This window comes from Polyangium mundeleinium (assembly GCF_028369105.1).
Classification (GTDB): Bacteria; Myxococcota_A; Polyangia; order Polyangiales; family Polyangiaceae; genus Polyangium; species Polyangium mundeleinium.
Genome location: NZ_JAQNDO010000001.1, coordinates 8,710,657 through 8,825,999, shown reverse-complemented (window position 1 = coordinate 8,825,999; position 115,343 = coordinate 8,710,657). Strand labels below are relative to the sequence as shown.

Here is a 115,343-nt window from a genome sequence, read left to right as displayed (position 1 = left end):
CCAGAACGACGGCGACGGCCTCAATCAGCATGGGTTCCCTCCAGGTATGCGGCCAGGGACATGGTGCCCAGAAAGCCCAAAAGGAGCACCACGAGCGCCGCGTCGAGGAAGACATCGGTGTCGAACAGGCTCGAGAGGAGCAACAGCGCGCCCACGACGTTGAGCCCGAGGCAATCAAAGGCGAGCACACGGTCGAACGGCGAGGGCCCGCGGAGGATGCGCGCGAAGCAAAACGCGACGCCCACGCCGAGGACCGCGAGCGCCGGGAGCAGAACGGCGATCTTGAAAACGTCGGGGCTCATGCCGCGTCCCGGGGCGGCATGGGGCGCCCGCCGGCGCGGCGGATCATCCCTGCGAGCTGGCCGATACGCCGGCGGACGCCTTCTGGGTCGCCTCCATACAGGGCATGAACATAGATAGCGCTGCCGTCGTCCTCCGCATCGACGGTGAGCGTCCCAGGCGTCAGCGAGACGAGGTTCGCGAGCAGCGCCGTCTCGACGGGCGACAGGTTCGCGACCTCGAAACGAACGAGCGCCGGCACGAAAGCGGGTACGGGGCGGAGGATGTCGCGGGCGAGCGTGAGGTTGCTCCGCACGAGATCCGCGAGGAAAAACGCGAACAAACGCACGATGGAGGCGGCCGTCCGCGTATACGCGTGGCTCCCGCGGAGGCGCTGCACGAATGCGATCGCGACGAAGCCCATCCCGAACCCGACGATCAAGCTGCGCAGGGAGAAGGTCGCCTGGATGAACATCCAGACCACGGCGAGCAGCAGGTTCAACGCGAGCGCGCTCATGGGGCCACCGCATGGACTTCACGACGCTCGGCTGCGCGCACGGCGGCGACGTAGGGCGTGACGTCGAGGAGCTGCGTCGCCACGCGCTCGAGGTGCGAGAAGATCGGCGCGGCGAGGAGTCCCGTCAAAAGGGTCATCGCCGCGAGCGAAAGCGTCGCCCCGAGCATGCCGCGATGCTGGCCGCGCCCCGGGTATCGCTGGCCCTCCGGTTCGCCCCAGAAGACGGCATTCCAGATCTTCAACATGGATGCGAGCGTGAACAGGCCCACGAGCAACGAGATCCCCGTCGCGACGGGCGCGCCGGCCGCGAGGCCGCCCGCGACCAGGAACCATTTCCCCCAGAAACCGCTCAAAGGGGGCATCCCCGCGAGCGACATCGCGGCGACGAAGAATCCCGCCGCGAGCCATGGCTCCGTTCGCGCGAGCCCCCGCATGGCGTAGAGTTTTCCTGATCCGCCAATGCGCTCCGCGACTCCGCCGGCAAAGACGAGGGCCGTCTTCGCGACCATGTTGTGGAGCGTGTGGAACAGCCCCGCGGCCAGCGCGAGCGGCGTGAACAGGGCGAGCCCGAAGATCATGTAGCCGACCTGGCTCACGATGTGGAACGAGAGGACGCCACGGATCGTGCTCCGGCCGAGCGCGCCGAGGACCCCGACGAGCATGGTCGTGGCCGCGATGGCGACGAGCGCTGGCTGCCATCCGCCGGGCGCCGCCCCCCCGAGGAGCGGGATGGTGCGGAAGAGCGTGTACACACCCACCTTCGTGAGCAGCCCGGCGAAGAGGGCATTCACGGTGACGGGCGCCTCCGGATAGGAATCAGGCAGCCATGCGAAGACGGGAAAGAGAGCGGTCTTCACCATGAAGACGACGAGCACGAGCGCCGTCGCGCCCCAGAAGACCCCCGGCAGGCCGCCGCCTCCGGCGCGCAGGGAGAGCTCCGCCATGTTGACGGTGCCGGCCGCGCCGTACATCGCGCCCACGGCGGCGAGAAACAGCGCGCTCCCGACAAGGTTGACGATCACGTAGGGCACGCCCATTCGAACCTGCCGAGCGCGGCCTCCCAGTGCGATCAGAGCAAAGGACGCGAGCAGCATGACCTCGAAGAAGACGAACAGATTGAAGAGGTCGCCCGTCAGGATCGACCCTCCCACGCCGACCAGCAGGAACTGGTGCAGCGGATAGAAGTACCGGCGCTCGCGCTCCCCACGCAGCGAGCCCCCCGCGTAGAGCAGCGTCGTATACGAGACGATCGCCACGAAAAGGAGCATCACGGCGGCCAGCGCGTCCGCCACCCACACGATCCCGACGCGTGGGCTCCAGCCGCCGAGAGGCAGGACCAGGATCGCGCCGCGCGCCGTGCGCGCGCAGAGCAACATCGCGCTCGCGAGCAGAACGCCCCCGCTCACGAGCGCGGCCGCTTGCTGGAGCCGCGCTCGGCCCGTTAGCGGGAGCAGGAGCGCCGCCGTGATCAGCGGCAATACGACCGGGATCAAGACGAGGAGCGAATCCATCATGTCTCGCCGTCCCCCTCGACGTCATCGCGCCCCGAGGCGTCGTGGTGCCGCGTCGAAAGGGCCAAAAGGAACGCGGCCATCCCGAGGCCGATCACGATGGCCGTGAGGATGAAGGCCTGCGCCAGGGGATCGGCGAACGGGCCCCGGCTCGCCCCCTCGCCCTCGCCGAGGAGCGGCGGCGCCGCGCGCGCGGGCAGCCCCGCGGACGTGAGGACGAACAGATTGATGCCGTTCGATAGGAGCAAGAAGCCGATCGCCATGCGCTGCAGATTGCGGGAGAGGAGCAGGTAGAGCCCGCACGCGAAGAGGACGCCGGAAAGGACCGCGGCGAGGCCGATCATCGCGGGTTTTCCCCTCCGGCGAACGCGGCGAGCGTCGTGATCGTCGAGCCGACCACCACCAGAAACACGCCGACGTCGAAGAGGAGCGTCGTGGACAGGTGGATCGCAGCCGGGCGGGATCCGACGACGAAATGGGAATGCGTGAGGAACGGGTCGCCGGCGGCGACGGCGACGAGACCGGTCCCCGCGGCGACGAGGAGCCCGAGCCAGGCGGAACTGAGGACGCTCGGCCTCCACGCCCGCTCGGACAGGGCCACGTTCGCGAGCGCATGGAGGACCACGGCGGCCGAGATGACGAGCCCCGCGACGAAACCACCGCCGGGCGCATCGTGGCCGCGGAGGAGCAAGTAGACGGCGAAGAGGACGGCCACCGGGAGCACACCCCTCGCGACCTGGCGCAGGAGAAACGAATTCATGCCCCCTCCTTTCGGGTGCGTCCCACACGGAGGGCCACGACCCCGATCGCAGCAATGGCGAGCACGGTGATCTCCCCGAGCGTATCGGCGCCTCGGAAATCGACCAGAATGACATTCACCACGTTGCGCCCCTTCGCCTCGGGCAACGAAAGCGCGAGTTGCTCCGCGCCTGCTGGACGAGCGGCCGGATGGATGCCCGAAGCCCAGGCGAGGATCGCTATTCCGAGCCCGAGCGCAGCCGCGAAGAGCCCGTGCACGGCTCGCTGCCCGCGCGATCGCTCGTCGGCGCCCAGGCGCGGGAGCCGCTGAAAGACGAGCAGGAGGAGCAGCAGCGAGATCGTCTCGACCAGGATCTGCGTGAGCACGAGGTCCGGCGCCCGGAAGAGGACGTAAAAGACCGCCAACCCATATCCAGCCGCGGCCATCAGGACGACCTTGGAGACGCGGTCCTGCATGAGCACCGCGAGGACGGCGCCCGCGGCGACGATCGCGGCGGGCAGCGACGCGGCGGCGAGGTCGGCGGACCAGGCCTCTGAGCCGGGGAGCGGCGGGGGCGAGCCTCCGCGCATGGCGGCCGCCGCGGCCGCGGCGGCGAACACGAGCATGACGACCAGATACCGCGGATGCCCGCCCGCCTGCGCCGCGCGACTGAACCAGCTCGATGCGCCCAGAACGGTGAAGGCGATGCGATCGAAGGCGATTTGCGTCTCCGGTTGGGACGGCACTTCCGCATATCGTCTCCACAAGAGATACCCCCCGACTCCGAGCGCGAGGGTAGAGACGCTGAGCAGGAAGATGCGATCGATGTGGTGCCACACGGCGATCCACGCGGGCCAATGGGTCCCCGGCTCGAGCACGGAGCCGATGAACCACCCCGGGGCGATGCCCCCAATCACATGGGGCAAGAGGAAAACCGCTGGCACGACGAGCAGCCATCGTGAGAGCGCTGCCCTCGGATAGCCGCGCGAATCGGGCGGCAGCTTCGGCCCCCAGAACGTGCTCACGCAGAGCTTGAGCGCATAGACGACCGCCATCGCGCCCCCCACGACGGCCGCAGCGACAGCGGCGACGACGCCAGGGAATCGGGCGTGGAGGAGCGCTTCGAGGAACACCTCCTTGCTCATGAAGCCGAGCAGAAACGGGAAGCCCCCCATCGTGATGGCGCCGATCCCGATGAGCACACCGGCGACCGGCTCGCGCTGAAACCAGCGCTCCTCTTTCAGGATCGAGAGATCACGCGTCCCCGAGACCTTCTCCATCCACCCGACGAGGAGGAACAGCGCCGATTTGTAAAGCGCGTGGTTCGTGACGGAGAGCAACTCCCCGCGCACGATCGCTCCGTGGATCTCGGCGGGAGGGTATACGCCATAAAACGCCGTGAGGACGCCCAGGTTCGCGACGGTGCTGTGGGCGAGGAGCTTCTTCAGATCCCACGCGCGCACGGCGTCCCATCCGCCGACGAGAAACGTCGTGAGCCCCACGGTGAGCAGGAGGGGCTGGAACGCGGGCGACGCGCCGAAGATCGGCGATAGCCGGCCGATCAAGAAGATGCCCGCCTTCACCATGGTAGCGGAGTGGAGATAGGCGCTCACCGGCGCGGGCGCGGCCATCGCGCCCGGGAGCCAGAAATGGAACGGGACCTGAGCCGATTTGGCGAAGGCGCCGCCGAGCATGAGCAAGAGGGCGACATCCCGCTTGGGGCTCGCCAGGATACGCTCTGCGCGCGCGGGCATGCTGGAGAGGTCGTAGGTCCCGGCGATCTGCCCGAGCATGAGCGTACCTGCGAGCAGGGAGAGCCCCCCTGCGCCCGTCACCATGAACGCGCGAATGGCCCCCGCTCTCGCCTCCGGGAGCTGGCCGTCCATTCCGATGAGGAGGAAGGATGCGAGGGTGGTGAGTTCCCAGAACACGAAGAGCAAGAGCAGCGAATCCGAAAGGACGAGCCCGAGCATGGCGCCCGTGAATGCGAGCAACGCGGCCCAGAACCGCGGCGTGGCCTTTTTCCCGAGATAGGCGCGGCTATACTGGACGATGCCGAGGCCCACGCCCGCGATGAGCAGGACGAAAAACGCGCCGAGGTGATCCAGGCGGAGATTCGCCGTCATTCCCGCGGATGGGAACCAGGGGATCGTGACGATGTTCGTCTCCCCTGTAGCGGCCGCCGGCCAGCGCGGAATGGAGAGCGCGAGCACGAGCGCCGGGGGAAAAAGGGCGATCCGTCCCGCCCAGCGGGGCGAGAGGAAGAGTGTGGCCATAGCGCCCACGAAGGGAGTGGCGATGATGGCGATGAGTATCGTCTGCACACTGCGCTCCCCCGTCGCCGCGAAGGCGCCACGTTCGCGAACCCCGGGTTCGCGAAGAGACCGGTCCGAAGTTCGCGGGCGAACGGCCCGTTAGGAAGAAACGTGCCGTCAACCCGGCGGAGGATGGCGGACGAGGTTGCTCAGCAGCCCTGCCCGTCGTACGCACGCGGCTGCGTAATCGGGCGGCACGCAGACGACGCCGGGCACAGCGGCTCGAAACAGGCTGTGCCACAGCCACCTCGGCCACAAGTGGCCTCGCGGCAGGTCCCGGGGGACCACGACGAGATCGATGGCCTCTCGCTGCGCGAGGTCTTCGAGCACGCTCGCGTCCTGAACGCTGGTCTTTGTGACGCTTACCCCCAGCCGGCGGAGTTCGTCCCGGAAAGTCTCGACCTCATCGAGGGGAGGCTCGCAGCGGGACGGAGGCAGGCCACGATAAGGGTGCGCCGGTGTCTCCGCGCTGGCGTCCGAAACGCCTCCCAGACGCGAGACATACGCCAACCATGCTTCGCAGGGGCCGCCGGATCGGAGTTCGGCGATCCAACGCAGGGCGGCCAGCGAGCCCGGGCAGCACCCCAGCGCGATGAGGACGCGCAGCGGGGAATGTTCTCGGGCCCAGCGGAGCAGTCCATCCGCACGGTGGACGAGCATGACCGGAATGGGCGCGGCGCGGGCGATCCTCACGGCGGCCCAGGGGGAAGGGCGCTTGCGTACGACCCCCGGATGGGGCGAAAGCACGATCAAGCGCGCGCGATGATGCATGGCAATCCTGGGCAGCTCCGCATGCCATGCCCCCGCGGCGAGCTCGGGCTCGATCTGGATGCCGAGCTGCCGCAGGTCATCCGCCTCGCCGCGCAGATGCCTGCCGGCCGGCTCGTAGAGGGAGTCGTATTCTTCGGCGAGGGCGAGCTCGGCGCCGAGCTCATCGACGACGTGGACGAGGTGCAACTGGTCGCCGAGCAACAACGCGAGTGCTGCGGCAGCCTGGTTTGCCTGATCATTCTCGGGCGCCAGCGTGGTACCGCAAATGATTGACACGGCACCGTGTGTTGCAATCGTCGTGCCCCGAGGACGGGCGCGACGTAGCTTGACGCGACGATCAGCCGCTCTACGTCGTGAGCCCGCCCCTGTGCTGGTGGCTCACGAGATCGAGGGGCGATCGATGCTGGAGATTGCCCGAGCGCTCGGCATCCGCCTGAAAACCGCCTACGCCCGCCTGCAACTGGCCCGCAACCGCCTCGCGCTCTGCGCCCTCTTCTGACGCTCCCGCTGCCGAGCCCGCCGCCAAACCGGAACGTCCTTCATCGACGGATGTCCTCCCGATCCGCAAAACCTGACCGACCGACACCGATGACGCGCCCGCCGGCGCAAACCTTCACCGTCGGTCGTCGCCCCGGGTTTCCTCCGACCGAAAATGACCTCGTCGGCGCCCGACGCCGGGGTGACGGAGCTGCAAAACGGGGATGTTGGCGGCCCACGCAGGCGCCCCCGGACTGCAAAACGGGTGCGTCGGCCGAACACGAACCGCCTCTCCGCCTCGAACGGGAGGCCGCTTCCGCGCCACGCCTTCGTTTCCGCGCGAGGGCCGAGGCCGCGGCGAGCGCCGAGGACACCCGCCCGGCGCGGAACGCCCACGTCGGCGGCTCCCTCCGATCGTCTGCCTCGCTCCGTCCTACAGGCGAGGGAGGTATCGTCTTGTCTTGATCCCGTCGGAGAAACCGCGCATCGCGCGGCTCCTCCGCCCTCGGTCCAGGCCGTGCCTGGCCCGGGGTGAAGGGGGCGGGGAGCCCCCTTCTCGGGTGCGGGGCGACGCCCCGCGAACCCGGTTCAGACCTTCTTGACCTGCACGCCGAGCTCGTCGAGCTGCTCGGGCGCGACGCCGGTCGGCGCGTCCGTCATCAGGTCCGTTCCCTTTTGCGTCTTCGGGAAGGCGATGACGTCGCGCAGGCTGCCTGCATTGCAGAGCAGCATCGTCAGGCGATCGAGGCCGAAGGCGATGCCGCCGTGCGGGGGCGGGCCGTACTTGAATGCGTCGAGGAGGAAGCCGAACTTCGCGCGGAAATCGTCCTCGGAGAGGCCGAGCGCGGCGAAGACCTTGGCTTGCACCTCGCGCTGGTGGATACGGATCGAGCCGCCCGCGATTTCGTTGCCGTTGAGGACGAGGTCGTAGGCGCGCGCCTCCACCCGGCCGTTGTCCGTGCCGAGGTATTGCACGTGCTCCGGCTTCGGCGACGTGAACGGGTGATGCGCGGCGACCCATTGCCCGCTCTCGGCTTGCTCGAACATCGGAAAATCGGTGACCCAGAGGAAATGCCATTGCCCCTCGGGGACGAGCCCGAGCTTGTGGCCGAGGTGCAGGCGCAGGCCGCCGAGCACTGCGTTCACCAGCTTGAACGAGCCGAACTGGAAGAACAGGAGGTCTCCGGTCCCGGCGCCGAGCGCTGCGTTCACCGCGGCCCGCGCTTCGGGCGTCACCGTCTTGCTGAGCGGCGACTGCGTCCACTCGCCGCCCTCGCCGACGCGGGCGCGCGCGAGGCCCCGCGCGCCGAATCCCTTCACGAACTCCTCCAGCTTGTCGGCCTCCGTGCGCGAAAGCGACGCGGCCTCCTTCGCGGGGATCCGCAGCGCCTTGATGATTCCCTTCTGCTCGAGCGCGGTCTTGAAGAGCGGCACGCCGCCGCCTTCGAGCGGGCCGAGGATCTCCGTCAGATCGGCGAGCTCGAGCCCGAAGCGCAGGTCGGGCTTGTCGGAGCCGTATTTGAGCATCGCCTCGCGGTAGCTCATCCGCCGGAACGGGCGCGGGAGGTCCACGTCGAGCACGTCCTTCCAGGCGCGCGCGATGAGGCCCTCCATCGTCGTGTAAATGTCCTCCTCCGTGATGAAGGACATCTCCACGTCGACCTGCGTGAACTCGGGCTGACGATCGAGCCGGAGGTCCTCGTCGCGGAAGCAACGCACGATCTGGAAATACCGCTCGAAGCCCGCGACCATGAAGAGCTGCTTGAAGATCTGCGGCGACTCGGCGAGCGCATAGAAGTTGCCCGGATTCAGGCGCGAGGGGACGAGGAAGTTCCGCGCGCCGCCGGGGGTGTACTTCACCATGAAAGGCGTCTCGAGCTCGGTGAAGCCCTCGCCGTGGAAGTAATCACGCGCGGCGCGGTAGAGCTTCGAGCGCACCAGGAAGTTTCGCTGCAGCGCGGGCCTGCGCAGATCCAGGTAGCGGTGCTTCAGCCGGATTTCTTCGCGCGTGTCGATGTCGTCTTCGATCAGGAAGGGCGGCGTCTCCGAGCGCGAGAAGATGTGGAGCTTCTCGGCATTCACCTCGACCTCGCCGGTCGGGAGCTTCGGATTGGGCTGCCCACCCGACGAGACGCGCGTCACTACCTTGCCCGCGATGCCGATGCAGTACTCCGAGCGCAGCTCGCTCGCGAGCTCGTGCGCTTCCTTCCCGATCTCCGGGCCGAAGACCACCTGCGTCAGGCCCTCGCGATCCCGCAGATCGATGAACACCCGGCCGCCGTGGTCCCGGCGATGCGCCACCCAGCCCATCAGCACAACGTCCTTGCCGACGTCGCTCGTGCGCAGCGCGTTGCACGAGTGCGTGCGCTTCTTGTCCACCAAAAATTCCGACATGGCGGCGCAGCATAGTCGCTCACGCCGCCACATCAACGGGCCAGGCAGCTCGCATGGTCACTTTTTCGTGACCTCCCCAACGCAGCCCCGGAACGCTCGCGGGGGCAAAGCGGACGCCGTCGCGCCGTAAGGCTTCGCTCTGCAAGGGCGGCTTTGGTAACATGGCCGCTCGTCCAGAGTGTAGCTTTTTCCCTTCACGAGACGGAGCGAAGAATGTTGGCAGCGAAGCGATGGTGGTTTGCTCTTCCGGTCTCGCTCGCGGCAGCGTGCGGGGCGGACGACAGGGGTCCGCAATCGGGGGATGCTTCCCTTTCGGTGCAGGCGAAGACGCCCCCGGCAGGGGACGTGGTGGATCACGCGGGGCTGCGCGCAGCCTACGTGGCGGCGGTGCAAAAGGACGCCTCCCCCGCGTATCGCCTGGAGCGCGGCGCGAAAGGCACGATTTCCGCCCGAAATCCGGCGCAGGGCCTCTCCGCGGAGCTCTCCGCGGCGGGCGTGCGGGTCGCTGCCGACGCGCGCGCGGATCGCCCGTTCGACCTTTCCCTCGACGCCGTGGGCTGCGAGGGGGATCTCACGCCGGCCGCCGAGGCCTCGCCCGAGGCGAACGGCAATCGCGCCGAATATCGCCGCGGTGATGTCGTGGAGTGGTATTTGAATGGCCCGCTCGGCCTGGAGCAGGGCTTCGATCTCGCGAAGAGGCCCGCGTGCCGCGAGGACGGCGGCGGGACCGTGACGCTCCAGATGCGCGCCGAGGGGCTCCTGCCCGAGCTCACGGCCGAGGCGGACGCGGCGCTCCTGCGCGACGAGGCCGGCGAGGTCATCCTCCGCTACACCGATCTTCACGTCACGGACGCGAAGGGCCGCGTGCTCCCGTCGTTCCTCTCGGCCGAGGAGGGGCGGCTCTCCATTCACGTAGACGACACGGGCGCGATCTATCCGATCGTGGTCGACCCCATCGTATGGTCCGAGGCGCAAAAGCTCCTGGCGAGCGACGGGGCCGCGGACGACGCGTTCGGGTATGCGGTGGCCATCGACGGGGATACGGCCGTCATCGGCGCGCCGGACGACGACGACGCCGCCAAGGGCGTCGACGCGGGCTCGGCGTACGTGTTCGTCCGGAACGCCGGGAACAATACGTGGACGCAGACGCAGCGGCTCCTCGCGGGCGACGCCACGCTCACGGCCGGCGACCGGTTCGGCCGCGCGGTGACCATCTCGGGCAACATCATCGCGGTCGGCGCCCCGCTCGACAACGCCAGCCGCGGCGCGGTCTTCGTCTTCCAGCGCACGGCGTTCGGCTCGAATTTCACGCAGCTCCAGAAGATCATCGCGGCCGACGTGGCGTCGGGCGACAGGTTCGGCTCGTCGGTCGCGCTCTCGGGCACGACGCTCGTGGTCGGCTCGCCGTTCGACGACACCGCCCCCAATACCGATTCCGGTTCGGCCTACGTCTACCTGAAGGGCGCGACCACGTTCGCACAACAAGGCGGAAAGCTCACGGCGGGCGCGGCGTCCGCGAGCCAGGACGAGTTCGGCACGTCCGTCGCGATCTCGGCCGATACCATCGTCGTCGGCGCGTACGGCGACGACGACAATGGCTCGGTATCGGGCTCCGCGTTCGTGTTTTTCCGGACCGGCAGCACCTGGGCCCAGCAAGCGAAGCTCGCCCCGCCCGACGGCAAGCAAAACGATTGGTTCGGCTACTCGGTCGCGATCGCGGGCGAGACCGCCCTCATCGCAGCTCCGCTCGCGCTCGCCTCCCAAGGCAAGGTGTACGCGTACACGCGCTCGATGGGCGTATGGGCGCAGCAGGCGCAGATCCTCGCGGCGGATGGCGACGGCGGGGATCAGTTCGGGCAATCCGTGTCGATCGTCGGGGACACGGCGGTCATCGGCGCGCGGTACGACGAGCCGCAGTCGACCGGCTCGGCGTACGTGTTCCTGCGGAACGCGGGCGTGTGGGCCCAGGAGAAGAAGATCACGGGCGCGGACGCCGGGATCGGGGCCCAATTCGGCCACTCCGTCGGCGTGAGCGGCTCCTGGGCGCTCGTCGGCGCCGAGGCGCACAGCGGCGCGGCCGCGAACAGCGGCGCCGCATACCTGTTCACGCCGCAGAACAAGCTCGACAATGGGCAGGCCTGCCAGACCGGCAAGGACTGCGCGAGCGGCTTCTGCGCCGACGGCGTCTGCTGCAACACGGCATGCGGCGGCGGCGCGGCGAGCGATTGCCAGGCCTGCAACCTCGCGGGCGCGGTGGGCACCTGCACGCCTTCCGCGGCCGGCACCGAGTGCCGCACGGCGGGCGGCGCCTGCGACGTGGCCGAGGCGTGCGACGGGACGAGCACGGCCTGCCCCGCCGATACGAAGGTCGCGGCGGGCACCGAATGCCGCGCCTCGCTCGGCGGCTGCGATCCGGCGGAGACGTGCGACGGCACGAGCAACACTTGCCCGGCGGACGCGTACGCCGCGGGCAACACCGTCTGCCGCGCGGCCGTGGGCGCGTGCGATATCGACGAGATCTGCGACGGGTTCACGCCGCTCTGCCCCGGCGACAACCTCGTCCCGGTGGGCACCACGTGCCGCCCGGCGGCGGGCGGCTGCGACGCGGCCGAGAGCTGCGACGGCGTGAACGGCGCTTGCCCGACGGACGCGAAGGTCGCGGCGGGGACCGAGTGCCGCGGCATGGCGGGCGCTTGTGACGCGGCGGAGACGTGCGACGGCGCGTCGAACGATTGCCCCGCGGATGTGCTTTCGAGCGCCGGCACCGTGTGCCGCGCGGCGATCGGCCTTTGCGACGTGGCGGAGAGCTGCGACGGCGCGACCGTGGATTGCCCGGCCGACGCGCTCGCCGCGGCAGGCGCGGCATGCCGGCCGGCGGCGGGTGAATGCGACGTGGCCGAGCTCTGCGACGGCGCGACGAGCGATTGCCCGGCGGATGGCGCGATGGCCGACGGCACGGTTTGCACCGACGGCAGGTGCGAGGCGGGCGTCTGCGAGACGGGCGAGGGCGGCGCCGGTGGTGATGGCGGCGCGGGTGGCGGCGGTGGCGCGGGTGGCGGCGGCGGCGCGGGCACGGGTGGCTCGGCCGGCGCGGGCGGCAGCCTTCCCGTGGACGACGGCGGCTGCGATTGCCGTGCCGCGGGCACCACGCGCGGCAACGCGGGTTCCGCGGGCGCCCTCGGCCTCGCGCTTGGCCTCGCGGCTTTCGCGCGGCGCCTGCGCTCGCGGCGCGCTGGGTTCTAGTCGGAAAAACTCATCTCACCTCTCTCCCGCGAGGGAGAGGGGTGGGCTGAGGGAATCGTCCGGCGTGTGAGAGAATCGTCCGGCGTGTGAGAGAATCGTCCGGCGGGGAAAACCAATCGTCGAAAAACAGCCGGGCGATTCAGCCCATCGCCGGCGTCGGCCGCCGCGACGTCCTTCGCTGGGCGAGACCGGCGACACGCCCGGCGAGCTCTGCGTCCGTCAAGCCCTTCGACGCGTACCCGTGGGCTCCTACGCTCACCGCGAGATCGGCGAGCTCCGGGTCCGACCTGTCGCCGACCAGCATGATCCGGGTTTGTCCGAGCCCGAACGCGTCCCGGATCATCTTCACGAGCAGACCGCCGTCGAGGCGCGGCATGTCCACGTCGACGAGCACGATCTCGCAGCCCGTCTCGCGGACCGCGTGCAGGCTGCCGAAGGGACCTTCGTGGAAACGCGCCCGCATGCCGGCCTTTTCCAGGCAACGCACGGCACGCTGGCCGAAGGTCGGGTCGTCGTCGATGATCAAAACGCGGGCCATGGAAAGCCCTTTTGCAAGGAGCGGTCCATGGTCGGGAATCGCTGGAAATGCCTGAAAAGAAAGGGCTTCTCGGCCCCCTTTGTCCAGGACGTCTTGCAGGGCTAAACGGCGGGTGCGCGCCGGCTTTGCACTTCTGCGATCTCGGCGCACCCGCGCCGCTCAGAACGTCCCGCGCACGCCGGCGGTGCCGAGCCCGAGGACGGGCGTCCACGTGATCTCGGCCTTTTTCTCGGCCTTTTTGGGGTCCTGCGTCGGGCCCGCGAGGAGCAGCGGCACGCCCACGCCGAGACCTACCACGCCGACCACGAGGCCCGCCGTCGTCGCGTAGCGGAGCGCATCGAAGAAGTCCGCGTCGGCGTGGAACTGCGGCTGACACGTCCGATTCGGGCACTTCGATTCGAGCTCCTGCTCCTTCGAAAGCGCGAGCCCGCCCGTCACCCCGAACGCCACCATGCCGCCCGCGCCGACGCCGATCCCCACCCAGGCGATCGTCCTCCAGAACGGATCCGGCTCCGGTGGCTTCGGCTTCGGCAGCGGCGGGAGCACGAGCACGACCTTCTCCGTCTGCTTCACGACGAGGTCGACCTTCTTCTTCACCTTCGTCTCGCCGCGACGAACCTCGACCTCGTGCGGCCCGGGATCGATCGGGCGCTTCTGCCCGAGCAACGCGAGCGGGATCTGCGTGCCGTCGACGAGCAGCGTGATGCCGTCGCCCAAAGGCCCCGTGACCTCGATCGTCAGGCTCGGGAGGAGCGGCAAGAGCTCCTCGCGCTCCTTGAGCGCGTCGGCCTGCGCCTTGCGGAACGCCGGCGTGACCTGCGTGCGCGACAGATCCATGCGCGTCACCGCGAGGTAACGCTCCGTGGCCTCGACGAGGCGGCCGAGCTTCACGAGGCTCCGCGCCGCGCGCAGGCCGAGCGTCGGCGCGGGGACGAGCTGATCGGCGAGGTTGAACTTCTCGAGCGCCTCGGCGTACTGGCCCTTGTCGAAGAGCGCGATGCCCTCCTCGCCGAGCTTGCGCGCGGCGCTGCGGGTCGCGAAGTCCTGCCCCGAGCTCACGGCCGGCGCGAGCCACGTGAGCGCGGCGAAGGCGAGCGGCAGGCACGTCCGGAAGGGCGCTCGCGTGGGCTTCGAGGGAGGGCGGTTCATCGGTTCGTCGGGCTCGTGGTCGTCTAGAAGCCGAGGACGTCTTCCTTCGTGTTCGTCTTGTTTCCGGTGCGGATCTTCGGGCCTGCGCCCGCGTCGGGCGCGCTCGGCGCGGGCGGCGCGCCTGCGTCGTTCGTCGCGGCGGTCGCCGGGATGGGCACATTCGGCGTGGGGCTCGTCACGGCGCTCGGCGGGCTCGCAGGAGGCGATACGCTCGCGGCGGGGCGGAGCGCGGAGGGCGTCGGGGCCGGCGGGTCTGGGTCACGGCCCTTCACGATCCACACCGCGCCGACCACGCCGATGAGCAGCACCGGCAGCACCGCGAGCGCGATCGTGAGCGCGCGCCGCGAGCTCGGGTTCGCGGCTCCGCTCGACCAGGCCGTGTTTCGCCCCGTGGGTTCCGGCCGGCCCGATTGCACCATCGAGCCGAGCGGCACGGTGGCTGCGCCTCCGCCCTGGCTGCGCAAGAGCACGAGCGAGAGCCCCTCGGCGAGCTCGCGCGCGGACTGGAACCGGTCCTTCGGCTCGCGTTGCGCGGCGCGCGCGAACCACGCGTCGAAGCCGAGCGGCACGTTCCGCGCGACCTGGGACGGCACGGGCAAGGGCGCCGAGCAGATCCGCATGAAGAGCTCGCCGAGCGTGCTGCCCGAGAACGCCCGCACGCCCGTCACGCACTCGAACGCTATCATCGCGAGCTGCCAGAGATCCGAGCGGGAATCGATGTCCTTGCCGAGCACCTGCTCCGGGCTCATGTACGCGGGCGTCCCGAGCACCGTGCCCGCGTGTGTCTTCAGGTGCGGATCGTGGCCGCCGTCGGCCGTCTTCGCGATGCCGAAGTCGAGGATCTTCACGACCTCGCGGCCCTCCTCGACGGAGAGGAAGACGTTCTCCGGCTTGAGATCGCGATGCACGATGCCCTGCTTGTGCGCCTTCTCCAGGCCGCGCGCGATCTCGCGAAAGAGCCGCACCGCGTCCGACGCGGGCAGGACGTGCGTGCGCGCGAGCCGCTTCGCCAGGCTCTCGCCTTCGAGCAGCTCCATCACGATGTACGCGACGTGCCCCTGCGCGCCGTGATCCATCGTCTGGACCACGTTCTCGTTCTTGAGCCTCGCCGCCGCGCGCGCCTCGTGGAGGAACCGCGCCATCGTCTCCTGCGGGTTCTGCGCCGACGCGAGATCGACGAGCTTCACCGCCACGGTCGTGCCGAGCGACGTGTGCTCGGCGCGCCAGACTTGCCCCATGCCGCCGGCCCCGATGGGCGTGGTGAGGCGATACTTGCCCCCGATGATCGAGCCCGGCGCCCAGGGGCTCGGCCTCACGCTCTGCAGCTCGGGTTCAGCGGGTCTCACGGCGGAGACCAAAGTCTAAACCACGACACGTGGATTCGGGAAACACCCCGTGCGTGGTTCCGACCGATCTAACGTGGCCCGCGGCTCATCCGCATCGGCACCTGGGCCGCCGGACCCTGCGGCGGCAGCGCCCTCCGCACCTCGATCGAGCGCGTCTCGTCGTACTCCGGCTCGCCATCGACGGAGAGCGAGGGCCAATCGGGAAAATAGGTCCCCGGCGGGATCACCACGGCATACGTGGGCGGCTCGGGCACGAGCGGCGCCTCGGCCGCGCGTCGCACGGCGCCGCGCCCGCAGCCCACGGCCGACACGGCGAGGCCCCACGCGAGCGCGAGCAGGGAGAACCGAGAGCAGGCCGAAGATCCCATGCCCACGCACCACGCAAGGCGCGGGCCGGGGCGGTGTGCAGGACGTGCGCGACTGAATCCCGGCCAGTCGGGACGGACGTATCGATCAGGACCCGTTGGGCTTCACGGGGCCCGTGCTCGCCGTGAGGAGCGGGGGCAGCCCGTGCGCCGGGGTCGGGGTCGCGACGGACGCCAGAGGCGGCGCGGTTGCGGCGCGCTCGCCGCGGAACCGCTTGATGCAGCCGGCGAGGATCTCGCCGATGAGCGTCCGGAAGTCCATGCTCGCGACCTTCCCGATGACGCAGAGATCGCTGAAATCCGGGGTGAGCCCGGGCAGCGGGTTGCACTCGATCACGTACACCGTGCCGTCCTTCGCCATGCGCAGGTCGATCCGCGCGACGTCGCGGCAGTGCAGCGCGAGGAACGTGTCGCGCGTGATCTTCTCGATTCGTTTGAGCTCCGCCGAGCTGAGGTTCGCCGGGCACTCGAAGCGCACGCGCGTCGTGCCCATCTGCTTCTCCTCGAAGCCGTAGACCGGGTGCTCGGGCGGATCGACGAAGACCACCTCCATCGGCGGCAAGACCCGCGGGCGGCGATCGCCGAGCAGGCCCACCGTGAACTCGCGGCCGTCGATGTACTCCTCGACGAGCGCCGGCTGCCCGTACCGCTCGACCATGAGCTTCGCCGCCGCGCGCGCGCTCGCCTCGTCCGGCACCACGGACGCGCCGGTGATCCCCTTCGACGTGCCCTCCGCGTTCGGCTTGACGATCACCGGGTAGCGGAAGGGCTTGAGCTTCTCGCGGCCCGTCGTGAGCACCTGCCACTCGGGCGTTTCGATTCGCGAGGCGCGCAGGATCTGCTTCGTCAGGCCCTTGTCGAGGCAGAGCGAGAGCGTCGTCGGATCACTGCCGCTGTAGGGGATGCCGAGCAGCTCCAGCATCGCGGGCACCTGCGCCTCGCGGCCGCGGCCGCGCACGCCCTCGGCGATGTTGAAGACCACGTCGGGCTGCGCGGCGAGCAGCCGGTGCGGCAGATCCGGCTTCGCTTCGAGCGGGATCACCGTGTGGCCGAAGCTCTCGATTGCGTTCGAGATCGCCTCGATCGTCTGCGGCGAGTCGAACTCCGCCTCCGCGTCGCCGCCGTCGCGCTTCATGTTGAACGTGAAGCCCACGCGCAGCGTGGTCTTTTTCGCGCGGCGATGCGGCGCGCCGTCGACGAACTGCGACATCCCCCGGCGTTTGCACGAGCTGCGCACGATCGACCGGATCACGCCGTCGAAGTCGAAGCCGCCCTTCTTCGCCGCGACGAACATCGCCGCGTTCGGATCGAGCGAGGGCAGCGCGTCGACCTCGAGGAAGTGGATGTCGTAGCCCGTCTGCGGCGACCCCGGGGCCACGCGGAACTCGCAGCGGCCGAGGTCCTTGAGATCGAGCGCCCGCACGATCCTGCGCGTCAGCGTCTGGAGACGATCGAGCACCGCCACCGGCAGCTCCGCCACGCGCGACGTCACGTGCTCGGGCCGCACGTTCTTCAGGTGGAAATCGTAGACGTTGTAAAGGTTGGAGTACCGAGGATCGATCACGTACTCGACCGGATCGAGGACCCCGTCGACGCCGAGGCCCTCGACGAACGCGCACGACACGTCCACGCCGCGCAGGAAGCGCTCGACGAGCAGGCCTGCGGGGTACCGCGCGAGCTGTCGATCGACGACCTCGGCGAGCTCGTGCCCGTCCTCGCAGACGCTGAAATCGCCTGAGATGCCCTTCGAGGAGCCCTCGAAGTTCGGCTTCACGATCACCGGGAACGTGACGTCGTCGAGCGCGCCGCTCTCGATCGCCACGCGCGTCACGAGCCGCGCGCGCGGCGTCGGCACGCCGAAGCCCGCGAGCGTGCGCTTCGTGAGCGCCTTGTCGAGCGTGAGGCAGAGCGTGTACGCGTCCGAGCCCGTGTACGGAAAGCCGAGCTCGTCGAAGAGCGCGGGGTAAAACGCCTCGCGCGTCTTGCCCTTGTGCCCCTCGGCCATGTTGAACACGAGATCCGGGGAGATCGATTCGAGCCGCGCGATGACACGCGAGGCGGGGCCGGAGACTTCGACGCGCTCGACCTCGTGGCCTGCGCGCACGAGAGCCCCTTCGATCGCGTCGATGGTTGCTGGGCTGTCGAACTCCGCCTCCTCGGGGGAGCCCGTGATTTTGAGATTGTAGGTGAGCGCGATGCGCATCGGTTTGGAAAGGAGGGTGCCGAAGGAGAGGGAGGATGTCGCGCGTTTTTCGCGCGAAAATGCAGCTAGGCGAGCGTCTCATGCGGGCGGACGGACGCTGCGTCAAGCTTCGAGAGCGCCGAACGGGTTCGGCGCTCTGCGAGATCGCGAAGTGAGCTCGCCTCGGGGGGTGAATCGTCCGGGCTTTGCCCGGACGGGAGGGGGACGCGAGGCGTCCCCCTCGGGACGAAGAGCCTCCCATCGCGAGGGGGCACGTGCTACGGCCCCCTCCGTGACGGATCTGGTGGCCTTTCCTCCGCCGGCTTTCCCCGAACCGGCGGACGAGCTCAACGAGCCCCAGGCGCGGGCCGTGGCCCACGCCGAGGGCCCGCTCGTCGTGTTTGCGGGCGCGGGCAGCGGCAAGACGCGCGTCATCACGTACCGCATTGCGAACCTGCTCGCCGGGCACCGCGTGCCCCCCTACCGCGTGCTCGCCGTGACGTTCACGAACAAGGCGGCCGGCGAGATGCGCCGCCGCATCGCGAGCCTCGCGGGCGACGAAATCGCCAAAGAGCTCTGGATCGGCACCTTCCACGCGACGTGCGCGCGCCTGCTTCGCCGCTTCCACGACGCGGCCGGCCTCGAGCGCAACTTTGTCATCTACGACGACTCCGACCAGCGCGCGGTCGTCGCGCGGGTCTTGAAGGAGCTCTCGCTCGACGACAAGCGTTACCCGCCGCGGCAGGTCCTCTCGCGCATCCACAAGGAGAAGCAGGAGGGCCGCGGCCCCGACGCCTTCGAGCCGCAGGGCTTCTTCGACGACGCGATCCTCAAGGTCTACGAGGGCTACGAGCGGTACCTCCGCAAGGCGAACGCCGTCGACTTCGACGACCTCATCCTCTCGGTCCTCCGCATCGCCGAGGATCCGAAGAGCCTCGCCGGCGACGATCTCCGCGCGCGTTTCCGCCACGTCCTCGTCGACGAGTTCCAGGACGTGAACCAGGTCCAGTACCGCCTCGTGCGCGCGCTCGCCGCGAGCCGCAACCTCTGCGTCGTCGGCGACGACGATCAGAGCATCTATCGCTGGCGTGGCGCCGACGTCCGCATCGTCCGGAACTTCCGGCGCGACTTCCCCGACGCCGCCATCGTCAAGCTGGAGCAGAACTACAGGTCCACGGGCAACGTCGTCCGGGCCGCGCTCGGCGTGATCAAGCCGGCCAAGGATCGCGAGCCGAAGGAGCTCTGGACCGCGCGCGACCCCGGCGAGCCCGTCGTCGTCGTGGCCGCGCAGAACGAGCACGACGAGGCCGCCTGGGTGGCCGAGCGTGTCCGCGAGGCCCAGGCGCGTGGCGTCCCGCTCGGCGAGGTCGCGATCTTCTACCGCGTGCACGCCCAGTCGCGCGTGCTCGAAGAGGTCCTCCGCGCCGAGCGCATTCCCTACCAGATCGTCGGCGGCATGCGCTTCTTCGAGCGCGCCGAGGTGAAGGACCTGCTCTCGTACCTGCGTATCCTCGACAACCCGAAGAGCGACGTCGACCTCGAGCGCATCATCAACGTCCCCGCGCGCAAGATCGGCGGCGCCACGCTCGACAGGCTCACGCAGGTCGCGAACGCGCTCGACGTGCCGCTCTACGAGGCGATCCTTCCCCTCACGGATCGCGGCGGCCTCGGCACGGCCGCGAAGAAGAGCTTGCTCGCGTTCCGTGATCTCATCGAAAGCCTGCGTGAAAAGGCCGCCTCCGCGCCGCCGAGCGACCTCGCGCGCGAGGTCCTCGAACGCACGGGCTACGCGCGCATGCTCGACGAGGACGACAGCGCCGAGAGCGACGCGCGCAAGCAGAACCTCCAGGAGCTCGTGGGCTCCATCCTCGATTACGAGGCCGAGGCCGCGGCGGCGGGGCAGGTCGGCGCGCTCTCCGGCTACCTCGAGCGTGTCACGCTTTCGAGCGACATCGACGCGCTCGAAGACGCGCCGCGTGTCTCCATGATGACCGTGCACGCGGCCAAGGGCCTCGAGTTCGACACGGTCTTCATCACGGGCATGGAGGACGAGATCTTCCCCTTCAAGGGCCCGGATCCCAAGCGCAACGAGGACATCGAAGAGGAGCGCCGCCTCGCGTACGTCGCCGTCACGCGCGCCCGCGAGCGGCTCTTCGTCACGCACACGGCGCGTCGCATGATCTTCGGCAACACCCGCTTCGGCGTGCCGAGCCGCTTCATTGCCGACTTCCCGACGTCGTCCGTGAAAGGCCTCATGACGGCCGCGGCGTCGAGCGAGCGCTCCTTTCGCGACGGCTACCGCGACGGGCACCGCGACGAACCCGCGCGCCCGCGCGGGCCGTGGTCGCATCCCATGGAGCGCGGCGGCGACGCGCCCGCGCGCTCGTTCTCCTCGCGCTCCACGTCCACACCCACGCCCGCGCGCGCCCCTGGGGAGCGGTACATCGAGCGCGAGCCGGCCGAGGCCTCCGGCGAGGGCGGCCTCGCGCGCGGAGCGCGTGTCATGCACGAGAAGTTCGGCGTCGGCGCCATCATCGACGTCGACCCCGGCGACGACCCGATTGCCACCGTCAAGTTCTCCGGCTGGGGCGTGAAGCGAATCAAAGCACGATTCCTCCGCACCGAGTGACCTCCGTCACGGTCAACGCAGGGCCCTGACGCGTTACCTTTCGTAACGCATTGCAATGCTCCGTCCCTATCCTTGCTTGCGCTCGCGAGAAGGCGACGACGTGGTGTACGGTGGAACCGTCGCGCCACTGTTTTCCAGCGAGGGAGGCAACGATGAGCACCGAGATCAGCCTGCTCCAAGAGCTCGTCGACGGAATGCCGGATCCGATGTTTTTCAAGGACCGGCAGCACCGGTGGATTGCATTCAATCGTGCATTTTGCGAGCTCCTCGGCCGGCCTCCGGAGGAAATCCGCGGCCGGAGCGATCCGGATTTTTTCCCGCCCGATCAGGTCGACGTGTTCTGGAAGCACGACGACATGGTCTTCGAGACGGGCAGGCCTGATCTCAACGAGGAGAAGATCTCGCTCGGCGATGGCCAGCTCAAGATCCTCTGGACACGCAAGGTGCCGATTCGCGACGCGTCGCAGGCCGTGGTGGGGCTTTATGGGCTCATCATGGATATCACCGACCAGATGGAGCACGCCCGCCAGACCGATCTCTTCGAAGCCGAGGCGACGCGGCAACAGGCGATCATCGAGGCGCAGGAGCGCGTCATCGATGGCCTCGTCGTGCCGGTGCTCGAAATATGGGAGGGCATTTTGCTATTGCCGCTCGTCGGCGCGCTCTCGCAGGGGCGAGCGGGGCACGCCATCGAGAGCGTCCTCGCCTCCGTCAGCCAGCGCGGCACGGAGACGGTGCTCATCGACATCACGGGCGCGGGTTTGCCCGACGCGGCCGGGGCCGAGCTGCTCGTCCGCGCGGTGCGCGCCCTCGCCTTGCTCGGCTGCCGCACGATCCTCGTCGGCATCAGCGCGGAATCGGCCCGCACGTTCGTCGAGGGAGGTCTGGATCTCGGCGCAATGACGACCTGCGCCACCCTGAAACAAGGATTGTCCCGGGCGCTCGCATTGCGACGGGGATCGCCGCGGCGTTGAGAGCGGTTTATTGCGCTTTGATCTGATTCGCGACGGCCTGGGCCTTCGCCTTCGCCGCCTCCTCGTCGCCGAGGTATCGGCGCGAGATCGGCTTCAGATCCTTGTCGAGCTCATACAGCAGCGGCACCCCCGTCGGGATGTTGAGCTCGACGATCTCCGAATCCGAGATCCCGTCGAGGTGCTTCACCAGCGCGCGCAAGCTGTTCCCGTGCGCCGCGATGATCACGCGTTTGCCGCTCCGGATCGCCGGCGCGATATCGGACTCCCAGAACGGCAGGAACCGCGCCACCGTATCCTTGAGCGATTCGCTCGCCGGGATCTCCTCCTTGCGGAGCAAGGCATATCGCGGATCCTTCCCGGGCCAGCGCGGGTCGTCCTCGCTCATCGCCGGCGGCGGCGTGTCGTAGCTCCGGCGCCAGACCTTCACCTGCGCCTCGCCGTGTTTGGCCACCGTCTCGGCCTTGTCGAGCCCTTGCAGCGCCCCGTACATCCGCTCGTTCACCCGCCAGCTCTCGGTGACGGGGATCCACATCCGATCAAGCTCCTCCAGCACGATCCACAGCGTCTTGATGGCGCGCTTGAGCACCGACGAGTACGCCACGTCGAACGTGAGCCCCTCGGCCGCGATCATCTGCGCGGCGCCGCGCGCCTCCTCGACGCCCTTTTCGCTGAGCGGCACGTCGACCCAACCAGTGAAGCGGTTTTCCTTGTTCCACTGGCTCTCGCCATGGCGGAGGAGGACGAGCTTGTGCATCGCGTTCTTCCCTTTCAGAGAGCTGCATCCGGCCCCACAACGAGGCCGCTCGGGGGCATGGCGCGCCCTCCGTCCGGCGTCAAGCATCTCGTCCCGAGGCGAACGCCGCGCCGCGTCGATCCCGCTCGCCTTCGGGCCATCGTTCGACTATCGGAGGCGACCCGATGAGCTCCACCGTCCACGCCACGTTCCTCGTCGCCGCGCCCGATCAGCCCGGCCTCGTCGCGCGCCTCGCCGGCTTCTTCTACACCGCTGGCCTCAACATCATCGACGCCGGCAACCACACCGACGTCCACGTCGAGGGCGGCCCGCGGTTCTTCATGCGGATGGTCGTCGACGTCTCGGGCCTCTCCGCCCCCGCCGCAAGCGCAGCCCTCGGCGGCTCCTCGACCCGCGCCGCCCTCGAGCGAGCCTTCGGCGACCTCGCCCAAACCCTCTCAGCCACCTGGTCCGTCCGCTACGGTGACCAGATCCAGCGCGTCGCCATTCTGGTCACGAAGGACCCCGCCTGTCTCTACGACCTCGTCCTCCGGCAGCGCTCCGGCGAATTGCCGTGCGAGATCCCGCTGGTCCTTTCGAACCACCCGACCCTCGAGCCCGTCGCCGAGAGTTTCCGCATTCCGTTCTTTTGCCTGCCCGTGACGGCCGACACGAAACGCGAGCAAGAAAAGCGAATCCTGGAGCTCTGCCGGCGTCACCACGTGGATCTCGTCGTGCTCGCCCGCTACATGCAGGTGCTGACCGAGGACTTCCTGAACGACGCGCCGCCCGTCATCAACATCCACCACGGCTTCCTGCCCGCATTCCAGGGCGCCAAGCCCTACCATCAGGCCCACGCGCGCGGCGTGAAGATGATCGGAGCCACCGCCCATTACGCGACGAAGGACCTCGATCAAGGCCCGATCATCGAGCAAGACGTCGCACGCGTGACGCACGCCATGGGCCCCGACGAAATGGCCCGCACCGGCCGCGACGTCGAGCGCGTCGTACTCTCCCGCGCCGTCCGCGCGCACCTCGAACGAAGGGTCATCGTCGAGGGACGGCGGACGATCGTGCTCTGACGGCGTAGCCGCCGGGGTTTCACCCCGGGCCCGACCAGGGGTTGTCCACCCCTGGACCCGGACCAGCGCAAGCGCTGGACTCGGGGTCGATGAACTGCGCGATGCGCAGTTCATCGAACAGCCGCTGGCAAGACCGGCGACGATCCTGCCAACCAAGGCCGCAGCGCTGCGGGTTCAACTGGCAACGCACACGTCGCCGGCTTGAGAGCCACCTCCATGGTCTTGCCACCGGCCCGTGGGAAGAACTGCGCACCGCGCAGTTCTTCCATTTCGGTCCAGGCCGTGCCTGGTTCGGGTCGAGGGGCGAACAGCCCCCGCGGGGTCCGGGGCAGCGCCCCGGCGCAGCGAGGGGGAAGGGGAGGTGAGGCTCAAGGCGTGCCGATCGCGAGCACCTTCAGCTCCGAGATGTTCACCTTGTTGAAGCGCCCGCTCTGGCCGCCCATGCCGTTGTACGAGGCGAAATGGGCGAACTCGCTCATGTTGCCTGACCCGGCGTCCTCCCGGATCACGATCGAATAGGTCTTTCCAGTCACGAGGTCGACTGGCACGAAGTTCGAATCGCGCCAGTCGTCCCATGTCGCGAGGTGCGGCATCGTGAGCTGCCCGCTGCCCACGAGTGTCGCGCCGTCCCACACCTCGATCGCCTTCACCCCGCAGGTGATCCCCGTCGTGTAATCGCCGGCCCCGTTGCCCGCCGTCACCTGGAGCAGATGCCGCCCTGACTGCTTCGCGGTCACGTTCGCCACCGTGATTGTATGCCCGGGATCGCCCCAGTTCTCGTAATGCCAGCGGCCGTGGTTGAAGACGAGCGTGCCGCCCGTCGCTGAAAAGCTCTGCTGCGCGCCGAACGACTGGATCCGCGCATTGCTCGGCCCCCAGTAACACCAGGGCCGCGCGCGCTGCGATGCGTTGCCCGACGTCTTGAAGACCGCCTCCACCGTGTAGCAATACGTCTTCGTCGCGTGCTCCGTGCTCCCCGGATCCACGTACGACGCCGTGCCTCCGGGCAGATCCTGCGCGATCCGTGTCCCATCACGATAGACGTTGAGCGTCACGTCGTTCGCGTTCTCCGCCACGGAGAAATTGAGCTGCACCCGATCGTTCGTGAGCCCGACGCTCGTGATCGACGGCGTGTGCGGGCCGAACACGTTCTTGTAATCGGCGATCTCCGCGTCCCCGAGCGCGGTGATCCCCTTCGTCGACGCCGCGCCTGCGCCGAGCTCGATCTCGAACACGCTGTCCTGCCCGAGCGTTGCCGCGTCGACGAAGCCTGTCCCCACGTCCTGCCCGTCGAGCCGCGCTGCCGTCACGTCGAGCACGCCATTGTCGCCCGACGCCGCCGGGAGTTTTACCTTCACCGAGATCCGCTTCCCCTTGTACCGAATGCCCGACAGCGTGATTTCATCCATGCCGGACAGCAGCGTATTCCGCAGCCCTCGCGTGATCTTCGGCGCGAACCGGAGCCCCGTCTGCGTCGCTTCGAGCCCGAAGATCACGTCGTGCACGACCCCGACGAACCCGGCCACGCTCCAGAGCTGCCTTTGCGAATTGACCACCGGCCCGCTCGTCGGCCCTTCTTCCTTCCAGTTCGCCCCGGTCACGGCCTCGAAGTTCTCCATGTTGGAGAGGTTCAGCGCCGCGCCGCGCATGAGCGAGCGCACTGCGTTGTCGATTGCGTCCGCATTGCCCGCCTTGGCGGCGGCCTTCGCCCAGAATGCCGTCACGAACGGCCAGATCGCGCGGTTGTGATAGATCCGCGTCCCCTGCTGCTGCGGCCAGATCACGGGCGGGCCCTTCGGCAGGTGCGGATACCGCGCCACGATCTCCTCTGCCTCGGCCTTCGTCGCCACGTCGAACAGCACCGCGAACGCCGAGCCCAGGAGATCGTATTGCAGCGTCGGCGCCGGATCGAGATACGTCGTGACGAACGTCGAATACATCTGCCGCTCCGGCAAGAACAGCCGCGCCCGGATCGCGTCCCGCAGCGCCGTCGCCCATCCCGCGTATTTCTGGCTCGCCCCTGCGTCCCCCTTCTCCTCCGCGAGCTTCGCGGCCACGTCGAGCATCACGAGGTGCCCGATGTTCGTCCCGAGCGCCTTGCTCATCCCGATCTGCGCCGTATCCGTCGCGACCCACCCGGGATAGGTCTGCTCGCGCCAGTCGAGGAACGATTGCTCGCCGCGATAGAGCCCGTCCGCCTTGTCCCACACCACGAGCCGATCCCGCTCGGCCGTATTCGTGATCGCCTCGTACGCGAGGTCCCGGAATGCCGTCCGCTCCGCCCCGCCGAGGTGCTTCAGGAGCTCGAATGCGCCCATCGCCCACACCACGCGATCCGAGGAGATCGGATAACTCCCGCCCGTCCCCGTATCCTGCACGATCTCGCGCTTCGTCCCGTCGCGCCGCTGGCTCGTCTTGAACTCCATCGAGTTTCGCGCCCGCGTCGGATCGAGCAGCGAGAGCCCGAGCGCCACCGAATACGACGTATCCCGCGTCCAGACGTATTTCCAGAGCCTCCCCGTCTCGAAGCATCCGCCTTGCGGGCAGGGGAGGGGATTGCCGCCGTTGAACGCATAATCGCTGATCGCCGAGACCGAGCACTCGCGCGCCTCCTCGACGGCCAGCGCATACAGCGCGTCGAGCATGTCGTGCCCCGTCCGCAGCACGGGTTGTCCGGGCGCCTCCGTGATCGTCCGCGGATTCGCCGGGTTGTTGTCGCGCAGCGGCCCCGTGGTCGAGAGCACGTACGTCCGCGCGCAGCTCGCCGCGTTCTGCACGACGACCGTCGCCTGGTTCGGCGCGTCGTACCACGTGCCCGTCCCCGACGCCGGCGTCCCCGTGGGCGGCAAGCATTCGGCGCTGCCGCCGCCGCTGCCCCCGCTCCCGCCCGCGCCCCCGCCGCCGCTCCCGCTCGTGCTGCCGCCGCCGCTGCCGCCGCCGCTCCCGCCGATGCCGCCGCTCCCGCTCACGCTGCTGCTCGCGCTGCCGCCGCCGGATCCGGGCCCTGCGCCTGCCCCGAGGCTCGTGCCCGAGGGAGTACCGCCCAATTCATCCCCTCCGCATCCGAGGGCCGCGAGCGCGGCGAAGGAGACGAAGCACGAGCCCAGGGTGTTGCGAAGCACGTTCATGATGAGAAAACACGTCGCGTTTTCGCCCCGCTTGTCAAGCCCGAAGCGATTTGCGGTATCGTCCCCAACCCATGACCGCCCTTGCCGCCGTCCCCCGGGCCAGGCTCTCGTTTTGGAACAAGCTCGTCTACGTCGCGGGGAACGCGGGGAACGTGATCGGCTACCAGCTCGTCACGACCTACGTCCTCCGGCTCTACGCGCCGCCCGACGACAAAGGCACGGCGCTGATCCCCGCGTTCCTCGCCGGCGCGATCCCGACCTACCTCCTGCTCAACCTCATCGCGCGGGGCTTCGATACCTTCTGGGACCCGATCGTCGCGAACTGGTCCGATCGCAGCAAGCACCGCCTCGGCCGCCGCCGCGCCTTCATGATCGCGGGCGTCTTTCCCCTCGCGCTCACGGCGGGCCTCATCTTTTTCCCGCCCACGGCGGCCGCGTCGCTCCTCAACGTCGTCTGGCTCGGCGCCATGCTCACGGCCTATTACGCGATGTTCTCGGTCTACGTCGCGCCGTACCTCGCGCTCCTGCCCGAGATCGCGCCTGACAAGCAGGAAAACACCTCGCTCTCGACCCTGCTCGCGGCCGCGGCCCTCCTCGGCGCGCTCGGCGTCATGGTCGTCGCCCCGGCCCTTTTCCTCGGCAAAGGTGGCAATGACCGCGTCGAGCTCCAGACCATGGCCGGAGCCCTCGCCCTGCTCTCGTTCGTCCTGATGCTCCTGCCCGTCGTGTTCCTCGACGAACGGCGCCTCGCGATCCGCGCGGAGGTGTCCAGCGCCGAGGCGAGCCACCTCGGCCTCCTGGATTCGCTGCGCGCCACCTTCGCGGACCACGCCTTTTTGACCTATGTCCTCGGGTACACGCTGTATTTCTTTGCGTTCAACATGATCTCGACGGGCGTGCCCTTTTACGTCGAGGTGCTCATGGGCCGCCCGCTCGCGGAGGTGGGCAAGCTCCTCGGCCCCATGTTCGGCGTCGCCGCCCTCGCGTTTCCTTTGCTCGGCGGCCTGACGCGGCGTTTCTCCAAAAAAGGCACGATGATCGCCTCGGCGCTCGTTTTCGGCGGATTGATGACCCTCCTTCCGTGGGTCCACGACGTCCGGATCGGGATGGTCATCTTCGGGCTCGCCGGTGTCCCGGTCGCGATCTTCATGGCCATCCCGAATGCCATTCTCGCGGACGTGTGCGAGGCGTCCACGCGGCGCACGGGCCAGCGCCGCGAGGCCATGTTCTTCGGGGCGCAGGGATTTTTGCAGAAGATCTCGCTCGGCGTCTCGACGGGCGTCTTTCAGTGGGTGAAAGACGCCCTCGGCAGCTCCGCGGAAAAGCCCCTCGGCGTGCAGGTCACAGGCCCGCTCGCGACAGCGCTTCTCGTCCTCGCGGCCCTCGCCTTCGCGCGATATCCGGAGGCGAGGGTCACGAAGGAGATGGAAGGCGCGGGATGAGCGAAGATGTCCCGCGTGACGGGAGGAAATGTGCGTCCGTGGCGCAATCCCGAAATGTGTAAGAAACAGATTCTCTGTTCGCGGTCATCTCGGCAGGATCTCGCCGACGACCTCGATGTGTACGGGGACGCCCTCGACCTCGCCTGGCAAAGCCGTGGAGACCTCCTCTGTCAGCGCTGCGACGTTCACGCGCAGGCAATGATCATCACCTTGCACGCCGATCCCCACCCCACGAAGCCATTCGGGACGTCCGAGCTGTGCTCGGAGCGCGGCCTTGGCCTTGGCTGCTTGCTCCAGAGAGATCATTCCGCACCTTAGCACGTTTGCGCGCTCAAACGATGAGCTGGGCACTGAAACGCCGGAGAACCTGACCGAGCTGGTTCGCATAGGTGAACCCATGACCGGAGGCTCCGCCCGTATCCGAACCGGCAAAAAGAAGTCCAACGCCCGCGCCTGACGCGTTGAAGATCAAAGAACCCGAGTCCCCGCCCCTGCTGAACGGGCCACCGTCACCTTCGATCTCGATCTGATCGTCGAAAAAAATGACACGGTTGCCATACCGCACGCGCACATCGTCGACCGCGATTGCCCGAACGCTGCCCTTGGTGAAACCGGTCGTCCGCCCGATCTTGAAGACTTCCATGTTCGGGGAGGCTGGCCCGACGCCCGTCAGCGTGCGATTGCCGTACCGGCACTCGAATTTGACATTCGGCAAGAGGGGCGCGAGGGCCGCGTCGATATTGCTGCCCTGAAGGGGGATGAACTCCTGCAAGCGTGCCACGGCGTGGGGCGGATGCGTTCCATCGTCGGCCGGACCCGGCTGAAGGATCAAGTCCCCCACGCTTCCCGCGTCCGAGTTCGCGAGGACATGGTTATTCGAAAGCATTCGCTGCGAACCATCGGGGAGCTCGACGAACCCTCCAATCGTACCTGCGGTGACATCCACGTGCGCGACCGAGCAGCCAGGCACGAGAGGGCGTTGCAGGCTTCTCCATGGCGTCGTGGCCGTGGAAGGCAGGGGTCGGTCTGCCTGAATCTCGCCGACGACCTGAACATCGATTTCACCGCTCGCCTGGAGCGACAGCGTATCGACGTAGCTCCTCGTCGGGGCGTCGTAGCGGGTCAGGCGAACGGCGAGACGGTAGTCGTCGGGGCCCTTCCCCAGCGCAATCCCGAGACTGACGCCGAGCTGTCGTGTCGGCGGCGCGTGGGAGGTGGGAGCCGTGAGGCCAGGCGTAAAATAGGCCACGGCATGCTTGTCGGAGGACAGACCGCCTACATCCGTGTTGACCGAACTGCGAAGAGAACGTTTGAGGGATTCAACGGAGTCGAGTCGCATGGTTCGTGAGTGTACACAGGGTGCTTGGTTGGTGTCTACCGGTGCTTTGGGTGGTCACGCGAAGCTGATGAAGGCGTCGTGCCCTTGGCCCCTTGGCCACGGCCCGGAGCCAGGCAGGTCCCTCCTGGGCATGAAGAAGGGGGTGCGGACGCTTCGTCGTGCTTGCTCGCGAGGTCCGCCGAGACTTGGCGTCGAAGGTCGTTGCGAGGACCATCCGAGGCCGCGGCGGAGGCGCCCTCGAGGCCCGCTTCTACGGGGGCGGGGGCGTGTCGGCGTTGGCCCTCAGGGCCGGGGCACCACCGCGAATTGCGGCTCCGTGCTGTAGTCCGGCTTCACGCTCCTTGCCATGAACTGGTCCCACGCCTCCTTGGCACCCGGGATCTTCGATTCCACCGCCGCCGCGAGCGCCGGCTGGAGATTCGACGGATACCCTTCCGTGCTGGGCGAGTAGCCGACCATCTCGTTTTCCTGGAGCATGAGCGCGGCCGCCATCTCCGGACCGCCGCAGGACGCCGACTCCAGGGCCGAATGCCCCTCCAGCGCCAGCGTCGCCTTGTAGCCCTCGGCGAACGTCGTGTAGAACTTGCCTTGGGCCGTGTCCCTCACGCTCATGTGGTAGACGCTCGCGAAGATCCAGCAGAAATCGGGACCGGTCATGCGCCCGACCGGGAACTTCGCCTTGTAATCGAGCAGCGGCCGCGCGTCCTCGAAGCCGAGCGAAACCAGGTGGCCGATGCTCCACGTGAAGAAGTCATCCATCCACGGCGCCACCGTGCCGTCGTCGTAGACCGAATATCCATTCGTGATGATGCCGAGCACGTTCGCATCCGGATTGTCGAGGTAGGTGGTTTTGTACCAGTCGAGGTTATAGCCGACCCGGTCGGTGAAATACTTCTTCATCGGATCGGCGTCCGGCGTGATGTACGCCGCCTGCCCCAGCGTCCGCAGCGACCAGGCCTGGCCGCGCGTTTGATCGAATTGCACGAGCCCCTTCTCCTGGCCACGGAAGCCCGGGTTCGACTGGAGCATGTTGAAGTTCGCCCAGAACTGGAGCTCCTCCAGGTAGTAGCGATCCCCGGTGAGCAGATAAGGCAAGTAGGCAAATGAAGGCTGGTGCGCCGAATCGGGCTCGAAGGGGCTCGTGCAGTCGCCTCCGCAGGCGGGGAACGCGTCGGAGACGCCGGTCTCGGGATTGACGGCGTCCCCGGGGTTGCCGAGCAAGGTCATGTACGCGTGATCTTCGAGCGACACGGGACGATCGGTCTCCTTGTCGCGGTAATGGATGGGCCAGCTCCCCGCGCCGTCCGCGGTGCCGAGCGTGGCCCGCTTCGCGCGTTCGTCCATGGACAGGAGCCACATGGCGCTCCAGCCCGGCATCGGTCCGATATCGGGCCGTCCCCCGGTGGAGGGCATGTAGGGGTTTGCCAGGCCGATCCCCATGGGCTCGTACACCTTTTCGCTGTACTGCGTATCGAGATTCGCGAGCGCCGCTTCGGCCGGCACCAGCGTGGGATCGAAGTGCGGGACGGAGCCGGTGGAGAGCAGGTAAGGAATGTCGTGCTGCACCTCGACCTGCGGATCCTCTCCCCACCAGAACGCCTTGCGCCAGCGCGCCTTTCGCAGATGAACGAGCCCGCTCTTCGTGTAGACGGACTCCTTGTCGGTGTCGATCGCGAGATCGTAGGTGAAGTTCTGCGGATTCGGCTCGTACGCCCAATCGTTCTCGACGGTCACGCTCACGAGCGCGCTGGGCTTGCCGGCATACGCGCGCACATCGAACCGCGCCGTGAGGTGCGGGTGTGCGCCGTCGGGGCCTGCCACCGGCGCCACCACGGACCACTCGGAGACCAAGGGGCCATCGAGCCAGGCAGGTCCCTCCTTGGCTTCGAGAAGAGAGCGCGCGGACGCCTCGTAATGCGCGCCCGCGAGGTCCACCGAAACTTTGGCGTCAAACGTCGTCGCGAGGAGGTCCGACGCCGAGACGGAGGTATCCTCTTCACCGGCTTCCGCGGGATACAGCTCGAGCGTCGTGCTCCCGTTGCCGGGCAACGTGGGAATGCGCCCCGTCAGCACGGCGTGGCGGAGCGAGCCATCGGCGTGCGTCGCTTTGGCGTCGACCTGGAGGGGAACATCCACGCCCTCGATGCGCGCCGCCACGGTGGCGCCGGAGGGCACATCGCCGACCGCGAAGGGCTGCGCGAACGTGACCCGCACGTCCTGCCGATCAGACGCGGCGCCGCTTCGATCGACGACGACGACCCTGGTGAACGTTTCACCCAGCGGAGAATGACCGCCGGTGCCGCCGGTGCCGCCGGTACCGCCCGTGCCGGCAGGATCCGTGCCGCCGCAGGCCGCCAGGAAGGCGAGCGTGGCAAAAGTCGTGGTCAGCGAAAAAGCAAGGTTCCTCATCAGCAATCTCCGGGCACATCGGCCTTGGGCCGAAGCCTGCCGTGTGCTTGCAAAAGGAGGCGTTGTCGTCCGGACCGTCGACAGCACAACCACGTTCGATTGCGAAATGCAATGGATTCGATCGTCTGGGTTCGTGGCTTCGTGTGGCACCACATTCTTCGAGTATGAATGTGGTTCACGAAAGCGTCACACGTCGAGACGCGGCTTCGCTTCCCTGAGATGGATTCGTCGTGCTAGCGTCCGGCCATGAAGTGACATCGCCGATATCGAGAGAGGTATCGGCGCAGCATCCCGACGATAGGTCATTGCCGTCGGGAGAAAGAGTTCCGAATATGCTGAAATCAAGCTTGCTTTCCCCGCGGCTTTGGCTCCCGCTCGTCGGGCTCTCGGTGTTGTTTGCGGCTTGCGGCGATTCGTCCAGCTCGCCGAACGAGCCGACCAACGCGTCCTCCTCCTCCTCTGGAACGGGTGGATCGGGCGGCAGCGGGGGCAGCGGGGGTGCCGGCGGCGAGGGGGCCGGGGTGACGTTGCCGGGCCCCGACGCGGATTGGGGGACAGGGAGCGACGTCGGCTCTCTCGAAGGCAACGTGTGGACCCCGGGCCGCGACGAGAACGGCCTCGTCAATGCCGACTCGTGGGCGCTCGTGCCCGGCGGACAATGGATCGAGGTGAACGGTACGAGGCTCGATGCCCTCGACGCCGAGGTAAAGGAAAAGGTCCCGGGCTGGAATGATTATGGCTCGGGGGACTGGGGCGCCGTCACGACCGCGTGGAACTCCCCCGCGTTCGACCCGGAGGGCAGCCGCGCGTGGTGGGTCTCCTCCGGCGGGCACGCCGATTCGAGCAACAATGGCATCTACCGCTTCGACGCGTTCCGGATGGCCTATGCCATCGAGCACCTGCCCTCGGACACCACGAAGTGGAGCGAAGCCTACAAGTCGGCGAGCACATACACGAGCTGCCCGGAGTCGTCCGCGGAGTTCGACGCCGCCCTCGCCGCGGGCACCTTGAAGGAGGAGAACGACTGGTTCTACGACGAGCTCTTCTGGGATCGGCAGCCGACGGCGCGCCACACGTACTCGGGCGTGGTGTACGCGCCGAAGACCAACGAGCTCGTGATGGCCGTGCGGCGCCTCTGGCGTTACTCGCGCGACGAGGGCAAGTGGATCTACAAGCGGCTGCCCGCCATGGATTGGCAGTACAAGCTGGGTGAGGAGAACCTCGCCATCTACGACGAGTACAAGGACCAGGTCCTCGTCGCGTCGTGCGGCTCCAACGGGCCGTGGAGCAACACCTTCGACATGAACGCGTCGAACTGGACCGGCGAGGGCACCTCCTGGAATGGCTGGGACTGGAACGGCGCCGCGGATGCGCGCTTTGGCGATCTCGTCGGTATCATCAAGGTGCCGGAAGATCCCGCGACCGGCCAGTATGCGGCCAAGGGCCTGTACCAGCTCTTCAACGTGAAGGAACGCAAGGTCGTGACCAGCGGCACCGTGCAATACGCGGACGGCCTCTCGGCGGTCGACTTCCCGGTGGGCGACGGTGGCGCCGGCATGGTGTACATCCCGCCGCTCGACCGCTACTGGGTGGCGGCGAGGACCAAGGAAGGCAAGCTCGGCTGGTTCGAGCTCAATCCCACGACGGAACCGTGGACGCTCGGCCGGCTGGTGCAGGACGGCCCGACCCCCTCGCTCACGGAGGGCAACACCCTCGTGCGCCGCCGCATGCTCTGGATGCCGAAGCTCCACGCGCTCGTCTTCCTCGGGGTCGCGGAGAAGAACATCTTGGTCTATCGATTCTGAGAGGGGATCGCGCGGAGGCACGGCACCCGCGAACCGGGTGCCGTGCGCCGACGCGGGGCTCGATCAGAGCGCGACCAGAACGGAGAAGCCGCCCCAGAACATGCGCTTGCCGTCGAAGGGCGTGTCCTCCGGCTTGTGGTTCGCGACGCGCGGGTCCTTCATGACCTGCTCGTTGACGCGATCGCGGTGCTCGCGCGACTCGTAGACGATGTAGGAGAAGACGACCGTCTCGTCCTCCTTTAGCTGGACGGCCTGCGGGAACGACGTGACCTTGCCGGGCTGGACGTCGTCGGCCAAGCACTCGATGTACTCGAGCGCGCCGTACTCCCGCCATACCTTGCCCATCTCCTCCGCCAGCTTGCGATAAGCCTCCACGTTGGCCTTGGGGACGGGCACCACGAAACCATCGACATACTTCGCCATGACAACCTCCTCGGTTTGTCTTAGCACGGCCTTGCGACCGTCGAGGGGTTCCATGGGACCCGGCCAGGCAGGGCCGTGGGTCGGACGGGTTCGTCCAGATGAAATCACGACAGGCTCACGCTCCTGCGCCCGGTCCCCAGCCCCCGCGGGCACAGGCTTTGCGTGTGGGCCCGGCCGGGGTAGAGTGCCCTCCGTGTATACCCTCTACATCGCGAACAAGAACTACTCCTCCTGGTCGCTTCGGCCGTGGATCCTCATGCAGGAGGCCGGCATTCCCTTCGAGGAGCGGATGCTCCCGTTCGGCGACGAGGCCGCCTGGGCGCCCTTCCGCGCGCTCACGCCCGCCGGAAAAGTGCCGACGCTCGTCGACGAGGGGCGCGTGGTATGGGATTCCCTCGCCATCGTCGAATACCTGGCCGAGCGGCACCCCGGCGTCTGGCCGCGGGAGGCGGACGCCCGCGCCTTTGCGCGCTGCGCGGCCGCCGAGATGCATGCGGGGTTCACCGTGCTGCGCTCGCTTTGCAGCATGAACATCGGCATTCGGGTGCGTTTGCGCGAGACGCCGCCCGCGCTCCTGCGCGACGTGGGGCGGATCTCGGCCTTGTGGACCGAGGGGCTCACGCGGTTCGGCGGCCCCTATCTCGCAGGGGACACGTTTACAGCGGTGGACGCCTTTTTCGCGCCGGTCGTCTTCCGCGTGCAGACGTACGGGCTTGCCCTCGGGGAGGCCGCCGCGGCCTACACGACGCGGATGCTCGACCGCCCGTCGATGCGGCTTTGGTACACGCAAGGGCTCGCCGAGACGTTTCGCGACGAATCCCACGACGCCGAATGCCGCACCGTCGGGGAATGGACGGCGGATTTCCGGGCAGCGTGAATCCGCCTCAGCGGATCAGGTATCCGCCGTCGATGGCGAGCGAGGTCCCCGTCACGTACGACGACCAATCCGAGAGCAGGAACACCACGGGCCGCGCGATCTCTTCCGATTTCGCGTAACGGTTCATCGGCACGCCCGACGTGAAGGCCGCGAAGACCGCGTCGCCCTGGTTCACGTGGCTCCAGATCTCCGTCTCCACCGGCCCGGGCAGCACCGCGTTCACGCGGATCCCCTCGGCGGCGTAATCGACCGCCGCGGCTTTGGTCAACCCGACGAGCGCGTGTTTCGCCGTTGAATACGCGCCGAAGGTCTGCGCTCCGACCATGCCCAGGATGGAGGCGCAGTTGACGATGGCCCCGCCGCCGGTCTTGCGCATGGCCCGGATCTGGTGCTGGATGCACAGGAGCACGGAATCCAGGTTGATGGTCATCAGCTTGCGGTATTCGTCCACCGGCAGGTCCGCGAGCGACCCGAGCGGCCCGGGGATCCCCGCGTTGTTGAACGCGCCGTCCAGACGCTCGAAGGCCTGAAGCGTGCGCGCCACGAGCGCCTCGATGTCCGCGGGCACGGAGACGTCCGTGCGCACGAACAGCGCCTTCCCGCCCTCGCCGCGGATGCGCTCCGCGAGCGCCTCGCCCTTTTCCTCACGGCGGCCCGCGAGCACCACCTTCGCGCCCTGGCGCGAGGCCTCCAGCGCCGTCGCTTCGCCGATGCCCGACGTCGCGCCGGTGACAATGATCACTTTATCTCTGAGAAGCATGCTCGTTCCACCTTTTCCACTCCCCCGTGGCGCCGCATACTCCGCAGGGGTGTCCAGGTCAACGCAATTCCGCCCGGCCTGTGCGTGGAATGCCTGCTCTCGTCAGCGCTTGCTGAAGCTGGAAGCGGTATCGACGAAGATACATAGAATGGGAAGACGACCCCATCGTGATCTCGTACCTGTCGAAGTGGCGGGCCAGGGTCGCGCCGAAATCAGACGAGCCAGCTCGTAGACACCACCGTCCCTGGCCACCAGGGGAAGACCCTGCCGGGAGGTGGGGGAGCAGGGGGGCGACTCCTTCGCAGGACCGTTCGCCGGGTGGGGTGAGACCGTCTCCGGGAGGGGTGAGACCGTCTCCAGAGACAGATGCGAGTGTCGTCCGGGAGGGTGAGACCCTCCTGCAAGAGGGTTGGGAGCGTCCACGAGGGGGAGGAGACCCCCCTCCGGAAGGGGCGCGAAGGTCTCGGGGAGGAAGGAGAGTACCTCCAGGGAAGGACGATACCCTCCTGCAAGAGGGTCGAGCGTGTCCTCGCGGTGAAGAAGAACCCTGTCCCGGAAGGGACGAGGGGTCTCCGACGGGGGTCGGGAGGGTCTCGGAGAGGGGAGATGGCATTCGAGGGGAGGGACGAGAGCGTCCTTCGGGAAGGGCGAGAGCCTCTCGAAGAGGGATGACGCTGTTCTCGATAAGGGACGAGAGCGTTTTTTGGGGGGATGGGACTGTCGTGGGGGAGGGTCGAGGGGGCCCTCGAAGAGGATTGAGATTCCCTCGGAGGATACGCTGCTGGCCTCGGGGGCTCGCCCGGGAGCGGGAGGGGTGCGGAGGCGGCAAGCAAAATCTGATTATGTACCGCTTTTAAGGAAGGGGGCAGGACAGGACGTGCGCGCCAGCCTCGTGAGCCTTGCCAGGTGTGGAAGCCGCCGTGGCAGCGGGGGCCCATGCAGGGCTCTCGGCGCGTGGACCGCCGATGCGTAAGCGTGTGCCCTTTAGGAGATGGTTCGTCCCTCTATGCGCTTCGTTATCGCCGTATCGTCGGGCAGCTCAACGTCACGGCTCTCGTCACGGCCCATTCACCTCTATGAGGATCGGAAGGCTGTTCTGCCCGTATGGCGCCAAATCCAACAACTCTCGTACATTGTCGAAATGCTCCCACAGACGACTGATGTTCGAGGGCGGTTTTCGGAGAGTGCCCTTGATCGTCACGGGATCTTCGAAGAGAGGATCCTTCCGTTCCGTCGGCAGGGAGAGCGAGTCGAGCGACTTCGCTTCGATCCAGCCGTTGTCGACGATGATTGCATCGAGCGCGTACCACGAAGGCCATCCGAGTGATGGGTTGCGCTCGCGAACGAATCGGAACGGCCGTAGGACCCGATATCCAGCGACCCCCGCCTGTGTCTCAGGGACGAGCACAGCACCGATGCCCCAGTAGCCGCGCACGGTGGAGCAGCGGTCGATCTGCCAAGCGGGTGCGATGCGAGGCTTAGCCTTCGATATGTCGAAGCAAGCGCCTTTCGCAGGAGGCGGCCCGTGAGGTCGAGCTTGTGTCTCCGAGAGCCGCACATCCTCGGCGATGATCCATACCTTCGTTTGGCGCTCCGGGTGGGCGGCGTCCAACGCCGAGACCGACGGGGCCGGCACGGGTGACGCGACGGACGCCACAGCCGTTGGAGCTGCAGCTTCGTGAGGCGGCCCTACGGGCTGGACGCGTGCACCCGCGTCTTTCGAGCCGACGTTGATACCTTCGGCATTGGTGCCGCACGCGGCGAGAAGGATAAGCGTGGCGAGCCACCTGAGCTGCGCGCACATGACGGCCCGACGTCCTCGTACCGATCTAGAAGACACGACTCCAACCCATCGGTGGCATGAGATGTAAGTATAGCACGCCCGGCATCCGCGTGTGATCTTCAACTGTGGTCAGGCGCGCGATCCATGGTGCTCCCGATCCGTGTCGCTTGCCGGTTTACTTGGCCGGACTGTGTGACCTGATCGGGTGTTCGATACGCCCGTGGAAGGGCTCCTATTCCCGCATTTCAATGAACGCAGGCTTCGACCTCTCGGCGATCTGCGCCCCGGCGCCCGCGTTCTGGGAGTGGAAGAGCTCGAGGGGTCGAGGTCGAGGCGGGCGATCCCGCCGAGGTCGAGGGCGACGGGGACGCCGGGGCCGCGTCGAGGGCATCGAGCTCGGCGCGCGCAAGGGGTCGAGGGCCCCTCGGCGGGCCGGCCGGCCCTCGACGAAAATCTTCCCCGAGGTCGAGGCGCCCTGACCGCGCTCGACATTTTATTTTTTGCTTTCTCGGATCCCCGGACGGAGCGAGGCTTCGCCAAGGAGGCAGCTTCTAGCGTTTCTCGTGAGCGGCGACCTCGATCCGAGGCTGCGCGCGACTCTCGGCCCGCAGCCCTGTGTCGTCGCCGATGGGGTCGCGAAGGGGCCGATGATGGGCGAGCTCCTGGAGTTCGCGCATCGACAGGCCGGGGTGCGCGAGGTCTCGCGCGTGGCGTTGAGCGGCTACTCGGCCGGGTGCCAACGCGTCCGGGCGCTCTATCTGTCCGGCGTCCGCGCGAGCGCATACCTATTCGCGGACGGGACACATGCGTCCTGGCCGCCCGAGGAGTGGCAGATCGGCTGGCTTCGCGACATCGAGTCGTCACGACGGAGGGGGCTCTCTACGTGTACTCGTACGCGAGCGCGGACATCGACGCGCCGGCCCACGCGGTGCAGTTCGCGCGCGTCGTGCCCGAGCTCGCCGCGCGCCATCTCGGCCCGTGGCTCGGGAAGCACGAGCATCCCAAGCAAACTCGCTCCCTGCTTCCCCTGGCGCTCCTCGGGGCCTTCGCGGTGGCGTTGCTCGCCCCGCGACGGCCAATTTGACTGTGTAAGTTAAAAACCCAGCCGGGTCCAAGGTCGCGACGGCGGAGCCCTCGCCCGAGCTCCTCGGCGTCGTCGCAGGGCAATTCCTTACCTCACCGCCCAGGCCATAAGGAAGAAAGCTGCACATCATCTCCAGGTACTGCAACTGTCCGAGATGGGCGAGTCAGGCGCAGGAACTTCAACACCGTCGACGAGCGGAACCTCCTCGCCGCCATGATGAAGAAGTAGCAGCGTTCCCGAGCCCCCGGAGCGAACGCCGCCACCAGGGGCCTTTTGCCCGCGCGGCGGCGAAGGATCCGGCGAATCGCGGGCGTGCTGAAATACGCGATATCGCGAACAGCTATTACCCCGTCTATGCCAAGCATTCGCCGGGGAAACTGCTCCATTATCGTAACCTCGTCCGCGCGATCGACCGACGGGATGGCGCGCGTCGACTGGGGGCGCGGGCGACAGCGGCAACAAGCGCACGATCGGCGCGAGCGAAGGCCCGGCGATCCGCGACTGGCTGTTCGTGCGGCCGGGCGTCGCGGGCCTCGCGGCGAAGGGCGTGTGAAAGCGCAGCGGGCATCGCGAGATCGTTTCGGCACCGGTGGCGGAGACGCCGGAGGATTGATAGGCTGCGCGCTCGCGAAGGAGAGCGCAATGGACCGTCGGCAACTGATCTTGGGAATGGGCGGCGTGGTGGCGCTCGGCGCGTGCCGGGCGGCGGACGGCAAGCCGCGGCAATCGGCGGCGCGCGCCGATCTCTACCGGTGCGAGGGCTGCGAGGGCGTGTTCGAGCGGCAGCCGACCGCTTCGAGCGCGCGGATCGCGCCGCCGGGCGAGCCGGGCGAACCGCTGGTGCTGGCGGGAACGGTGATCGCGCTCGACGGCAGGCTTGCGGACGGCGTGACGATCTACGCGTATCACACCAATTCGGCGGGCTTTTATGCCAACGGCACGCCCGAGACCGAGTGGAGCCGCCGCCACGGCCGGCTGCGCGGCTGGGCGAAGACCGGAGCCGACGGGCGCTACCGCTTCGAGACGATCAAGCCCGCGCCCTATCCCGACCGAAGCCTGCCCGCGCATGTCCATCTGACCGTGCTCGAGCCCGGGCGGCGGCCCTACTGGATCGACGACATCGTTTTCGACGACGATGCGCTGGTCGATGCTGCCTATCGCCGGCGGATGGAGAATCGCGGGGGCGACGGGATTGTCCGGCTGGACCGCGAGGCCGACGGGCGGCTGCTGGCGGTGCGCGACATCCTGCTTGAGCGGCACCCAGCCTAGCGGCGGCGGAGCAGCGCGTCCTCGATGCTGACGAAGCAGACGCCGGCGGGAGCGGCCTGCCCAGGGCCCGCTCGCAGACGACGGATCGCGGTGGCGTTGCTCGCCCCGCGACGGCCAACTTGACGGGTCGAACGCTGATACGTTTGTACGGTAAAACGCCAGCCGGGTTTGCGTCGACGGGCCGCGTCGATTTTCTGTTACCTCTCGCTTCCCCGCGCATTGTTTGTAGGCATGGGATCGTCCAAACCCGATTTACGTCGCCGACGCGCCGAGCTCCTCGGCTTGCGGCTCGATGTCCGGCGCATCGTCCGGAGCGACAAGGCGCGCACGCGCGACGCCGCGGACGACAAGGAACAGCAGGTGATCGCCAACGCGCTCGGCGACCTCCCCAACTACGCCCCGCACCCTGACGGCATGAAGCCGTGGGTCGTGGCGATCACGCGGAGCGTGATGGGGACAGCGCGCCGGATCACTCGCCGGCACCAGCAGGTGTTCGAATCCGACGCTGGGCGCGTGGCCAAGTTCGCGACGTCGGATCCCTCGCCCGAGCGCGCGGCGCAGTTGAAGCAGGCCCTTCGCAAGGTGATGGATGCTCTCGGAGACCTGCCCCCCTCCCAAGCCGCGGTCTTGTGGATGGTGTGCGTGGAGGGTCGATCGCACGAGGAGGCCGGGGCGAAGGTCGGGATCTCCGAGGACGCGGCGAAGATGGCGCTCTCTCGCGCGCGGGAGACCTTGCGGGAGCGTCTCGGCAAGGATCTGTTCTCCGTCCCGCCTCCCCTGCTCGTGCTGCTCTTCGACTGGTTTCAGCGACTCGGCCACCTGTGGGCGATGCTCATGGCCATGGTGTTCGCGTCGCTCGCGCTCGCGCCGCGCGAGCCTGACGGCGAGCTTCACGCCGTGGCCACGGGTGCGGCTCACGTCGTGGCAGCGTCCGCCGCGGACGTCGCGCACGCGGCGGCGGAAGCTGCGGAGCCGGCGCCGTCGTTCGAGCACGCGGATTCACCGGTGCCCGTCGTGGAGCTGCCCACGCCGACGAAGCAGACGCACGCGCCACGACGTCCCCTGGTCGACAGCGACAAGCAAGGCTGTTCGAAGGCAGGTTTGTCCAAGGGCGGTTGGGGTTCGTCCGGGGACACGTCCTTCTAGCTTTCGCGGCTGCATGTATGCTATGGATCCAGAACCATGCGCTCCGTGATCGTGGTCTCGACGCTGCTTCTCGTGTCGCCCTCAGCATGGGCGCAGCGTCTTCCGAGCCCTGACGTCGAGGAGGATCGCGAGGCCGAGGTCGAACTCCGGTTCAAGGCGTTGGCGCAGCTCGGCGATCACGAGCGCGCCGCGGGGCGGTTACGTGAAGCCGCGAGGGCCTACCGACAGGCGCTGAACGTTCGGCACGATTCCCTTGTCGCAGGGCGTCTAGGGATGGTGCTGGTCGAGGGCGGTAGACCCGAGGACGCGCCGGAGCTCCTGCTCGACGCGATTCATCGGGCCCCTGCCGCCACGCCCGCGGAGCGGGCAGAGCGCAAGCGCTTCTTCGAGGCCCATGAGGTGGCGCGCGCTCATGGCTCGTGGGTCGAGGTGATGGTTTCTCACGCTGGCGCGCGTGTGACGGTGGACGGCATCGATCGGAACGACGCGGGGCGGTCGGCCTTCTGGACGTTCGTGGCCGGGGGAGAGCACGAGATCCGCGCGACCCTCGACGGCTTCGAAGAGGCGGTCGTGAAGTTCACGGCCGTGAAGGGGAAGGACATGAAGGTTCCCGTCCCCCTGACGGCGCGCAAGGTGGAGCAGGGCCCGGGGGTCTATGTGCCCGAGAAGGACCCGACCGCGACTTTGTCCGCTGTGGTCTCCGGACCGGGTTTCACGAAGCAGGAGGACCCGTTCGCGTACGACGATCAGCCGAAGGATCCGACGAAGCCCGACGAGAAAAAGGGCTTGCGCGGCTTCATTGGCGGGGGACCGGTCGTCGTGTTTGGCGTCGCGTCTTGGATGCCTGCCGTTGGGGCGACACTTGCGGGAGGAGTGCAGCCCAACGATTATGTGTCGCTCCGATTGGAGGCTCGTGCGGCATGGCTGACCACGGGCGTGGCGGACCGCCCAATCAGTGCGATGACAGCGGGCGGCATCGCGAGTGTGTGCGGGCACTACAAGTGGATCTTCGGCTGCGCCCTCGGGCATTTGGGCGTAATCACCGTCGACTTCGCAGTACAGAGCTTCAAACCGGCCAATTTTTCGGCAATCAAGCCCGGTGCGGGCGCGCGCGTCGGCGCGAACGTTCGAGTCACGCAGTCATTTGCGCTCCACGCGGAAGCTGACGTTCTCGGTCTGTCGAGCGGCGTTCAGGTGGCCGTTGGATCGACGGTCGTCTCCGATCAGCCGCCGGTCATGATTGGTGTGCAGTTTGGTGGAGGTTGGGAATTTTGAAGATGCAAAAGCTTTTTATCTGCTCGGTCGCTTTCGGCCTCGGCGTGATCGCTGTCTCTTGCACGGCGCCGCCATCCTTCTTTCCTGGGGAGTGCGATCCTGACGCGGTTTTTCCCGCACCTGAGTGCATTCCGGACGGGGGCGCGGATGCTGGCGATGCAGAAGCCGGTCCCACCGAACCCGACGCGGGGCAATCCGCGTGCCCCGGCCGGTGCGTCCCTGTACCCAGCGGAAACGCCGGCTACTGGTCGGAGGTCGCGGTCTCGCTCCTCGTATACCCTACCAATGCAATGGCAGAACCTCCAGAGTGTCCAGAGGGTGCCTTGGCTGAGAAGTGGCGCCTCTTCGCGGAGCTCGACGCCCCTGCCGCCGCGTGCGAGCCTTGCGCGTGCGGCCCCTCGACCGGCGCGTGCAAAGCACTGCCGGAGAAGTTCGAGATCCGCGCGGGGGCGTGCGGGGAAAGCGGGGCTGCCAGCCTCCCTTTTGATGCTCCGGCCGGTTGGGATGGCTCCTGCACGAGCGACAACGCCCTTCCGGCCGGTGCCCAGTGCGGCGGGGAGCCGTGTGCCCAGTCCGTGTGGGTTTCGCCGCTCCCCGGACCGACAAACGAGGAGGGGTGCAGCCCCAAGAGCGAGACGCCTGCTTTCACCAAGACGAGGGAGTGGAAGCTCGCGGGCCTCGCTTGCATGAACAACACGGATGATGACGCCTGCGCCCCGAATGATGCTGGCACGCGGTACTGCGTGAGTGATCCCGGGCCCGGCTTTCTCCAGTGTGTCGTTCGTGAAGGCACCGACGCGCCCTGCCCGGACAACTACAACTGGGCCCGGTACGAGATGTACCCCGAGGATGCCGTCATCGACGAGCGCGCCTGCGAGGAGTGCGAATGCGGGCCGCCAGAGGGGAGCGCATGCACGGCATCGGTACACCTCTATGAGGGGCCGGTCTGCTCCTCTCAATCGGAGCAGTTCGGCATGGTGTCTCCCCATGACCAGTGTCAAAACATAGGTCCCCCGGGGCATGCACTCGCCGGCAAGGCGATCACGGACCTCGACTACGTGCCCGGCACGTGCGCCGCTACCGGCGGAGCGCCGAAGGGCGAGGCCAAAAAGGACACGACGAGAGCCGTCACCTTCTGCTGCCTCTACCCGTTTTACCTCATCAACTGATACCCGCCTCTCGGGTACGACACTCTCGCACAAAACGACAGCGGTCGCGTTACCTCGTGCCCGCTCGCGCATTGTTTGTCTCCTGAAGGGGCGAGCATCTCGCTCCCTTTCGACACAAGCGACCCGCAGAAGGGGGCGAGGAGAGAGCAACATGAGCACGAAAACCACGAGCAGCACCAAGAAGACCGACGAATCTGCGGAGTTGGCCACGGCGTTTGCGCTCGCCAGCGATGGCATTCTATATTTCGCATTCGAGAACGCTCCGCCGCCGGGCCGTTCGGTGTTCGTGGGTTATGCGCTGCGTGCCGACGAGGCCCATAAGTTTGGGGTCGGGGGCTTGCTCCTCTGGGCGATCGTGCATCCGCTCGCGCTCGGGAGCGATGGGTGCATTTACGTCCGAGAGGGGCTCATCGACGCCGAGGGGCGAGACGTCTTCCGGGGCTTCGCCGCGACTCCCGAGGAAGCAACCCGCGCGGCCGAGGAACTACACCGCATCGCGTCCAATGTCGTCGTCGAAGTCTTCGCGCGCAAGCGTGCCGCAGCATAGCCTGGTGCGAATCACGCCGGCTGTTTTTGCCGCAGGGCAGGCATGGGCGACCCTCCTCAGCGCGGCGTCCGCAGCGGCCCCGGCGACGCGCTGAACCGCCAGGATGGGTGAACGCGAAGCCCTCCGAATCCCGGGAGGGTACGAGATCAGCCGAGATCAGGGGACGTGGCACCCGGGTTCTGCAGAATGCCGGTCACCGGTGGTTGCCGCTTGCTCGCCGAAGCGCGGAGCGGGCCCCTGCGGAAGGAAGGCTACACAATGTTCAAGCACGCTCTGGTTGGGCTGATGATCGCTTCCGCGTCCCTCGCGGGCTGTGCCGTGGGGGGCGAGGAGGTCGAGGAGGCCGAGCTCGCGCTCGAAGACCACGAGGACAGCGACGGGCGCGAGGGCGGCGGCGACCAGCTCGCGCTCGAGGGCGCCGGAGAGGCGCCGGACCCGTTGGACCGTGGGCGCGCCTGCACCCAGGCGGAGTGGAACGTCGCCGAGCACCACGCGTGGGTGAACCACGGCGCGCCTGGTCACGTCTCCACGATCACGACCGTCACGAGCTGCACCGTCAGCAACGGCTGGATCGTCTACACCTACACGTACCCCTGATCGGTACGCCGGCACCGAACGCGGGAGGGCGTCGTCGCGAGCGCGACCCCTCCCCCCGCGTCGCGCAATCCGACTCGTAAAGTCTCGGCGTTGCGCTAAAAAAGGTCGCGGATGCTCCCCGCGTCACTTCCGCTGACCTTGCGCGCGCCGAACCCGCCCGCGCTCTTCCTGGGTCGAGAGAAGGAGCGCGAACAGCTCCGCGTCGCGTTCGCGAGGGGTCCCGTCACGCTCGTGAGCGGCGAGCACGGCGTCGGCAAGACCGCGACGGTCTTGCAGGTCTTGCGCGAGAGCTTCTCCGAGGTGCCGGTCGTCTTCGCGTCCTTCGGCGGGTTGCCGGACGGTGTCGCGCCGGATCGCGAGCTCGTGCGCATCGTCGCCGCCGCTGCGAGCGTCACCCAGATCGCGTGGGCCTCGGTACTTCGCGTGCGCGAGAGCCTCCCCGAGGTGCTCCTCGACATGGCCGAGCGCGCGCGGCTCTGGCTCGTGCTCGACGGGGTCACCGCCGATCCGCTGCTTCGCGATCTCATGAGCGTCGTCTCCCGCTACGCGCGCGAGTCGCGGTGGATCGTGACCGGTGAAGGCTTCTGCGAGAGCCGCTTCGTCCCCGGACAGAGCCTGCGCCTCGGGCCGATGCCCGACGACCAGCTCGAGACGTTGGCGCACGGGAGCGCTGCGAGGTCGCTCGATCTCGGCAGGGCCGTGGAGGCCTCCCGCGGCAACCCCGGCGCGCTCCTACGCGCCATCGCGTCGGGCGCCGAGCCGGATGTCGCGATCGTCGACCCGATGCTCTCGGCGATGCGCGCCCTGGCCGATCGCAACGCCGCGACGGTGCTCGCGTGGCTCGACGAGCACGCAGAGGAAGCGCTGCGCGACGGCTATGCGCGCAACCTGTACGCGGTTCTGTCGCTCCGGCGCCACGAGCCGGAGCTAGGCCGGTGGTGGATGCGCTGCTCCGCGGAAGTGGGCGATCTGGCGGCGCTGCCGCACGGCGCCGCGCAGCACGCCTCGCTGAAGGACGCTCTGGTGCTCCTCGAGGCGTTCTTCTCGGGGGGCGATCTCGACCGCTCGCTCCGCGACGCGGAGGCGCTCGTCGCCCGCGCCGAAGCCGAGGGCGCCCCTCGGATCGCCGGCGAGGCGAAGACGATCGCCGTCCAGTGCCTGGTGATGAAGGGTGAGCTCGCGCGCGCTCTCGCCCTGGTCGAGTCGATCGCGACGGAGGACGACGAGCTCGCCTGCTTGCGCGACGGTAGCGCCTCGACCGTCCTGGCGCTGATGCATCGTCGCGACGAGGCGCATGCACGCCTCGAGAGGGTCCGTGCCGGAGCCGTACGCCTTCCATTCCGCGCGCAGAACCCGATCCTCTTCCGCGCCGCCGACACCCTCTACCAACTCGGCCTGCTCGAGGAGGCGCACGACGTCCTGTCCCAGCTGATGTCCGGCGATCGCGCTCGCTCGCTGTCGTTCCACCACCTCGGGCCGATCCTCCTGCTGCAGCTGCGAATCGCGATCGACCGAGGTGCCCTGCGCGACGTGGCGGCCCTGGAAGAGCGGCTCGCTCCGTTCGCGCGGGAAGGGACGCTCCAACACCCTTTCGCGGGATCCAGCCGGGTGTTCGCGCGCGTGTGGGCGGGCTCCTTCGACGGGATCGGCGAGGAAGTGAGCGATTCGCTCCAGGCTGCGCGCGAGGGAGACCTGCTCGAGGCCCAATCGTCGGCGGCGATGGCTGCGATCGAGGTCGCGCTGGCGCGCGGCACGGACTTGGGCGTCACCCTGCGCGATCCCCTCGTGCTGTCGTTGCGAAACGGGGCGCCCGCGAGCCCGCTGCTCGAAGAGACCCTGCGGCGCGCGCGCCTCCGCCTCGGCGAGCACGTCCCCTCCCCGCCTCCCGCGGTGCGGAGCATCGAGCACGAGATCGTGGCGCGCCTCGCCGATGCCGAGGCGCACGTGCTGAGGGGCGCCTGGCACGAAGCGACCACGGCCAGTCGCGCGGCGGTCCAGCACGCCTCGCGCTGGGGCTACGCCTCACGCGAAGCGCACGCGCGCTCGACGCTGACCTTCCTCCTGCTCGCCCAGGGCCGCCGCGAGGAGGCCGCGCAACAGGTAGGAAGGCTCCGCGAGTCGGCAGAGCGCATGGGGAGCGCGCGTTTCGTCCGCGAAGCCGAGCTGCTCGCGTACCTTTCGCAGCCCGCCGCCTCGATGCTGCAGCTCGTGGCTTGGGCACGCGACGAAGCCCCCGCCCCGATCGTCGCGCGCTGCGCACGACGCCTGCTCGGGGCGCCCGCAGGTCCCGACGCCGTCGAGCGCGCACTGTTCGACGCGATCGTCGGCCACCTCGGCAAGGTCGCGCACCTCGCGCCGGGATCCCTCCCGAGCTGGGGCATCGCCGACGTCGATCGATCGGTCGTCCTCGACGACGGATCGCGCATCTCGTTCGAGTCCAAACCGCTGCTCTGGCGCCTCCTCGAGGTCCTCTGGGATCACGGCGGCGAGGCCAGCAAGGAGGAACTCGTTCGTGAGGGCTGGGCGCAGCCCGACTATCACCCGCTGCGCGACGACAACCGGCTGCACGTCACCATCCGCAAGCTGCGGGGTCTGCTGATGGATGGCCAGCCCCCCGCTCGCATCCTCACGCGCGACGAGGGCTACGCCCTGGGAGGCACCCCCGTCCGCGTCCGCTAGGTGCGGCAGATCAGTCGAGATCAGTGGCTCGGCGCGGGGGGGCGCTCGCAGAGGGCGAGGCGCTCGCGGAAGGCGGGGCGCCCGCAGAAGGCGCGGCGCTCGCGGAAGGCGCGGCGCTCGCAGAAGCTGCGGGCTGGGGGGCGTCGTCGAGGGCGGGCGCGCCGGTCGGGAACGTCTCGCCGAGGGCTTCGCGCACGGAGAGCGCGAGGCCGCAGCTGCGCGCCTACCGCGCCGTGGCTGCCGCAATGGCAGGATCGGTCGTCCGCGCACCACCCAGGAGCCCGGCATCCGGAGTGCGCCGAACGCGAAGAAGGAGCTTCTCGTCCGAGAGGCGCCAGAGACCCTGAGGCTCGCAGCTCGGGCCGGAGGTATAGCCACGTGGCCGCTTCAGCGATAGCGCTTGAGGGAACCACGTTGGCAGCCGTGAGGCCGACGGGGTCTGCGCCGGTGCCGTGGGGACCACTACAGTCGTCGCGCCGAGGCGGGTGCAGGGGGTCGCAGCTTCGTCGAGGGAAAGGCCCCCTCGGGAAGAGGGGACCTTCCAGGTGATCGGAACCTAACGCTTTTTCCGTGCCGTGGGGGCGGTGCTCATGGCGCCGAGGAGCTTGCTGGCGGCGCTGTGCGCGTCGCGAGCTGCGGCAGTTGCTTCGTCGTCATCGGGCACCAGCAGGAAGAGCTTGCTCACCGCGTCGTGCGCGATGCGCGCGGCATCGATGTCGCCCGCGGCTGCGGATGTGATTTCCGCCCGAACCAGCACCGCGAGGAGCGTCGTTCGAGGGGCGGCGCCGGGGGATGCCCCAAAGGGCGGCCAGGGGGTCGGAAGTGGCACCAGGTCGCGCGAAGGGGAGTGATCCGGCGTCTGCGAGCGGAAGCGGGAGCGGGAGCGGGAGCGGCAAGCGGAATTTGTTTGTGTACCGTTTTTTTAGGAAGGGGGGCAGGTGGTGCGCCTGATGGAGTGTGGACCTTGCAGGTGTGGCGGCCATCATGACGGCGGGCAGGTCCGCTTCGCCGACGCGCTGCCGAAGACCCGGAGCGGCAAGATCATGCGGCGACTCCTGAAGGACGTGGCCGCGGGGCCACCGCCTGCCTCGTTCCTTCTGACGCGTCAAACGACGCGTCAGCGCCCGCGGCGCGTCAGCGTAGCGCCCCCGCATTTTCGCGGTGAAGCCTGCGCCGGTCATGGGCGCTACCCCCGCGCGTCTACCGATCCGTAAAGCTCGCGTGAAGACGCGCGCCGCCTCGTCTGGCACGGACTCTGCTTTGAGGGACACGACATCGGCCGCGCCATCATCGCGCGCAATCGACTAGGAGAAACCCTCATGTTTTCCTCTTCCATCCGCACGACCTCCCTGCTCACGGCGATCTTCGGGATTCTTTTGGGCGCTTCCGGCTGCCTCGCGACCGACGGGGAGATGGAAGTAGGGCTCGAGAACGAGAGCGCGCAGGGCGACGAGGGCGGCGATAGCCCCATGGAGGAGATCGGCACAGCGACGCAGGCGCTCACGTCGCTCTCGTTTTCGACGTTTTTCGGCGACGCAGGCCTCGACTTCGCGTCCGCGCCTCGGGTCGATGGCGCAGGGAACATGTATGTGGCGCGCACGTACCTGTCCGCCACGACCGGGCACGATATGGCCATTTACAAATTCAGCCCCACGGGCGCGCTCCTCTGGGCCGTGACGATCGGCGGATCGAGCTCCGACACGGTCTCGGCCATGACGGTCGACAGCGCGGGGTACGTGTACGTGGTCGGCTCCTCGGTATCGTACAGCAATAACTCCCATAGCAAGGTGCTCGTCGCCAAGCTCAATCCGTCGGGGACCGCTCTTTCCTACTACGGCGTGTTTGGCGGGACAGGCGGCGAAACACCGTCTGGCATCGCGGTCGACGGCGCGGGCAATGCCTACATCACGGGCACGACGTTGTCGACAGACTTCCCCACGACGACAGGAGCGTACCAGCGCACGCACCGAGGAGGACGCGACGGCTTCGTGGCGAAGCTCAACGCTTCGGGCAGCACCCTCCTGTATTCGACGTATATCGGCGGTAGCCAGGAAGACGAACCCTTGGATATCGCCGTCGACGCGTATGGATACGCCTACATCGCGGGTCGAACCACGTTGATGGGCACGTCGTACGAGTATCCCACGACGCCGGGCGCCTTCCAGCAGAACGTCGGCGTCACCGGCCAATTCGGCTTCGTAACGGAGCTCAATCCTTCCGGGACGGGGCTTTACTATTCCACGCTCCTCGGGGGCAACTGGAACACTCAAATCAGAGGGATCGCCGTCAATTCCTCGTACAACGCGTACGTCGTGGGAGATACAGGGGCGAGCAATTTCCCGACGACCTCCGGGGCCTTCCGCCAGACCAAGAGCGGGACAAGCGATGCATTCGTGACGAAGCTCAACGCCGCGGGCAGCGGCCTCGTCTACTCCACCTTCATCGGGGGCAACGGGTCCGAGGGGGGCAACGATATCGCCCTCACCAGCACCGGGGAAGCCTATATCACCGGGACTACCTCTTCGACGAATTTTCCGACGAGCGCGAGCGCCCTTTATCCTTCGGGCCGCGGAGGGCTCGATGGGTTCGTCGCAAAGCTGTCCGCCTCGGGCTCGACGCTGAATTACTCCACGTACCTCGGGGCGTCCGACTCGGATTACGGCGAGGGCATCGCGTTCGACAGCAGCGGGAATATCTACGTGACTGGCAGCACGACCTCAAAAAACTTCCCCATTGTCGCGGCCATACAACCCACCTATGGCGGCGACCCGTATGACGGGTTCCTCGTAAAGATGAGCGGTCTCTAAAGGCAAGGAGGGACCGGCGGCCGCGGCCGACGTGCACCCAAAAGCGACAGCAGTCGCAGCAGACGCGCGAGATCTCCTGCTCAATCAGCGTGACGAAAACATCGGGGGCATCTCGCCCGTCGCGCGTGGATCGGTCTTGAGGTAGACGATCTCCGGCTCGCCGCCGTCCTCGCACGAGATCTTATCGGCGGGGAGCTCGGGCGCGCCATTGAAGGTGGAGTCATAGACATTGATACGCGCGCCGGTGCATGTCTTCATCCACACGAGAGCGCCGGTGCCGTTGTTGACCGAAGACTTTACGAGGTAATGCGGCCCGATGTTCCAGAAGCGGAGCGTGCGATGGCCGTTGCCCTCGGTGCGCAAGCAGACGAACTGCGCCCGCTTCGATTTGATGTCAGCAGCGGTGTCAGCGTTCCGTGCTTGCCGTGGGGCTCCTCGGGCTTGTCGTAGCCCTCTTCCTTGCCCCGTCCTCAAGGACATGACTGCTGCACCGCCGTGTCCCCATGCCACCAACTCCCAACCCGACGCCCCACGCCTAGTCAACGGAAATACGATTATTCTTGAGCAGCCTCCCGTGATGATCGGCGCACATGTTGCCGGCTGCCTCCCCGAGAAGCCCTCGGTCGTCGAGGTTGCGCGCTGCCATGCGACCGGGAAGGTAGCGCAGGATACCGGAGTTCGCTGCTGCTGAAGCCCGTGTAGTAGATGTTACGTTGCACATGTACCCCCCCTGGGAAGCCCGACCATCTTGTGCGATGCTCCGTTCCGATACCGAAACACTGGCAACAAAGGGTCTAGATGTGGGCAAGTCTCAGTTTGTGAAGGGTGACTTTGTCCGAGGCCGAGGACGAAACACCGTATTTGTGGTCTCGGACGTCATCCCTGATCCGGACGGGAAGACATATCAATTGGTGTGCCACTTGGCATACGCCCGGCGACCAGGGGAAGAGTTGGACGATCTCCCGGGAATCAAGCACGAGACTTATGCAGATAAAGTTGCAATAAAGGAGATCCCACACATTGAGAAACGGAGGGCCGAGGATGAAGCTCGTCTTCGTGAAGCCGAGGATCGAGCTCGTCGTGAAGCCGAGGATCGAGCTCGTCGTGAAGCCGAGGATCGAGCTCGTCGTGAAGCCGAGGATGAAGCTCGACGTGAAGCCGAGGAAGAGCGGGCGAAAAGTTAGGTGACGATACCTTCACCGGGCGTGGCGGAGGATCTCCGCCATCGGGCTGCGCCGAGCTGCCAGCACCATCCGGGATGGCCTTGCGGAGGCGCCCCACGTGCCATCCCGTTCCATGTGGCAAGGCGCATCTGGCACGTCGACCGTAGCGGATACCGTTCTGGCATCGCTTTCCACGAGGCACCCGTTCGCTGGATCCATCGGCCATCGGATGGCATTGCGGTTCGTTGGGTCACCGCCGTTTCATGGTTCGGAGAAGCTTGGCGACGGCCGTGTGCGCAGCCCGCGCGGCCTCCGTGCCGACATCGGTGTCCGCGATCATCGTCAGGAGCCGGTCGGCAGCGTCATGCGCCACCATTGCGGCGTCGATGTCGCCTGTCGCCGCCGCCGTGATCTCCCCTTGCACGAGCACGGCCAGAAGGGTCTTGCGTGGGTCTGCTCCAGGGATGCCCCAAAGGGCGGCCATGGGGTCTGAAGTGGCACCACCGTGTGCCAACGGGGCCGATCCGCTGTCAGCACGACGCGGATCCAGCGGGTTACGCCGAGTCAGGGGTGCCGGAACCCGGAGCGGGAGCGGATGCGGGAGCGGCAATGGCGCCGGAGGCGGAAGCCCTACGAATCGGAAGGCCCGACGGGCGCCGCGGTGCTCGATTCAGCGTCCTTCTCCTCGCAACAACGCTTGTACTTCTTGCCGCTTCCGCACGGGCATGGGCCTTTGCGGGCGGTGCCCACGGGGGGTGCCTGCCTTCTGGCAGGGGCCACGTGATCCCGCATCGCGCGCAGCACGCCGAGCGTGAGCTCCGTTCGGAAGGGTACGTGGACCGCCGCGATCGCGGCGCGCGGCAGGTAGAGCGCCTCCGGCGCGGCGCGGGCGGCCCACGGGGTCAGCATGAAGAGCCACGTCAATGCGCTCGAAAGGCCCTGCGACCCGCGCAGATAACACTGGAAGGTATTCGACGCGACCGCGCAGGCGAGATCCTCCGGGACGTCCTCCGGCCGCTCGTACCGGAGGGGGCCCGCGGGCCTCGATTGCATGAGGGCCACCCATAGGTTCGCGCCGAGCCTCCGCACACACGCTTGCCGCTCTTCGGGCGAATCCCGATCCATCTCCGCGATCCGGCGGGCGAGCTTGCGTATCGCGCCCGTGAATTCGCCGTGGGGCGTGCCCCTCCATCGCACGGGGATGTCCACGCCGAGCGTCTTCTCCGCCTCGGCGCGGAGCCGCGCGTGGCGCATTCCGAGCGCGAGGATCCCGAGCGCGCCGTCGATGTTCTGAAGCTCGCTCTCCGCTTCCTGGTAAAACCGTTTGTACTTGCCGAGCAAGGGTTTGCCGACCCGGGCGGCGGCCCAAGCGCCACGGAGCGCGAAGGGCAAGAATCCTTGCCGCGTGGTGGGCCAGGAGAACGTGCCGCCCTCGCCGAACATGTCGAGAAGGCCCGGGGGAAACGTCTCGCTGCCCTCGAGGGTCGCGAGCACGGCGAAATGGCTCATGGCCCAAAGGGTCCGCCAGTACGCGCCGAGCGCGTCGTCGTAGATGGGCTTCGGCTTGTCGGTCTTGCGGAGCAGCGGCAGGAGAATCTTGCGGGCATCGTCGAGTTCGACCGCGGCGTGAACAAAGAGGTGCAAGAACTCGAAGCCGTAGAGCGGCTGGAGCGCCGAGATCGCCACGAACTCCTCACGCGAGAGCTCGTCGGCGGCCTCGTAGATCCGCCGGAGCAGCGCTTGGACCCCTTTCCCTCCGGCGAGCGCCTTCGCGGCCTCCATGCGCTCGCGCAGCTCCCCGACCTTGGCGGCGATTGCGTCGATCTGCCCGCGTGTGACCACGGGCAGGTTCGAGACCTTCATGCCCGCGCCGAGGCAGGTGACGAACCTCCCGTCGCGCGTGACGATGAGGAAAGGCCCCTCCTCGGGGTGAGCGAGCGAGAGCGCGATACGCTCGGCGCCCTCGGGCACGCGAGCCCGGTCGAAGATGTACCGGAGCAGGCCCTCGTCCCGGTAAAGGGAGAGCGCGAGCTCGACGTGCGGGAGCGAGACGCGATCGAGCCGGGAGAGGAAGTGGTGCGCGTGCCCCATCGAAGCGATGGAAGAGCAAGCGCATCCCCGGTGCAACGAAGAAATGCAAGCAGCCCCGCACGGCACGAATCAAACGACCCCGGGCGGCGCGTGGGCCGCGTCGACGCCGGCCGACGGCGCGCGCGGCATTCGGTTCGCATGGGATGGCGCGCGTCATCCGGCGGCACGTACGTGCCCGGAAGGAGGAACGAATTCATGACGAGGCTGGAACGATGGCCGCTGCTCGCGTCGCTCGCGTTCGCTTGGGTCGCCCTGCCGGCCGCAGTCGACGCGCAAGGGGAGCAGCCGAACAAGATGACGCCGTCACCCCTGGATACGGGCGGCAAGTCGCTCGAGGACTTCCTCGACCAAGGCAAGGAATGGGAGGTCTCGCTGAGCTCCGCCTCGCCCGCAGCGCGCGACACCATCCTGAGGTGGGCGCAGGGCGGCAAGCTCGACAAGGTGGAGATGTATACCCTGCCCGGTGGCCAGGTCTTCTTCGAGGCTCACATCACGAAGGGAGGGCAAGAGCTCGAGGTGCTCGTGACGTCCGATGGGCAGACGGTCGCCGCGGGCCGCGACATCGCCGATTGACGTGGAGACCGCCTGACCGAGCGCGCACATTCACAAACAGGTCAGCCACCCCCGCCATCCCACACACGCCGCCCGCCGCTCCGTCGCGCGTGACGCCTCCGCCGCGAGCGGGTGCATGAAGCGCGCATAACAATCACGCCGGAGCCCGAGCAGGCGCTCGTCCCACGGCGGGTGGGGTTCGAGGGCGGCAAACGCGGCCACGCACGCGTTTTCCTCGGGGAGCACCTCGGAGAGATCGACACGCAGGTTCCTCCGGGTCGATTCGAGCACCAGCACCGAAAAGGGCATGTCGAGGGCGGTGAAGATGCGCTTCGCGTCGGCGGGCGCGCTCTGGCCGAGCTCGCGCGCGAGGTCCATGGCCCGGTTCATGACGGCCGTCGAGGGCCACGGATCACGCCGGTACGCGGCGAACGCGCGTTCGAGCAGCTTCACGGCCTCGGCGCGCCGGCCCTTCGCGTATTCGTAGCGGGCGCGGATCACGTCGGCCTCGATCGGGAAATCACGCGCGTGCCGTTCGAGCAGCGGGAGCACGCCGTCGTCGCCCTTCCACGCGAGCCCCTCGGCCACGAGCGTCGTCTCCACCGGGCCGACCGGAGCTTGCTCCTGGAATGCCCATTTCGCGAGCGCACCTTCGAGGTTGCCGGCCGCGTAATTGACGAGCGCTTGCACGCGCACCTCCGCGTCCGGCGTGAGGTGCTCGGGCATGGCCGGGTCCGAGCCGTCGCCCGCGACCTGGGCCGCGCGATCCTCCGCGACCCGCACGAAATCGAGGTTGCCCGATTTGAGCGTCGGGCGATCCTCCTTGCGGTGCCGGACGGACTCGAAGAAGGTCGATACCGAGCCAAAATTGCCGACGGCCCGCGCGAAGCCGAACTCCACGCGGTTCCGATCGTCGGTGTTGAAGGTGGCGCCGGGCACGTCGGCGAGCCCCCGCGCGAACGGAGGGCCGGCCACGTAATGCGCAAAGAGCCCCTCGATGCCCTCGGTGCGCCAGGCATTCAGAAGCGCCCGCCGATAGGGCTCCGCGGCGAGCTTCGTCCGGAGGAGGTCCGGATCGTGCACGAGCGGGGCCTCCGACGCGACGAGGACGAGATCACTCCAGCCGAGATACCATGTCTCCACGGCCGGAAAGACCGAGGCGAGCGTCGCATAGATCGTGCGAAGCGTGTCGACATCGATCTCGTAGATCTGCACCCATTGCAGGAAGAGCCCGCCCTCCTTGAGCCGGCCGCGCACGGCGCGGTAATACTCCTGCGTGAACAGGCTCGCGACGCCGGCGCGGTACGGGTTCGAAGGCTCGGAGAAGACCACGTCGTAGCGGGCCGGCACCGTGGGGAGGATTTCGCGCGCGTCGCCGAGGAGGACACGAACCTTCGGGTTCGAAAGGACGTCCTCGTTCACCGGCGCGCAGCGGCGGCCGATTTCCAGCATGGAGGGCTCGAGCTCGGCGACGTCCACGCGCTCCATGGCGGGCACCTTGCCGAGCCACCCGGCCGAGCTCCCGGTGCCGAAGCCAATCACCATGGCGTGCTTCGGATCGGGGTGGAGCAACGCGCCGAGGAGGCCGCCCATCACCTGCGTCGAGGCGTCGCCGCGCGCATTGCCGTCGATCTTGCCATTAACGACCATCGCGATGCCGTCGGTGCCGTCGATGGCCACGCTGCTCTCGCGCCCCTCGGTTTGCCAGATGATCAAGCGCTTGACGTCCTCGATCCAGGCACGCGTGAACGCGGGCGTGTCGAGCAAAACGCGATCGACACGGCCCGCGCCGATGGGCGTATGCCGGAGGACGGCCGAGGGGCCCGGCGAGAGAATGGCGGCAAAGGCGAGGGCGGCCGAGAGCGGGGCGGCGATCATGCGCCGCAAAGCAGGCACGCGAATCGCGAAGTACGCGGAGCCGGCCGCCATGGCGAGGAGCCCGAACACCACGACGCGCATGGATCCGAGGGCGCCGAGCGTGGGGACGAGGAGAAACCCGCCGGCGAGCGAGCCGACCATGGCGCCGAGGGTATTGTGCGCGCCCACGGTGCCGAGGTGCGAGCCGACGCGGGTCCGGCCCTCGCCGAGCAATGCGACGAGGAGCGGATACTGCACGCCGGCCACGAGCGCCGCCGGAAACGCCATGATGCCCGTGAGCGCGATCCAGCCCGGCACGTAATGAAAGAGCCCCGTGCCCGCCTCGGGCCGGAGCGCGAGCGCGAGCACCGCGAGCCGGTCGCCCAGCGCAAAAGGAACGGCCACGAAGAGCGCTTCGAGCGCCGCCGTGAGCGCGAGCCCCCGCGCCGACGGGACGCGCTTGCGGAAAAGGAGGGGATACAAGAGCCCCCCGAGCCCGATCCCGAGCAGGACGACGGCAAGGATGACGCCGAACGTATACACCGTGCCGCCGAGGAGCGGGCCGAGGAGCCGATACCAGACGAGCTCGAGCCAGAAGAACAAAAACCCCGAGAGCGCGGCGAATGCGAGCACGAACCGCGGTGGCAAGCTCGCCTTCGATTCCGCGGCACGCTCGTCGGCCTTCGTGGTCGGCTCCTCGGCCATCGGGGCGAGCCGTTTGTCCACGAGGAGCGCGAGGCCTGCGACGATCGCATTGAGCAGCGCGGCGACCCAGAGCGCACCGCGGGTGCCGAGCGTCTCCAGGAGGAGGAGCGTGCAAAGCGTGGCGCCCGCGACCGCGCCGAGCGTGTTCGCCGCATACAACCAGCCGACGGCGCGCCTCTGCGTATCGGTTTGGCTTTCGGCCGAACGCGCGGCCGAGGGCAAGGTGCCACCCATGAGGACCGTGGGCGCGCCGATGACGAGGGCGGCGAGCGCGAGGCGCAGGGCCGTGCCGAGCGTCATTCCGAGGAGAAAGGTGCCGCCCGCGGCGCGATACACGATACGCGCGAGGTCGATCGCGAACGGGCTGACGGCCGCGAGCGCCGCAATGGCGAGTTCGAGGCGGCCATAGAGGCGGAGCGGCCGGGGCGATGCGTCGCTGCGCTTGCCGAAGAGCAAGCTGCCCGCGCCCGCGCCGCCGATGAATATCGCGAGGACGGCGGCGCTCGCAGCCGTGGAGGACCCGAAGACGAGGCGAAGCTCACGTTGCCAGGCCGTCTGGTAGACGAGCGCCGAGAGGCCGGAGCCGAAGAGCAAGAGCGCGACCTTGAGGGGATGGGCCGAGGAGCTCGGGGGGGAGGGGCGGGGCTGCGTCATCGGGGGGGCGCGCATCCTAGATCGGGAGGATGCGGGAGCGGAAGCGGAAGCGGGGGCGGGAGCGGAAGCGGAAACGGAGGCGAACGCGGAAGCGGAGAAGGATTCCGGTACGCCTGACCCGGGGGCGCCAACCCTGCGGATCTTGGCTGGATTTCCACCGAACGGAGGGGCCCCGGTGGTCGCGGTGGATCCTGCGTGTCGGCCCCGACGCCGCCCCGGGTGGGCTTGCCCTGCAGGTCTTCGCGGCTCTCGACGGAGGGCCCGATGCCCCGCGGACGGTCCCCGCCGTGCGCCCACGGGGGCCATTACAGATCGATTACAGGGTTCTGGCGGCGGGGGGGCTGCCCACAGCCGCTGCGTCCTTCGCTGTTATGGGCCTGTAATTGAGGTCCGGCGCGAAGCGTGGCATTCCTTCGATTGTCGATGGCGGACGTCGCGGAGAGGCGGCGCACCGCGGTCCATCATTCCCCTGAGAAGGACGGGTAAGAACATGACGACGCAGATCAACTTCCTGGTCGATTCCACCAAGCTCCCGGCCGGCGGCACGCTCGCGAACCCGACGTGGCTCCCTCATCCCAACTTCAGCTTGCAGCAAGACGGTGTGACCACGGTCCAGAATGGCGACTACACCGTGAACATCAAGGCCAACGAGCAGGTCATCCTCCGCGTGGTCGACGCGAATGGTACCGTGACCTCGAGGCTGGCGCCCTACTCCCTCCTCGCGAACTCGTTCAAAGGGGAGCCGCTCAGCGACGCGATCATGCGCGACGCCGCGAACCGGCCCATCAACATCCCCGAGTTCGACGAGCAACGGGGCGGCGTGCCTTATATGACGTACGGCACCGACAACCCGCAATGGGGGACCGCTCCCCAGAGCTATCAGAACTGGAAAGGCTGCCCCATGATCGCGCAAAGCCTCCGGGCATCCAACGCGACCATCTACGATCCGTTCATCCAGTTCGAGGGCAGCGGCAACGTGCAGGGGGTTCTGGAGTACGGGCTCGTGTTCGGGGTGACGAACGACGGGAGCAACATTGCGTACTACGCGTTCGACCCCAAGCTCGGCATCAACTCCAGGTAGGCAACCGGCAACGTCGTCCCTGGTCTTGCCACCGGCCCATGGAAGAACTGCGCATCGCGCAGTTCTTCCAGCTCGGTCCAGGCCGTGCCTGGTTCGGGCCTTTGGGTGAACAGTCCCCGCGGGGACCGGGGCAGCGCCCCGGCGCGACGGCCTTTACATCCGGACGACCTCGACGCTCCGCACGCCGATCCGGAGCTCCCCCGTGCTCGGCCGTCGCTCCACGAGCCCTGCGGCATTCTGGACGCCCAGGACCGCGAGCTGCCTGCGGGCGCGGTGGATGTCGACGTTCAGCTTGTTCACGTCCGTCGCCAGCATTCTGCATAACTCCTCGCGCCCGAGCCAGCCTCGCTTCGCCGCTGGCGCGTCGCGATCTTCGAGCCACGCGCGGGCCAGCGTGACCAGAAGGTAATGGTGGGTACGTGCAGGGAGCTCCTCCTCCCGCCGGCCCATCACCACCGTCGCCGCCACCTGCTCTTCATTCTGGCTCACGGCGAGCCGCAGATGAATGGTCTCCAGCGACGGGCTCCGGATGTCGCTCTGCCAGGTCTCGGTATCACGCGGCGGGAGCTCGAGCGTCCAGGGTTCGCCCGCAATCGTGATGACCTGCCGATCCTCGACCGGCTGCACATCGTCGCCGGTCTCGGCCACCCATTGGCCCTCGCCATTCTCGAATACGCTCACGAGCGGCAGCTCCTCGTCGGGCAGGAGAAGCATGCCCCCCGAGGCGGTGCGCCGCGCCCCGCTCGAATGGTGCCGCGCCGCCGCGCCCGGCGGGGAGTCGTCGATCAACACGAACGTGGGGCTCGTGCCTCCCAGCGAGAATGACGCCCCCTCCGCGAGCGGCACCCGCTCTCCAGGCGAAAGGCGCTGGCCTCCGAGCAGCGTCCCGTTCCGGCTGCCGAGGTCCCGCAGCTCCCAGCGCCCGCCTGTCCAGTGCAAGCTGGCGTGCTCTGCAGACACGCGCCGTTCGTCCACGCACACGTCACAGGCTGAATGCCGCCCCATCAGGCACCGCACTCCGAGCGTAATGTAGCCCTCTGTCGACTCGTTTTTGAGTGTCCCCATCCTCGCCCTCACGCATCAGGCTGGGGCGCAGGCTACCATGCCCGTCCAATCCCGTGTATACGCCATCGACATGGATCCCAGCCCCGATCCTCCGCCGACGGTGGACGCTTCCAGCGCTTCGCCTGCGTCGGTCCTCGCCGCCGAGACCGAGTCCGGTGTGCGCGCGGTGGAGCCGATGGTAGCCGACGAGCCGTCGCTGCCGCGCCGCTACGAGGATCTCGGCCGCATCGCGCGCGGGGGGGCCGGCGACGTGCGACGCGTGCGCGATTTGCTCTTCGGGCGTGTGCTCGCGATGAAAGTGCTGCGCTGGGAGCACGTGACCAACCCGCGGATGCGCGCCCGATTCATCGGCGAGATCGAGCTTACGGCGCGGCTGCAACACCCGGGAATCATTCCCGTCCACGAGCGAGGCCAGTTCGACGACGGCCGGCCCTGGTTCACCATGCAAGAGGTCCGCGGACGTACCTTCGACGCCGTGATTGCGGAGCTCTACGGGGCCGCGGGGCCGACGGGCTTCGGGCCCACGCCCTCGGGCTGGACCTTCCGCCGCGCCGTCGACGCGTTCGCGCGCATCACCCAGGCGGTCGCGTACGCGCATGGCGAGGGGATTCTTCATCGTGATCTCAAGCCGATGAACCTCATGGTTGGGGAGCAGGGCGAGGCGTTCGTCATGGACTGGGGTCTCGCGCGCCGCATTGGTGATCCGCTGCCGAGCGAGCCGGACGATGACGACGCGATCCACGCCGACGACGACGGTGAGCTCACGCGCCATGGCGAGGTGCTCGGGACGCCCACGTATATGCCGCCCGAGCAGGCGGGCGGCGAGCGCGCCATGCATGGGAAGCCGAGTGACGTCTACGCCCTCGGCGCGATCCTTTATCATCTCCTCGCCGGGCGACCGCCCTATCGGGGCAGTGGCCTCGCCATCTGGCGGCAGGTGCTCTTGGGCCCGCCGATCCCGGTCGTCGAGGCGGCCGAGGGGGGGCCTGCATTGCCGCGGGAGCTCGTCGCGATATGCGAGCGCGCCATGCAGCGTGATCCTGCCGCGCGGTACCCCGACGCCGCGGCGCTCGGCCGTGAGGTCCTCGATTGGCTCGACGGGGCGCGACGCCGCGAGCAGGCCCGCCTCGCGCTCGCAGAGGCGGCGGCGCTCCTGCCGGAGATCGCGGAGTTGCGGGCACGAGCGCGCGAGGTCACGGCGCACGCGCGGCGGCTCATGGTGGCAGTGCGCCCGTACGATCCGGTGGAGGTCAAACGGCCCGCCTGGGCGCTCGAGGACGAGGCGTCGCGGATTGCGCAGGACGCGGCGCTCCGCGAGGCGGCCCTGCTGCAAGCGGCGCACGGCGCGCTGATTCTGGACCCCGAGCTGCCCGAGGCGCACGCCCTGCTCGCCGATCGTCATTGCGCCGAGCTCCTCGCCGCCGAGCGCGCGCACCGGCAGGAGGACGCGGCTCGCGCCGAGGCCATGCTCCGGACCCACGATCGGGGCCGACACGCAGCGATTTTGCGCGGCGACGGCGCGCTCTCGCTCGTGACCGATCCCGAAGGCGCCGAGGTGCTGCTCTGCCGATACACCGCGCGCGATCGGCGCCTCGTGGCCGAGCCGGTGCGGCATCTCGGGCGCGCGCCGATCCGGGAGGCGGCGTTGCCCCGCGGCAGTTATCTCCTCGTGATCTCGGCGCCGGGGCGCGCCGAGGTGCGCCTGCCAGTATGCATCGAGCGAGGCGCCCACTGGGACGGCGCGCCGCCGGGCGAGACGGGGCCGCGTGTCCTCTCTTTGCCCCTCCTGCATGCGCTCGGGCCGGACGATTGCTTCGTTCCTGCGGGGTATGCCGACATCGGCGGCGATCCGGAGGCGCCGGACAGCCTCCCCTTCCGGCGGGTCTGGATCGATGCGTTCGTCATGCGCCGCTTCCCGGTGACGAACGGCGAATACCTCGTGTTCCTGAATGCCCTGCTCGGCGAGGGCCGCGAGGAGGAGGCACTCGCGTGCGTGCCGCGCACCGCGCACGGGATGGCGGAGGCCAGGGACGAGCGGCCCCTGTTTGGCCGCGAGGCTTCGGGGCGCTTCGTGCTGGCGGTCGACGAGGCCGGCGCGCGATTGGCGCCGGAATGGCCTGTGGCGTCCATCGATTGGCGTGCGGCGCTTTCGTACGCGCGCTGGCTTTCGGCGCGGACGGGGCTGCCCTGGCGGCTGCCGAACGAGCTCGAACGCGAGAAGGCCGCGCGTGGCGTGGATGGCCGGGCCTATCCGTGGGGCGATTACCCGGACGCGACGTTCGCGTGTGTGCTCGAAAGCCACGCGGGCGTGCCGATGCGCGTCGGCGCGGACAGCCATCCGACCGACGAGAGCCCTTATGGGGTGCGCGGGCTCAGCGGCAACTCGCGAGATTGGTGCGGCAACGTGTGGCGGCGCGAGGGACCGACGATCGTCGGGGAGCGCGTGCTCCTCGACGAGGCGTCGCCGGAGGATCCGGAGCATCGGGCGGTGCGGGGCGGCGGATGGAGCAGCGCGCTTTCCTTCGCGCGGGCGGCGGGGCGCTTCGGGCTTTTGCCTGGGATCCGGCGAGCGACGGTGGGGCTCAGGGTCGCGCGGAGCTTTCCCGCGGACGTGGAGGCGCGCTGAATCGCGCCTCTTTGCGGTCAGGGCTACTTCGAATCGGCATACCAGATCGTTCCGGATCCGAGGGCCGAGACCTCGGTATACGTCCCGCTCGGGTCGAAGGACGGCGCCGGGGCCGTGCTGTCCTTCTGATACCATCGCAGCGCCGAGATGGTCGTGGTCGGCGCCGTGCCGGCGAGCACGATACGCACGTAATAGTCCTGGGTCGCGTGTTTGTAGAGAATGCCGGTCGTGAGGTCGGTGGTCACCTGGGTCCAGGTCGCCGCGCAGTTCGCGACGAACTCCTGCATACCCGCGGAGGCCATGGGCACCGGATCGGTCCAACTCTTGTCGCCCCCGTTGGCGACGACGAGCTCGTTCGCGTTCGTCAGCATCGACTTGTCGACGATCCAGTACTCCTTGCCGGCGTTATACCCCCCGCCGGCGATCCGGGTGGCGATGATGTCGGCGAACTTCCGGCTCCCGTACCATGCGATCGTATAATACCGCCAATCCAAAAGCCCGGGATCGAGCTGGGCTTGCAGCGGATGGATGCCACCGGTTTCGCCACGCTTGTCTTCGTTGTGCATGCGCTCCTCCTACCCGAGCGCCGCTGCCCCGTCAATTACGGACCCATTACACGGCCTTGCTGGTCGGAAGACCAGGAGGAGAGCGAGGGGCTCGAACGGGGCCGTAAGGTTCTCTTCGATGTCATGGATATGGGCCTGCTATGGTCAATCGCCGCCGACGCCCCGGCGCCCGAAGGGGAGCCGGGCGCGGGCGCGACGGGCTGAGGCCCTTCAATCCACGCCGGCCGGGACCTCGGCGCCTCGAAAGGCGCCCCGCGGCTCCGGCGCGTCTCGCCGGGCCGCCTTTCGCGGCCGCGCGCGCTCCTGCCAGATGGACGCTGCCACGAGCACCCCAATCGATGACCACGCGAGGACCTGAATCTCGCCGAGGGCGTGGCTCGCGACGAGCCCGGCCGCGCCGGCGAGCGAGAGCACGAGCGGGCCCGCGCGACGCGAGCGGGCATAACGACGGCCGCTCACGGCCAGCGTGATCACGACCGCGGCGACGAGCAAAAGGAGGTGCTCGGTCTCGGTCATCACGAATCCGACGCCGACCGCCGAGAGCGCCTGCGCCCACGCGCCGAGGCAGGTCGGGCACACGGCGCAGGCGAGCACCGGAAGCACGGCGCCGAGGAAGGACGAGCGGCCGGGCGCCGCGGTCTGCGCCTTGTCGCGGTGACCTCCGCAGCAACCTTCGTGATGCGCCTCGGGAGGCTCGGCCTGGCTCGTATGTGCGTTCACGACGTGAACATGACCGCGGGGGCCGCTCATGCAATCCCGCTCGAGCTGCAGTGCCGCTTCTTCGTCGAGGACGATTCGCCGTGCAATGGGAGAGTTCCTCCGTCCCCATCGTCTGTCAGGAATGTACGGAATTCCATTGGTGCGACCGAATTCCATCATGTAACATGAAAAATGGCGTCATCACGTCGACATTGGGAGGAAGAATGCGAGCAGCCACAGTATCCATCGTGCATACGGATGCCCTGATCGCGGGTCGGGAGGTCGCCGAGGAGCTGACCTTCGAGCTCGGCGGTCCGCCCGAGACCGTCCTTCTTTTCGTGTCGAGCCAGCACGATCCCACGGAGGTGCTCGCGGGCCTCCGGGGCCGCCTGCTCGCGGGGGTCGTCGTCGTGGGGTGTTCGAGCTTCGCCGAGATCAATACGGACGAAGGCCTCAGCTCGTCCGTGACCGCCATGGGCCTGCGGGGGATCGAATGCGCCGCGTTCAAGGTCGATGGCATGCTGCCCGACAGCCGGCGCGCCGGGCGCGCGCTCGCGGAGAAAATTCGAGGCTTTGGCCCGAGCCTGGTCGTCACGTTTCCCGATGGCATCCAGGGGAGCCCCGCCGAGTACGTCCGCGGGCTGCAGGACGTGCTCGGCGCGACGTTCCCCATTGTGGGCGGCGTCGCTGCGGAGCACCTCGCCTTCGAGCGCACCTACGAGATTTGCGACGGGGAGGTGCTCACCGGCGGCGCCGTCGCCCTCGCCATTCGCGGCACGAGGGCGATCGCCACGGCCGCAAAGTCGGGGTTTCGGCCGCTTGGGGCCGTCCGCACCGTGACGCGCGTCGAGGGGAAAAACCTCATCCTGGAGCTCGACGGAAAACCCGCGCTCCGGATCTACAAGGATTTCCTCGGACACGCGTTCCGGGACCAGCACATGATCGGGATCGAGTTTCCGCTGCTCGTGGTCCTCGATTTCGAAGGCAGCTACATGGATTCGGACGAGCGCGTGAACGTGGTGCGGGTGGTGCGCAAGCTCGACGAGGAGAAAGGCGGGCTGCTGCTCAGCAGCGAGATCGCCGTGGGCATGAAGATTCGCCTGACGTGCTCGACCCGGGACGATCTGCTCCTCGCAGCCGCCCAGGCGGCCGAGGAGGCGCATCGAAAAATGCCGTCGCCCGCGCTCGCGCTCATTTTTGGTTGCGCCGGGCGCAAGCTCATCCTCGGCACGCGTTATCAGGAGGAGATCCGGCGCGCGTTCTCCGCGCTCGCGCCGGGCGTGCCCAAGGTCGGGTTTTATACGTACGGCGAGCTTTGCCCCGTGCGTGACGTCACCCTCTGTCACGACGAGACGTTTACCGTGGTCCTCCTCGGGGCGTGAGCATGCATTGTGATCGTTGCATTCTCGAGGACGAATCGCGCGTCGAGCTGCCTCTGGATGCCTTCCTCTCCGATTTCCTCGCCTGCGACGCGTGCCCAGCGGCGGCCGCAGGGCCCCTCGCGCTCCGGCTCGTGCTGGATCGGCTCCGGCAGAGCGCCCATTCGCTGCGCCGGACGCGGAGCTTGCTCCGGCAGCGCGAAAAGGACCTGGAGGCGGCCCTGGAGGCGACGGCGCAATACGAGGCGCGTATCGAGAACATGGAGCGCGTGTACAAGCAAAGCACGCGCGAGCTCGAGCCTCACGTCGCGGTGGTGGAGAAGCAGGCCGAGACCATCCGCGCGCTCTCCGCGCCCATCCTGGAGGTCGGCGAGGGCGTGGTGGCCATGCCGATCATCGGCGCGCTCGACGGTGAGCGCGCCGCGCTCGTGACGGAGGCGCTGCTCGCGAGGATTCACGCGCAGCCAGCGCGCTGCGTGATCCTCGATCTCACGGGCCTCGACGAGGTCGACGAGACGACGGCCGTGGCCTTTTTGCGGGTCTGCGCGGCGCTCCGTTTGCTCGGGGCCCGGGTCGTGCTTTGTGGATTGCGGAGCCGGGTGGCCCAGGAGCTCGTCCGGCTCGAAGCCGATCTCTCGGCCCTTCAAATGCTCCCCACCTTGCGCGCCGCGCTCGCGCGGTGCCGGTGACGAGCGGCCTCTATTCTTCCAGGGGGCAAGCGACGCGCTCGACCCCTGACAACATCTGCCGTGCGATGTCGCGGGGATCGTCGAATACGGTGACACGGACGATCTCTCCCGCGGGGGAGAACGTGAATCGCTCGGTGCCCGTGTACGAGATGGGGATTCCTTTGTGCCGGACGTCGAGCTGCCAGTCGACCTCGGCGCGGCCCTCGCGGGCGTCGATGCGGACGGCGCGCTCGGTGACGACGACGCCCCGCTCAAAGACCTTCATGAAGTTGCGGAAGAACACGCGCAGGCCGTGATGCCCGCGAAAGGGGCGGCTGCCTTCGGGGGATTCGATGGCGCCGTTCGTCGCGAAGAGCCGGACCCATCGCTCGAGATCCATCTCGCGCATGGCGTCGAAATAGGCGGCGACGCCGGCACGAATGCGGCTCGTGTCGAGGGCCGCGGGGGGCGGGGCCGGCGGCGGATCGGCCGGGGCGCGCTCCAGATCGCTGATGATACGTCCCGCGTGGTTTCCGTGGGCAAAGCTCGCGATGACGCTGTGCCGGTAGCGCGCCCGATCCAGATCCGGGTAAAGCGGCTTGACGAAATGGTCGACGAGCGTCTGCACCTCGACGCCGAGGGAGCCGAGGCTCTCCGTCCCGAGGACACGTACGGCCAATTTGTAATGGTTGAAGAGGAAGAGGGAGAGGCGATTTTCGAGGGTCGTGAGCGCCTCGACGAACGCGTGCTCGTCCCGATGGATCTCGGGGCGCCGATAGATCGTGAGGAGGGTGGTGCCGCGCTCCGCCCGATCGGCGTCGAGGAGCTGGAAGAGCCTCCGGGCCGCCGCGAGGGCGCTCGCGAACTGGCGCGACTGGGCCCCGCTGGCGTCGCGCAGGCGGACGCGGAGGGGGTGATAATCGGAGAGGACCATTGTTTCGAGGATCAAGATGGCCTCGGCGAGGTAACTCACGATGCATGCGGCTTGCTGGATGGAGCGGGCCCCCGCGAGCCAATCGCGCCGGTGCGCCGCGGATTCGGCGGCGGCGAGCGCCCGGAGCGCGAGGAACATCCAGCACTCGACGCCCTGGTGGGTGGCGGCAAAGAGACGATCCTCGGCATTGAACGTGCGGCGCTGGAAGAGCGCGGCGACGGCGACGGGCGCGGCCCAGGCGTCATGAGGGAGGGTCGGGACGTCCGTCCGGGAGCGTCGCTCGGGGAGCTCGTGCGCGGCCCGGAGGGCATCGATCGCGGGTTCGAGGCCGAGCAAGAAAGGGATGTCGGAGCCAAGGGCGTCGTAGGTGTCGGCCCATTGCCGGACGAGCCGCGTGGGGATGCCGAGCGCCTTCGTGTGGCGCGCGAGGTCCGCGAGCACGTGGAGATTCGTGGCGCGTGAGGGCGCCCCCGGCGGGATCGTTGGCGGCGGCGGCGTCGAGGCGAGCACGTCGCCGAGCAACCGAATTTGCGCGATCGCGCCGCTCCACAGGCGGGAAATACGCTCGTCCCTGGGCGCCGCAGCCCGGGCGTCGCGCGCCGTATCGGCGATCAGCAGGAACACGAGCTCGAGCGAGACGAGCACCGCGCGCAGCGGCGTCTCGTTCTCCCAGCCCGACGTCCCCGACCAGAGCGGGGCAAGATCATCGAGGGAGATGTAAAGCTCATAAGGTCGGCCATCCATGGAATGCACCCCCACGATAACGTATCGAAGATGCATCGCCATTGCGAGCGAAATGAGAATGCCGGCGCGCGATTCCGTGGTTCCGTTTTCGACGGAGGAGGTACGTCCGGCGCGTTGGATCCGCGTCGACGGCGCCGGGCCTTCTGCTACCTTGCCGGCCATGACGGCCGCCCCCTCCGACGAATACGTGTTCCCCGTCGTCGCTTCGCCCGACGACATCGACGAGCTCGGGCACGTGTCCAACGTCGTCTACGTGCGCTGGGTGCAGGACGCGGCCCGGGCCCACTCCGAGGCCGTCGGCTGGGACAGGTCGGCCTACGTGCGCGCCGGCGCCGTGTTCGTCGTGCGGCGCCACGAGATCGATTACCTCGCGCCGGTGTTTCTGGGCGATCGCATCGAGGTCCGGACCCACGTCGCCAAATTCGGCGCCGCCACGTGCGAGCGCAAGACCCGCCTCGTGCGCTCGGGAGGCGGCGTCGAGGTGGCCCGCTCCGTCACCTCATGGGCGTTCGTCGCGACCGCGACCCAAAGGCCCGCCCGGATCCCCCAGGAGATTCGCGACGTCTTCCCCGCCGCCCTGCCGCGCGGCAGCGCCTGATCCATTCCCGCTGCCGTCGCCCACATCGAGGAGCACGGCGACGAGCATGTCGCTCATCACGTTCACGCCCGAGCGACACCTGGCAATGAACCAGTCGACCGTCATCACGAGCGGAATGGCCGTAGCGATCAAGGTGTCCGGCAGCCCCGCCGCGGTGAGCACGAGCGGCAGCACGACGAGCCCCGCCTCCGGGATCCCCGCGATGCCCGCCGCCGCCATCACCGAGGCGAGCCCGATCGTGACCTCCTCGCCGAACCCGAGCGTCATCCCCGCCGCCTGCGTCAAGAAGACGGCCGTGATCGCCTCGTAGAGCAGAATGCCGTCGTTGTTGAGGTTTGTCCCGATGCACGCCGCGAGGCGCGCCGACGCGGGCGAGACGCCCATTCGAGCGAGCGCCTTCAGCGTGATGGGCACCGTGGCGAGGCTCGAGTTCGTCGAGAGGCCCGTCAAGATCGCGTCCGCGCCGATCCCGAGGTACACGCGCGGCGGCTTGCCCCCCACGAGCCAGGCGACGAGCGGGTAATACACGAGCGAATGCAGCACCATCGCCGCGAGCACCGTGAACAAGAAGACCCAGATCGATTGAAAGACCCGCAGCCCGGCCTTGCCCACGACGTCCGCGACGACCCCGAGCACCGCGATCGGCACGATGCCCACGACGATATCGAGCGCCTCGACGAGGATCGCATACACCGCGCCGATCCCCTGCTCGACCACCGATATCGCGGGCCCCGTCCCCTCGGCCGACCGCGCCCGCGCGCGCCGCAGCGCGACGCCCGCGAGCAGCCCGAGCAGGACGACCGTGATCACGCTGTTCTCGGAGAACGGATCGACGAGGCTGCGCGGGACGTACCCCGAGAGGTTGTCGAGGAAACCGAGGCTGCCCTTTTTCGAGGCCGCGATGAGCTCCTGCGCCGAATCCGAGGGCACGTCGCCCGGCCGGTGGAGCTCGGCGAGCGTGCCCGCGAGGTGCCGTCCCGGCGAGAAGCCGTTCATGATCGAAAGGCCGATGCCGAGCGCCACCGTCGCATTGACGGCGCAGATGAGGACGAGCCGCGCCCCTTTGCGGAGAGATATATCCGTCTTGACGAATGCGTCGAGGATCGCGAAAAACACAAGCGGGACGGCGAGCGCCTTGAGGAGCTTCACCACGAGCAGCCCCAGGCGGCCGAGCTCGGCGTTGCCCACGCTGCCGAGGAGGTACTTTCGTTCCTTGAAGACGAGCCCGAGCAAGATGCCGGCGACGACGCCGGAGAGCACGCGCACGTAGAGCGGGACGCGTCGTTTGGGTTGCTCACCCCCGCGGCTTTTTTGCTCCCCCATGACTGCGATGTTTTCACGCGGGTCCGGAGCGCCGTCAATTGTCATGGTGAGCGGTCTACGTGAGGGCTAGCATGAGGGATGCTCGCGCGTGTCTTCGCAGCGAGCGCCGGCGGAGAGGATCGGGGCGATGAACCAGGAGCCATCGCGAGGGTCGGAGGAGACGGAGCGAGGTCAACCTGCGACGAGCGCGCCCCCGACGCGCGGCGCAGGGGCGGACCTCGGCGCGGCGACGACGCTCTCGAGGAGCCAGGCGCCGTCGGGCGTCACGACCCACGTGCCGTCGTCGGGGCGGTGGAGCGCGGCGCGGCTGCCGCTCGTCGAGCGGGCGAGTTATGCGGTGGAAAGCGAGGTCGCGCAGGGCGGGATCGGGCGGGTCCTCTCGGCGCGGGATCAGCGGCTCGATAGGCGGGTGGCGCTGAAGGAGCTGATCGACACGGGCTCCGCCGCCGAGGATCGGTTCGTCCGCGAGGCGCTGCTGACGGCGCGGCTGCAGCACCCGTCGATCGTGCCGGTGTACGAGGCCGGGCGCTGGCCGACGGGCGAGCCCTTTTATTCGATGAAGCTCGTCTCCGGGCGGCCTCTGTCCGAGATCATCGACGGCGCCCGCACGATCGACGAGCGTCTCCCGCTGCTCACGCACGTGCTCGCGGTGGCCGACGCGGTGGCGTATGCGCACGAAAAACGCATCATTCATCGGGATCTCAAGCCCGCGAACGTGCTCGTCGGCGCGCACGGCGAGACGCTCGTGATCGACTGGGGCCTCGGCAAAGATCTGTCAGATCCCGCGGGGAACGGGCAAGGAAAGCGCGAAGGCGAGCGGAGCTCGGCCCCCGAAGGCGGCGACGACGTGGACGAGGCCACGCTGGTCGACGGGATCACGCTCGTGGGCTCGGTGATGGGGACCCCGGCGTACATGCCGCCCGAGCAAGCGGCGGCCGAGCCCGTGGACGAGCGCGCGGACGTGTACGCGCTCGGGGCGATCCTTTATCACGTGCTCGCGGGGCGCCCGCCGTACGCGGGCGTGAGCGGGATGAAGATCCTGCAGCGGGTGCTCGAAGGCCCGCCGGCGCCGCTGCGGAAGATGCAGCGCGGGATCCAGCTTGATCTCCTGGCGATCGTGGACAAGGCGATGGCCCGGGAGCCGGCCGCGCGGTACCCGACGGCGAAGGCGCTGGCCGAGGATCTGCGGCGTTTTCTCGCGGGGCAGCTCGTGGGCGTGCACTCCTACACGACCCGCGAGAAGGCGTGGCGGTTCGCGCGCAGGCACCGGGCGGCGCTCTCCGTGGCGGTGGCGGCGCTTTGCGTGCTCGTGACGGCCGGGGGGCTCTTTTTCACGAACGTGCTGAAGGAGCGGGATCGCGTGACGCGGGAGCACGCGATGGCGGAGGAGGCGCGCAAAAAAGCGGTGGAAGCCGAGCAACGGGCCGTCGCGCACGCCGACGAGCTCACGCTGGTCCAGGCGCGCGCGGCCGTGCTGCGAGATCCGAACGAGGCGCTCGCGTGGCTGAAGACGCTCTCGCCGACGTTCGATCAGTGGAGCTCGGCGCGCGTCGTGGCCGCGGACGCCTGGGTGCACGGGCCGGCGCAGGTGCTGCGCGACCAAAAAGGGGCCGTCAATCGCGTCGATATCTCGAAGGACGGAAAGCGGCTCGTCGTGGCCAGCGACGATCACACGGCGCGCATTTACGATCTCGCGACGGGCGCATCGATCGAGCTGCGCGGGCACGAGGACGAGGTCTGGTTCGCCACGTTTTTCCCGGACGAACAGCGCGTGCTCACGACGGGGAAGGACCGGACGATCCGCATATGGGACGCCGCCACGGGCGCCGTGATCACCACGCTGCGCGGGCACGTGCGGCCCATCGTGTTCGCCCTGCCGTCGCGCAACGGCAAGGAGGTCGTGAGCCAGGCCGATGACTGGACCGTGCGGGCCTGGGACGTGGCGACGGGCAAACACCGCGTGCTCGCGTCGGACCCGGAGATGACCCGAAAAGGGGCATTCGCGCCCAACGATCGCCATTTCGTGACCGCAGGGAAACACGGCACCCTGACCCTGTTCGATCGGATGACCGGGGAGTCGTTCGTGCTGCCCGAGATGCGCGTCCACGACGCCACGGCCCAGTTCCTGCCGCGGTTTCCCATGGGTTTTTCGCCGGACTCGCGCGTGCTCGCCGCCGGCGACCCGGACGGGACGTTGTGGCTCTGGGACATGCAAAAGAAGGACAAGCCGCGGAAGCTCGAAGGGCAGGCCTCGGCCATCCAGCGGCTCGCGTTCGCGCACGACAGCCAGCGGCTCGCGACCGCCACAGTGGATGGAACGGTCCGGGTCTGGGACCTCGCGACGGGCACGGCCACGACGCTGCCCATGTACGACGGTTCGGTGTTCGCGCTGGCCTTCTCCCTCGACGGGCGCATGCTCGCGTACGGCGGCAATGATCACGCGGTACGGCTCGTGAATTTCGCGACCGGGGAGCGGCGCCGGTTCGTCGGCATGCGCGACAACGTGTCGGACGTGTTGTTCTCGGACGACGGCAAGCGCCTGGTCGTCGCGAGCGTGGACGGCACCGCGCGCGTCTTCCCGCTCGACACCACGCCGGGCCGCGTGCTCGGGCGGCACGAGGGGGCGGCGTTCGAGGTCGACATCACGCCCGCCGGGGATCACGTGCTCTCCGCCGGGGCTGACGGCGTCGCGCAGCTCTGGCCCACACGGGGCAACGGCCGCGCAAAGCCCGTCACGCTCACGGGGCACGTGGGCCGGGTGATCCACACGGAGATGTCCCCCGCCGGGGATGTGGTCGTCACCGCAGGCGAAGACGGCACGGTCCGGCTCTGGGACACGCAAGGCCACGAGATTCGAGCGGTTCGCGTGGACGGCGCGAAGCCGCCGGTCATCAAGTTCTCGCCGGACGGCGCGTCGATCGCGATCGGCCACACGACGGGCGAGGTCGAGCTCTGGAACGTCGACTCCGGCGAGGCGCGCGTGATCGGCCGTCACGAAGAGCTGGTCCTCGCGCTCGCGTTCTCCGCGGATGGATCGAGGCTCGCGACGGGCAGCGCCGACAAGACCGCCCGCATCTGGAAGCTCGCCACGGGCGAGAGCCGCGTGCTCGGTGGTCACGAGGAGGCCGTCGAGTCGGTCGCGTTTTCGCCCGACGGGAAGGTCTTCGCCTCGGGCTGCTTGGATCACAAGCTGCGGCTTTGGGACGAGGGCGCCGCCGCGCCCCGCACCTACGACGCGAGCGGGTATCGTGTCGTGGGTTTGTCGTTCACGCCGGACAGCGAGACGCTGCTCAGCCTGGGCGACGACGCCACGGTGCGGGTCTGGGACGTCGGCACGGGCGTGATTCGCAGCGTGCTCCGCGGCCACAACGGTCCCATTCGTACGCTCGCGCTCGCGGCGAACGGCGCGGCGCTCGTGACGGGGAGCGACGACAAGACCGTGCGGTTATGGGATCTCGCGATCGGCGAGGGGCGCGTGCTCGGGACCCACGAGAGCGTCGTGCGGGACGTGGACATCGCCCCCGACGGGAGCTGGGCCGTGTCCGTGGGCCGCGACGGCACGGTGCGGGTGTGGCCGGACGACCTGCCCCGCGAGCCCGAGGCGTTACGCACGTGGATCGCCCGATCGGTCCCCGACACGGTCGAGCATTTCGCGGGCCATCTGCTCGACCCCTGAGCCCCGTCACTCGGGGGTGCGTCCCATCGTCGCGGGCCAGCGGGGGTTCTTCTCGGCTGCGCGTTTCCCGTGCGGGGATGGGAGCCTGAGGTTCTGGAGCGCGTCCTTCAACGTCGCGCGGGTCTCGACGCGGCCGAGGCCGATCCCGAGCGAGACGATCGTGCGCGCGACGTCGGGCCGGATCCCGACGATGAGGGCGCGCGCGCCGAGCAGCTCGACCGCGCGCACGATCCGGAGCAGGTGCTCGGCCGTCACGGCGTCGACGCTCGCGACGCCCGTCAAATCCAGGATGGCGCAATGGACGGTGCGCTGCGTGATCGTGCCGAGCAGGACCTCCATGGCCCGCGCCGCGCGGGACTCGTCGAGGGCGCCGAGCACGGGCATGGCCACGACCCCGTCCCACACGTCGAGCAGCGGCGTCGAGAGCGTGCGGATGTCCTCGCGCTGGCGGTGGATGATCTCGAGCTGCTCGCGCAGCGTCTCCTCGGCGTGCTTGCGCGCCGTCACGTCGAAGAAGAAGCCCGAAAGGAGCCTTTGCCCGCCCTCGCGCTCGGCGACGCTGACGACCATGTGCAGCCACACGGCGCGGTCGTCCTTGGTGCGCAGGCGGTATTCGAGCCCGCCGGGGTTCTCGTCGGAGGCGGCGCGCGTGAAGGCCGCGAGGGCGAGGTCCCGGTCCTCGGGGTGCGCGTGATCCCGCAGGAAGTTCGGCTTGTACCAGGCGCTCGTGGGCCAGCCGAGCCGCTCCTCGGCCTGCGGTCCGACGTAGGTGAAGCGCTCGGTCTCGGCGTCGGCCTCCCAGGGGATCACGCCGGCGATCTCGACGAGGCGGCGCATGCGCTCCTCGCTCCGGCGGAGCGTCTGCTCGGTGCGCCGCCGCTCGCTGTTCTCGCGGGCGAGGTCGGCGTAGAGCTGGGCGTGATCGAGGGAGATCGCGGCCTGGGCCGCGAGGAACTCGAGTAGCGAGAGGCGCCGCGGGGTGAACGCGCCCGGGACGAGGTTGTTCTCCATGTAGAAGACGCCGACGAGCTTGGTTTGCCGCGTGATCGGCATGCAGAGGACCGAGCGCGGGCGGGCGCGGGCGACGTAGGGATCGGCGGAGAACATCGGCTCCGCGGTCGCGTCTTCGAGCAGGATCGGCTCGCCCGTGCGCCGGACGTAGCCGACGACGGACGCGGGCAGGAGCGTGGAGAGGTCGCGGGCGCGGCCGCCGGGGACCTCGATGTCGAGGCCTTGCGAGGTCACGAGGGCGCGGCCCGCGTGGGAGAGCTCGCCGCCCTCCGTTGCGAGCAGGACGTGGCAGCGCTGGGCCCCGCCGTGCTCGATGACGATCCGCATGAGCGTGACGATGAGGTGCTGCAGGACGATCTCCTCGGAGACGGCGTGCGCCGTCTGGACCGCAGCGAGGACGTCGATGTCGAGGCTCGATCCACCGCGGAGCGGGGGCTTCGAGGTGCCCGCGAGGGGGTCCTCGACGAGCTTGGCGTACCGGCGATCGAGCTTCTCGACCTTGCCGCCCGCGCCCCAGCGGGCGTAGGCCGCGCGCGCGAGGCGCAGGTAGGCCGCGGCGATCGTGGGGAAGCCGCGGTCGACGTAGAACCGGACGGCGGCGTCGGCGGCGATGGCCTCGCCGTGGGTAAAACCGTTGTCGCGGGCGGCGGCGATGGCCTGGTCGTAGAGGCGCATCGCGTCGACGTCGCGGCCGGCGAGGCGGCTGCGTTCGGCGAGGACGAGCGCGTGTTTGTGCTGGAAGTTCTCGGGGCAACGATCGGCCCAGCGCTCGAGGTCCGAGGCGAGATCGTCGAGCGCGGCGAGGCGGGCGGCGAGCGTCGTGGGTGTGCGGCGGCCGGCCTCGGCGAGGGCCGCGAAATACCGCTCCTCCGGGAGGAGGACCTGCGAGGCGAACGCGGGGGCGTGGGCCCGGAGCGACGCGCTCACGAGGAGCGCGTCGTCGTTCTCGCCAGCGAGGACGAGGGCGGCGAGGTCGAGCACGCGCCGTATGACCGTACCGAAGCGCATCGGGGCCGTGGGGAGCTGCGGGCCGAAGTTCGGCTCGGGCGCGAGATCGTCCCGACGCGCGGGCGGCGGGACGGCGCGGCCCTTTTGTTGTGCAACGAATCGCTCGATCGTGCCGATGAGCTCGCCGATGCCGTCGGGATCGTTTGCATCCCGGCGCGCCGCCTCGTGGTTTCGCAGCTCGCGGGCGACGTCGTCGAGCGGATCGCCTTTCAGGAGCATGAAGAGCGCGACGAGGGCGCCGCTGCGCCGCGCGCACGGGGTGTTGCCGGAGGAGAGGGCCGCCTCGTGGGCGCGCCTCGAATAGGCGATGCTCGCGCGCAGGTGGTGCGTCCAGATGGAGATGTTCGTGGCGAAGCACGCGCCGACGATGCCCTGGAGCAGCGCCGAGCCCATCTGCTCGCAGAGGTCCATCGCCACCTTGCCGAAGCGGTAGCCGCCCCGGTGATCCCCGAGGCGCCCCACGAGCGCCGCGCCGAACGCGACGTGTCCGACCACGGACGCGGCCGCGTTGCCGTGGAGGAGCGAGAGCCGCACGAGGTGGCAGGCGACGATGTCGGCGACGTCGGGCCCGAGCGCATGTGCGGAGGGGTGGACCGCGAAGAGCGCCGCCGTGGCCGCGAGCGCGTCGGGGTTCGTCATGGACTCGAGGTCGGCGATCTCCTCGATCGCGCGGTCGCCGAGCGCGTTCCACGTCGCCTCGAATGCCGCCGCGACGTCGTCGGGGCCCGGCCGTTCGGGCAGGCGCACGCCGAGGGGCGCGAGGCAGGCCACGGCGCAGGCGTAGGCCTTCTCGTGCTCGCCGAGGCCCGCGTGCAGGTCGATGAGGATCCGCGCCGCAGCGTGTCCCTCCAGCTCATTTCGCGCGCGCCGCCGGAGTTCTTCGACGCGCGCCTCGGTCTCGCGCCGATCGCCGCGCTTGGCGGCGCACTCGGCCTGCGCGAGGCGGATCTTCCAGGTGAGGTCGGGCGAGATCTCCGCGGGATCGTCGTGGCCTTCGAGCAGGTCGCCCGCCACGCCGAGGTGGTCGGCCGCGACGCTCGAAGCGCCCGCGGCCCGCGCGCGCCGGGCGGCGGCGAAGGTGATCGCGCAGAGCCGCGCCCTCTCCCCGGGCGCGAGCGCCGCGCGGGGGGCTGCGGTTTTCCCGAGCAGGATGTGCCCGGCCGCCTCGTAGAGCCGTGTGTTGGGCTCGTCCTCGCCCATCCCGCGCGTGAGGAAGGCGCCGATGCGCAGGTGCATCGCCGCGAGGCGCGCGGGGTCGTCGTTCGTGGCCTCGCGCCGGAGGTCACGCGCGGACAGGGCGTCGGCGAACACGTACGCGGCGCCCTCGCGGCCGAGCAGATCGGACGCCTCGGCGGGCGCGAGGCGGGCGGCGGCCTCGACCGGGCTTGTGCCGAGCGCCGCCGCGACAGCATCGAGATCGGCCGACCTGCCGAGGCAAGCGGCGGCGGCGAGCGCGAGACGCGAGGGCTCCGGGAGAAACGCGACGGCGGCGCGCCTCGCCAGCATCTCCGCGTCGATCTGCGTGCCGAGGTGCACGCCGTCCACGCGGGCCCCGCTTTTCTGGACCCACGGCCCGAGCGTCTCCTTCCAGGCCGCGTGCGCGCCGTCCGACAACGTCGCGGCGATCAGCAGATACCGGCACTCGGTGCTCTCCAGGAGGCGCATGAGGAGGCGCAACGTCGCGCTGTCGGCCGCGTCGATGTGCGAGAGCGCGAGCACGATCGGCCGCTCGGGCACGGCGAGCGCCGCGAACAGGCGGAGCAGGGTCGTCGTCATGCGCTCGTCGGCGAGCGCGGGGGGCAGGGGTTCCGCGGGACGATCGTCCGGCACGAAGGAGGCGAGCGCCGGGCAGAGGTCGAGCAGCAGGCGGCCGTTGCCGAGCATGGCCTCCTCGGCGCGCTGGCGGAGGAGCGGGCCGAGGGAGCCGGGCTCGCTGCCGAGCGTCGGGGCGACGCGGCGGAGCGCGGCGACGATCGGGCCGTAGGGTTCACCCGCGTGGGTCAGGTTGCCCTCGCCCGAGAGCACGAGCGTGCACAGCCCGATCGCGCTCTCGCAGAACGAGCGCAGGAGCTGGGAGCGGGCGGCGCCTGTCCCGCCGCCCAAGAGGAGCAGCTCGGGCGCGCCGCCGGCCGCGACGCGGAGCATCGCGCTTTCCAGACGGAGGAGCGCGTCGTCATGGGGGTGTGCCGCGGCGGGCGGCGTCGCATTGCGGTGGGACGCTGTCGATTCCACGAAAGTTTCCTGGGACGCACCACGCGCCGTTCGACCCAATCGCGGGCGAAAGGTCGGGCTGCGTGTAAGCGAGGGGCCTCGTACGATATCGAGCCCGTCACGTTCGCGTCAACGTTACGTCAACAGAGCGCGCGTGCGTAATCGTTTTCGCTCCCCGGAAACGCGCATCAAATTCGCGTAGGGACGGCCTTTCGGCGGCGGGACAGAATGCGGGGGGATAGCAGGTCAGTGAATGGCGCTCGCCGTGGCCTCGGCGGCCTTGGCGCGGTCTTCGGCGGCCTTGCGCTGGGCGGCGTCGCCGAGCAGGCCTGCGGCCTCGCGGAATCGCGCCGCGACGTCGCGGAAATAGGCCGCGTCCGCGCCGATGGGCGCCGTGATCTGCTTGATCAGCGCGGCGTCGAAGGCCGCGGCGCCCGCAAAGGGGCCTTTCGCCTTCGTGATCGTGTCGAGGCCGGCGATCTGCCCCATGCCGAGCATCGACACCGGTGCCGTGCGGACCATCGTGGCCGCGTCCTCGGGCCCGTTTCGCAGCGCGGTGACGAGCGCGGCGAAAAAGGCATCCTCGTCCGTGCGGGCTCCCTCGGGCAGACCGGCATACAACGACGCGGCTTGATCAAAATCGACGGCGCGCAGGTAGACGCGCCCGAGCTCGACGCGCGCACGCGCATACATGCGGCGCGCGTCGTCGGGGAGCTTCTCGGTTTTGAGCGCCGCGCGGTACGAAAGCGGCACCCCTCGCTCGATCAGGGCGCGCAGCACGCCGGCCTTCGCCGCGGCGTCCTTCGGCAGGAGCTGGCCCGCGTAGAACGTCGGCAGCTTCGTCGCGAGCCGCTCGGTCACGTCCGCGGGCGCGGCCTTCGACAGGGGCGGCACCACGAGCCCATCGAGCGCGTCGATGCGCCGGCCGCCGTAGAGGCGCGAGAGCAGCCCGCGGGCGCGGTCGATCCGCGCGTCGCGCAGGACGCCCACGACCGCGAGATCCCGCAGGCCCACGAGCGTGGCGTCGCGACCGCGGTCCTTGCGCGGGTCGAGCGTCTGATCGAGCTCGGCGTAGTAGATGTTCCGGGCCTCCGGGTCCTTCGCGAGCTCGGGCGGCAGCGGCACCGCGCGGACGGCCTCGACGAGCCGGAGATCGGCCATGCCGGCCTCGATGGCCGCGACGCCGCGCGCATATGAGCGCAGGCCCGCGCCCTCGTTCGAGAGCGCCTGGATGGCCGTCGCCTGCTCGGCGACCCAGTCCTTCATCGGCCCGCCGATGAACGTGAGCAGCTTCTTCTTGTCGTAAGGCGCCGCGATCTTGGGGGGCGCGTCGCCGGCGCGCGAGAGCCGAGCTGCCGTCGCGAGGCCGCGCATCGTCGTGTAGACGGCGCCGTCGATGCCCTTCGGGGGCGCGGCGATCACGGGCTCCAGGATCACGTCGGCGCAGGCCGTGGGCGCGAGCTCGGCGCGGAGCGCGCGCGTGATGCCCGGCGGCAATCCCGTGCACGACTCCAGGCCTGCGAGGGCTGCGTCTCGTTTGTCCGCGTTCCCTTCGGCGAGGGCCTTGTCGAGCGCTTCGAGCGCCTGCGCGCGCTCGGCGCACACGGGCGCGGCCGCGGGCTTTCGTTTGACGAACGCGTCGCACGCCTTGGGCGCCGCGGACAGGCCTTTCGGGGTCGCGGGCAGGGGCGTGATCACGAGATCGAACTTCGGCTCGTTGAGCTCCTCCTCGCGGTAGGCGGCTTTGTCGCCGCCGGCCGGCTTGGCGTCGTCGGGCTTGGGTTTGGGCTCGGCGTTGGCGGTCGCATCCGGCGCGGGCGGCTTCGTGGTGTCCGGGGTGGGGGTTTCGGGGCCCGCGTTCACGGGCGTCTGGGGGCCGGGGGTGGGGGACGCGCTGCATCCGGCCATGGCGACAAGGAGGAGAAACAGAGGGACGGGGGTTCGGGGGCGCAACGCGGCTTGTCCGCGTGGAGCCCCCGAGCGTTGAAAAAGCCTTCGCATGGGTATCTCGCTCTCGTTGTGCCTGGCTTAGGCTGGTCTTCGGAGCGCGACAACAGCTTGCTGCGCGGAGTTCCCGGAAGGCCGGGAGGGGCGGATCCCGAGGGCCGCGGGCCCGAGAATTTGCTACAAGGGCCGCGATGCTGCGCCGAATACCGAGGAGGGCCGCCTTCGGGCTCGTGTCCCTCGCCTTGCTCGCCGTGCCGACGGGCCTTTCCCTGGCCCAGGTGGCCGCCACCACGCCGCCCGCGCCCGCGCCCTCACCCAACCCCCCCGGGGCGCCGGGCATGCGCGTGGCTTTGCCGTTCGAGAAGTATGTCCTTTCGAACGGCCTCGAGGTGATCCTGCACGAGGATCACCGCACACCCGTGGTCGCGGTGAACGTCTGGTACCACGTGGGATCCAAGGACGAGGGCCCTGGGCGGAACGGCTTCGCGCACCTCTTCGAGCACGTGATGTTCCAGGGCTCGCGCAACGTCGGCGAGGATCAGTTCTTCCGCTACCTCGAGCGCGCCGGCGCGAGCGACAGGAACGGCACGACGAACACGGACCGGACGAACTATTACGAGACCGTACCGTCCGGGGAGCTCGGCCTCGCGCTCTGGCTGGAGAGCGACCGCATGGGCTTCCTCCTCGACCACGCCAACGACGAGACGTTCAAGAGCCAGCGCGAGGTCGTGAAAAACGAGCGCCGGCAGAACTACGAGAACGCGCCCTACGGCCTCGTGCGGCAGTTCGTGCGCTCCACTTTGTTCCCGCCGACGCACCCCTACCATCGGCTCACGATCGGCACGCCCCAGGACCTCGACGCCGCGACGTTCGAGGACGTACGCGCGTTCTTCAAGCGGTACTACGTGCCGAACAACGCGACGCTCGTCATCGCGGGGGATTTCCAGCCGGCGAAGGCGAAGGAGCTCGTCGCGAAGTATTTCGGGGGCCTTCCGCGCGGGGCCGACGCGAAGCCCGTTCGCGGACCCGTGCCCTCGCCGCTCACGAAGGAAGTGCGGCTCGACGTCGAGGCGGGCGTCACGCTCCCGCGGATCGTGATCTCCTGGACCACGCCGCCGCATTACGCGCCCGGCGATGCGGAGCTCGACATGGTCTCCGACGTGCTCGCGAGCGGCAAATCGAGCCGCCTTTACAAGCGGCTCGTCTACGACATGCAGATCGCCCAGAGCGTCACGGCCTCGCAGGAGTCCGCGGAGCTCGCCAGCGTCTTCGAGATCACGATCACCCTGCAGAAGGACAAGAACCTCGACGAGGCCTTCAAGGTCGTCGACGAGGAGCTCGACAAGCTGCGCGCCGCGCCGCCCGCCGCCGCGGAGGTGGATCGGGCCAAGACGCGCGCGCTCTCGGGGCTCGTGTTCGGCGCCGAGCGCGTCACGGGGCGGGCCGATCTTTTGAACAACTACAATCGACGCACCGGCGATCCCGGGTTTTTCGAGAAAGACCTCGCCCGGTACGAGAAGGTCGTCGCCGGCGACGTGACCCGGGCGCTCGCGACGTACCTGCCGAAGGACAAACGCGTCGTCACGTTCGTGCGGCCCGTCGCGGACGCGCCGCGCGCCGGTCGCCTCGTGGGAGGGATGCCGTGAAGAAGCTCGCTCGCCGCTCGCAGATCGTGGCCTTGCTCGGCCTCTCCCTTGTCTCGCTCGCCGCGTGCCAGACGCCCGCGCCCGTCGTGCCCCCGCCGCCCGATCCCCCGCCGGATCCCGTGGCCACCGAGCAGGCGCCCAAGGAGGCGGCCGCGCCTCCGCCCGAGGATCCCTCGTTCCGGAAGACCCCGCCGCAAGCCGGGGCCGACATGCCGTTCCTCGCGCCGAAGATCGACGAGGCGCGCCTGCCGAACGGGCTGCGCGTGCTCTACGTGATGCGGCGCGAGATGCCGGTCGTCGCGGTGAACATCGTGGTGAACCGCGGCGCGGAGCAGGAGCCTTCACCCGGGCTCACGAGCGCCATGGCCGCCATGATGCTCTCCGGCACGAAGCAGCGATCGGCCATCAAGCTCTCCGAGGAGCTCGGCGCGCTCGGCGCGCGGTACGGCGTGTGGGCGGATCACGACGGCGTGGGCCTGACGGCGCAAGCGCTGCCCGAGAAGACGCCCGAGCTCTTCGCGGTCCTCGCCGACGTGGTGCTGAACCCGGCCTTCGATGCGGCGGAGCTCGAGCGCGAGCGCGCGCGGCGGCTCACGTCGATCCTGCAGCAGGCCGATCAGCCCGGCGTGCTCCTCCAGAATGCGATCACCGAGCGGCTCTACCCGGCGGGGCACCCCTACCGCGAGCCGCTCATCGGCACCGAGGCGTCCGTCAAGGCGATCAAGCCCGCGGAGCTTTCGCGCCAGCACGCGGCGCTCTTCCGGCCGGAGCACACGACGGTCACGATCGCGGGCGACATCGACAAGGCCGCGGCCCTCGCGCTCGTCGAGAAGAGCTTTGCCGCGTGGAAGGGCCAAGGGACCCCGGCGAAAACGCCGAAGGATCCGCCGGCCGTGGGCAAGGGCGAGAAGCGGGTCTTCCTCGTGGATCGGCCGGGCGCCACGCAATCGTACGTCGCCGTGACGCTCGCGGGGGTGCCCCGGAAAAACGCGGACTTCGACGCCCTGATGGTCATGAACACGCTGCTCGGCGGGCAGTTCACGAGCCGGCTCAACATGAACCTGCGCGAGAAACACGCCTACACGTACGGCGCGCGGAGCGGCTTCGACATGCGCCACGGCCCCGGGCCTTTCACCGCGGGCGGGGCGATCATGACGCCCGCGACGGCAAAGGCCGTGCGGGAGATCTTTGCCGAGATCGAGCGGCTGCGGAAGGAGCCTGTGTCCGCGGAGGATCTCGCCGATGCCAAGGCGAGCCTCGTCCGGCAGCTCCCGGCGCGCTTCGAGACGGCCGGCGAGACGGCGGGGACGCTCGCATCCCTGGCGGTTCAGGGGCTGCCCCTCGACGAGCTCGCCACGCGCCCCTCGCGGATCTCGAAGATCACGCCCGAGGACGTGAAGCGGGTGGCCGAGAAGTATCTGCGGCCCGATCAGATGCGCGTGATCGTGGTCGGAGACGCGGCCGTCGTGGAGAAGGAGCTCGCGGCGCTGGATCTCGGAGGCGTCGAGGTGCGAAAGGCGCCGGCGAAGAAGGACGCGAAGCCAGAGTCGAAGAAAGATGCGGGCGCGCCGGTCGGGCCGACCGGGCGGCCGAGGGTCAACCTCGGGCGGTAGTCGAGCCCTGCCTTGCCGTTCGAAGTGATTCAGCCTCTCCGGCAGCAGGAGAGCCTCCACCATCGCAAGGGCCTCCTCGCGCCTTCGCTCCGCCCGACAGGGCTCCCTGCGGAGCCCGTCAGGCGGGCCCTCCTGACCGGCGGGGTCGCGGCGGGCCTCATGGCCTACCTCGTGTGGGGCTCCGTCGTGGAGCGGACGTTCGAGCAGGAGGACCTTTACCTCATCCCGCTCGTGTTCGTCGCGATCACGCTCCTCACCGCGGCGGTCACCCTCGTCAGCCCATTTTTGCAGGCCCTGCGTGTGGAGCTCGCGCTCGACGAGGCCGGCGTGCGTTGCGCGGTCTCTGGCCTCGTCACGTATTATCCGTGGATGCTCCTTGGCCCCGCGCAAATCGAGCCCGATTGGCGTGGCATTCCGACGTTGGCCCTGACGAACGCGAGCGGGCGCGTCTTCGCGCGGGTGCCGCTCTTCGGCAAGAGCGTCCATGCGAGCGCGGTTGCGCTCCTGCGATCGTACGAGCAGCGCCGCGCGGGGCCGATCCTGCCGGCGCCGCCCGTGGCGCGGGCGCTCGCTCGGCAGGGCCGGCCGATCGCAGCGTGGCTCGAAGCGCTCGCGACGTTCGCGGCGGCCGGGAACAAACGGGCGGGGTATCGCGAGCAGGCGCCCATCGAGCTCGGCGAACTGCCGTCGATCGTGGCCGACCTCGGGCAAACCCCGGAGCACCGCGCGGCGGCGGCGTACGTCTTGCTCGCGCAGCGCGCGCCCGACCTCGACGTCGTGAAAGACGCGGTCACGGCGGCGGCGCCTCCGCTCGTCCAGCTCCTCGTCCACCTGTCGCCGGCGGGCAAGGCCATCGTCTCGCGGGAATCGATCGAGGAAGTGCGGCCGTTTCTGGAGCCCGACGAGGCGGCGGCAATCGACGGCGCCGGCTAGAACGTTCGGGCGAACGACGCGCTTCTCGCCTCCCGCGGGTTCTGGCATCATCCGCCTCCTCGTGGATTTCTTCGCTCGATCTTTCGCGATTGCAGGCCTCGCCGTCTCCCTGGCCGCTTGCTCGGGCGCACCTGCGCAGAGCCGCCCCCCTGCCGTCGCGCAGACCGCGGCCGCGCCGCCCCCCGTGGTTCCGGCCGGCCCCTGCGCGCTCCGGCCCTCGTGTGATACGCCCTTTCCCGCGCCATCGAAGCGGGAATTCCGGCACAACCGCTCGGGGCTTCTTGCGAGCGCGCTCGGCGCGCGGCACCGGGGTCGGGATCTGTTCCTGCTCCCGGGCACCCCGCAATGGGTGCTCGGGAAATTCGCATATGGGCCCGCGGACAAGGATCTGAAGGACGAAGACATCGACGTGTATTTGCTCCGCGGCTGCGGGGCTGCGTGGGAGAAGGTCGGGACGTACCGCACGACCGAGGACGAGGGCTCGCACCCGGCGGTGGTCGGCGTCGCGGATGGGGGCGGGCAGATCTTCGTGAATCTCGCGCAGGTGCTGCCCGGCGGCCCGCTCGGCGTGGGGCGGCACCGGATCAAATTGGTGGTCGCGGGCGATGGGACGAGCGTGGACTTGTTCCTCGAAGTGCTGCCGGCCGGCGCGCGGATCGTGGTGACGGACATCGACGGCACGTTGACCGAAAAGGAAGAGGCGCTCGTCGGGGACGTGCTCACGGGGAACCATTCCCAGACGCACCCGGGCGCGGTGGACGTGATGCGGGCGCTCTCGGGCCGAGGGTTTTTCATGTTTTACCTGACGGCGCGGCCGCACTGGCTCGAACCGCGGACGCGCGAATGGCTCAGGCTGCGCGGGTTTCCGCCGGGAATCGTGCACACCTCGGTGACGGCCACGGGGCGCATGGGCGGGGCTGCCGCTTCGTTCAAATCGGGCGAGCTCAGCCTGCTGAAGACGGCGACGGGGCTCTTGCCCGAGCTCGCGTTCGGGAACATGCCGAGCGACGTGGACGCGTACTGGAGCTCCGGGATCCCGCGGACGTTTTATTACAAGCTCGCCGACGACGCGCGGGGCGGGGTGAAGCACGACGACTATCGAACGCTCTTGCCTTCGCTCGGCGAGCTGCCGGCGGTGTGTCCGTGAAGAGCCCGCGCAAGGCGTACGAGGACGCGAAGGTGCACCTGCACGTGCTCGGCGAGGAGCACGAGATCGAATGCAAGGTGCGGGTCGGGCGCACGCAGGTGCCCGAGCTCTTGCCGCTCGCGCGGTCGCTCTCGGCGTCGATCCTGGCCATCTCGACGGCGCACGTACGGGCGCAGGGCAAGGAGATCTCCTGCCAGAAGGGCTGCACCCATTGCTGCCGCCAGCTCGTGCCGGCCTCGCCCATCGAAGCGCGGCGGCTCGGTGAGGTCGTGGCCGTGATGCCGGAGCCGCGCCGCGCGGAGGTGCGCGAGCGGTTCGTCCGGGCGATCGCGCGGCTCGAACAGGTGGGGCTCGTGGATCCGCGGGCGCCGAAGGGGCGGTCCTCGCTGGTTTCGAAGGAGACGACGTCCTCGGCGGCGTGGGACGACGTGAGCCGGCGGTATTACGAGCTCCGGATCGATTGCCCGTTCCTCGAAGGCGACCTGTGCAGCATTTACGAGGAGCGGCCGATCGCGTGCCGCGAATACAACGCGGTGACGGATCCGGCGTTGTGCGAGGCGCTCGACCCGGGGATCGAGATTGCGCCGCGGCCGTCGCCGATGGGCGACGTGCTGACGAAGGTGACGGGGGAGCTCACGGGCAAACGGCAGGCGGGCATCCCGCTGCCGCTCGCGCTCGAATGGGCGCGTGTGCACGGAAAGACGGTCGAACGCGAGCGGGACGGCGAGGCGATGTTCTGGGCGCTGCTCCGCGTGATGGAAGAGGACGGCGCCTGAGGGGCGCTCATTTCTCGACGACGCGATAGACGAATTTTTGCGTGGCCCCGCGCCGCTCGATCGTCATCTCGACCTTCTTCGCGCCCTTGAGCTTCGCATAAGCTTCGAGCGCGAGGTCGGGGCCCGTGAGCGCGTATCCCCCGAGGTCGAGCACGAGATCGCCATTCTGGAGCCCGAGCGTCGCGAGCACACTGCTCGGGCGCATGCCAAAGAGCTTCACGCCTACGATCTTTCCGTCCTTCTGCGCCGGAACGAAACGGGCCGATCGAACCAGCCCGGTCTGATCGTCCCTCAGGAGATCGGCCGACGCTTGCGTGAGCTCGTACTCGGTCTCGGAAATCTTTCGCACGCCCGCCGCGAATTTCTCCGCGGACGCCTCCGACGGCGGATGGGCACTCTCGGACGGCGCGGCCTGCGCGCCCACGCTCCCTGCGCAGGTCGCGGGCAGGGGTTTGTCGGGGATGCGGCGCACGACGAGCCCGCCGGCCTCGCTTTCGATGAGCGAGAGCCCGGCCGGATCGAGGGCCTCGCGGAGGAGGCGGATCGCATTCGGAAGGGGCACGGGGCCGCCGGTGAAGAGCGTGATCCGCGCGCAATGGGCGACGGCCTGGGCGTCGGCGTCGATGGCGATGGGTTTGCCAGCGGCGGACGCGAGCTTCTCGGCGACGGCGTCGACCGGCTCGTTGCGAAGCTCGAGGGAGACAGAGCCGGCAGCGGTGTCCGCGGCGGCTTCGTCTCCCGCGACCGGCTGGGAAGGGCCAGGGTCGGATTTGTGGCAGGCGGCGAGGAGGAGCGCCGCGATCAGGGAGAGGGGGAGGGCGGAGCGAAGGCGGGAAGGCGTGGGCACGGCAGAGCAATGTGCATGGGCCCGCGGCGGGGAGCAATGGGCGTCACCGGCATCACGGGCCGACGGCTCATTGCGGGCGACGTTTCTCTTCGAGGGTCGCTTTCAGCACGAGGAGCATGGCGCGGTCCTTCGGGCGCGTGAGCTTCTCTTTGATCTGGATGAGGCGTTCGAGAGAAAGGACGCGGATCGGCGCGCCGGCGACTTCCAGCCACAAAGCATCCTGCAGGAGGTCCTCGTAGGAGGTGTCCTCCTCGATGGTCCCGAGGACGTCGAGCACGCCGTGGCGCGTCGAAAGGAGCTTGTGCCCGGTGGAGCGAAGGTGGGACTCGTTGGGGACGAGCTTTCGAGGATCCGTGCGAAAGACGGCGTCGAGGTCTCGCAACGCGGCGAGCAGACGCGCCACGTTGTCCTCCGCGCGAGAATAAACGATGTCGATGTCGAACGTGTGCACGGGCGCGCCTTGCATCACGGCGGCCATGCCTCCGACGACGACGAAATCCACCCGATGGTGGAGGAGCGTGCGGAGGATGTCAGCCAGCGCCATCGGGCAGCGGGCGGACGCTCTCGACGAGGTCGATCGAGTCCTGCGCCACCGCGAGGCGCTCGGTCGGCGACAGGCTGAGCATCCAGCGGATGAGCGAGCGGTCGATCCCGTCGGCGTCGTAGGGATCCTGATCCGCTCCTACGAGGTGTTGCGGTGTCTCGAACACGAGGTCGAGGGTATCACGGGCGCGGGGCACAGGGGAGGCCCCTCACCGCAGCCCCGCCCCCTTCCGCGTGACGCGCGGCAGCGCCGTCTTGGTCGACGGCTCCAGCGCGAGGTCGTCCGTCTCCCCGGCCGCGAGCCGCAGCGCGCCCGCGTACGCGATCATCGCCGCATTGTCCGTGCAGCTCGCGAACGACGGCACGAAGAGCGCGATCTTCTGCCGCGCGCACGCTTCCGCCATCCGCGCGCGGAGCCCCCGGTTCGCCGCGACGCCGCCCGCGAGCACGATCCGCGGCACGCCCTCCACCTTCGCCGCGCGCACGGCCTTGTCCACGAGCGTCCCCACGACCGACGCCTGGAACGCCGCGCAGAGGTCGGCCAGCTCTTGCCCCTCGGGCGCCTTGCCCAGCGTCGCCACGTGGCGCATCACCGCCGACTTCACCCCCGAGAAGCTGAACTCCAGGCTCTCGCGATGCGCCAAAGGCCGCGGCACCACGTCCTTCGCCCGGGACGCATCCCCCGTGGCCGCCAGCCGATCCACCACCGGGCCACCCGGATACCCGAGCCCGAGCAGCTTCGCCGTCTTGTCGAACGCCTCGCCCGCAGCGTCGTCGCGCGTCGCCCCGAGCTCGCGGATCGCCGAAAGCCGCGGCGCGTCCACGCGGTAGAGCGCCGTGTGCCCGCCCGAGGCCAGGAGCGCGATGAACGGGTACGACGGCACCGGCGCCTCCGCTTCGGCCTCGCCCCGCCGCAAAAACACCGCGAGCAGGTGCCCGACGAGGTGATCCACCCCGACGATCGGCTTGCCCGTCGTGAACGACAGTCCCTTCGCCGCCGAGAGACCCACGAGCAGCGCGCCGAGCAGGCCCGGCCGCGACGTGACCGCGATCCCGTCGACGTCGCCCGGCTTCATCTCGGCCCGCGCGAGCGCCTCGCGGATCACCGGCACGATGGCGCGCGCGTGGTCGCGCGAGGCGATCTCCGGCACCACGCCGCCGTAGGGCGCGTGCGCCTCGACCTGGCTGCGTACGACGTCCGAGAGCACCACGCCCTCCTCCGTCACCACGGCGGCGGCCGTCTCGTCGCACGACGTCTCGATCCCTAGAACCCGCATTGGCCCTCCCGGCGCACCAGCGAAAACATCCCGAAGATGGGCCGCCGTCCCTCGTCCGCCTCCGCATCCTCCGAGCCCGCGCGCACGAGGCGCACCTCCACGCCCCCGTCCGAGCGCAAGGACAGGAACGCGAGCATCCCCTCGGCCAGGGGCTCGCTCGGCGAGACCGCGAAGAGCGTGTTGCGCACCCGGCCCTCGCCCATCTCGAACTGCGAGAGCGGATCGTGCGCGAGCGGCCGGATCGGGCGCAGCTCGGCGCCGTCGAGGAGCCGCCGCTCGGGCCTCGTCTCGGTCGCCGCCTCGAAGGTCCAGAGCCTCCCCGGCGCGTCGTCGCCGTCGAGCCGCGTCGCGTCGAGCGTCAGGCGCATCTGCACGCGAGGGCTGAGCCCCTCGCGGAACGGGCTGCCGAGCGTGATGGCGCCGCAGTACGCATGCTGCGCGTCCGTGGAGAAACGAGCGACGTCGTTGCATCCTGCGAGGACCGCCCCAGCGACGAGGATTTGCGCGAAAAGGGGCCCACGTCGTGCCCGTTTTCCGATCTTCCTCGGTCGGCCCGTGTGCATCGGCGCGGATTGTGCCCTCGCCCCCCCTCTCCCGCCACCCCTCTCCGCGCGCCCTTGGTAGACTGCCCACCCTTCGATGGAAACCCAAGCCCAAGGCCCCAGGATCGATCCGCGGGAGTTTTTCGAAAAGGCCCCGGCCTTGTTCTGTGTCCTCGACTCCGACAACCGGATCTACCAGCCGAACGGGGCCTGGGAGCGCGTCACGGGCTTCTCGCTCGAAGCCCTCGAAGGCATGCGGCTCGAAGACCGTTTGCACCCCGAGGACCGGGATCCGACCCGGCGCACCTCGCGCATCTCCGTCGAGGCCCAGGGCGCGATCGTGCAGGAGACGCGCTTCCGTTGCGCGGACGACACGTACAAGTGGCTCGAATGGACCATGCGCGTGGTCTTCGAGCGGGGGCTCGTGTTCTGCTGCGCGCGCTCCATCGAGCAGCCGCGGCGCGCCACCGTCACCGCCGCGCGGCGCCTGGAGGCCTACCTGCGCAGGGCGCCCGTCGCGATGATCGAGACCGAGGTCGGCCGCGGGGTCGTCGAGTGGAGCTCGGGCGCCGAGCGCATCTTCGGCTACACCCGGAACGAGGTGCTCGGCCTCCGGCTCGTGGACCTCATCGTGGCCGAGCCGCAGCGCGAGACCGTCCTCGATGCGGGGTTCGCGGTCCGCGAAGGCCGGGTCCCCTCGGGGCGCGTTGGCGCGATCGAGAACATCACGAAGGACGGCCGTACGGTCGTGTGCGAATGGCACAACGCGCCGCTCGCCGACGAGGAGGGGCGTGTGCGTGGGGTCCTCAGCATCGCCCTCGACCGGACCGAGATCGAGCACGAGCGCGCGCGGGCCGAGGAGAGCCTCGCGCGGTTCGAGCTGCTCATGCGAGGCTCGAAGAATGGCCTTTGGGATTACGTGCCGCAGGATTCGAAGAACCCGGGTGATCCCACGCAGCCGATCTACGTGTCCGACGGGCTCACGCGGCTGCTCGGCATCACGGCGGAGGCGGCCCCGAAGACGCTCCGCGAGTGGACGGCGTTCGTCCACCCGGAGGACCGCGAACGCGCGAGGCTGTTCTTCGCCGAGCACCTCGCGTCGCGCAAGGAAGAGACCTCCTTCGAAAGCCGGCTCCTCCGCGGGGACGGCTCGTATCTGTGGGTGGCCAGCACCTTTCAATCGCTCTGGAACGAGAGCGGGGAGCTCGTGCGGCTCGCCGCCGCGATCGTGGACATCACCGAGCGCAAGGGCACCGAGGCGGAGCTACGTGACAAACTCGCGGTCATCGAGCGGCAGGCCGCGTCGATCCGGGAGCTCTCGACCCCGATCCTGGAGGTGCAGGAGGGCGTTTTGTGTTTGCCCGTGATCGGCGTCGTCGACAGCGGTCGCGCCGCCGAGATGATGGATGCCGCGCTCGGGAGCGTGGTCGATCTGCAGGCGCGGTTCTTGATCGTCGACCTCACGGGCGTGCCGGTGCTCGACACGGGGACGGCCGATCGCCTGCTCGCGATCGCCCGCGCCGCGAGCCTCGTCGGCGCGAAGACCGTGATCACCGGCCTCCGGCCCGCCGTCGCGCAGACCGTCGTGACCCTCGGGGTCGGGATGGGCGACGTGAAGACGTTACGAAACCTGAAGGACGGCCTGCGGTACTGCCTGCGCGAGGCGCGCCGGTAGTCATCCCTCCACGGGCGCCTGCTCCACGGGGCGTGGCTCCCCGCGGCGCTGCAGCGCGAGCAGGAGGCCGAGCAGGCTGAAGCCCGCGCACAAGAGGCCGTACATCACGACCTGGTTGCGATCGATGAGCCAGCCGGCCGCCGCCGGCCCCACGATCTGCGCGAGGCTGCCGAGCGACTGGCTCACGCCGAGCACCGTGCCTTGCTCCTCCTTGGCGACGCTCCGCGTGATGAGCGTCGTCACGCTCGGACGCACGACAGCCGCGCCGAATGAGCCGAGCACCACGAGCACGAGCAGAAACCCGAGGTTCGTCGCCACGCCGAGCAGGCAGTAGCCGAGGACCATGGTCCCGAGGCCGATCGCCGTGAGCCGCTCCTCGCCGAGCCTCTTCACGAGCCGCTTGAGCAGCCCGCCCTGCACGATCGCGCCGATGAGCCCCGAGAGGCCGAAGATGAGGCCCGCCTGGTGCAGCTCGTAGTTGAACTGGCGCTTCAGGTAGACGCCGAGCGCGCCCGTGAGCGCGGCGAACGAGACGCTGAAGAAGAAGAATTCGGCGAGGTGCTTGCGCGGGCCGGGGCGCGAGAGGTACTCGGCCATGCCGGAGAGCCGCCGGCCCGTCTGGGCCGCGGGCTTGCGCGCCGGCAGGAAGAACGCGGTGAGCAGGATCGCGGCCAGGCTGAGCCCAGCGGCCGCGAGGGTGGGCGGCTTGTACTTGAAGAGCGGATCGGGGTGATCGCGGAACAGGTACGTGAGCAGCGCCGTGATGCCGGGGCCGAGCAAGAAGCCGGTGCCGAAGGCGATGCCGAAGAAGCCGAAGGCCTGCGTGCGCTCCTCGTTCGGCTTCGTGACGTCGGAGATGTACGCCTGGGCGATGCTGAGGTTGCCCGCCGTCAGGCCCGCGATGATACGGCCGACGAAGAGCATCTCCAGGTTGTGCGCGGCCGCGAGCGTGAGCCAGCCGATGAGCGTGCCCACCTGGCTGAGCAGGAGCACGGGCTTTCGACCGATCCGATCCGAGAGCCGGCCGAGCATCGGCCCGGATACGAACATCGCCGCCGCGTAGACCGAGGTCAGGAGCGTCGCCTGGAAATCCGACGCGCCGTAGTCCTTCGCGTAATACGGCAGCAGCGGCAGGATGAGCGTCAGGCCGAGGACGTCGACGAAGACGGTGAGGAATATCGGCAAAAGCGGGGATCGCATCGACGGCTCGCCTCGTTCTCGTACGGCGCGCCACGAGGCGTTCGGGTGGCGCTGGGCGCGCATCCTGACACAGGCGTCGCGAACATGCCCTTTCGTCGCGTCATGAAACCACCTCGGGGGACGGTCGCGACCGACAGGGCGGTGGTTCGAAACCACCTCGAAGGCCCGCGCACGGCGGTCTCGGGTGGTTCGAAACCACTTCGAAGGCCCGCGCGCGGCGGTCTCCGGTGGTTCGAAACCACTTCGAAGGCCCGCGCGCGGCGGTCTCCGGTGGTTCGAAACCACTTCGAAGGCCCGCGCGCGGCGGTCTCGGGTGGTTCGAACCACTTCGGAGGCGGTCGCGACCGGGTGGGTGGGTGGTTGGAAGCTCCCCCGAGGCGGTCGCTCGGGGGAGCGCGGGGCTCAGAAGCTCAGGTAGGTCTGATCCTTGAGGCCACGCTCGTAATCGGCGAGCAGGCGCATGCCCTCGGTGGGCTTGAGGAGGTCCTGCTTGATCGCGCCGTCGACCTGGGCCTTCACCTTCGCGATGAGGCTCTGCGTGTCGTACTGCGTCATCGCGAGGACCTCGCGGATCTGGTTCCCCGCGATCGTCTCCTCGATGTAGTAGCCGCACTCCTCGTCGTCATCGAGGAAGACGTGGACCTCGTTCACCCGGCCGAACAGGTTGTGGATGTCGCCCATGATGTCCTGGTAGGCGCCGGTGAGGAAGATGCCGAGGTAATACGGCTCGTCGCCGCGCAGCGCGTGGAGCGGCAGCGTCTCCTTCACGTCGGAGAGGTCGATGAACTTCGAGACCTTGCCCTCCGAGTCGCACGTGATGTCGACGAGCGTGCTCTCCGCGCCCGGCCGCTCGTGCAGCCGGTGGATCGGCACGACCGGGAAGAGCGCGCCGAGCGCCCAGTGATCGAGCAGCGACTGGAACACCGAGAAGTTGCAGATGTACTGGTCTGCGAGCTTGCTCCGGAGCTCGACGACGTCCTCGGGGATCTCCGCGGGATCGAGCGCAGCGATGAGCTTCTGCATGCGCTCGGCGGTCTCCCAGAAGAGGGCCTCCACCCGCGCTTTCACGTCGAGGTTCAAGAGGCCAAGCTCGAACATCTTCTGCGACTCCTCCTTCGCCTGGAGGATGTCGTGCCACGACTCGGCGAGGTTCTGGACGGAGAGGCTGTCGCGCGTGTCGAGCACGTTCCGGATGAGCTTGTGCTCCTCCGTCTGGATGTCGATCGGCGCCTCCGGGGTCTTCTCGATCGAGCCGAACGCCTGCACCACGAGCACCGAGTGGTGCGCGACGATCGCGCGCCCCGACTCGCTCACGATGTTCGGGTGCGGGACCTTCTCGTCGTCGCAGATGTCCGCGATGTTGAAGACGATGTCGCGCGCGTACTCCTCGACGGAGTAGTTCATCGACGAATGAAACGTCGATCGCGAGCCGTCGTAGTCGATCGCGAGGCCGCCGCCGACGTCCATGTACTCGATGCGGTGCCCCATCTTGCGCAGCTTCGCGTAGTGCCGCGCCGCCTCGCGCACCGCGCGCTTGATGACGAGGATGTCCGGGACCTGCGAGCCGATGTGGAAGTGCAGGAGCTTGAACGCCGAGCTCATGCCCGCCTCGGCGAGGATCGCGCAGGCCGCGAGGATCTCGGCCGTGGACAGGCCAAACTTCGCGTGCTCGCCGCCGCTCTCGGCCCACTTGCCGGCGCCCTGCGTCATGAGCCGGACGCGTAGGCCGAGCATGGGCTCCACGTTCATTTCCTTTGCAACACGAACGATCGTCCGCACCTCGGAGAGCTTCTCCGCGACGAGGATGACCTTCTTGCCGAGCTTGCGGCCGATCATCGCGGTGCGGATGAAGTTCTCGTCCTTGTAGCCGTTGCAGACGATGAGCGACTCGTTGTCGGTGTGGACGCTGAGCCCCGCGAAGAGCTCGGGCTTCGAGCCGACTTCGAGGCCGTAGTGGTAGGTCCGGCCCGCTTCGAGGATCTCCTCCACGACCTCCTTGAGCTGGTTCACCTTGATGGGGAACACGCCGCGGTAGGTGCCGCGGAACTTGAGGTCGGAGATGGCGCGGTTGAACGCTTCGTTCAGCGTGCGCACGCGGTGGTGCAAGAGATCCTGGAAGCGGATCAGGAGCGGCGTGCGCAGGCCCTGCTCACGCGCCTCTTCGACGACGTCGATGAGGGCGATCTTGCGACCACGCTCCTGCAGGGGCGCCGCCGTGATGTTCCCTGTGGGATTCACGTCGAAGTAGCCGCGGCCCCAGCGGTCGATCATGTAAAGGGCCTTCGCGTCGTCGGTGCTCCACGCGTCGGTGTCAGTGTCGTGATGGCTGCTGGTCAACGTCTTCGTCTCCCTTGGGACCCGAGGGCCATGGCCCTTGCGCGACGTGCTGTTCGGGGCAGAGCTTCCTCGCAGCGCGCGAGGAAGCCAGGGGCGGCTTTGAGCGTGAAATGCTGTGCGGTGGACGTCGGTCTTCCGGTACGTCCGTGCTGCGGCTCAATACGCCAGGAAGGTCGAACCTTCAAGGGTGGGGTGCAGTGCCGAGTGGACGGGACAGACGGACGGGATGGGAGGCAGGAGGAGGCGCCGGGAGGGGGAGCTCAGGCCTTGGCGGCGGTGGCGGCCTTGGCGCGCTTGGAAGCGGCCTTGTACTGGTCGTACAGGCGCGGGACGGGGAAGGCCTCGAGGCGCTTCTTGTACCCCGCGTCCTTCGACCGGTTCTCGGCCGTCAGGATGGCGTCGATGAGCTTCGCCCGGGTGCCGAACTTCTCCTTGACCTCGGAGAACGTGGCGTGGAGGCGCAGGAGCTTGGCGTTCGAGACGTGATCGAGGCCCTTGTCGCCGCCGCGGTCCGAGCTCGTCCGGCCGACCCACAGGTCCTCCGTCATGAAGCCCTTGACCGCCTCGACGAGCTTCGCCTTCTCGCTGAACTTCTCCTTCACGATCGCGAGCGGTGCCTTGCGTGCCATGTCTTTACCTCCGTTGTTGCGCGAGATCACTCGCGCGGTGATGGGTAGGGGCGCCATGTAGCAGACAGGAAGGGGGGAGCGCAAGCCGCCCGGGGGAGGGCGACCTGGGCATTGGGTTTCACCTGGGCTCACGCGCTCGGGGCCACGTCTGGCAGGAAAAACCTGCCCTGGCCGCGCGACGCTTGCGGTGGACGGGGGGCCTCGCCACGTAGCCCGTGAGGGCGCGGCGCCCTCCACGGCGGCGAAAGGAGAAGAGGCGGACATGGACGAGAAGATCCTCCAGTGTCTGAACGAGCTCATCGCGCTCGATCTCGCGTGCGCAGCGGCCTACGAGGTGGCGCGCGGGGTCTCGCGGGACGAGGAGATCCAGGGGACGTTCTCCGCGTTCCGGGAGGACCACCTGAGGCACGTCGCCGAGCTCGGCGAGCACGTCCGGCGGGCGGGAATCGAGCCGCCGCGCGAGCTCGATACGAAGGGCGAGATCATCCGGGCCTTCACCACGCTCGCTTCGCAGGAGGATCGGACGGCGGTGCTGGTGATGCGCGGCAACGAGGAGCTTTCGAACAACGCGTACGCGTCGGCGTTGCGAGCGGGGCTGCCGGAGGAGATCCGCGCGCGCGTCGCGGCGAACTTCGAGGACGCGCGGCAGCACATGAGCTGGATGCGCGGCACCGTGCTCCTGCGCGGATGGGATGTCGAGCAGCCCGAGATACGCGAGCTTTCGGCGGAGGCCCGAGGGGCGCGCAAGGCTGCCTGACGAGGGCGCGCGGAGGGGCGGGGTCGTCCCGCCGTGGTACGTTCCTGGCCATGCATGCGGTGTTCACGTCGAGGCCTGCCACGGCCGACGACTACGACGTTTACGCGCGCCTGGTTCCGGAGCTCGGCGTCGATGATCCCACGCTGCCGAGCGAGGTATGGGCCGCCGAGCTCATGCCCCATACCCTGATCCTCGAGCAGGGCGGCGACATCGCGGGGTATGCGTACGTCGTGATCCTGAAGGAGACGGGATACGTGCGTCACGTGGTGGTCGCGCCCGAGGTCCGCGGAAAAGGCGCGGGGCGCGCGCTCATGCGGGCGAGCGCAGAGCGATTCCGCGCGGCGGGCTGCTCGCGCTGGTGCCTCAACGTGAAGGTCGACAACGTCGTCGCGATCGCGCTGTATTCGTCGGTCGGCATGGCCAGGAACTACGCGTCCACGGCGATGCGGCTCGGCTGGGACGTGCTTTCGCGCTTGCCAGGCGGCGAGGAGGGGATCACGGCGCGGACGATCGCGCCGCACGAGGACGCAGCGCTGGAGGCGGCGTTTGGCATGCCAATCGGTACGATCGCGTCGAACCGGGCGCGGGCGGGGGCCGTGCTCCTGCGCCTCGTCGATACGGCCCGGCCGGACGAGGCGCGGGTCGGGGTCGCGTGCTTCCATCCGAGCTACCCGGGGTCGTTCCCGTTCCGCGTGGCCAGGCCGACGCTCGTGCGGCCGTTGCTCGAGGCCATCCGAGCGCATGCGCCGCCGGAGCAAGACGTCACGCATGTCGTGGTGGAGGACGACGCCGAGACGAAACGCGCGCTCGTCGAGGCGAGGGCGTTGGTGCGGGTCGAGATCCTCAACATGGGAGGCCCGATCCCGGAACGGGTTTGACGGGATAGAACGATTCCGTCGGTCAGTTCGCAGCTTTGCCGGCGAGCAGGTCCGCGGCCGTCTTGCGGATGCGGGGCTCCGGGTCGCTCGCGGAGAGCTTGCGCAGGACGGGCTCGGCGGCGGCGCGATCGAGCGAGGCCATCGAGAGGGCCGCGGCCTCGCGCACGAGGGCATACGGGTCCTCTTGCGCGATCGTGGTGAGGGTCTCGAACGCGACCCGGCCCGTCGCGCCCGCGCCGAGGCGGCCGAGCGCTTCGGCGGCACGCACACGGAGCGGCCAGCTCGGCGCTTCACGGCCGAGGCGCGCGACGGCGGCAATGGTGGCCGGGTGTTTGACCCTGCCGAGCGCGGCGAGCGCCGCCCGCCGCACGCTCTCCTCGGGATCGGAGAGGGCGTCGATCACGGCGTCCTGCGCCTCTTTTTCAGGCCTCCGCGCGAGGAGCTCGACCGCGCGCGTGCGGACCTCGAGCGCCGGATGGCGGACGAGCGCGACGAACGCAGGCACGACGGCCGCGGCGATGCGCTCGATCGCAGCCGAGGTCGCGCGCGCCGATTCGGGGTCGAGTTTGTCGTCGGGGCCGAGGAGCGGCGCGAGCGAGAGCTCAGCGTCGTTCGCGAGCAGCGCGTCCGCCACGACGCGGGCGCGCTCGGGCGAGGTCGAGGCCGCGGCCACGGCCGCTCGTTCGAGCGAGGGCGCGAGCGCGACGAGCGCGCGGGCGCGGGCTCCCGCGAGGCGCGCCGCATCCGGGCCGAGGCCCGCGAGGATCTCCTTCATGGAGAGCGGTCCATCGGGCACCGGCAGCGCCTCGCCCGTGCGGGAGAAGTTCTTCGTGGCGAGGGCGGTCGCGGCCGCGACGGCGGTGCGGCGCATCGACTCGTCGGTCGCGAAGAGGCTCGACGCGAGGGCGTTCTCGGCTGAGGCGCTCTGCGCGGCATCGCCCTTCGGCGCGAGGCGCGCGAGGGCGACGAGGGCCGCTTGCCGGAGGACCGGCTCGTTCGTATCGGCGAGCGCGACGAGCATGTGGAGGTTTTCGCTCTGCGAGGCGCCGAGCTCCGCGAGCGCGTGCACGGCGGCGGCGCGCGCGGTGGCGCCGGCCTCGGGCGCGCGGGCGAGGGCCACGAGCGCGGGCGTGTACTTCTTGTCGTGCGTGAGCCCGAGGCCGAGGGCCGCGACGCCGCGCACCTCCGGCGAGGTCGAGCCGAGAAGTTTGATCAGCAAGGGTTCGGCCTTCTTGTCACCCATGCGCGCCACGCCCCAGGCCGCGGCGACGGCGATGGAGTCGCTCGGCAGGAGGGCCGCGCCCGTGTCCTTCGGCGCGAGCATCTGCTCGTAACGCGGCAGGATCGACGGGTCGCGCAGAGCGCCGCAGGCGATCATGGCCCGCACGCGCAGGCTCTTGTCGGCCTGGCCCGTGGCGTAGTTGTACAGGGCCGGGCCGGCGCTCTTGTTCTCGACGTACGCGAGGACCTCGATCGCGATCTTCTGCTGCGACTCCTTGTCGTCGGCGAGGGCGTCGAGCAGCGGCTTGATCGCGCGGGCGCCGATCTTCCCGAGCTCCGCGCGGGCCGCCCTCGCCGCGGGCGACGTGCCGCCCTCGTGGCGCACCTTCTGCACGAGCGGCAGGGTCATCGCGCCGTAGAGCTCGACGAGCAGGCGCCGGTAGATGCCCTTCTGCGGGTTGCCGACGGCGACGGGCAAGAGCTCGCGCTCGAGCGACTCGAGCGAGTTCTTGCCAAGGTTGATCTGCATGCTCATGCGCGCCGCGCGCGAGACGAGCTCCTCGTCGGGCGAGGAGCGCACGACGCGGCGGAAGAGCCTGTCGGCCTCGTCGACCTGGCCGCTCGACAGGAGCAGCTCGGCGAGGTCGAAGTAGACCGGGAAGAGCCTGTCGTTTCGCTGGATGGCTTGCCTGTACTCGGCGATCGCGTGCGGAAAATCCTGCCGCCGCCGGTACATGTCGCCGAGCTTCTGGTGGCCGTTCGCGTCCTCGGGCGAGAGCTCGACGGCGCGCGCCGCGTACTTGATGGAGTCGTCGTCGCGGTAGAGCTCGGCCGCGTACTGCGCCATGCGCTGGTAGAACTCGCGCGCGCGCTTGGGGTTCACCTCGACGAGTTTTTCGAGGACGCCGATCGCGCCGAGCAGGTTCTGCTCCAGCACGAGGATTCGTTCGAGCGCGAGCAGGCTCTCCTCGTCGCCGGGCGCGAGCTCGGTGACCTTGCGCAGCGTGGCCTCGGCGTCCGCGAGGCGATGCAGGCGGCGCTGCACCTCGGCGAGGAGCCGGCCGGCTTCGAGATCGGGCGGGGTGCCGTTGAAGCGCGTGGTGAGCGGCGCGACGCGGCTCGGCAGCTCGTGCGCGAGCGACCACAGGCTCACGATGTGCGTGCGCGCCTCGCGGGCGAGGAGTTTGTCGCTCTGCGCCCCGGCGAGCAGCTCCTCCCAGATCACGCGCGCTTCGGCGTATCGCTGCGCGGCGTTGCCGAGCGTCGCGGCCGTGCGCTCGATCGCGACGGCGAGGTTTTTCTTGTACCGGACGTTGGTCGGCTCGAGCTGGACGGCCTCGCGCAGGGCGTTCAGCGCTTCGAGCGGCATGTCGTGGTCGAGGTAGACCTCGCCGAGGAGGGAGTTTGCCCGCGCGCGGTTCGGCACGACCTGCTTGATGCGCGCCCACGTCTCCAGCGCCTTTTTCTTGTCGCCGGCCTGGTAGTAGCGATCGCCGAGATCGACGATGTACGTGTGGTCGGCGCCGCCGGAGGCCGCGAGCTTCTGCAGGACCTTGAGGGCTTTGTCCTTCTCCTCGACGCGCTCGTAGAAGTCGGCGACGGCGGCGAGGATCTCGGGCTCGCTGCCGACGCGCGCTTCGAGCTCGGTGAGGAGCTTCAGCGCCTTCGGGCGATCGCCGCGCTGGATGAGCGTCTCGCAGAGCTCGAAGACGAAGTCCGGGTTGCCGGGCGCGGCCTTGATGAGCGCCTCGTACTCCTTGATCGCCGCGTCGAGCTCGCCCGCGGTCTGCAGGAGGTGCACGAGCTTCAGGCGCACGTCGATCGCGCGGCTGTCGATGCCGAGCACCTTGCGGTACGTGGCGATCGCCTTGTCGACGTCGCCCGTCTCTTCGTAGAGGCCGCCCAGCGTGGCGAGGCGCTGCGCGTCCTGCGCCTTTTCGGCTTCGAGGATCGGGATGAGCTCGGCGAGCTTGCCTTCGGCGCGGAAGGCGTCGGTCATGATGACCAGGATCTCGGCGCGCACGCCGGCCGCGCCGCCCGCGACCGTGAGCGCGCGCTTGAGCACGCTGAGCGCCTCCTCGGTCTTCTTCTGCCGCGCGAGGACCTGGCCGAGATCCCGGAGCGCAGGCGCGAGGGCGCGGTTGTCGCCGGCGGCGGCCTTCACGAGCTCGCGGAACTCGACCTCGGCGCGATCGTAGAGCGACCGCGCGAGCAGCTCGCGGCCGAGCTCGGCCTTCACGAAGAGCGAGCCCTGCGCGGCCTTCACGAGCGCGTCGTGGTGCTTCTTCGCGGCCTCGAAGTCCTTCAGATCGAGGCAGAGCCCGAGGAGCGTGCGTGTCGTCTGCTCGAAGTCCGGGCCGGGCTTGAGCAGGGCGAGGGCTTTTTCGTAGCTCGTGCGGGAAGCGGACTTGTCGCCGCGCTCGGCCTGGAGCTGCGCGAGGGCGAGGATGGCCTGCGGATCGTTCGGCTTCTCGGCGATCGCGGCCTCGTACGTCTTGACGGCGTCCTCGGGGCGGCCGTCGAGCTTGTAGATGCCGGCGAGCGCGACCTTCGCGGCCCAGGCGTCGGCGCCCGGCGTGGCGGCGCGTTTTTCGAACTCCTCGACGAGCTTCTTGATGTTGCCGTCGCGCTCCCGATAGAGCTGCGAGAGCCGCTGGAGCGGGAACGGCGCGCTCGGCTGCGAGATGACGATCGCCGTGTACCGCGCGATGAGCGCGTCGCTCCCCGGACCTTTGCCCGTTGCGTCGGCGTCGCCTTGCGGCTGCTTCGGCTGCTTTGGCTGCGCGGGCTTGCCCGTGCCCGCGCCGGGGTTCGGCTTGGGGGGCTTCTTGCGGTTGCGCCCGGACGGGTCGAAGTCCGCGGCCTCGGCGCTGGGCGGCGCGAGGACGGTCGCGGCGAAAGGCAAGCCGAGGAGCAAGCAGCCGGCGAGGACGTGGGAGCGCACGCGCGCAGGGTATCACGCGGAGGCGCGTCGAGCCTGCTCGCACCATGCGGCACGAGCGGGCCCGTCCGCGCGGCTGGCAAGCCCGGCATCGCGGGACATTCTCCGGGGACACACGCGGGCTTCAGGGCTGCGTCGTGGTGGCAAATGCGGCGCGGTAGGCGGAGAGGAGGCGGCGCGCGCCCACGGGGGTGAGGTGATGGTGGTCGCAGTAGAGGGATCGGCCGTCGACGCCCGCGATCGGAACGCCCTCCGTGGTGGAGAGCGCGCCGATGGAGTCGACGAGCGTCGCGCCGGCGGAGACGAGCTCGGATTCGAAGGCGTTCATCGGGCTCGGCACGTGAAGCTCCGCCAGCGTGACCTCGCCCGCCTCCGGCACGAGGCCCACGAGGGCGCGCCGCGCGAGCTCTTGCGGCACGTCGATCGCGTATTTCGGCACCTCGCGCTGGAACCAGACGCGCACGCCGAGCGCCCGGAGGTCCTTGATGGTCAAAAGAAGGGCCTTCACGAGCGGGTCGCGGCTCGGCGGATCTTCGCGGAAGTACGAGCTCCAGTAGGCGACGAGGACGACGTCGGTGATGCCGGCGCTCGGGATCATCTCGAAGATGGACTCGCTGTACGGCAGGGCCCGTTCGTTGAGGCCATATGTTTCACGCACGTAATATCCCCGCACGGGCGCGGTCGAGGCGTGGGTCGCGACGAGCCCTTTCCAGCCGACGTCGCGGCACGCTTGGTCGATCGCGGACATGACGGCCATGGCATGGCTATCGCCCCACACGAGGACCGTCGGGTCCTTGTCCTCGTCGCGGACGCCGATCGACGGCAGATTCCGCGCGCGCATTCGGTCCAGGCCGATGATGTGCAGGTATTTGGGGTCGATCTTGGCGTCGAGCCATCCGAGCGCGGCCGGCGGGACCCGGGAAATGTTCCCATGGGCGGCGATCGAGGCGCCGCCGAGCAGGAGCGCGCCCATGGCGATGGCGGCCCCGACCGCGACCCAGGCGCGGCTCCGGCGCGGCCGAGGCTTGCGGAAAGGTTGCTCGACGAAGCGCCACGAAAGCACGGCCAGCACGAACGAGCCGAGGACGACCGCGCAGCGAAAGAGCCACGCGTCGCCGCCCACTTTCCAGAAATGGGCGATCGCGAGCGGAGGCCAGTGCCAGAGGTAAAACGAATACGAGACGAGGCCGAGGAAGACGAACGGTCGTGAGGCGAGCGCAAGGCCGCTCCAGGTGGGCGGCGGTCCGGCCACGCTGCGCAGGTTTGCCAGGAGGAACAGGAGCGCGCCGGCGCACGGCGCGGCAGCGGCCACGCCGGGAAAGGGGGTTTCCCGGGTGAAGAGAAAGCAGCACGCGGCGATCAGCGTGAGGCCCCCGAGCGAAAGGAGCTCACGCGCGTGGCCGAGGCGCGCGAGGGGTTTGGCGGGGACGAATGCGAGGAGCGCGCCGGCGAGCAGCTCGAAGGCGCGCGTGGGGAGGAGGTAGAAGGCCGACGGCGGATCCACCGGCGTGACGCGGATGCTCGTGAACAGGCTCAGCGCGGCGGTGATCCCGAGGACAAGCGCGAGGCGCAGATGCGAGCGCTTCACGAGGCGAAAGGCGAGGAGGAGCAGGGGCGGGAACAAGAGGTAAAATTGCTCCTCGACGGCGAGCGACCACGTATGGAGCAAAGGCTGCTCCTCGGCGCGCGCGGAGAAATAGCCGAGGTTGTTCCGGTAAAACACGTTCGAGGCGAAGGCCGCGAGGTACGTGGCCGAGCGGCCGACGCCCGCGAGCGCGTCCGGCGGGAGGAACACAATCGACAGGAGGAGCGCGGCGGCGCTGGCCGGCACGAGCGCAGGCAGGATCCGCCGCGCGCGCCGCTCCCAGAAATCGGCGAGGCGGAAGGTGTCGTCCCGGAGATCCCGGAGGATCAGCGATGTGATGAGGAAGCCGGAGATGACGAAAAAAACGTCGACGCCGACATACCCGCCCGGGAGCCCGAGATCGGCGTGGAAGAGGACCACGCTGGTCACGGCGATCGCCCGGAGACCGTCGATCTCGGGCCGGTAGGTGGGAGATTGTTCGGGCTTCAAATCGAATCGCGCGTCACCGCGCGGATCTCATTCGTATCCGGACAGGCGCCAGTGCCCCTGCTCGAAGCGGAAGCGCATCGTCCGGCGCTCGCCCGTGCCGAGATCCATGCCGACACGCACGAAGCCGCGATCCGCGTAATCACGCACGTCCTTTTCGACGACGCGCGAGCACGGGTCCCCGTTGACGCCCTTCTGGCGCTTCAAATCGACGTAGAGGTACGCGAACGTGAGCCCGCGCAGGTGCTCCATCACGTCGCCTTTTTTCACGGCCGATACGAGCTCGCCAAAGGCTTCCTCGTTGACCTTGGGTTTGCCCGGGACGATCTCGCCCGTATCCTCGTTGCGTTGCGGAGGGCCATTCTCGATGTACCGGAGCTCCCAGGTGGGCACGCCGCGATCGGCGACCAGGCGATCCGAGACCAGCGCGACCGTGGAGATCGGGGGTTCGCCGCCGATGCTGAGCTCGTCCATGAGTTCCTTGCACGAGCCCTGGATCTGCTTGATCGTCGCCTGGACGTCGCTCTTCGCCGGCACCTTGAAGGCGCGCTCGATGACGCCCTTCACCGTGGCGGCGGGGACGGCGCTGTAGAGGTTGTCATTCGAGCGCATCGTCAGGGTGTTGATGCCGATGACCTCGAGCGAGTCCTTGCGGAAGAGGGGGCCGCCGCTGTTGCCCGGATCAATCGCGGCCGTGTGCTGCAGGAATGAGGATTTGTGGCCGCGCACCGTGACCGAGAAATCGGCGTTCGAGATGGTGCCGCTCGTGAGGCGGTACGATTGCTGATCACCGACGCGCGGATACCCCGAGGCCTGGACCGCCTCGTCGTTTTTCACGCTGGCGTCGGCGAGCGTGGCCACCGCAATGGCGCTCGTCGCCAGGCTCTCGGGCACCTTCACCACGGCGACGTCGTACTTGTCGTCGGTATAAAGGACCTCGCAATCGCTGAGCGAGGTGTGTTCGTCGAGGACGATCGTGACCTTGGGCGCGCTGTCCACGACGTGCCGGTTCGTGATGAGCACGAGCCCCTTGCCGTCCGGCGATTTGAGGAAAAAACCGCTGCCGGTCGAGGTCCAGCCCACGCCGGCGGTGCCCATGGCGTCCGGGAGGTGTGACTTCTTTACGGTCTCGACGAACGCGGTCTTCACGTCCTCGGGCAGCTCGGCCTTGACACGCACGGTGGCCTTGCGCTGCATCTCGGGGACGTTGGCCTTCGCCGCGGACGCCGCGGGCTCCTTCGTCTCCGGGAGAGGCGTCGAGCCTCCGCAGCCCATCAAGAAAAGAACCAATCCGAACGCGAGCCTGGAAGCCATCGGAACATTCCTCGTGGGGGTGAATGGAAATCGCGAGGCTCGATCAGACACCACTCCGAGGACGTTGGCAAGTCGTGCCAAGAATCAGCGGCGAAACGTGGACAATGCCGCGAGGAGCGCAAACCCGAGCGTGACGAGCGTGATGGCAAGCGCGACGCGGAGCGCCGGATGGCTCTCGCGCGCCGCAGCCACGATACGCCGTTGATCCTCGGCCGGAATGGGCGCGCCGGCCTCGTCGCTCGCTTCGAGCGAGACGGCCGCGGCGAGGTTCGTGTCGAGGTCCCGCTGCGATCGGCGCGTCCGCACGAGGATCAAGAGGATCTCCGCGAGGGCCGCGACAGCGACGAGGAAAACGGCCGCGCGCCGCGCCGAGGAGGCCCGCGCATGTTCGCGTGCTTCGGCCGCGCCCGATCCGTCGAGCAGGAGTTCGAGGCGCGGCGTGGCGGCGGAGGCGGTTTGTGCAGCAAGGGGCCAGGTGATCGTGGCGTCGCCGCGTTCGCCGGGATCTCCGGAGACGACGATCTGCGCGGGATCCGTGGGCGGCGTGACGTCGAGCCGGCCGCGGAAAAACCCGGCGTCGTCCCGCGTGACAGGGACGACCGCGCCGAGGATTCGGCCCGCGTCGGTCACGACGGAGACGTAGACGCGATCCCGCGGGGCGGGCGAGACGAACGAGAGGCCGGCGTGGAGGTCGGGAGCGAGCCAGATCGCGCCCGGCCGCACGGGCAAGAGGCCTTCCCAGCGACCTTCGTGGCCATCGGGATCACGCGCGGCGATCACGAGCTCGACGTGGTGCGCGAGCGGCGTGACGGTGAAGGACGCGGCCCCGCGCTCGTCCGTGTCGTTTTTCTCGGGCGTGATCGTCGTGCCGGACCCCGAAAGCGAGAGCGTGATGCCCGCGAAGCTCGGGCGATAGGGCGAGACGTGCTCGGGCAGGCCGACGGCGACGTCGAGCGTCTCGGGGAAAGGCGAGACGAGGTGGCCGCGGCGCGCGTGTACGAAGAAGCGGAAAAAACCGCTCGAAACGCCTGCGATGTCACGCGCGGGGGCGGGCTTCGGGGGAGGAGGCCGGAGCGGCACGGTCCCCTCGGCGAGGACCGTTTTTCCCTGGACGACCCGCACGTCGAGCGGGCCCCTGAGCGGCGCGTTCGTCTCGATCGAGGCTTCGCCCACGCCGTCCGGGCCGAGCGAGACCGTCTCGGGCGCGAGGTTCGCGCCGGCGTCCGTCACCTCGACGGTCACGCCTTCGAGCGCCGCGACGTCGTCCACGCCGAACAACCGGCGCGCGCCTTCGAGGCGGAGGGCGAGGGTCCGGCCGCCGGCCACGGGGACGCCGCGGACCCGCACGAACGGCGCGGCGTTCGGGGATCCCGGGCCAAAGAGCACGAGCGCGGTGACGATCACCGAGGCCGCGGGCACGACGTAAGTGGCCAGGCGACCGAGCATGCCATGCAAGTCTACCGTGCCTGTTTGCGTTCGGGCAGCGCATCCGATAGAGCAAGCGCGAGGGACGATGGGAGAGGCAAAGACGAAGAAGGGCGGAAAGAAGGCGCCTTCGCGGGACGAGGTCGTGCTGAAGCTCCGCTCGGATCCGCGCACGGAGAAGCGGTTCGAGCCGAAGAGCTCGCCGTCGGCGATCCTGTCGGTGCTCGCGTTCTCGGTGGCGGCGGTGCTCGTCGGGGCCGGGACGTACGGGCAATGGCTGCGCGACGAGGCGCTCGGGCCGCACAAAGCAGCGCCGTACCTGCTCGCCGCAGGCGCGGCGGTGCTGCTCGTGACGGCGCTGTTCGGGCCACGGCCGGCGCTGCCGATCCGCGTGGGCGACGCGGGCGTCGGGGTCGAGAAGGGCGGGAACGAGATCGAGCGGATCGCGTGGAACGTGGTGCGCCGGCTCGTGCTCGGCGATCGGACGCTGACCGTGGAGGGGGAGGGGACGTCGATCGTGATCTCCCTCGCGGCGATGCCCGATGCGGCCGGCAAGGTGCTGCGCGAGGCGCGCGAGCGGATCCCGGCGAAGATGGAGGACATCGCGGCGGGGGCGCTGGAAAACGCGAGCGAGGGCGCGGCCGAGACGCTACCGCTCGAGCCGGCGCAGGTCGCGGGGCTCAAGTGCAAGGCGAGCGGCAAGCTCATCGCGTTCGAGCGCGACGCACGGCTCTGCGGTCGGTGCGGCGAGGTCTACCACAAGGACGCCGTTCCGAAGCGCTGCGCGACGTGTGACGCGCGGCTCAAGTAGTCCGCACACGGACGAGCGGCCTCGGGTACGCTCGGGGCCATGTCGATTTCGCACCTGGATTCTCCGCGCAAGATCCTCGATCTCGGCGCAGGCATCGCGGCCTGCGCGTGGCTCGGGGGCCCGGGTCTCGTCGCGTTCTTGACGTCGAGGCCGGCCCGCATCGCGGTCACGCCCGTGGCGGCGACGAGCGGTGATGCGATCGATCTGCCTCGCATCACCGCGCAGGAGGTGGCGCTGCTGTCGAAAGACGTGGCGCTCGTGCGTGACAAGGAAGGAACGGTGTGGTCCGTGCCGCTCGCCGATCCCTACCGGGTGCGCGAGATCGTGCGCGACATGCGGATGCTGCTCGCGCGTCCTTCCGGGGAAGGCGCGCTCGCGATCAGCGATGAGGGCAAGTTGCTCGCGCTCTCGCTCGGTCGTGGCGAGGTGGGCGCGCGGCCGGTCGAGGTTCCGGGGCGCATGCGCGCGGGGGACGCGGGGGACGGCGTGACGTACCTGCTCGCCGAGGGGGAAGGCGGCGGGCAGCTCCGCGTGTATCCGGGCACGGCGCCGGAGCGCGGGCCGAGCGCGCGCGTGACGTTGCCGGCGGAGGCGGCGGACTTTGATCAGGTGCGCGGAGGTCGCGTGTACTGCGTGGTGTACAAGCGCGGCGGCGCGGGGCTCTGCGTGGTGATGCGGGACGGGGCGCGCGCGGAGGCGTTGCTCGTCACGCTGGACGCGCCGATCGCGGACGTCGCGGTGACGGACACGAGCGTGATCGTGGCGTTCACGGGCGGGAAGCTCGCGCTGTACGACGCGGCGTCGCTGGCAGCGCCGGAGGGGCCGAAGGCGCCGGTGAGCACGACGGCGGCCGGCGGAAAAGGCCGGCCGCGGGTGCTTTTGGCGACGACGACGAAGGGGGCGACGTCGATCTGGATCGGGACGGCCGAGGGCGAGGTGATGCGCGCGGCGGTCGTCGAGGTGGCCGCGGCGCCGGAGCCGCCGGCCGCGGAGCCCGCGGCGCCGGTCGTCGAGGGGCCGTCGAAGGAGGAGGTCGATACGCTCCGCAAGGAGATCGCGTCGCTAAGGAGCGCGCTGGAGGGGAAGGCGCGCGAGCTTGAAACCGTGCGAGGTGAGCTCGACGTCAAGGCGCGCGAGCTTGAACATGCGAGAGGCGAGCTCGACGAGAAGGCGCGCGATTTGGCGACGGGGAGAGCCGAGCTCGACGGGAAGGCGCGCGAGCTCGCGGTCGTGAGAGGCGAGCTCGACGAGAAGACGCGCGATTTGGCGACGGGGAGAGCCGAGCTCGGCGGGAAGATTCGCGAGCTTACCGCCGAAAACCATGCGCTCGACGGCAAGGTTCGGGAGCTTCAAAACGAAAATCGTGAGCTGACCAACGCCAAGAGCGATCTCGCGAGGGCTCTGGAAGAGCTCCGCGAGGAGCGCGCGAAGTTCGAGCACAGCCTGGGCAAACGAATCGACGGCGTTCTGCCCGAGCGCGCACGCAGCGGCATCGACTTCGTGGTCTCGCTCGTCGAGAACCGCCGCCGCTAGCAGGCCATCGATAAGCTTGCTGCGCGCCCTGGATCGTCGGTCGTCGTCCTCGGAATACTGAAGTATTCCTGCGTCCTCCTTCCTAGCTCCAGGGCGCTCGCGGCGCTTCTCGATAGCCTGCTGGTTACAGCCCGAACCGCCCCGCGTTGTCCCGCAGGAACGCGAGGTACACGTCGGCACACTGGTGCGACGGCACCTCGCCGCTGTCGATCGCTGCTTCGAGCGCCTTCTTCAGGTCGCCGATCTTGCGCGACGGCGGCAGGCCGAAGGCGCGCATCATCTCGTCGCCGATGCCGCTCGGCAGCGGGGGCACGACGGCGTCGAGCTTCTGGATCTGCTCCACGCGATCGGCGAGGTCGCTGATCTGACGCAGGCCCTTCTTCTTCTTTTCTGGCCGCTTCGTGGTGATGTCCGCGCGCGACAGGTCGAGCAGGTCCTGGAGCTGATCGCCCATCTCCTTCGCGAACCGGCGCACGGCGCTGTCGGTCCACGAGGCCTCGTACTGGCTCGCTCGCAGGTGGTGCAGGATCAGGAAGCGCACCGAGCTCTTCAGGGCAGGCTCGGGGTTGAAGAGCGGCAAACGCCGGTCCAGCCGGTCGAACATGCGCGCGCCGACCTCGGCGTGGCCAAAGAAGTGAACCTCCCCCGAAGGCGAGATCGTGCGCGTCTTGACCTTGCCGATGTCGTGCAAGAGCGCCGCCCACCGGACTTCGAGCCGCGGTACGGCCTGGCGAACCACTTGCTTCGTGTGTTTCCAGACGTCCTTGTGACGCCACTCGCCGTCGCCAAAGCCGACCATCGCCTTGACCTCGGGCAACATTGCGCCGAGCGCGCCGCATTCGAGGAGCGCGTCGAGCCCGTCTTCGGCGTCGCGCGACATGATGATGCGGTCGATGGTGCGGCGGACGTCGGGGAGGTAGAGCGACGAGGCGGCGCGGAAGTCTTCGCTGTCCGCGACCGGATGCGTGGGCGCGGCGCCCGGCTCGGCAGGCGGCGGGGGCGCTCCTCGTTCGGCGCGCTCGACGGCCCAGGCGAGCGCCGTCATGGCCCGCTCGGGATCGGGGGTCTTCGGAGCCTTCGTCTCTTCCTGCACGCTTCCGATCTCGCTTGAAAACAGGGGAGGGAACGGCGTAGCGCGGCGCGCCTTGCCTGTCGAGTATGAGCGCGCGCGTCAGCGGCCCGGGCGAAGCACCGTCGTCACGCGGAAGGCGCCGCCGATCTGCGCCGTCACGTTCGGCTCGCTCGGGCGCGCGACACCCACGAGCATGCCCGGATGCAAGCCGAGCGGCAGCTCTCCAATGTCACGCACGAGCAAGCGCAGAAGCGCGATCACCATCGGGTGATGACCGACGAGCAGCGCGTCCGCGTCCGCCGCGGCGAGCTCGCGCAGGAGCGCGACCGGCGGCGACTCGTCCGGTTCGAGCTCCGGGAACGTCTCGATCGGGATCGCCGCGACGCCGAGTGCGCCGGCCATGAGCTCCGCGGTGTGATGCGCGCGCACATAGGTGCTCGCGACGATGCGGCCGAGCGTCGGACCGTGCTGGGTCCGCAGCGTCTTGCCGATCTCCTCGACGCCGAGGATGCCTTCGGGGGTGAGGGGGCGATCGCGGTCTCGTCCCGACGGAGAGCTGTCGGCCGCGAGGCCGTGGCGCATCACGTAGAGGTTCATGGTGACGAGAGGGAGCCTGCCACGAGGGAGGCCCCCTCGGGGATGGTTCAGTTGGTCTTCGCGGGGGCGCGACGGCCTTCGGCGGGGGCGGCGTCCCCCTTCTTGCCGGCCGGGGCGGCCTCGGGCGCCTTGCCGGAGCGCTGGATGCCGTGCTTGGCGAGCACGAGCGCCTCGATGCGATCGAGCACGTCGGGGTGCTGCTCCAGGTAGGTGCGGGCGTTTTCGCGACCCTGGCCGATGCGCTCGCCCTGGAAGGAGAACCACGCGCCGCTCTTTTCGACGATGTTCGCTTCCGTCGCGAGGTCGATGACGTCGCCGGCGTGGCTGATGCCCTGGCCGTAGAGGATGTCGAACTCCACCTCGCGGAAGGGCGGCGCCATCTTGTTCTTCACGATCTTCACGCGGGTGCGGTTGCCGACGACGGCAGGCTCCTTGCCGGTCGCCGCCGCCTCCTTGATCTTGCCGATCGCGCGGATGTCCATGCGCACCGAGGAGTAGAACTTGAGGGCGTTGCCGCCGCTCGTCGTCTCCGGGTTGCCGAACATCACGCCGATCTTCAGGCGGATCTGGTTGATGAAGATGAGCAGGCAGTTCGACCGGGCCACGGTGCCGGTGAGCTTGCGCAACGCCTGGCTCATGAGGCGGGCCTGGAGGCCGACGTGGCTGTCGCCCATGTCGCCTTCGATCTCGGCCTTGGGCACGAGGGCGGCGACGGAGTCGATGACGATGATGTCGACGGAATTCGAGCGGACGAGCATGTCCGCGATCTCGAGGGCCTGCTCGCCGTAGTCGGGCTGCGAGATGAGCAGCTCGTCCGTCTTCACGCCGAGCTTCTTCGCGTAGTTCACGTCGAGCGCGTGCTCGGCGTCGATGAAGGCGGCGACGCCGCCGGTGCGCTGGATCTGCGCGATCGCGTGCAGGGTCAGCGTGGTCTTGCCGGAGGACTCCGGGCCGTAGATCTCGATGATGCGGCCGCGGGGGTAGCCGCCGATCCCGAGGGCGATGTCGAGCGAGAGCGAGCCGCTGGAGACGGCGGCGACGTCGTCGTGCAGGCTCTGCCCCTCCTTGAGGCGCATGATCGCGCCCTTGCCGTATTCCTTCTCGACGCTCGCGATGGCGAGCTCCAGCGCGGCGAGCTTCTGCTTGGGGTTCTTCTCGTCACTCATGGCGACCTCGGGGGGCAGGAGGGCAGTGAGGGTAATGGGTCGCGGGTTTTGCGCCACGAACCGTTCGTCTTGGCTGCGTATACTGTCCGGCTGTTCAGGAGGCAAGGCTGAACGGCGGGAGAGCGGACAGGCTATGTCCGCTCCAAAATTTCTGTCAGAAGAGCCCGATCGAGAAGTGGAAGGCGCCGATGTCCTCCCACTGACGGCGGTTCAGGTTGAAGCCGTAGTCGAGCGCGAGCGGGCCGATGGGGGTCGTGATGCGGAGGCCCGCGCCGAGGGCGTAACGGAGCGTGAAGTCGATGGCGGTCGGCTCCTTCCAGAGGTTGCCCGTGTCGAGGAAGAAGCCGGCCTGGAAGAGGTCGGTCACGGGCACGCGGAGCTCGAGGCGTGGGTTGATCGAGAGATCACCGCCGCGGATCGGGACGTTCGCGAGGACGGCCGAGCGCGTGGTCTGGCCCTTCGCGATGAGCCCACGCGCGACGTCCTCGGGCACGAGCGCGTCGGCGAGGAAGGCGCGGATCGTGTCGACGCCGCCGAGGAAGAAGAGGCGGTCGGGGTAGGTGGAGCTGCCGTCCTTGAGCTGGAGGTTGTAGCCGGCCGCGAGGCTCATCGCGATGCTCGGGCCCTTCGAGCCAAGCTCGAAGTAGCCGGCGACGCGGCCGGACATGCGGAGGAAGTGGCTGTTGATCGTGGCCTCGTCCTCGTCGGTGGGCAGCGCGTTGACGTGCTCGACGCCGAGCGCGACGAGCGCGCCCTTCGTCGCGGCGAAGGCGCTGTTGCGGCCGTCCCACGCGAAGTTGATGCGCTCGGCGACGGCGAATGTGCTGCCGAACGGGACGCGGAGCAGCGGGATGATCGGCGAGTCGAGGGCCGTTTCGTTGAAGACGTCGACCTCGTTCACCTCCGCGGACGCGCCGAGGCGCATCGTGACCGTGCGGCTCGGCCGGTAAGCGAGCGTGGGCACGAGCGCCTGTCGGCTGATGCCGAAGCCGCGCTGGTTGTCGCGGACGTCGATGCCGTCGATCGAGAGGCTCACGAGCGGGCCGAGGCCGATCTCGGGGAACGTGATCGACGCGGTGTTCCGGCGTTCGAGCTGCTGGCCGACGCTGAGCTTCTTCTCGTAGTCGGCGCGGACGCCGGGATCGAGGACGATGAAGTCGAAGAGGTACGAGAGCTGCACACGCAAGGTGAGCGCGATGGCGAGGCCCGCGATGTTCTTGTGGCCGTACTCCACGGCGAAGCGCAGGCCCTCGCCCGTGGAGAAGCCGACGCGCGGATCGAGGTACTGCGGGACCTGCTCGGTCACCGTGACGAGCACGCGCTTCTGCTTCTGCGGGACCTCCGGATCTTCGAGGCCCACGGAGACGCTGGAGAAGGCGCCGAGCGAGCCGATGCGCTCCTCGGTGCGTCGCGCGTCGCGCTCGACGAAGGGTTTGCCCTCCTGGAGCACGACGCGGCGCAGGATGAGCGCTTCACTCGTGCGGAGCGCGCCGCGCACGACGAAGCCGCCGACGATGACCTGATCCCGCTCGGTGATCGCGAAGCGAGCGCGCGCCCGCGTGCGGTCGGGTGAGGGCTCGATCGCCGCCTTCACCTCGGCGAACGCATACCCGCGATCGCGGTAGGACTCGACGAGCCGGAGGCGCGCCGCTTCGAGCTCGATCGTGGAGAGCGGCTTGCCGAGCTCGAGGCGGCTCGTCTCGAAGAGCGCCTGCTCCGAGAGCGTGCGGCTGCCTTCGAAGGCGACGTCGTGCAGCAAGGTCTGCGGGCCGAGATGCATCGGGATGCGCAGCGCGATCTCGCGCGAGCACTCGACGTGCTTCACAGGATCGGGGCGGCACACGAGCGTCTGCGGGGGATCCGGCTCCGGCAGCGGGAGGCCGAGGGCGTCCTTCGCGCAGAGGGCCTCGTTCGGCTCGCGCGGCTCGGGGATGCAGCGTCCCGCGGGCGAACGCGCGCTGCACGTCGCGCGCTCGACCTGCACGGGCCCGACGATGGCGTTGAGGTAGCCCTTGCTGTACGCGAGATCCTTCAGGTGCTTGAGCGCGCGCTCGTACGTCTCGGGCGCGTACGTCTCGGCCGGGTTCAGATCGAGCGGCCTCGCCACGGCGCGCGGACCGCGCCCGCCGAAGAGGGCCGAGACCGCGTTCGGATCCTTCAGCGAAAAACCTTTGTCGCCGGGCAGATCCTCCACGAGGAAGCTGTCGATCTCGCCGCGCACCTGCTCGGCGTTCCAGGTCTTCGGCAGGCACGGGAAGATGCGCTGCACGACCCGCACCTGATCACCCTCGTCGATCCGGAGCACGAGGTGGTGCACCGGATCGTTCGGGCCGCCGCGCTCCTCGGCGACGACACGCGCGTCGAGGAAGCCGCGCTGCACGTAGAAGCGGGTGAGCCTCTCGATGAGCTCCTGCGTCTTCTGCTCGAGGCCCTTTTTCGGCGCGACTGCGGCGGAGAGCTCGACCTCGTCGACGGAGCGGTTGCCCTCGAAGACCGGGACGATGCGTGGCCCCGGTGTGACGTACACGAAGAGCTCGCTGCTCGACGCCGAGAGCCGCACCGCGTGCTTGACGTCGGCGCGGTAGAAGCCGCTTTCGCGCAGCACCTCGGCGAGCTCCCGATCGGCCTCTTCGAGCAGCGGCTCGTCGATGCGCGCGCCGACCCCGAACCGATAGCGTTCTTCGAGGCCGCCGAGCTCGCGCTCCATGCCGGGCGTGATCACGAAGGAGCGACGCGACACGGTGCGCGGCGTGCCCGCGTCGATGTCGATGCGCAAGACGACGCGGCCCGGATCGTCCGTGTCCGAGACGTCGGACATGACGTTCGCCTGGGGGTAGCCGTGATCCGCGTAGTACCGGCGGATCCGCTGGCCCATCTCCGTCAACATCGGCGCCGTGATCTCGCCGCCTTCCCGCACGTGCGCCGCGTCGAGCGTCGCAGCGCGATCCAGCGTCGCGCCCGAAAGGCGGATCGAGGCCACGATGCGCCGCGGCAAGACATGCGCGCGCAGCACGACGCCATCTCCCTCGGCGATCGTCTCGACCGTCACGCGCGCGAACTGCCCCGACTCCGTGAGCTCGCGCATCACGGTTCGCGCGGCCGAGGGCTGAAACGGCTCGCCTGTGCGGATCTTCGTGACACGCGGCGAGGTGCTCCAGCGCGAGCCCACGGTCACGACGTCGACGCGCTTGATCGGTTTGCCCGTGAGCGCGCTCGTGTCGGGCGGCGGCCCGAGCTGCGGCGCGGCGAGCGCGGCTTGCGGCTCCTCGCCGGCGAGCGCTGCGCTTTCGCCGGGGCTCGTCCCCTGGTTGTTCGTGGCGTCGGCCCCCGCCGTCGCCGCGCCGAGCAGGCAGACGAGCGAGCATGCTGCGGCCAGGCAGCGGGCTCGTTGGGACCGGGAAAAACGCGGGATGGGCACGGGCCGAGGTGGATGGGGGCACAGAGGGGCTCGCGGCCCTTTGGAGACGCCCGTCCCGATGCTACCGTCCGCCCGAGTTGCTCGCCAAAAGGTACGGCATGGCTGATCCGACGATCCTGATAGGGGCGGTCGCATACGACCCAAAGGTCGTGACCATCTGGGAGGGCATGCGTGAGCACTTCCAGGAGCACGGCGTGTCCCTCGATTTCGCGCTTTTCTCCAGCTACGAGCGGCAGATCGAGGCCCTGCTCCACGGGCACGTCGACATCGCCTGGAACTCCGGCATCTCCCATGTGCGTGTGAAGCGGCGCACCGAAGGCAAGGCCATCGGTATCGCCATGCGCGACCGCGACCGCGACGTCTGCGCGAAGATCCTCATCCGTCGGGAGGTCGTCGTTCGCAAGCTCACGGACCTCCACGGCAAGGTGCTGGCCGTGGGGACGCGCGACTCGGCGCAGTCGAGGATCTTGCCGCTCTACTACTTGAAGCAAGCGGGCGTGGATCTGAACCAGGTGAAGATCCTCGCGTTCGACTCCGACGTCGGCAAGCACGGCGACACGGGCGCGAGCGAGCTCGCGGTGCTCGCGGCCGTGCACGAAGGCCGGGCGCACGCGGGCGCGGTCGGGAGCCTCGTCTTCCAGGCCGAGCAGGCGACGGGGCACGTCGATCCGCGCATCGTCGACGTGCTCTGGACGACGCCGACCTTCGACCTGCGCATGTTCGACGCGATGCCCACGCTCGCCGCGGACAAGGCCGAGACGTTCAAGCGCGTCCTCTCGGAGATGGCGTACGCGAACCCCAAGCACCGCAAGCTCCTCGACATGGAGGGGCTGCGCCGCTGGGTCCCCGGGCGCGAGCAGAGCTACGCGCCGGTGCGCGCCGCGCTCGACGATCTTCCCGGCTTCGGCTGAGCGCGCGCGATCATTCGAACTCGAGCCGCCAGCGCAAGTCGGCGCCGAGGTTGCCGAGCGGCGAGCTCGAGACGTCGTTCGTGTTGTCGTACGCGCCCTGCACGATGACGCGTTTGCCGAGGCGCCACTCGATGCTCGAACGGACTTCGCGGTTCTCGGTGATGCCCGTCGTCACGGTGGCGCGCACGTCCTCCGTGATGCGCTTGCCGAGCGTGACCGTCGGCTCGGTGCGGCCCGTGCGCGACGAGTACGACGTCCCGAAGCGGAACTCGTCGATGAGCGGCACGATCGTCTTCACGGCCTTGTCCGCGCCGGTGAGCGCGGCGAGCGCTTCGAGGCCCACGGTCTCGCCGAGGGACGAGGCGAGACCACGATCCATCTCGGCCCGCGTGAGGCCGAGCGTCAGCAAGAGGACGATGTCCTCCTGGCCGAGCGGCGGATCACTCGTGAGGTCGAGCTTCACGTTCTCCTGATCGCCGTGGGCGTAGAGGTTGATGCGCCACTGCTGCCCGAGCGTCGCGGTCGCCGCCGCGCTCGTGCTCGTGTCAGCGGGCGCCGCGCCCGGGGCGCTGGTCGCCGCATACCGCCGGTATTCGGTCTGCGCGCGGAGATCGATCCGCGGCGCGAAACGCAGCGGGTCGTCGAACCGAACCGAGCCCTCGCGCACCGTGAACTCGCTGTTCCGCAGCCGGAGCTTCGAGTCGGGCAGGATGCGCAGGTTGCCGCGCGCGCCGTAGCGCTGGTTCGTCCCGGAGAGCGCGAGCCCGGGCGGCGTCACTTCGAGCAGCATGTCGACGAGCCCGTTCGAGAAGCGCATCGGCCGCGGCGAGACCACGTTCACGTCGAAGCGCAGCGCGTCGTTCTTCGGGTCGTACGTCTCGACCGCCGTGCGCTTCGGACCACCCGCGAGCTGGTTCAGATCGAGGCTCAGCGCGATCGGCCGCGAGTACGTGAACGACGTGAGCGACACCGTCCCCTTCACCTCGGGCAGGTTCCGCTCCGCGCGCTCCTCGTCGCTCGTGAAGGGGCGAAACGTCGCGGAGAGGTCGGCGTCCGCGGTCAGGTTGATCCCCTCGCCGAGCGGCATCTTCACGCCCCGCGCGAGGATCGACGCCTCGGCCGTGCCGAGCTCGAAGCCGCGGATCGGCATGCGCCCCGTCAAGCTCACCTCGCCGCCGCCGATCTTGGCCGCGCCGCGCAGGATGCGCACCTCGCTGTTCGTGACCGCGACGTCCACCTCGATGTCGTCGAGCGACACGGGCAACCCTCGCAGCGCGAGCTCGCCGCCGCGCAGCCGCGCCGAACCGCCGTACCGCAGCGCGTTCGTCGTACCTTGCACGCGCAGGTTCGCTTCGAGCGACCCGCGCGCCCGCGAGACCTGCTGCATGTCGGCGGACAGGCGCCCGAGATCGAGCGGCCCGACACGCAAGCCCACGTCGAACTCGGGCGCGGTCACGAGGCGCTGCACGCGGCCGCCGAGCGCGATCGGCGCCGACAAACCCGAGCCGCTCTGCACGACGAGCTCGAGGTCGGGCAGCACGAGCGTGTTGTTCTGCACGACGATCGGCCCGGGCGTCCCCTGCAGCGACACGCGACGCCCGCCGCGATCGAGATCGAGCCCCGTCAGCGTGACGACCACGTCGCTCTTCGCGAGATCGTCGAGCGGCAGCCGGCGGATCTCGAGCGCGGCGTCAAGGCTGCCATGCGGCGGCGTGGCGCTGA

At 69.0% G+C, this 115,343-nt stretch carries 87 protein-coding genes (2 of these 87 only partly in view); 36 read left to right on the top strand and 51 right to left on the bottom strand.

The genetic code is table 11. From position 1 onward, the window contains the following. The 8 genes from mnhG to POL67_RS54355 all read right to left on the bottom strand — a co-directional run. Positions 1–31, bottom strand: partial view of a monovalent cation/H(+) antiporter subunit G gene (gene mnhG / locus POL67_RS34905; protein WP_271924948.1) — the start only. The gene continues 332 nt to the left of window position 1, outside the view; the window shows 31 of its 363 coding nt (coding positions 1–31); it begins with the start codon at positions 29–31; its stop codon lies off the left edge, out of view. Next, entirely contained in the window at positions 21–302 is a 282-nt protein-coding gene (locus POL67_RS34900) for an MrpF/PhaF family protein (protein WP_271924947.1), read from the bottom strand. Before POL67_RS34900 ends, mnhG begins: the two co-directional genes overlap by 11 nt. Next, the gene (locus POL67_RS34895) at positions 299–796 is read right to left on the bottom strand and encodes a Na+/H+ antiporter subunit E (RefSeq protein WP_271924946.1); all 498 of its coding nucleotides are present in this window, start codon (positions 794–796) and stop codon (positions 299–301) included. The genes POL67_RS34900 and POL67_RS34895 overlap by 4 nt, the downstream gene beginning before the upstream one ends. Continuing rightward, positions 793–2,310: a proton-conducting transporter transmembrane domain-containing protein gene (locus POL67_RS34890; RefSeq protein ID WP_271924945.1), complete on the bottom strand. Its 1,518-nt coding sequence runs from the start codon at positions 2,308–2,310 to the stop codon at positions 793–795. Before POL67_RS34890 ends, POL67_RS34895 begins: the two co-directional genes overlap by 4 nt. Beyond that, entirely contained in the window at positions 2,307–2,651 is a 345-nt protein-coding gene (locus POL67_RS34885; RefSeq protein WP_271924944.1) for a sodium:proton antiporter, read from the bottom strand. The genes POL67_RS34890 and POL67_RS34885 overlap by 4 nt, the downstream gene beginning before the upstream one ends. Beyond that, positions 2,648–3,067, bottom strand: coding sequence for an MnhB domain-containing protein (locus POL67_RS34880; RefSeq protein WP_271924943.1), 420 nt, complete (start codon positions 3,065–3,067; stop codon positions 2,648–2,650). Before POL67_RS34880 ends, POL67_RS34885 begins: the two co-directional genes overlap by 4 nt. Beyond that, complete coding sequence (gene mbhE / locus POL67_RS34875; protein WP_271924942.1) at positions 3,064–5,322, bottom strand: hydrogen gas-evolving membrane-bound hydrogenase subunit E; 2,259 nt, start codon at positions 5,320–5,322, stop codon at positions 3,064–3,066. The genes POL67_RS34880 and mbhE overlap by 4 nt, the downstream gene beginning before the upstream one ends. Positions 5,323–5,478: 156 nt before the next feature. After that, complete coding sequence (locus POL67_RS54355; RefSeq protein ID WP_373372378.1) at positions 5,479–6,408, bottom strand: universal stress protein; 930 nt, start codon at positions 6,406–6,408, stop codon at positions 5,479–5,481. On the opposite strand from POL67_RS54355, the gene POL67_RS34865 reads away from it, so the two are divergent. After that, positions 6,398–6,631: a sigma factor-like helix-turn-helix DNA-binding protein gene (locus POL67_RS34865; RefSeq protein ID WP_271924940.1), complete on the top strand. Its 234-nt coding sequence runs from the start codon at positions 6,398–6,400 to the stop codon at positions 6,629–6,631. The genes POL67_RS54355 and POL67_RS34865 overlap by 11 nt on opposite strands. Before the next feature lie 566 nt (positions 6,632–7,197). On the opposite strand, the gene aspS is transcribed toward POL67_RS34865, so the two are convergent. Continuing rightward, positions 7,198–9,003 carry an aspartate--tRNA ligase gene (gene aspS / locus POL67_RS34860; RefSeq protein ID WP_271924939.1) on the bottom strand — a complete coding sequence of 602 codons (1,806 nt, stop codon included), beginning with the start codon at positions 9,001–9,003 and terminating at the stop codon, positions 7,198–7,200. Positions 9,004–9,216: 213 nt separating this feature from the next. Between aspS and POL67_RS34855 the strand changes: the two genes are divergently transcribed. Further along, positions 9,217–12,246, top strand: coding sequence for a hypothetical protein (locus tag POL67_RS34855; protein WP_271924938.1), 3,030 nt, complete (start codon positions 9,217–9,219; stop codon positions 12,244–12,246). Positions 12,247–12,385: 139 nt separating this feature from the next. Here POL67_RS34855 and POL67_RS34850 read toward each other — a convergent pair whose 3' ends face one another. From POL67_RS34850 to POL67_RS34830, 5 genes are all read right to left on the bottom strand, one after another. Beyond that, a complete protein-coding gene (locus POL67_RS34850) occupies positions 12,386–12,784 on the bottom strand; it encodes a response regulator (protein WP_271924937.1) in 399 nt (132 codons plus the stop codon). 159 nt (positions 12,785–12,943) lie between these two features. Beyond that, entirely contained in the window at positions 12,944–13,933 is a 990-nt protein-coding gene (locus POL67_RS34845; protein ID WP_271924936.1) for a hypothetical protein, read from the bottom strand. 23 nt (positions 13,934–13,956) lie between these two features. Beyond that, entirely contained in the window at positions 13,957–15,279 is a 1,323-nt protein-coding gene (locus tag POL67_RS34840) for a serine/threonine-protein kinase (protein ID WP_271924935.1), read from the bottom strand. A gap of 68 nt (positions 15,280–15,347) precedes the next feature. Further along, on the bottom strand, positions 15,348–15,647 hold the full coding sequence (locus tag POL67_RS34835) for a hypothetical protein (RefSeq protein WP_271924934.1): 300 nt from the start codon (positions 15,645–15,647) through the stop codon (positions 15,348–15,350). A gap of 85 nt (positions 15,648–15,732) precedes the next feature. Further along, a complete protein-coding gene (locus tag POL67_RS34830; RefSeq protein ID WP_271924933.1) occupies positions 15,733–17,847 on the bottom strand; it encodes a D-alanine--D-alanine ligase family protein in 2,115 nt (704 codons plus the stop codon). 271 nt (positions 17,848–18,118) lie between these two features. Here POL67_RS34830 and POL67_RS34825 point away from each other — a divergent pair, with 271 nt between their 5' ends. After that, complete coding sequence (locus tag POL67_RS34825) at positions 18,119–20,455, top strand: ATP-dependent helicase (protein ID WP_271924932.1); 2,337 nt, start codon at positions 18,119–18,121, stop codon at positions 20,453–20,455. Positions 20,456–20,607: 152 nt separating this feature from the next. Further along, positions 20,608–21,429, top strand: a complete 822-nt coding sequence (locus POL67_RS34820) for a PAS domain-containing protein (protein ID WP_271924931.1) — start codon at positions 20,608–20,610, stop codon at positions 21,427–21,429. A 7-nt stretch (positions 21,430–21,436) separates the two neighbouring features. Here the strand turns inward: POL67_RS34820 and gpmA are convergent, their stop codons facing one another. Then, positions 21,437–22,183 carry a 2,3-diphosphoglycerate-dependent phosphoglycerate mutase gene (gene gpmA, locus POL67_RS34815; RefSeq protein WP_271924930.1) on the bottom strand — a complete coding sequence of 249 codons (747 nt, stop codon included), beginning with the start codon at positions 22,181–22,183 and terminating at the stop codon, positions 21,437–21,439. A 164-nt stretch (positions 22,184–22,347) separates the two neighbouring features. On the opposite strand from gpmA, the gene purU reads away from it, so the two are divergent. Continuing rightward, the gene (purU, locus tag POL67_RS34810; protein WP_271924929.1) at positions 22,348–23,244 is read left to right on the top strand and encodes a formyltetrahydrofolate deformylase; all 897 of its coding nucleotides are present in this window, start codon (positions 22,348–22,350) and stop codon (positions 23,242–23,244) included. 368 nt (positions 23,245–23,612) lie between these two features. On the opposite strand, the gene POL67_RS34805 is transcribed toward purU, so the two are convergent. After that, positions 23,613–26,372, bottom strand: coding sequence for an MGH1-like glycoside hydrolase domain-containing protein (locus POL67_RS34805; protein ID WP_271924928.1), 2,760 nt, complete (start codon positions 26,370–26,372; stop codon positions 23,613–23,615). A gap of 71 nt (positions 26,373–26,443) precedes the next feature. On the opposite strand from POL67_RS34805, the gene POL67_RS34800 reads away from it, so the two are divergent. After that, entirely contained in the window at positions 26,444–27,814 is a 1,371-nt protein-coding gene (locus POL67_RS34800) for an MFS transporter (RefSeq protein WP_271924927.1), read from the top strand. 84 nt (positions 27,815–27,898) lie between these two features. Here the strand turns inward: POL67_RS34800 and POL67_RS34795 are convergent, their stop codons facing one another. From POL67_RS34795 to POL67_RS34785, 3 genes are all read right to left on the bottom strand, one after another. Beyond that, positions 27,899–28,120, bottom strand: a complete 222-nt coding sequence (locus POL67_RS34795; protein WP_271924926.1) for a hypothetical protein — start codon at positions 28,118–28,120, stop codon at positions 27,899–27,901. A gap of 25 nt (positions 28,121–28,145) precedes the next feature. Continuing rightward, positions 28,146–29,153 carry a chymotrypsin family serine protease gene (locus tag POL67_RS34790; protein WP_271924925.1) on the bottom strand — a complete coding sequence of 336 codons (1,008 nt, stop codon included), beginning with the start codon at positions 29,151–29,153 and terminating at the stop codon, positions 28,146–28,148. Between the two features lie 282 nt (positions 29,154–29,435). Next, positions 29,436–31,562: a hypothetical protein gene (locus tag POL67_RS34785; RefSeq protein ID WP_271924924.1), complete on the bottom strand. Its 2,127-nt coding sequence runs from the start codon at positions 31,560–31,562 to the stop codon at positions 29,436–29,438. Positions 31,563–31,894: 332 nt separating this feature from the next. Here POL67_RS34785 and POL67_RS34780 point away from each other — a divergent pair, with 332 nt between their 5' ends. Next, positions 31,895–33,367 carry a hypothetical protein gene (locus POL67_RS34780; RefSeq protein ID WP_271924923.1) on the top strand — a complete coding sequence of 491 codons (1,473 nt, stop codon included), beginning with the start codon at positions 31,895–31,897 and terminating at the stop codon, positions 33,365–33,367. 63 nt (positions 33,368–33,430) lie between these two features. Here POL67_RS34780 and POL67_RS34775 read toward each other — a convergent pair whose 3' ends face one another. Beyond that, positions 33,431–33,790: a DUF1428 domain-containing protein gene (locus tag POL67_RS34775; protein ID WP_271924922.1), complete on the bottom strand. Its 360-nt coding sequence runs from the start codon at positions 33,788–33,790 to the stop codon at positions 33,431–33,433. Positions 33,791–33,983: 193 nt separating this feature from the next. Here POL67_RS34775 and POL67_RS34770 point away from each other — a divergent pair, with 193 nt between their 5' ends. Next, on the top strand, positions 33,984–34,667 hold the full coding sequence (locus POL67_RS34770; RefSeq protein ID WP_271924921.1) for a glutathione S-transferase N-terminal domain-containing protein: 684 nt from the start codon (positions 33,984–33,986) through the stop codon (positions 34,665–34,667). A gap of 7 nt (positions 34,668–34,674) precedes the next feature. Here POL67_RS34770 and POL67_RS34765 read toward each other — a convergent pair whose 3' ends face one another. Together POL67_RS34765 and POL67_RS34760 are read right to left on the bottom strand one after the other, a co-directional pair. After that, the gene (locus tag POL67_RS34765; RefSeq protein ID WP_271924920.1) at positions 34,675–35,427 is read right to left on the bottom strand and encodes an SDR family NAD(P)-dependent oxidoreductase; all 753 of its coding nucleotides are present in this window, start codon (positions 35,425–35,427) and stop codon (positions 34,675–34,677) included. A gap of 1,057 nt (positions 35,428–36,484) precedes the next feature. Continuing rightward, positions 36,485–37,231, bottom strand: a complete 747-nt coding sequence (locus POL67_RS34760; RefSeq protein WP_271924919.1) for an SURF1 family cytochrome oxidase biogenesis protein — start codon at positions 37,229–37,231, stop codon at positions 36,485–36,487. A gap of 862 nt (positions 37,232–38,093) precedes the next feature. On the opposite strand from POL67_RS34760, the gene POL67_RS34755 reads away from it, so the two are divergent. The 8 genes from POL67_RS34755 to POL67_RS34720 all read left to right on the top strand — a co-directional run bounded on the left by POL67_RS34755 (position 38,094) and on the right by POL67_RS34720 (position 46,976). Continuing rightward, positions 38,094–38,294: a hypothetical protein gene (locus POL67_RS34755; RefSeq protein ID WP_271924918.1), complete on the top strand. Its 201-nt coding sequence runs from the start codon at positions 38,094–38,096 to the stop codon at positions 38,292–38,294. 642 nt (positions 38,295–38,936) lie between these two features. After that, positions 38,937–39,563 (top strand): dioxygenase family protein, encoded by a 627-nt coding sequence (locus POL67_RS34750; protein ID WP_271924917.1) that lies wholly within the window; start codon positions 38,937–38,939, stop codon positions 39,561–39,563. Between the two features lie 231 nt (positions 39,564–39,794). Continuing rightward, entirely contained in the window at positions 39,795–40,709 is a 915-nt protein-coding gene (locus POL67_RS34745; RefSeq protein WP_271924916.1) for an RNA polymerase sigma factor, read from the top strand. Positions 40,710–40,745: 36 nt separating this feature from the next. After that, positions 40,746–41,984, top strand: a complete 1,239-nt coding sequence (locus tag POL67_RS34740; protein WP_271924915.1) for a tetratricopeptide repeat protein — start codon at positions 40,746–40,748, stop codon at positions 41,982–41,984. Positions 41,985–42,307: 323 nt separating this feature from the next. Continuing rightward, on the top strand, positions 42,308–43,153 hold the full coding sequence (locus tag POL67_RS34735; protein WP_271924914.1) for a hypothetical protein: 846 nt from the start codon (positions 42,308–42,310) through the stop codon (positions 43,151–43,153). Between the two features lie 151 nt (positions 43,154–43,304). Further along, positions 43,305–43,700, top strand: a complete 396-nt coding sequence (locus POL67_RS34730) for a hypothetical protein (protein ID WP_271924913.1) — start codon at positions 43,305–43,307, stop codon at positions 43,698–43,700. 258 nt (positions 43,701–43,958) lie between these two features. Next, positions 43,959–44,297, top strand: coding sequence for a hypothetical protein (locus tag POL67_RS34725; RefSeq protein ID WP_271924912.1), 339 nt, complete (start codon positions 43,959–43,961; stop codon positions 44,295–44,297). 111 nt (positions 44,298–44,408) lie between these two features. Next, a complete protein-coding gene (locus POL67_RS34720; RefSeq protein ID WP_271924911.1) occupies positions 44,409–46,976 on the top strand; it encodes an AAA family ATPase in 2,568 nt (855 codons plus the stop codon). 556 nt (positions 46,977–47,532) lie between these two features. On the opposite strand, the gene POL67_RS34715 is transcribed toward POL67_RS34720, so the two are convergent. Then, entirely contained in the window at positions 47,533–47,733 is a 201-nt protein-coding gene (locus tag POL67_RS34715; RefSeq protein ID WP_271924910.1) for a hypothetical protein, read from the bottom strand. A 562-nt stretch (positions 47,734–48,295) separates the two neighbouring features. Between POL67_RS34715 and POL67_RS34710 the strand changes: the two genes are divergently transcribed. Further along, positions 48,296–49,783: an SBBP repeat-containing protein gene (locus POL67_RS34710; protein ID WP_271924909.1), complete on the top strand. Its 1,488-nt coding sequence runs from the start codon at positions 48,296–48,298 to the stop codon at positions 49,781–49,783. A gap of 84 nt (positions 49,784–49,867) precedes the next feature. Here the strand turns inward: POL67_RS34710 and POL67_RS34705 are convergent, their stop codons facing one another. After that, the gene (locus POL67_RS34705; RefSeq protein WP_271924908.1) at positions 49,868–50,146 is read right to left on the bottom strand and encodes a hypothetical protein; all 279 of its coding nucleotides are present in this window, start codon (positions 50,144–50,146) and stop codon (positions 49,868–49,870) included. A 678-nt stretch (positions 50,147–50,824) separates the two neighbouring features. Between POL67_RS34705 and POL67_RS34700 the strand changes: the two genes are divergently transcribed. Continuing rightward, positions 50,825–50,971 (top strand): hypothetical protein, encoded by a 147-nt coding sequence (locus POL67_RS34700; RefSeq protein ID WP_271924907.1) that lies wholly within the window; start codon positions 50,825–50,827, stop codon positions 50,969–50,971. Positions 50,972–51,196: 225 nt separating this feature from the next. Here the strand turns inward: POL67_RS34700 and POL67_RS34695 are convergent, their stop codons facing one another. Together POL67_RS34695 and POL67_RS34690 are read right to left on the bottom strand one after the other, a co-directional pair. Next, positions 51,197–51,430, bottom strand: coding sequence for a hypothetical protein (locus POL67_RS34695; protein WP_271924906.1), 234 nt, complete (start codon positions 51,428–51,430; stop codon positions 51,197–51,199). Between the two features lie 146 nt (positions 51,431–51,576). After that, positions 51,577–53,037, bottom strand: coding sequence for a YecA family protein (locus POL67_RS34690; RefSeq protein WP_271924905.1), 1,461 nt, complete (start codon positions 53,035–53,037; stop codon positions 51,577–51,579). Positions 53,038–53,232: 195 nt separating this feature from the next. Here POL67_RS34690 and POL67_RS34685 point away from each other — a divergent pair, with 195 nt between their 5' ends. Further along, positions 53,233–53,610, top strand: coding sequence for a hypothetical protein (locus POL67_RS34685; RefSeq protein WP_271924904.1), 378 nt, complete (start codon positions 53,233–53,235; stop codon positions 53,608–53,610). 30 nt (positions 53,611–53,640) lie between these two features. On the opposite strand, the gene POL67_RS34680 is transcribed toward POL67_RS34685, so the two are convergent. Continuing rightward, on the bottom strand, positions 53,641–56,805 hold the full coding sequence (locus tag POL67_RS34680; RefSeq protein ID WP_271924903.1) for a fused MFS/spermidine synthase: 3,165 nt from the start codon (positions 56,803–56,805) through the stop codon (positions 53,641–53,643). A gap of 490 nt (positions 56,806–57,295) precedes the next feature. Here POL67_RS34680 and POL67_RS34675 point away from each other — a divergent pair, with 490 nt between their 5' ends. After that, entirely contained in the window at positions 57,296–57,886 is a 591-nt protein-coding gene (locus tag POL67_RS34675) for a hypothetical protein (protein WP_271924902.1), read from the top strand. Between the two features lie 153 nt (positions 57,887–58,039). Here POL67_RS34675 and POL67_RS34670 read toward each other — a convergent pair whose 3' ends face one another. Further along, complete coding sequence (locus POL67_RS34670) at positions 58,040–58,891, bottom strand: FHA domain-containing protein (RefSeq protein ID WP_271924901.1); 852 nt, start codon at positions 58,889–58,891, stop codon at positions 58,040–58,042. Between the two features lie 130 nt (positions 58,892–59,021). Here POL67_RS34670 and POL67_RS34665 point away from each other — a divergent pair, with 130 nt between their 5' ends. Continuing rightward, entirely contained in the window at positions 59,022–61,577 is a 2,556-nt protein-coding gene (locus POL67_RS34665; RefSeq protein WP_271924900.1) for an SUMF1/EgtB/PvdO family nonheme iron enzyme, read from the top strand. A gap of 23 nt (positions 61,578–61,600) precedes the next feature. Here POL67_RS34665 and POL67_RS34660 read toward each other — a convergent pair whose 3' ends face one another. After that, positions 61,601–62,143, bottom strand: coding sequence for a hypothetical protein (locus POL67_RS34660; protein WP_271924899.1), 543 nt, complete (start codon positions 62,141–62,143; stop codon positions 61,601–61,603). Positions 62,144–62,353: 210 nt separating this feature from the next. After that, positions 62,354–62,863: a hypothetical protein gene (locus tag POL67_RS34655; protein ID WP_271924898.1), complete on the bottom strand. Its 510-nt coding sequence runs from the start codon at positions 62,861–62,863 to the stop codon at positions 62,354–62,356. Positions 62,864–63,090: 227 nt separating this feature from the next. On the opposite strand from POL67_RS34655, the gene POL67_RS34650 reads away from it, so the two are divergent. Together POL67_RS34650 and POL67_RS34645 are read left to right on the top strand one after the other, a co-directional pair. Continuing rightward, positions 63,091–64,224, top strand: coding sequence for an FIST signal transduction protein (locus POL67_RS34650; RefSeq protein WP_271924897.1), 1,134 nt, complete (start codon positions 63,091–63,093; stop codon positions 64,222–64,224). Positions 64,225–64,226: 2 nt separating this feature from the next. Next, positions 64,227–64,910, top strand: a complete 684-nt coding sequence (locus POL67_RS34645) for an STAS domain-containing protein (RefSeq protein WP_271930937.1) — start codon at positions 64,227–64,229, stop codon at positions 64,908–64,910. A gap of 10 nt (positions 64,911–64,920) precedes the next feature. Here the strand turns inward: POL67_RS34645 and POL67_RS34640 are convergent, their stop codons facing one another. Further along, entirely contained in the window at positions 64,921–66,567 is a 1,647-nt protein-coding gene (locus POL67_RS34640; protein WP_271924896.1) for a nuclear transport factor 2 family protein, read from the bottom strand. Between the two features lie 160 nt (positions 66,568–66,727). Here POL67_RS34640 and POL67_RS34635 point away from each other — a divergent pair, with 160 nt between their 5' ends. Continuing rightward, on the top strand, positions 66,728–67,165 hold the full coding sequence (locus tag POL67_RS34635; protein WP_271924895.1) for an acyl-CoA thioesterase: 438 nt from the start codon (positions 66,728–66,730) through the stop codon (positions 67,163–67,165). Here POL67_RS34635 and POL67_RS34630 read toward each other — a convergent pair. Continuing rightward, positions 67,067–68,488, bottom strand: a complete 1,422-nt coding sequence (locus POL67_RS34630) for a dicarboxylate/amino acid:cation symporter (RefSeq protein ID WP_271924894.1) — start codon at positions 68,486–68,488, stop codon at positions 67,067–67,069. The genes POL67_RS34635 and POL67_RS34630 overlap by 99 nt on opposite strands. Before the next feature lie 127 nt (positions 68,489–68,615). Here POL67_RS34630 and POL67_RS34625 point away from each other — a divergent pair, with 127 nt between their 5' ends. Continuing rightward, positions 68,616–72,164: a WD40 repeat domain-containing serine/threonine-protein kinase gene (locus POL67_RS34625; RefSeq protein ID WP_271924893.1), complete on the top strand. Its 3,549-nt coding sequence runs from the start codon at positions 68,616–68,618 to the stop codon at positions 72,162–72,164. Positions 72,165–72,170: 6 nt separating this feature from the next. Here the strand turns inward: POL67_RS34625 and POL67_RS34620 are convergent, their stop codons facing one another. After that, a complete protein-coding gene (locus POL67_RS34620) occupies positions 72,171–76,415 on the bottom strand; it encodes a GAF domain-containing protein (RefSeq protein WP_271924892.1) in 4,245 nt (1,414 codons plus the stop codon). A gap of 225 nt (positions 76,416–76,640) precedes the next feature. Next, on the bottom strand, positions 76,641–78,302 hold the full coding sequence (locus POL67_RS34615) for a hypothetical protein (protein WP_271924891.1): 1,662 nt from the start codon (positions 78,300–78,302) through the stop codon (positions 76,641–76,643). A 230-nt stretch (positions 78,303–78,532) separates the two neighbouring features. Between POL67_RS34615 and POL67_RS34610 the strand changes: the two genes are divergently transcribed. From POL67_RS34610 to POL67_RS34590, 5 genes are all read left to right on the top strand, one after another. After that, positions 78,533–79,987, top strand: a complete 1,455-nt coding sequence (locus POL67_RS34610; RefSeq protein WP_271924890.1) for a M16 family metallopeptidase — start codon at positions 78,533–78,535, stop codon at positions 79,985–79,987. Further along, complete coding sequence (locus POL67_RS34605; protein ID WP_271924889.1) at positions 79,984–81,600, top strand: M16 family metallopeptidase; 1,617 nt, start codon at positions 79,984–79,986, stop codon at positions 81,598–81,600. The genes POL67_RS34610 and POL67_RS34605 overlap by 4 nt, the downstream gene beginning before the upstream one ends. Before the next feature lie 12 nt (positions 81,601–81,612). Continuing rightward, entirely contained in the window at positions 81,613–82,533 is a 921-nt protein-coding gene (locus tag POL67_RS34600; protein ID WP_271924888.1) for a hypothetical protein, read from the top strand. 61 nt (positions 82,534–82,594) lie between these two features. After that, positions 82,595–83,680 (top strand): LNS2 domain-containing protein, encoded by a 1,086-nt coding sequence (locus POL67_RS53815; protein WP_271924887.1) that lies wholly within the window; start codon positions 82,595–82,597, stop codon positions 83,678–83,680. After that, on the top strand, positions 83,677–84,456 hold the full coding sequence (locus POL67_RS34590) for a YkgJ family cysteine cluster protein (protein ID WP_271924886.1): 780 nt from the start codon (positions 83,677–83,679) through the stop codon (positions 84,454–84,456). Before POL67_RS53815 ends, POL67_RS34590 begins: the two co-directional genes overlap by 4 nt. Before the next feature lie 7 nt (positions 84,457–84,463). Here the strand turns inward: POL67_RS34590 and POL67_RS34585 are convergent, their stop codons facing one another. The 5 genes from POL67_RS34585 to POL67_RS34565 form a co-directional block, all read right to left on the bottom strand. Continuing rightward, positions 84,464–85,303 (bottom strand): hypothetical protein, encoded by an 840-nt coding sequence (locus POL67_RS34585; protein WP_271924885.1) that lies wholly within the window; start codon positions 85,301–85,303, stop codon positions 84,464–84,466. Positions 85,304–85,370: 67 nt separating this feature from the next. After that, on the bottom strand, positions 85,371–85,847 hold the full coding sequence (locus tag POL67_RS34580) for a nucleotidyltransferase domain-containing protein (RefSeq protein WP_271924884.1): 477 nt from the start codon (positions 85,845–85,847) through the stop codon (positions 85,371–85,373). After that, positions 85,834–86,043: a hypothetical protein gene (locus POL67_RS34575; protein ID WP_271924883.1), complete on the bottom strand. Its 210-nt coding sequence runs from the start codon at positions 86,041–86,043 to the stop codon at positions 85,834–85,836. Before POL67_RS34575 ends, POL67_RS34580 begins: the two co-directional genes overlap by 14 nt. A gap of 12 nt (positions 86,044–86,055) precedes the next feature. After that, on the bottom strand, positions 86,056–87,123 hold the full coding sequence (gene tsaD, locus POL67_RS34570) for a tRNA (adenosine(37)-N6)-threonylcarbamoyltransferase complex transferase subunit TsaD (protein ID WP_271924882.1): 1,068 nt from the start codon (positions 87,121–87,123) through the stop codon (positions 86,056–86,058). Continuing rightward, complete coding sequence (locus POL67_RS34565; RefSeq protein WP_271924881.1) at positions 87,111–87,686, bottom strand: hypothetical protein; 576 nt, start codon at positions 87,684–87,686, stop codon at positions 87,111–87,113. Before POL67_RS34565 ends, tsaD begins: the two co-directional genes overlap by 13 nt. A 76-nt stretch (positions 87,687–87,762) precedes the next feature. Between POL67_RS34565 and POL67_RS34560 the strand changes: the two genes are divergently transcribed. Beyond that, positions 87,763–89,340: a PAS domain S-box protein gene (locus POL67_RS34560; RefSeq protein WP_271924880.1), complete on the top strand. Its 1,578-nt coding sequence runs from the start codon at positions 87,763–87,765 to the stop codon at positions 89,338–89,340. On the opposite strand, the gene POL67_RS34555 is transcribed toward POL67_RS34560, so the two are convergent. The 3 genes from POL67_RS34555 to POL67_RS34545 all read right to left on the bottom strand — a co-directional run bounded on the left by POL67_RS34555 (position 89,341) and on the right by POL67_RS34545 (position 93,506). After that, a complete protein-coding gene (locus tag POL67_RS34555) occupies positions 89,341–90,540 on the bottom strand; it encodes an MFS transporter (RefSeq protein ID WP_373372377.1) in 1,200 nt (399 codons plus the stop codon). Between the two features lie 402 nt (positions 90,541–90,942). Beyond that, positions 90,943–92,877 (bottom strand): biosynthetic arginine decarboxylase, encoded by a 1,935-nt coding sequence (speA, locus tag POL67_RS34550; protein ID WP_271924878.1) that lies wholly within the window; start codon positions 92,875–92,877, stop codon positions 90,943–90,945. Positions 92,878–93,137: 260 nt separating this feature from the next. Further along, entirely contained in the window at positions 93,138–93,506 is a 369-nt protein-coding gene (locus tag POL67_RS34545; protein ID WP_271924877.1) for a hypothetical protein, read from the bottom strand. A gap of 262 nt (positions 93,507–93,768) precedes the next feature. Between POL67_RS34545 and POL67_RS34540 the strand changes: the two genes are divergently transcribed. Beyond that, entirely contained in the window at positions 93,769–94,263 is a 495-nt protein-coding gene (locus POL67_RS34540; RefSeq protein ID WP_271924876.1) for a ferritin-like domain-containing protein, read from the top strand. Between the two features lie 50 nt (positions 94,264–94,313). Further along, on the top strand, positions 94,314–95,141 hold the full coding sequence (locus tag POL67_RS34535) for a GNAT family N-acetyltransferase (protein WP_271924875.1): 828 nt from the start codon (positions 94,314–94,316) through the stop codon (positions 95,139–95,141). Between the two features lie 22 nt (positions 95,142–95,163). Here the strand turns inward: POL67_RS34535 and POL67_RS34530 are convergent, their stop codons facing one another. From POL67_RS34530 to POL67_RS34515, 4 genes are all read right to left on the bottom strand, one after another. After that, a complete protein-coding gene (locus tag POL67_RS34530) occupies positions 95,164–99,306 on the bottom strand; it encodes a HEAT repeat domain-containing protein (protein ID WP_271924874.1) in 4,143 nt (1,380 codons plus the stop codon). A 121-nt stretch (positions 99,307–99,427) separates the two neighbouring features. Next, positions 99,428–101,377: an acyltransferase family protein gene (locus POL67_RS34525; RefSeq protein ID WP_271924873.1), complete on the bottom strand. Its 1,950-nt coding sequence runs from the start codon at positions 101,375–101,377 to the stop codon at positions 99,428–99,430. Between the two features lie 27 nt (positions 101,378–101,404). Next, a complete protein-coding gene (locus POL67_RS34520) occupies positions 101,405–102,688 on the bottom strand; it encodes a S1C family serine protease (protein ID WP_271924872.1) in 1,284 nt (427 codons plus the stop codon). Positions 102,689–102,772: 84 nt separating this feature from the next. Further along, positions 102,773–104,134 carry a hypothetical protein gene (locus POL67_RS34515; RefSeq protein ID WP_271924871.1) on the bottom strand — a complete coding sequence of 454 codons (1,362 nt, stop codon included), beginning with the start codon at positions 104,132–104,134 and terminating at the stop codon, positions 102,773–102,775. 67 nt (positions 104,135–104,201) lie between these two features. Here POL67_RS34515 and POL67_RS34510 point away from each other — a divergent pair, with 67 nt between their 5' ends. Together POL67_RS34510 and POL67_RS34505 are read left to right on the top strand one after the other, a co-directional pair. After that, entirely contained in the window at positions 104,202–104,924 is a 723-nt protein-coding gene (locus tag POL67_RS34510) for a hypothetical protein (RefSeq protein WP_271924870.1), read from the top strand. Positions 104,925–104,963: 39 nt separating this feature from the next. Beyond that, positions 104,964–106,457: a hypothetical protein gene (locus POL67_RS34505; protein ID WP_271924869.1), complete on the top strand. Its 1,494-nt coding sequence runs from the start codon at positions 104,964–104,966 to the stop codon at positions 106,455–106,457. 124 nt (positions 106,458–106,581) lie between these two features. Here POL67_RS34505 and POL67_RS34500 read toward each other — a convergent pair whose 3' ends face one another. From POL67_RS34500 to POL67_RS34485, 4 genes are all read right to left on the bottom strand, one after another. Next, complete coding sequence (locus POL67_RS34500) at positions 106,582–107,550, bottom strand: HD domain-containing protein (RefSeq protein ID WP_271924868.1); 969 nt, start codon at positions 107,548–107,550, stop codon at positions 106,582–106,584. Positions 107,551–107,628: 78 nt separating this feature from the next. Continuing rightward, positions 107,629–108,126, bottom strand: a complete 498-nt coding sequence (locus POL67_RS34495; RefSeq protein ID WP_271924867.1) for a SixA phosphatase family protein — start codon at positions 108,124–108,126, stop codon at positions 107,629–107,631. A 47-nt stretch (positions 108,127–108,173) separates the two neighbouring features. Then, the gene (recA, locus tag POL67_RS34490) at positions 108,174–109,292 is read right to left on the bottom strand and encodes a recombinase RecA (RefSeq protein WP_136933019.1); all 1,119 of its coding nucleotides are present in this window, start codon (positions 109,290–109,292) and stop codon (positions 108,174–108,176) included. A 154-nt stretch (positions 109,293–109,446) separates the two neighbouring features. Further along, positions 109,447–112,710, bottom strand: a complete 3,264-nt coding sequence (locus POL67_RS34485; protein WP_271924866.1) for a BamA/OMP85 family outer membrane protein — start codon at positions 112,708–112,710, stop codon at positions 109,447–109,449. Between the two features lie 98 nt (positions 112,711–112,808). Here POL67_RS34485 and POL67_RS34480 point away from each other — a divergent pair, with 98 nt between their 5' ends. After that, positions 112,809–113,621, top strand: a complete 813-nt coding sequence (locus POL67_RS34480) for a phosphate/phosphite/phosphonate ABC transporter substrate-binding protein (RefSeq protein ID WP_136932991.1) — start codon at positions 112,809–112,811, stop codon at positions 113,619–113,621. Positions 113,622–113,631: 10 nt separating this feature from the next. On the opposite strand, the gene POL67_RS34475 is transcribed toward POL67_RS34480, so the two are convergent. Further along, a protein-coding gene (locus POL67_RS34475) for a translocation/assembly module TamB domain-containing protein (protein ID WP_271924865.1) crosses the window boundary here: on the bottom strand, positions 113,632–115,343 show its end. The gene runs 2,713 nt beyond the window's last position; the window shows 1,712 of its 4,425 coding nt (coding positions 2,714–4,425); its start codon lies off the right edge, out of view; the stop codon is at positions 113,632–113,634.

What these genes read in the sequence shown, in the direction of transcription:
- POL67_RS34900 (WP_271924947.1), bottom strand. Translation starts at nt 302, where the DNA reads ATGAGCCCCGACGTTTTCAAGATCGCCGTTCTGCTCCCGGCGCTCGCG.
- POL67_RS34895 (WP_271924946.1), bottom strand. Translation starts at nt 796, where the DNA reads ATGAGCGCGCTCGCGTTGAACCTGCTGCTCGCCGTGGTCTGGATGTTC.
- POL67_RS34890 (WP_271924945.1), bottom strand. Translation starts at nt 2,310, where the DNA reads ATGATGGATTCGCTCCTCGTCTTGATCCCGGTCGTATTGCCGCTGATC.
- POL67_RS34885 (WP_271924944.1), bottom strand. Translation starts at nt 2,651, where the DNA reads ATGATCGGCCTCGCCGCGGTCCTTTCCGGCGTCCTCTTCGCGTGCGGG.
- POL67_RS34880 (WP_271924943.1), bottom strand. Translation starts at nt 3,067, where the DNA reads ATGAATTCGTTTCTCCTGCGCCAGGTCGCGAGGGGTGTGCTCCCGGTG.
- mbhE (WP_271924942.1), bottom strand. Translation starts at nt 5,322, where the DNA reads ATGGCCACACTCTTCCTCTCGCCCCGCTGGGCGGGACGGATCGCCCTT.
- POL67_RS34865 (WP_271924940.1), top strand. Translation starts at nt 6,398, where the DNA reads ATGATTGACACGGCACCGTGTGTTGCAATCGTCGTGCCCCGAGGACGG.
- aspS (WP_271924939.1), bottom strand. Translation starts at nt 9,003, where the DNA reads ATGTCGGAATTTTTGGTGGACAAGAAGCGCACGCACTCGTGCAACGCG.
- POL67_RS34855 (WP_271924938.1), top strand. Translation starts at nt 9,217, where the DNA reads ATGTTGGCAGCGAAGCGATGGTGGTTTGCTCTTCCGGTCTCGCTCGCG.
- POL67_RS34850 (WP_271924937.1), bottom strand. Translation starts at nt 12,784, where the DNA reads ATGGCCCGCGTTTTGATCATCGACGACGACCCGACCTTCGGCCAGCGT.
- POL67_RS34845 (WP_271924936.1), bottom strand. Translation starts at nt 13,933, where the DNA reads ATGAACCGCCCTCCCTCGAAGCCCACGCGAGCGCCCTTCCGGACGTGC.
- POL67_RS34835 (WP_271924934.1), bottom strand. Translation starts at nt 15,647, where the DNA reads ATGGGATCTTCGGCCTGCTCTCGGTTCTCCCTGCTCGCGCTCGCGTGG.
- POL67_RS34830 (WP_271924933.1), bottom strand. Translation starts at nt 17,847, where the DNA reads ATGCGCATCGCGCTCACCTACAATCTCAAAATCACGGGCTCCCCCGAG.
- POL67_RS34820 (WP_271924931.1), top strand. Translation starts at nt 20,608, where the DNA reads ATGAGCACCGAGATCAGCCTGCTCCAAGAGCTCGTCGACGGAATGCCG.
- gpmA (WP_271924930.1), bottom strand. Translation starts at nt 22,183, where the DNA reads ATGCACAAGCTCGTCCTCCTCCGCCATGGCGAGAGCCAGTGGAACAAG.
- purU (WP_271924929.1), top strand. Translation starts at nt 22,348, where the DNA reads ATGAGCTCCACCGTCCACGCCACGTTCCTCGTCGCCGCGCCCGATCAG.
- POL67_RS34805 (WP_271924928.1), bottom strand. Translation starts at nt 26,372, where the DNA reads ATGAACGTGCTTCGCAACACCCTGGGCTCGTGCTTCGTCTCCTTCGCC.
- POL67_RS34800 (WP_271924927.1), top strand. Translation starts at nt 26,444, where the DNA reads ATGACCGCCCTTGCCGCCGTCCCCCGGGCCAGGCTCTCGTTTTGGAAC.
- POL67_RS34795 (WP_271924926.1), bottom strand. Translation starts at nt 28,120, where the DNA reads ATGATCTCTCTGGAGCAAGCAGCCAAGGCCAAGGCCGCGCTCCGAGCA.
- POL67_RS34790 (WP_271924925.1), bottom strand. Translation starts at nt 29,153, where the DNA reads ATGCGACTCGACTCCGTTGAATCCCTCAAACGTTCTCTTCGCAGTTCG.
- POL67_RS34785 (WP_271924924.1), bottom strand. Translation starts at nt 31,562, where the DNA reads ATGAGGAACCTTGCTTTTTCGCTGACCACGACTTTTGCCACGCTCGCC.
- POL67_RS34780 (WP_271924923.1), top strand. Translation starts at nt 31,895, where the DNA reads ATGCTGAAATCAAGCTTGCTTTCCCCGCGGCTTTGGCTCCCGCTCGTC.
- POL67_RS34775 (WP_271924922.1), bottom strand. Translation starts at nt 33,790, where the DNA reads ATGGCGAAGTATGTCGATGGTTTCGTGGTGCCCGTCCCCAAGGCCAAC.
- POL67_RS34765 (WP_271924920.1), bottom strand. Translation starts at nt 35,427, where the DNA reads ATGCTTCTCAGAGATAAAGTGATCATTGTCACCGGCGCGACGTCGGGC.
- POL67_RS34760 (WP_271924919.1), bottom strand. Translation starts at nt 37,231, where the DNA reads ATGTGCGCGCAGCTCAGGTGGCTCGCCACGCTTATCCTTCTCGCCGCG.
- POL67_RS34750 (WP_271924917.1), top strand. Translation starts at nt 38,937, where the DNA reads ATGGACCGTCGGCAACTGATCTTGGGAATGGGCGGCGTGGTGGCGCTC.
- POL67_RS34745 (WP_271924916.1), top strand. Translation starts at nt 39,795, where the DNA reads ATGGGATCGTCCAAACCCGATTTACGTCGCCGACGCGCCGAGCTCCTC.
- POL67_RS34740 (WP_271924915.1), top strand. Translation starts at nt 40,746, where the DNA reads ATGCGCTCCGTGATCGTGGTCTCGACGCTGCTTCTCGTGTCGCCCTCA.
- POL67_RS34730 (WP_271924913.1), top strand. Translation starts at nt 43,305, where the DNA reads ATGAGCACGAAAACCACGAGCAGCACCAAGAAGACCGACGAATCTGCG.
- POL67_RS34725 (WP_271924912.1), top strand. Translation starts at nt 43,959, where the DNA reads ATGTTCAAGCACGCTCTGGTTGGGCTGATGATCGCTTCCGCGTCCCTC.
- POL67_RS34720 (WP_271924911.1), top strand. Translation starts at nt 44,409, where the DNA reads ATGCTCCCCGCGTCACTTCCGCTGACCTTGCGCGCGCCGAACCCGCCC.
- POL67_RS34710 (WP_271924909.1), top strand. Translation starts at nt 48,296, where the DNA reads ATGTTTTCCTCTTCCATCCGCACGACCTCCCTGCTCACGGCGATCTTC.
- POL67_RS34700 (WP_271924907.1), top strand. Translation starts at nt 50,825, where the DNA reads ATGAAGCTCGTCTTCGTGAAGCCGAGGATCGAGCTCGTCGTGAAGCCG.
- POL67_RS34695 (WP_271924906.1), bottom strand. Translation starts at nt 51,430, where the DNA reads ATGGCCGCCCTTTGGGGCATCCCTGGAGCAGACCCACGCAAGACCCTT.
- POL67_RS34690 (WP_271924905.1), bottom strand. Translation starts at nt 53,037, where the DNA reads ATGGGGCACGCGCACCACTTCCTCTCCCGGCTCGATCGCGTCTCGCTC.
- POL67_RS34685 (WP_271924904.1), top strand. Translation starts at nt 53,233, where the DNA reads ATGACGAGGCTGGAACGATGGCCGCTGCTCGCGTCGCTCGCGTTCGCT.
- POL67_RS34680 (WP_271924903.1), bottom strand. Translation starts at nt 56,805, where the DNA reads ATGACGCAGCCCCGCCCCTCCCCCCCGAGCTCCTCGGCCCATCCCCTC.
- POL67_RS34675 (WP_271924902.1), top strand. Translation starts at nt 57,296, where the DNA reads ATGACGACGCAGATCAACTTCCTGGTCGATTCCACCAAGCTCCCGGCC.
- POL67_RS34670 (WP_271924901.1), bottom strand. Translation starts at nt 58,891, where the DNA reads ATGGGGCGGCATTCAGCCTGTGACGTGTGCGTGGACGAACGGCGCGTG.
- POL67_RS34665 (WP_271924900.1), top strand. Translation starts at nt 59,022, where the DNA reads ATGGATCCCAGCCCCGATCCTCCGCCGACGGTGGACGCTTCCAGCGCT.
- POL67_RS34660 (WP_271924899.1), bottom strand. Translation starts at nt 62,143, where the DNA reads ATGCACAACGAAGACAAGCGTGGCGAAACCGGTGGCATCCATCCGCTG.
- POL67_RS34645 (WP_271930937.1), top strand. Translation starts at nt 64,227, where the DNA reads ATGCATTGTGATCGTTGCATTCTCGAGGACGAATCGCGCGTCGAGCTG.
- POL67_RS34640 (WP_271924896.1), bottom strand. Translation starts at nt 66,567, where the DNA reads ATGGATGGCCGACCTTATGAGCTTTACATCTCCCTCGATGATCTTGCC.
- POL67_RS34635 (WP_271924895.1), top strand. Translation starts at nt 66,728, where the DNA reads ATGACGGCCGCCCCCTCCGACGAATACGTGTTCCCCGTCGTCGCTTCG.
- POL67_RS34630 (WP_271924894.1), bottom strand. Translation starts at nt 68,488, where the DNA reads ATGGGGGAGCAAAAAAGCCGCGGGGGTGAGCAACCCAAACGACGCGTC.
- POL67_RS34625 (WP_271924893.1), top strand. Translation starts at nt 68,616, where the DNA reads ATGAACCAGGAGCCATCGCGAGGGTCGGAGGAGACGGAGCGAGGTCAA.
- POL67_RS34615 (WP_271924891.1), bottom strand. Translation starts at nt 78,302, where the DNA reads ATGGCCGGATGCAGCGCGTCCCCCACCCCCGGCCCCCAGACGCCCGTG.
- POL67_RS34610 (WP_271924890.1), top strand. Translation starts at nt 78,533, where the DNA reads ATGCTGCGCCGAATACCGAGGAGGGCCGCCTTCGGGCTCGTGTCCCTC.
- POL67_RS34580 (WP_271924884.1), bottom strand. Translation starts at nt 85,847, where the DNA reads ATGGCGCTGGCTGACATCCTCCGCACGCTCCTCCACCATCGGGTGGAT.
- tsaD (WP_271924882.1), bottom strand. Translation starts at nt 87,123, where the DNA reads ATGCGGGTTCTAGGGATCGAGACGTCGTGCGACGAGACGGCCGCCGCC.
- POL67_RS34565 (WP_271924881.1), bottom strand. Translation starts at nt 87,686, where the DNA reads ATGCACACGGGCCGACCGAGGAAGATCGGAAAACGGGCACGACGTGGG.
- POL67_RS34560 (WP_271924880.1), top strand. Translation starts at nt 87,763, where the DNA reads ATGGAAACCCAAGCCCAAGGCCCCAGGATCGATCCGCGGGAGTTTTTC.
- POL67_RS34555 (WP_373372377.1), bottom strand. Translation starts at nt 90,540, where the DNA reads ATGCGATCCCCGCTTTTGCCGATATTCCTCACCGTCTTCGTCGACGTC.
- POL67_RS34545 (WP_271924877.1), bottom strand. Translation starts at nt 93,506, where the DNA reads ATGGCACGCAAGGCACCGCTCGCGATCGTGAAGGAGAAGTTCAGCGAG.
- POL67_RS34540 (WP_271924876.1), top strand. Translation starts at nt 93,769, where the DNA reads ATGGACGAGAAGATCCTCCAGTGTCTGAACGAGCTCATCGCGCTCGAT.
- POL67_RS34535 (WP_271924875.1), top strand. Translation starts at nt 94,314, where the DNA reads ATGCATGCGGTGTTCACGTCGAGGCCTGCCACGGCCGACGACTACGAC.
- POL67_RS34520 (WP_271924872.1), bottom strand. Translation starts at nt 102,688, where the DNA reads ATGGCTTCCAGGCTCGCGTTCGGATTGGTTCTTTTCTTGATGGGCTGC.
- POL67_RS34515 (WP_271924871.1), bottom strand. Translation starts at nt 104,134, where the DNA reads ATGCTCGGTCGCCTGGCCACTTACGTCGTGCCCGCGGCCTCGGTGATC.
- POL67_RS34510 (WP_271924870.1), top strand. Translation starts at nt 104,202, where the DNA reads ATGGGAGAGGCAAAGACGAAGAAGGGCGGAAAGAAGGCGCCTTCGCGG.
- POL67_RS34505 (WP_271924869.1), top strand. Translation starts at nt 104,964, where the DNA reads ATGTCGATTTCGCACCTGGATTCTCCGCGCAAGATCCTCGATCTCGGC.
- POL67_RS34495 (WP_271924867.1), bottom strand. Translation starts at nt 108,126, where the DNA reads ATGAACCTCTACGTGATGCGCCACGGCCTCGCGGCCGACAGCTCTCCG.
- recA (WP_136933019.1), bottom strand. Translation starts at nt 109,292, where the DNA reads ATGAGTGACGAGAAGAACCCCAAGCAGAAGCTCGCCGCGCTGGAGCTC.
- POL67_RS34480 (WP_136932991.1), top strand. Translation starts at nt 112,809, where the DNA reads ATGGCTGATCCGACGATCCTGATAGGGGCGGTCGCATACGACCCAAAG.